107 protein-coding genes, 3 pseudogenes and 1 riboswitch (2 of these 111 cut by a window edge) are annotated in these 113,913 nt (G+C 68.3%); of the genes and pseudogenes, 61 read left to right on the top strand and 49 right to left on the bottom strand.

The window, feature by feature from the left end; translation table 11 throughout:
- From IG75_RS0130570 to IG75_RS0130560, 3 genes are all read right to left on the bottom strand, one after another.
- A protein-coding gene (locus IG75_RS0130570; protein ID WP_435824602.1) for a S1 family peptidase crosses the window boundary here: on the bottom strand, positions 1 to 249 show its 5' end (the start). Its footprint begins 1,068 nt before the window's first position; the window shows 249 of its 1,317 coding nt (coding positions 1–249); its start codon is at positions 247 to 249; its stop codon lies beyond the left edge, outside the window.
- Positions 250 to 267: 18 nt separating this feature from the next.
- Positions 268 to 1,623, bottom strand: a complete 1,356-nt coding sequence (locus IG75_RS0130565; RefSeq protein WP_030524814.1) for a S1 family peptidase — start codon at positions 1,621 to 1,623, stop codon at positions 268 to 270.
- A 145-nt stretch (positions 1,624 to 1,768) separates the two neighbouring features.
- Positions 1,769 to 3,094, bottom strand: coding sequence for a hypothetical protein (locus tag IG75_RS0130560; protein ID WP_036515575.1), 1,326 nt, complete (start codon positions 3,092 to 3,094; stop codon positions 1,769 to 1,771).
- Between the two features lie 499 nt (positions 3,095 to 3,593).
- Here IG75_RS0130560 and dnaK point away from each other — a divergent pair, with 499 nt between their 5' ends.
- From dnaK to IG75_RS0130540, 4 genes are all read left to right on the top strand, one after another.
- Positions 3,594 to 5,444, top strand: a complete 1,851-nt coding sequence (dnaK, locus tag IG75_RS0130555; RefSeq protein ID WP_030524812.1) for a molecular chaperone DnaK — start codon at positions 3,594 to 3,596, stop codon at positions 5,442 to 5,444.
- The gene (grpE, locus tag IG75_RS0130550; protein ID WP_030524811.1) at positions 5,441 to 6,151 is read left to right on the top strand and encodes a nucleotide exchange factor GrpE; all 711 of its coding nucleotides are present in this window, start codon (positions 5,441 to 5,443) and stop codon (positions 6,149 to 6,151) included. Before dnaK ends, grpE begins: the two co-directional genes overlap by 4 nt.
- A gap of 171 nt (positions 6,152 to 6,322) precedes the next feature.
- A complete protein-coding gene (gene dnaJ, locus IG75_RS0130545; RefSeq protein ID WP_030524810.1) occupies positions 6,323 to 7,492 on the top strand; it encodes a molecular chaperone DnaJ in 1,170 nt (389 codons plus the stop codon).
- Positions 7,493 to 7,545: 53 nt separating this feature from the next.
- Positions 7,546 to 7,980, top strand: a complete 435-nt coding sequence (locus IG75_RS0130540; RefSeq protein ID WP_081877258.1) for a heat shock protein transcriptional repressor HspR — start codon at positions 7,546 to 7,548, stop codon at positions 7,978 to 7,980.
- Between the two features lie 69 nt (positions 7,981 to 8,049).
- Here the strand turns inward: IG75_RS0130540 and IG75_RS0130535 are convergent, their stop codons facing one another.
- Positions 8,050 to 8,832, bottom strand: coding sequence for an FAD-binding oxidoreductase (locus tag IG75_RS0130535; RefSeq protein WP_051715151.1), 783 nt, complete (start codon positions 8,830 to 8,832; stop codon positions 8,050 to 8,052).
- Between the two features lie 65 nt (positions 8,833 to 8,897).
- Positions 8,898 to 10,055, bottom strand: coding sequence for a globin domain-containing protein (locus IG75_RS0130530; protein WP_030524807.1), 1,158 nt, complete (start codon positions 10,053 to 10,055; stop codon positions 8,898 to 8,900).
- Between the two features lie 334 nt (positions 10,056 to 10,389).
- Between IG75_RS0130530 and clpB the strand changes: the two genes are divergently transcribed.
- From clpB to IG75_RS0130495, 7 genes are all read left to right on the top strand, one after another.
- A complete protein-coding gene (clpB, locus tag IG75_RS0130525; protein WP_030524806.1) occupies positions 10,390 to 12,981 on the top strand; it encodes an ATP-dependent chaperone ClpB in 2,592 nt (863 codons plus the stop codon).
- A gap of 328 nt (positions 12,982 to 13,309) precedes the next feature.
- Complete coding sequence (locus IG75_RS0130520; protein WP_030524805.1) at positions 13,310 to 14,086, top strand: DUF5666 domain-containing protein; 777 nt, start codon at positions 13,310 to 13,312, stop codon at positions 14,084 to 14,086.
- Between the two features lie 74 nt (positions 14,087 to 14,160).
- Positions 14,161 to 15,171: a type III secretion system chaperone family protein gene (locus tag IG75_RS0130515; protein WP_036515572.1), complete on the top strand. Its 1,011-nt coding sequence runs from the start codon at positions 14,161 to 14,163 to the stop codon at positions 15,169 to 15,171.
- Between the two features lie 134 nt (positions 15,172 to 15,305).
- Positions 15,306 to 15,854, top strand: coding sequence for an orotate phosphoribosyltransferase (pyrE, locus tag IG75_RS0130510; protein WP_030524803.1), 549 nt, complete (start codon positions 15,306 to 15,308; stop codon positions 15,852 to 15,854).
- Between the two features lie 94 nt (positions 15,855 to 15,948).
- A complete protein-coding gene (locus IG75_RS0130505; RefSeq protein ID WP_030524802.1) occupies positions 15,949 to 17,007 on the top strand; it encodes a beta-ketoacyl-ACP synthase 3 in 1,059 nt (352 codons plus the stop codon).
- 1 nt (position 17,008) lies between these two features.
- Complete coding sequence (locus IG75_RS0130500) at positions 17,009 to 17,743, top strand: lysoplasmalogenase family protein (RefSeq protein ID WP_051715147.1); 735 nt, start codon at positions 17,009 to 17,011, stop codon at positions 17,741 to 17,743.
- A 23-nt stretch (positions 17,744 to 17,766) separates the two neighbouring features.
- Positions 17,767 to 18,066, top strand: coding sequence for a hypothetical protein (locus IG75_RS0130495; protein ID WP_030524800.1), 300 nt, complete (start codon positions 17,767 to 17,769; stop codon positions 18,064 to 18,066).
- A 76-nt stretch (positions 18,067 to 18,142) separates the two neighbouring features.
- Here IG75_RS0130495 and IG75_RS0130490 read toward each other — a convergent pair whose 3' ends face one another.
- A complete protein-coding gene (locus IG75_RS0130490; protein ID WP_030524799.1) occupies positions 18,143 to 18,847 on the bottom strand; it encodes a TrmH family RNA methyltransferase in 705 nt (234 codons plus the stop codon).
- Between the two features lie 359 nt (positions 18,848 to 19,206).
- On the opposite strand from IG75_RS0130490, the gene IG75_RS0130485 reads away from it, so the two are divergent.
- Positions 19,207 to 20,397, top strand: a complete 1,191-nt coding sequence (locus tag IG75_RS0130485; protein WP_081877257.1) for a glycoside hydrolase family 76 protein — start codon at positions 19,207 to 19,209, stop codon at positions 20,395 to 20,397.
- Between the two features lie 87 nt (positions 20,398 to 20,484).
- Here the strand turns inward: IG75_RS0130485 and IG75_RS0130480 are convergent.
- A pseudogene (locus IG75_RS0130480) lies at positions 20,485 to 21,120 on the bottom strand (DedA family protein); the annotation flags it as partial.
- A gap of 177 nt (positions 21,121 to 21,297) precedes the next feature.
- Positions 21,298 to 21,891, bottom strand: a pseudogene (locus IG75_RS0130475) (VTT domain-containing protein); the annotation flags it as partial.
- A gap of 210 nt (positions 21,892 to 22,101) precedes the next feature.
- Between IG75_RS0130475 and fbaA the strand changes: the two are divergent.
- Together fbaA and IG75_RS0130465 are read left to right on the top strand one after the other, a co-directional pair.
- The gene (fbaA, locus tag IG75_RS0130470; RefSeq protein ID WP_030524795.1) at positions 22,102 to 23,136 is read left to right on the top strand and encodes a class II fructose-bisphosphate aldolase; all 1,035 of its coding nucleotides are present in this window, start codon (positions 22,102 to 22,104) and stop codon (positions 23,134 to 23,136) included.
- Positions 23,137 to 23,160: 24 nt separating this feature from the next.
- Complete coding sequence (locus IG75_RS0130465; RefSeq protein ID WP_030524794.1) at positions 23,161 to 24,276, top strand: BTAD domain-containing putative transcriptional regulator; 1,116 nt, start codon at positions 23,161 to 23,163, stop codon at positions 24,274 to 24,276.
- Positions 24,277 to 24,280: 4 nt separating this feature from the next.
- Here the strand turns inward: IG75_RS0130465 and IG75_RS0130460 are convergent, their stop codons facing one another.
- Positions 24,281 to 25,570, bottom strand: coding sequence for an adenylosuccinate synthase (locus IG75_RS0130460; protein WP_030524793.1), 1,290 nt, complete (start codon positions 25,568 to 25,570; stop codon positions 24,281 to 24,283).
- A gap of 200 nt (positions 25,571 to 25,770) precedes the next feature.
- Here IG75_RS0130460 and IG75_RS0130455 point away from each other — a divergent pair, with 200 nt between their 5' ends.
- Together IG75_RS0130455 and IG75_RS0130450 are read left to right on the top strand one after the other, a co-directional pair.
- Positions 25,771 to 26,430: a hypothetical protein gene (locus tag IG75_RS0130455; RefSeq protein WP_030524792.1), complete on the top strand. Its 660-nt coding sequence runs from the start codon at positions 25,771 to 25,773 to the stop codon at positions 26,428 to 26,430.
- Positions 26,431 to 26,637: 207 nt separating this feature from the next.
- A complete protein-coding gene (locus IG75_RS0130450; protein WP_245713358.1) occupies positions 26,638 to 27,417 on the top strand; it encodes a site-2 protease family protein in 780 nt (259 codons plus the stop codon).
- A 317-nt stretch (positions 27,418 to 27,734) separates the two neighbouring features.
- On the opposite strand, the gene IG75_RS0130445 is transcribed toward IG75_RS0130450, so the two are convergent.
- A complete protein-coding gene (locus IG75_RS0130445) occupies positions 27,735 to 28,850 on the bottom strand; it encodes an FUSC family protein (protein ID WP_036515570.1) in 1,116 nt (371 codons plus the stop codon).
- A gap of 68 nt (positions 28,851 to 28,918) precedes the next feature.
- A complete protein-coding gene (locus IG75_RS0130440; protein WP_030524789.1) occupies positions 28,919 to 29,362 on the bottom strand; it encodes a DUF3151 domain-containing protein in 444 nt (147 codons plus the stop codon).
- 85 nt (positions 29,363 to 29,447) lie between these two features.
- Between IG75_RS0130440 and IG75_RS40465 the strand changes: the two genes are divergently transcribed.
- The 3 genes from IG75_RS40465 to IG75_RS0130425 all read left to right on the top strand — a co-directional run bounded on the left by IG75_RS40465 (position 29,448) and on the right by IG75_RS0130425 (position 32,929).
- The gene (locus IG75_RS40465) at positions 29,448 to 31,766 is read left to right on the top strand and encodes an Rv0361 family membrane protein (RefSeq protein ID WP_051715144.1); all 2,319 of its coding nucleotides are present in this window, start codon (positions 29,448 to 29,450) and stop codon (positions 31,764 to 31,766) included.
- Between the two features lie 320 nt (positions 31,767 to 32,086).
- The gene (locus IG75_RS0130430; protein WP_081877239.1) at positions 32,087 to 32,380 is read left to right on the top strand and encodes an excalibur calcium-binding domain-containing protein; all 294 of its coding nucleotides are present in this window, start codon (positions 32,087 to 32,089) and stop codon (positions 32,378 to 32,380) included.
- Between the two features lie 264 nt (positions 32,381 to 32,644).
- Positions 32,645 to 32,929, top strand: coding sequence for a hypothetical protein (locus IG75_RS0130425; protein WP_156059256.1), 285 nt, complete (start codon positions 32,645 to 32,647; stop codon positions 32,927 to 32,929).
- Between the two features lie 67 nt (positions 32,930 to 32,996).
- Here the strand turns inward: IG75_RS0130425 and IG75_RS0130420 are convergent, their stop codons facing one another.
- Complete coding sequence (locus tag IG75_RS0130420) at positions 32,997 to 33,206, bottom strand: hypothetical protein (protein ID WP_030524785.1); 210 nt, start codon at positions 33,204 to 33,206, stop codon at positions 32,997 to 32,999.
- A gap of 61 nt (positions 33,207 to 33,267) precedes the next feature.
- Between IG75_RS0130420 and yczR the strand changes: the two genes are divergently transcribed.
- Complete coding sequence (gene yczR, locus IG75_RS0130415; RefSeq protein ID WP_030524784.1) at positions 33,268 to 34,770, top strand: MocR-like transcription factor YczR; 1,503 nt, start codon at positions 33,268 to 33,270, stop codon at positions 34,768 to 34,770.
- 12 nt (positions 34,771 to 34,782) lie between these two features.
- Here yczR and IG75_RS0130410 read toward each other — a convergent pair whose 3' ends face one another.
- From IG75_RS0130410 to fgd, 4 genes are all read right to left on the bottom strand, one after another.
- Positions 34,783 to 35,982 (bottom strand): acetate/propionate family kinase, encoded by a 1,200-nt coding sequence (locus IG75_RS0130410; protein WP_030524783.1) that lies wholly within the window; start codon positions 35,980 to 35,982, stop codon positions 34,783 to 34,785.
- Positions 35,983 to 36,014: 32 nt separating this feature from the next.
- Entirely contained in the window at positions 36,015 to 38,087 is a 2,073-nt protein-coding gene (pta, locus tag IG75_RS0130405; protein WP_030524782.1) for a phosphate acetyltransferase, read from the bottom strand.
- A 30-nt stretch (positions 38,088 to 38,117) separates the two neighbouring features.
- Positions 38,118 to 38,897 carry a helix-turn-helix transcriptional regulator gene (locus tag IG75_RS0130400; RefSeq protein WP_162183817.1) on the bottom strand — a complete coding sequence of 260 codons (780 nt, stop codon included), beginning with the start codon at positions 38,895 to 38,897 and terminating at the stop codon, positions 38,118 to 38,120.
- A 173-nt stretch (positions 38,898 to 39,070) separates the two neighbouring features.
- Complete coding sequence (gene fgd / locus IG75_RS0130395) at positions 39,071 to 40,081, bottom strand: glucose-6-phosphate dehydrogenase (coenzyme-F420) (RefSeq protein ID WP_030524780.1); 1,011 nt, start codon at positions 40,079 to 40,081, stop codon at positions 39,071 to 39,073.
- 290 nt (positions 40,082 to 40,371) lie between these two features.
- On the opposite strand from fgd, the gene IG75_RS0130390 reads away from it, so the two are divergent.
- Positions 40,372 to 41,148, top strand: a complete 777-nt coding sequence (locus tag IG75_RS0130390) for an HAD-IIA family hydrolase (protein WP_051715194.1) — start codon at positions 40,372 to 40,374, stop codon at positions 41,146 to 41,148.
- A 35-nt stretch (positions 41,149 to 41,183) separates the two neighbouring features.
- Here IG75_RS0130390 and IG75_RS0130385 read toward each other — a convergent pair whose 3' ends face one another.
- From IG75_RS0130385 to IG75_RS0130375, 3 genes are all read right to left on the bottom strand, one after another.
- A complete protein-coding gene (locus IG75_RS0130385; RefSeq protein WP_030524778.1) occupies positions 41,184 to 42,398 on the bottom strand; it encodes an O-succinylhomoserine sulfhydrylase in 1,215 nt (404 codons plus the stop codon).
- Positions 42,395 to 42,811, bottom strand: coding sequence for a rhodanese-like domain-containing protein (locus tag IG75_RS0130380; RefSeq protein WP_030524777.1), 417 nt, complete (start codon positions 42,809 to 42,811; stop codon positions 42,395 to 42,397). The genes IG75_RS0130385 and IG75_RS0130380 overlap by 4 nt, the downstream gene beginning before the upstream one ends.
- Before the next feature lie 17 nt (positions 42,812 to 42,828).
- Positions 42,829 to 42,941: riboswitch (SAM riboswitch) on the bottom strand.
- Between the two features lie 64 nt (positions 42,942 to 43,005).
- Positions 43,006 to 43,476, bottom strand: a complete 471-nt coding sequence (locus IG75_RS0130375) for an Rv0361 family membrane protein (protein WP_156059252.1) — start codon at positions 43,474 to 43,476, stop codon at positions 43,006 to 43,008.
- A 228-nt stretch (positions 43,477 to 43,704) separates the two neighbouring features.
- Between IG75_RS0130375 and IG75_RS0130370 the strand changes: the two genes are divergently transcribed.
- Positions 43,705 to 45,093, top strand: coding sequence for an FAD-dependent oxidoreductase (locus IG75_RS0130370; RefSeq protein WP_030524775.1), 1,389 nt, complete (start codon positions 43,705 to 43,707; stop codon positions 45,091 to 45,093).
- A gap of 71 nt (positions 45,094 to 45,164) precedes the next feature.
- On the top strand, positions 45,165 to 46,031 hold the full coding sequence (locus IG75_RS0130365; protein ID WP_030524774.1) for an amidohydrolase family protein: 867 nt from the start codon (positions 45,165 to 45,167) through the stop codon (positions 46,029 to 46,031).
- A 24-nt stretch (positions 46,032 to 46,055) separates the two neighbouring features.
- On the opposite strand, the gene IG75_RS0130360 is transcribed toward IG75_RS0130365, so the two are convergent.
- Positions 46,056 to 46,538, bottom strand: a complete 483-nt coding sequence (locus IG75_RS0130360; RefSeq protein WP_030524773.1) for a DUF456 domain-containing protein — start codon at positions 46,536 to 46,538, stop codon at positions 46,056 to 46,058.
- Positions 46,539 to 46,590: 52 nt separating this feature from the next.
- Positions 46,591 to 47,145 carry a TetR/AcrR family transcriptional regulator gene (locus IG75_RS0130355; protein WP_051715141.1) on the bottom strand — a complete coding sequence of 185 codons (555 nt, stop codon included), beginning with the start codon at positions 47,143 to 47,145 and terminating at the stop codon, positions 46,591 to 46,593.
- Positions 47,146 to 47,156: 11 nt separating this feature from the next.
- Between IG75_RS0130355 and IG75_RS40460 the strand changes: the two genes are divergently transcribed.
- The 3 genes from IG75_RS40460 to IG75_RS0130340 all read left to right on the top strand — a co-directional run bounded on the left by IG75_RS40460 (position 47,157) and on the right by IG75_RS0130340 (position 48,648).
- Positions 47,157 to 47,825: a quinone oxidoreductase family protein gene (locus tag IG75_RS40460; protein ID WP_051715137.1), complete on the top strand. Its 669-nt coding sequence runs from the start codon at positions 47,157 to 47,159 to the stop codon at positions 47,823 to 47,825.
- Positions 47,826 to 47,956: 131 nt separating this feature from the next.
- Positions 47,957 to 48,115, top strand: coding sequence for a hypothetical protein (locus IG75_RS39385; RefSeq protein WP_156059250.1), 159 nt, complete (start codon positions 47,957 to 47,959; stop codon positions 48,113 to 48,115).
- 167 nt (positions 48,116 to 48,282) lie between these two features.
- Complete coding sequence (locus tag IG75_RS0130340; protein ID WP_030524771.1) at positions 48,283 to 48,648, top strand: DUF4345 family protein; 366 nt, start codon at positions 48,283 to 48,285, stop codon at positions 48,646 to 48,648.
- Between the two features lie 86 nt (positions 48,649 to 48,734).
- Here the strand turns inward: IG75_RS0130340 and IG75_RS0130335 are convergent, their stop codons facing one another.
- The gene (locus IG75_RS0130335) at positions 48,735 to 49,613 is read right to left on the bottom strand and encodes a TIGR03854 family LLM class F420-dependent oxidoreductase (protein ID WP_030524770.1); all 879 of its coding nucleotides are present in this window, start codon (positions 49,611 to 49,613) and stop codon (positions 48,735 to 48,737) included.
- Positions 49,614 to 50,372: 759 nt separating this feature from the next.
- On the opposite strand from IG75_RS0130335, the gene IG75_RS0130325 reads away from it, so the two are divergent.
- The gene (locus IG75_RS0130325; RefSeq protein WP_051715135.1) at positions 50,373 to 52,184 is read left to right on the top strand and encodes a cutinase family protein; all 1,812 of its coding nucleotides are present in this window, start codon (positions 50,373 to 50,375) and stop codon (positions 52,182 to 52,184) included.
- A 102-nt stretch (positions 52,185 to 52,286) separates the two neighbouring features.
- On the opposite strand, the gene IG75_RS0130320 is transcribed toward IG75_RS0130325, so the two are convergent.
- Entirely contained in the window at positions 52,287 to 52,664 is a 378-nt protein-coding gene (locus tag IG75_RS0130320) for a YdeI/OmpD-associated family protein (RefSeq protein WP_051715132.1), read from the bottom strand.
- Between the two features lie 74 nt (positions 52,665 to 52,738).
- Positions 52,739 to 53,692, bottom strand: coding sequence for a helix-turn-helix transcriptional regulator (locus IG75_RS0130315; protein ID WP_030524767.1), 954 nt, complete (start codon positions 53,690 to 53,692; stop codon positions 52,739 to 52,741).
- 94 nt (positions 53,693 to 53,786) lie between these two features.
- Here IG75_RS0130315 and IG75_RS0130310 point away from each other — a divergent pair, with 94 nt between their 5' ends.
- Entirely contained in the window at positions 53,787 to 54,179 is a 393-nt protein-coding gene (locus IG75_RS0130310; RefSeq protein ID WP_030524766.1) for a VOC family protein, read from the top strand.
- Between the two features lie 32 nt (positions 54,180 to 54,211).
- Here the strand turns inward: IG75_RS0130310 and IG75_RS0130305 are convergent, their stop codons facing one another.
- The gene (locus tag IG75_RS0130305) at positions 54,212 to 54,757 is read right to left on the bottom strand and encodes a methylated-DNA--[protein]-cysteine S-methyltransferase (protein ID WP_030524765.1); all 546 of its coding nucleotides are present in this window, start codon (positions 54,755 to 54,757) and stop codon (positions 54,212 to 54,214) included.
- Between the two features lie 141 nt (positions 54,758 to 54,898).
- On the opposite strand from IG75_RS0130305, the gene IG75_RS0130300 reads away from it, so the two are divergent.
- A complete protein-coding gene (locus tag IG75_RS0130300) occupies positions 54,899 to 55,999 on the top strand; it encodes a CaiB/BaiF CoA transferase family protein (RefSeq protein ID WP_030524764.1) in 1,101 nt (366 codons plus the stop codon).
- A gap of 273 nt (positions 56,000 to 56,272) precedes the next feature.
- On the opposite strand, the gene IG75_RS0130295 is transcribed toward IG75_RS0130300, so the two are convergent.
- Genes IG75_RS0130295 through IG75_RS0130285 form a run of 3 tightly spaced genes read right to left on the bottom strand, consistent with a single transcriptional unit; the run spans position 56,273 to position 61,640 of the window.
- Positions 56,273 to 59,257, bottom strand: a complete 2,985-nt coding sequence (locus IG75_RS0130295; RefSeq protein WP_425600714.1) for a serine/threonine-protein kinase — start codon at positions 59,255 to 59,257, stop codon at positions 56,273 to 56,275.
- A gap of 5 nt (positions 59,258 to 59,262) precedes the next feature.
- Positions 59,263 to 60,285 carry a glutamate ABC transporter substrate-binding protein gene (locus IG75_RS0130290; protein WP_051715128.1) on the bottom strand — a complete coding sequence of 341 codons (1,023 nt, stop codon included), beginning with the start codon at positions 60,283 to 60,285 and terminating at the stop codon, positions 59,263 to 59,265.
- Positions 60,282 to 61,640 carry a hypothetical protein gene (locus IG75_RS0130285; protein WP_030524761.1) on the bottom strand — a complete coding sequence of 453 codons (1,359 nt, stop codon included), beginning with the start codon at positions 61,638 to 61,640 and terminating at the stop codon, positions 60,282 to 60,284. The genes IG75_RS0130290 and IG75_RS0130285 overlap by 4 nt, the downstream gene beginning before the upstream one ends.
- Positions 61,641 to 61,825: 185 nt before the next feature.
- Between IG75_RS0130285 and IG75_RS38595 the strand changes: the two genes are divergently transcribed.
- From IG75_RS38595 to IG75_RS0130270, 3 genes are all read left to right on the top strand, one after another.
- Positions 61,826 to 62,581, top strand: a complete 756-nt coding sequence (locus IG75_RS38595) for an NUDIX hydrolase (protein WP_081877238.1) — start codon at positions 61,826 to 61,828, stop codon at positions 62,579 to 62,581.
- A gap of 1 nt (position 62,582) precedes the next feature.
- A complete protein-coding gene (locus IG75_RS0130275) occupies positions 62,583 to 63,284 on the top strand; it encodes a RibD family protein (protein ID WP_036515567.1) in 702 nt (233 codons plus the stop codon).
- A 107-nt stretch (positions 63,285 to 63,391) separates the two neighbouring features.
- Positions 63,392 to 63,847, top strand: a complete 456-nt coding sequence (locus tag IG75_RS0130270) for a deaminase (protein WP_030524758.1) — start codon at positions 63,392 to 63,394, stop codon at positions 63,845 to 63,847.
- Between the two features lie 8 nt (positions 63,848 to 63,855).
- Here IG75_RS0130270 and dnaE read toward each other — a convergent pair whose 3' ends face one another.
- The gene (gene dnaE, locus IG75_RS0130265) at positions 63,856 to 67,395 is read right to left on the bottom strand and encodes a DNA polymerase III subunit alpha (protein WP_030524757.1); all 3,540 of its coding nucleotides are present in this window, start codon (positions 67,393 to 67,395) and stop codon (positions 63,856 to 63,858) included.
- Positions 67,396 to 67,532: 137 nt separating this feature from the next.
- Between dnaE and IG75_RS0130260 the strand changes: the two genes are divergently transcribed.
- Entirely contained in the window at positions 67,533 to 68,540 is a 1,008-nt protein-coding gene (locus tag IG75_RS0130260) for a LysR family transcriptional regulator (protein ID WP_036515566.1), read from the top strand.
- A gap of 22 nt (positions 68,541 to 68,562) precedes the next feature.
- Here IG75_RS0130260 and IG75_RS40455 read toward each other — a convergent pair whose 3' ends face one another.
- The 6 genes from IG75_RS40455 to thiO all read right to left on the bottom strand — a co-directional run bounded on the left by IG75_RS40455 (position 68,563) and on the right by thiO (position 73,876).
- Positions 68,563 to 69,327: an adenylate/guanylate cyclase domain-containing protein gene (locus tag IG75_RS40455; protein ID WP_030524755.1), complete on the bottom strand. Its 765-nt coding sequence runs from the start codon at positions 69,325 to 69,327 to the stop codon at positions 68,563 to 68,565.
- A gap of 563 nt (positions 69,328 to 69,890) precedes the next feature.
- Positions 69,891 to 70,658: an ABC transporter permease gene (locus tag IG75_RS0130250; protein ID WP_030524754.1), complete on the bottom strand. Its 768-nt coding sequence runs from the start codon at positions 70,656 to 70,658 to the stop codon at positions 69,891 to 69,893.
- The gene (locus IG75_RS0130245; protein ID WP_081877252.1) at positions 70,658 to 71,659 is read right to left on the bottom strand and encodes an ABC transporter ATP-binding protein; all 1,002 of its coding nucleotides are present in this window, start codon (positions 71,657 to 71,659) and stop codon (positions 70,658 to 70,660) included. Before IG75_RS0130245 ends, IG75_RS0130250 begins: the two co-directional genes overlap by 1 nt.
- A gap of 123 nt (positions 71,660 to 71,782) precedes the next feature.
- Entirely contained in the window at positions 71,783 to 72,562 is a 780-nt protein-coding gene (gene thiG / locus IG75_RS0130240) for a thiazole synthase (RefSeq protein WP_281181646.1), read from the bottom strand.
- Positions 72,534 to 72,782 (bottom strand): sulfur carrier protein ThiS, encoded by a 249-nt coding sequence (gene thiS / locus IG75_RS0130235; protein ID WP_051715126.1) that lies wholly within the window; start codon positions 72,780 to 72,782, stop codon positions 72,534 to 72,536. Before thiS ends, thiG begins: the two co-directional genes overlap by 29 nt.
- The gene (thiO, locus tag IG75_RS0130230; RefSeq protein WP_030524750.1) at positions 72,779 to 73,876 is read right to left on the bottom strand and encodes a glycine oxidase ThiO; all 1,098 of its coding nucleotides are present in this window, start codon (positions 73,874 to 73,876) and stop codon (positions 72,779 to 72,781) included. Before thiO ends, thiS begins: the two co-directional genes overlap by 4 nt.
- Positions 73,877 to 74,056: 180 nt before the next feature.
- Here thiO and thiE point away from each other — a divergent pair, with 180 nt between their 5' ends.
- The gene (gene thiE / locus IG75_RS0130220) at positions 74,057 to 74,752 is read left to right on the top strand and encodes a thiamine phosphate synthase (protein ID WP_051715122.1); all 696 of its coding nucleotides are present in this window, start codon (positions 74,057 to 74,059) and stop codon (positions 74,750 to 74,752) included.
- A gap of 83 nt (positions 74,753 to 74,835) precedes the next feature.
- Positions 74,836 to 75,331: pseudogene (locus tag IG75_RS36725) on the top strand (response regulator).
- 320 nt (positions 75,332 to 75,651) lie between these two features.
- On the opposite strand, the gene IG75_RS39760 reads toward IG75_RS36725, so the two are convergent.
- Positions 75,652 to 75,807 (bottom strand): hypothetical protein, encoded by a 156-nt coding sequence (locus IG75_RS39760; RefSeq protein ID WP_168165649.1) that lies wholly within the window; start codon positions 75,805 to 75,807, stop codon positions 75,652 to 75,654.
- 897 nt (positions 75,808 to 76,704) lie between these two features.
- Between IG75_RS39760 and IG75_RS0130195 the strand changes: the two genes are divergently transcribed.
- From IG75_RS0130195 to IG75_RS0130150, 10 genes are all read left to right on the top strand, one after another.
- Positions 76,705 to 79,059, top strand: a complete 2,355-nt coding sequence (locus tag IG75_RS0130195; protein WP_156059248.1) for a tetratricopeptide repeat protein — start codon at positions 76,705 to 76,707, stop codon at positions 79,057 to 79,059.
- Between the two features lie 341 nt (positions 79,060 to 79,400).
- The gene (locus tag IG75_RS0130190; protein ID WP_030524747.1) at positions 79,401 to 80,276 is read left to right on the top strand and encodes a hypothetical protein; all 876 of its coding nucleotides are present in this window, start codon (positions 79,401 to 79,403) and stop codon (positions 80,274 to 80,276) included.
- 2 nt (positions 80,277 to 80,278) lie between these two features.
- Complete coding sequence (locus tag IG75_RS0130185) at positions 80,279 to 81,532, top strand: MFS transporter (protein ID WP_030524746.1); 1,254 nt, start codon at positions 80,279 to 80,281, stop codon at positions 81,530 to 81,532.
- 525 nt (positions 81,533 to 82,057) lie between these two features.
- Complete coding sequence (locus IG75_RS0130180) at positions 82,058 to 83,773, top strand: acyclic terpene utilization AtuA family protein (protein ID WP_030524745.1); 1,716 nt, start codon at positions 82,058 to 82,060, stop codon at positions 83,771 to 83,773.
- Positions 83,770 to 84,921 carry an acyl-CoA dehydrogenase family protein gene (locus IG75_RS0130175; protein ID WP_030524744.1) on the top strand — a complete coding sequence of 384 codons (1,152 nt, stop codon included), beginning with the start codon at positions 83,770 to 83,772 and terminating at the stop codon, positions 84,919 to 84,921. Before IG75_RS0130180 ends, IG75_RS0130175 begins: the two co-directional genes overlap by 4 nt.
- The gene (locus IG75_RS0130170; RefSeq protein WP_030524743.1) at positions 84,918 to 86,516 is read left to right on the top strand and encodes an acyl-CoA carboxylase subunit beta; all 1,599 of its coding nucleotides are present in this window, start codon (positions 84,918 to 84,920) and stop codon (positions 86,514 to 86,516) included. Before IG75_RS0130175 ends, IG75_RS0130170 begins: the two co-directional genes overlap by 4 nt.
- 8 nt (positions 86,517 to 86,524) lie before the next feature.
- Entirely contained in the window at positions 86,525 to 88,561 is a 2,037-nt protein-coding gene (locus tag IG75_RS0130165; RefSeq protein ID WP_030524742.1) for an acetyl/propionyl/methylcrotonyl-CoA carboxylase subunit alpha, read from the top strand.
- A gap of 3 nt (positions 88,562 to 88,564) precedes the next feature.
- Positions 88,565 to 89,725: an acyl-CoA dehydrogenase family protein gene (locus IG75_RS0130160; protein ID WP_030524741.1), complete on the top strand. Its 1,161-nt coding sequence runs from the start codon at positions 88,565 to 88,567 to the stop codon at positions 89,723 to 89,725.
- Positions 89,726 to 89,778: 53 nt separating this feature from the next.
- Positions 89,779 to 90,585, top strand: a complete 807-nt coding sequence (locus IG75_RS0130155) for an enoyl-CoA hydratase family protein (RefSeq protein WP_030524740.1) — start codon at positions 89,779 to 89,781, stop codon at positions 90,583 to 90,585.
- Positions 90,586 to 90,591: 6 nt separating this feature from the next.
- The gene (locus IG75_RS0130150) at positions 90,592 to 91,197 is read left to right on the top strand and encodes a TetR/AcrR family transcriptional regulator (RefSeq protein WP_030524739.1); all 606 of its coding nucleotides are present in this window, start codon (positions 90,592 to 90,594) and stop codon (positions 91,195 to 91,197) included.
- 71 nt (positions 91,198 to 91,268) lie between these two features.
- On the opposite strand, the gene IG75_RS0130145 is transcribed toward IG75_RS0130150, so the two are convergent.
- Positions 91,269 to 92,090, bottom strand: a complete 822-nt coding sequence (locus tag IG75_RS0130145) for a hypothetical protein (protein WP_030524738.1) — start codon at positions 92,088 to 92,090, stop codon at positions 91,269 to 91,271.
- Between the two features lie 1,088 nt (positions 92,091 to 93,178).
- On the opposite strand from IG75_RS0130145, the gene IG75_RS0130135 reads away from it, so the two are divergent.
- The 6 genes from IG75_RS0130135 (at position 93,179) to IG75_RS0130110 (ending at position 97,527) form a co-directional block, all read left to right on the top strand.
- Positions 93,179 to 93,499, top strand: coding sequence for a WXG100 family type VII secretion target (locus IG75_RS0130135; RefSeq protein ID WP_051715117.1), 321 nt, complete (start codon positions 93,179 to 93,181; stop codon positions 93,497 to 93,499).
- A 20-nt stretch (positions 93,500 to 93,519) separates the two neighbouring features.
- On the top strand, positions 93,520 to 93,825 hold the full coding sequence (locus IG75_RS0130130; RefSeq protein ID WP_030524735.1) for a WXG100 family type VII secretion target: 306 nt from the start codon (positions 93,520 to 93,522) through the stop codon (positions 93,823 to 93,825).
- Positions 93,826 to 93,839: 14 nt separating this feature from the next.
- Entirely contained in the window at positions 93,840 to 95,243 is a 1,404-nt protein-coding gene (locus IG75_RS0130125) for a hypothetical protein (protein ID WP_030524734.1), read from the top strand.
- Positions 95,243 to 95,596 (top strand): DUF6086 family protein, encoded by a 354-nt coding sequence (locus IG75_RS0130120; RefSeq protein ID WP_030524733.1) that lies wholly within the window; start codon positions 95,243 to 95,245, stop codon positions 95,594 to 95,596. The genes IG75_RS0130125 and IG75_RS0130120 overlap by 1 nt, the downstream gene beginning before the upstream one ends.
- Before the next feature lie 606 nt (positions 95,597 to 96,202).
- Positions 96,203 to 96,637: a DUF6188 family protein gene (locus IG75_RS40945; RefSeq protein WP_373863781.1), complete on the top strand. Its 435-nt coding sequence runs from the start codon at positions 96,203 to 96,205 to the stop codon at positions 96,635 to 96,637.
- Positions 96,638 to 96,717: 80 nt separating this feature from the next.
- Complete coding sequence (locus IG75_RS0130110) at positions 96,718 to 97,527, top strand: tryptophan-rich sensory protein (RefSeq protein WP_030524731.1); 810 nt, start codon at positions 96,718 to 96,720, stop codon at positions 97,525 to 97,527.
- 66 nt (positions 97,528 to 97,593) lie between these two features.
- On the opposite strand, the gene IG75_RS0130105 is transcribed toward IG75_RS0130110, so the two are convergent.
- Together IG75_RS0130105 and IG75_RS0130100 are read right to left on the bottom strand one after the other, a co-directional pair.
- On the bottom strand, positions 97,594 to 98,028 hold the full coding sequence (locus IG75_RS0130105; protein ID WP_030524730.1) for a DoxX family protein: 435 nt from the start codon (positions 98,026 to 98,028) through the stop codon (positions 97,594 to 97,596).
- Between the two features lie 108 nt (positions 98,029 to 98,136).
- Entirely contained in the window at positions 98,137 to 98,913 is a 777-nt protein-coding gene (locus tag IG75_RS0130100; protein WP_051715114.1) for an ankyrin repeat domain-containing protein, read from the bottom strand.
- Positions 98,914 to 99,018: 105 nt separating this feature from the next.
- Here IG75_RS0130100 and cynR point away from each other — a divergent pair, with 105 nt between their 5' ends.
- Positions 99,019 to 99,894 carry a transcriptional regulator CynR gene (gene cynR / locus IG75_RS0130095; protein ID WP_030524728.1) on the top strand — a complete coding sequence of 292 codons (876 nt, stop codon included), beginning with the start codon at positions 99,019 to 99,021 and terminating at the stop codon, positions 99,892 to 99,894.
- A 13-nt stretch (positions 99,895 to 99,907) separates the two neighbouring features.
- Here cynR and IG75_RS0130090 read toward each other — a convergent pair whose 3' ends face one another.
- The 4 genes from IG75_RS0130090 to IG75_RS0130075 all read right to left on the bottom strand — a co-directional run bounded on the left by IG75_RS0130090 (position 99,908) and on the right by IG75_RS0130075 (position 102,172).
- The gene (locus tag IG75_RS0130090; protein WP_030524727.1) at positions 99,908 to 100,468 is read right to left on the bottom strand and encodes a GNAT family N-acetyltransferase; all 561 of its coding nucleotides are present in this window, start codon (positions 100,466 to 100,468) and stop codon (positions 99,908 to 99,910) included.
- Between the two features lie 182 nt (positions 100,469 to 100,650).
- On the bottom strand, positions 100,651 to 100,782 hold the full coding sequence (locus IG75_RS40665) for a hypothetical protein (protein WP_281181645.1): 132 nt from the start codon (positions 100,780 to 100,782) through the stop codon (positions 100,651 to 100,653).
- Complete coding sequence (locus IG75_RS0130080) at positions 100,773 to 101,525, bottom strand: hypothetical protein (protein WP_030524726.1); 753 nt, start codon at positions 101,523 to 101,525, stop codon at positions 100,773 to 100,775. Before IG75_RS0130080 ends, IG75_RS40665 begins: the two co-directional genes overlap by 10 nt.
- A complete protein-coding gene (locus IG75_RS0130075) occupies positions 101,522 to 102,172 on the bottom strand; it encodes a TetR/AcrR family transcriptional regulator (RefSeq protein ID WP_051715111.1) in 651 nt (216 codons plus the stop codon). The genes IG75_RS0130080 and IG75_RS0130075 overlap by 4 nt, the downstream gene beginning before the upstream one ends.
- A 53-nt stretch (positions 102,173 to 102,225) precedes the next feature.
- Between IG75_RS0130075 and IG75_RS0130070 the strand changes: the two genes are divergently transcribed.
- From IG75_RS0130070 to IG75_RS0130060, 3 genes are all read left to right on the top strand, one after another.
- Positions 102,226 to 103,128 (top strand): alpha/beta hydrolase, encoded by a 903-nt coding sequence (locus IG75_RS0130070; RefSeq protein ID WP_030524724.1) that lies wholly within the window; start codon positions 102,226 to 102,228, stop codon positions 103,126 to 103,128.
- Between the two features lie 131 nt (positions 103,129 to 103,259).
- The gene (locus IG75_RS0130065; protein ID WP_030524723.1) at positions 103,260 to 103,790 is read left to right on the top strand and encodes a VOC family protein; all 531 of its coding nucleotides are present in this window, start codon (positions 103,260 to 103,262) and stop codon (positions 103,788 to 103,790) included.
- 147 nt (positions 103,791 to 103,937) lie between these two features.
- Positions 103,938 to 104,465, top strand: a complete 528-nt coding sequence (locus IG75_RS0130060) for a DUF1990 domain-containing protein (RefSeq protein WP_030524722.1) — start codon at positions 103,938 to 103,940, stop codon at positions 104,463 to 104,465.
- A gap of 131 nt (positions 104,466 to 104,596) precedes the next feature.
- Here IG75_RS0130060 and IG75_RS0130050 read toward each other — a convergent pair whose 3' ends face one another.
- Positions 104,597 to 105,007, bottom strand: a complete 411-nt coding sequence (locus IG75_RS0130050; protein ID WP_030524721.1) for a PPOX class F420-dependent oxidoreductase — start codon at positions 105,005 to 105,007, stop codon at positions 104,597 to 104,599.
- A gap of 140 nt (positions 105,008 to 105,147) precedes the next feature.
- On the bottom strand, positions 105,148 to 106,041 hold the full coding sequence (locus IG75_RS0130045) for an oxidoreductase (protein ID WP_210436857.1): 894 nt from the start codon (positions 106,039 to 106,041) through the stop codon (positions 105,148 to 105,150).
- 274 nt (positions 106,042 to 106,315) lie between these two features.
- Here IG75_RS0130045 and IG75_RS0130040 point away from each other — a divergent pair, with 274 nt between their 5' ends.
- Together IG75_RS0130040 and IG75_RS0130035 are read left to right on the top strand one after the other, a co-directional pair.
- On the top strand, positions 106,316 to 106,723 hold the full coding sequence (locus IG75_RS0130040; protein ID WP_156059244.1) for a hypothetical protein: 408 nt from the start codon (positions 106,316 to 106,318) through the stop codon (positions 106,721 to 106,723).
- Positions 106,724 to 106,835: 112 nt separating this feature from the next.
- Entirely contained in the window at positions 106,836 to 107,159 is a 324-nt protein-coding gene (locus IG75_RS0130035; protein ID WP_156059242.1) for a hypothetical protein, read from the top strand.
- Positions 107,160 to 107,180: 21 nt separating this feature from the next.
- Here the strand turns inward: IG75_RS0130035 and add are convergent, their stop codons facing one another.
- Positions 107,181 to 108,392 (bottom strand): adenosine deaminase, encoded by a 1,212-nt coding sequence (gene add / locus IG75_RS0130030; protein WP_210436856.1) that lies wholly within the window; start codon positions 108,390 to 108,392, stop codon positions 107,181 to 107,183.
- A 147-nt stretch (positions 108,393 to 108,539) separates the two neighbouring features.
- Positions 108,540 to 109,439: an alpha/beta fold hydrolase gene (locus tag IG75_RS0130025; RefSeq protein WP_030524716.1), complete on the bottom strand. Its 900-nt coding sequence runs from the start codon at positions 109,437 to 109,439 to the stop codon at positions 108,540 to 108,542.
- Positions 109,440 to 109,515: 76 nt separating this feature from the next.
- Here IG75_RS0130025 and IG75_RS0130020 point away from each other — a divergent pair, with 76 nt between their 5' ends.
- Positions 109,516 to 110,145: a TetR/AcrR family transcriptional regulator gene (locus IG75_RS0130020; protein WP_030524715.1), complete on the top strand. Its 630-nt coding sequence runs from the start codon at positions 109,516 to 109,518 to the stop codon at positions 110,143 to 110,145.
- Positions 110,146 to 110,161: 16 nt separating this feature from the next.
- Here the strand turns inward: IG75_RS0130020 and IG75_RS0130015 are convergent, their stop codons facing one another.
- Together IG75_RS0130015 and IG75_RS0130010 are read right to left on the bottom strand one after the other, a co-directional pair.
- Entirely contained in the window at positions 110,162 to 110,812 is a 651-nt protein-coding gene (locus tag IG75_RS0130015; protein WP_030524714.1) for a hypothetical protein, read from the bottom strand.
- Positions 110,813 to 110,866: 54 nt separating this feature from the next.
- Positions 110,867 to 111,580: a GntR family transcriptional regulator gene (locus IG75_RS0130010; RefSeq protein ID WP_030524713.1), complete on the bottom strand. Its 714-nt coding sequence runs from the start codon at positions 111,578 to 111,580 to the stop codon at positions 110,867 to 110,869.
- 88 nt (positions 111,581 to 111,668) lie between these two features.
- Here IG75_RS0130010 and IG75_RS0130005 point away from each other — a divergent pair, with 88 nt between their 5' ends.
- The 3 genes in view from IG75_RS0130005 to phnC are tightly spaced (at most 31 nt apart) and all read left to right on the top strand, a layout consistent with a single transcriptional unit that may run on beyond the window.
- Positions 111,669 to 112,367, top strand: a complete 699-nt coding sequence (locus IG75_RS0130005; RefSeq protein WP_373863780.1) for a phosphonatase-like hydrolase — start codon at positions 111,669 to 111,671, stop codon at positions 112,365 to 112,367.
- 31 nt (positions 112,368 to 112,398) lie between these two features.
- Positions 112,399 to 113,361: a phosphate/phosphite/phosphonate ABC transporter substrate-binding protein gene (locus tag IG75_RS0130000; protein ID WP_030524711.1), complete on the top strand. Its 963-nt coding sequence runs from the start codon at positions 112,399 to 112,401 to the stop codon at positions 113,359 to 113,361.
- Between the two features lie 7 nt (positions 113,362 to 113,368).
- Positions 113,369 to 113,913: the 5' portion of a phosphonate ABC transporter ATP-binding protein gene (gene phnC, locus IG75_RS0129995; RefSeq protein ID WP_030524710.1), read on the top strand. 274 nt of this gene lie beyond the right edge of the window; the window shows 545 of its 819 coding nt (coding positions 1–545); its start codon is at positions 113,369 to 113,371; its stop codon lies off the right edge, out of view.

Raw genomic sequence — 113,913 nt, 5'->3', positions numbered from 1 at the left:
GGTGGCGAAGGCCGCCACCTGCTGCGCGGTATCGGCGCGCGCCAAGTACTCCTCGGGGGAGATGTGCAGATCTCGGTTCAGCGCCGCCACCAGGTCGGCCGGCAGGCCGATACCCGGGTCGGGGGCGGCCGAAGAGAGCGCCGCGGTCGGGCCGAACAACAGGACGGCCGCCGAGGCGGCGACCGCGGCACGTTGCATGCGTTTTCTGGCCGGCGCCGACCTTCGTTTACCTATGCGTGGCATGAGCATGCGAAGACTATATCGGGCTCACCCGGCATTCGGCCTGGTTCGTACCGTGATACCGCTGCCGAGGCCGCCACCGGCCGCCGCGTCGGCGTGCGCGAGGATGCCGCGGATGGGAATGCCCAGCGTAGCGGTGCCGCCGTACTGGGCGAGGGCGATATTGGCCTTCTCGCAATCGGGCGCGTCGGCGGCATTGGAGCCACTGGTGATACCCAGTGCCAGGGTGCCGGTGACGATGGCGCCGCCGCTGTCGCCGCCCAGCGTGCAGGCCGAGCTGGCGAAACCACGGATGATCTTCGAGTCGCCCTCGGTGGTGAACAGCTGGGTCTCCACCCGGTCGGCGACCACGAAACCGCAGGTGAAAGTGGAGGACTGTCCGGATTTGCATACCGGGGCGCCGACCACCGGATCGGCGGTGCCGGTGATGGTCAGGGTGGTGCCGTTGGCGCCGCGCACCGACGGCTGGTCCATGCCCGCGCCCACCGCGCGCTCGTTCAACTGGATAACCGAGTAGTCCAGCGTGCTGGGGCCACCGAGTTCCGACCGTACGAAGGTGCCCAGCTGCGGGCTCGCCGGAATATTACGGATATTCGGACTGTATACCGCGGCCTGTCCATCGCCTTTCCCGATATTCGGATTGCAATGTCCGGCGCTGATATTCAGCGCATTACCGGCGGAATCGACACTGTTGAAGCCGAACGAGCAGACATCGACGCTCTTCAGCTCCGCGTCGTCGAGCGCGCCGGGGGCGCTGATATAGGTGTCACCGCCCATCGGGTGGTGTTCCACCGGGCCGCCGCCGTCCGGGGAGAGGACCACCTTGATGTTGGCGATGAGGGTCGGCAGGTTGAGCATATGTGCCAGTGGCGTATTCGCGACATTGACGACCAGTTGACTGTTGAGGAAGTCGATGGCGATGGAATTGATCAGCTGCGAAATATCCCGGGGCTGCGCGGCGACCCATTGGTTCATCTGCGTGAGCGAGGTTTCCAGCGCGGCCGCCGAGACCGGGGCCAGGCGAGTCGAATATCCGTCGTCACTGGCCACCTTGGCGGCGTCCGGCGAGGTCACGGCGACGGTGGGCTTACCCTCCGGGGTCATCCACGCGCCGGCGAACACCTCCGGGCGCTCGGCGCGGAATTCGGCCGCGTAGGTCTGCAGCTGCTGGGCGCGCGCGGCACGGTCCAGATATTCGGTCGGGGTCATATTGAGATCGCGGGACAGCGCTTGGACCAGTTCGGCCGGCAGGTCCTCGGCTCTGAGTTGTTCCGGTTCGGGGGCGGCGATCGCCGCGGTCGCGCCGAACAGGGGAGCCAGGAGAACGGTCGAGCCGATAACGGCAGCCTTGACCGCGGCGCGACGCGCCACCGACTTGCGCATGAAGTCCCTTCGTCGGCACTGTGTGCCAGATAATCCGTGGCCACGAGATCGAATCCATTGGCGCACAGGTTTGCTCGAGCTTCGACCGGGTTGCCGGGGTGGCCGGAATAACACCGGTCAGCGGATCACTCTAAGGCACAAATCGCTATCTGGCCTCTTCTTGACGACCTTCCTTGGATCCGGTGTCGGGAAGGTCCATTTCCGGGTCCTCGGTGCGGAACGGAACGGGGAAGGGGAAGATCCTCGGCCGGGTCCGCGTGGTCGTGGTCTCGGTCTCGGTGGTCGGCTCGGTGAGGGTCGGGCCGCTGGGCTCCGGGGTGGTCGAGGAGGGGACCGCGGTGGGCTCCGGGGTCGTCTCGGTGACGGTGACCGGAGGCGGGGCGGGGAGCGGTTCCTCGGTGTAGGTCGGTTCCGGCTCGTAGGTCGGCTCGGGTGTGTAGGACGGGATCTCGGGGGCCGGGGCTACCGGCTGCGGCTGTATCGGTGGGGGAGGCGGCGGCGCCTCGGTCACCGAGGTGGTGGGTTCACCCGGTTCCGCCGCGCCGGGGCGCAGGATCGCGGTGACGCCGAGGGCGCCGATCAACAGGCCGCCGAACGCCGCCGCCGCCACCAGCGCGGCGGTACGCCGGGGGCCGCGATTCCCGACTGTGGCCGCCGCTTCGGCCGCGGGCTTCGCCGGGGCGGCGGTGGAAACCGCGGCCGCGGTACCGGTCGCGGGCCGGGGGCCGGCCGCGGGCACCGATCCGGTGGCCGGGCGCGATCCGGTGGCGGGCGCCAATCCGGCGGCTATGGCCGCCAGGCTCGGGCCGCCATAGGTGGCTTCGGGATCCAGGGCGGGAACCAGCGCGGAGTACGCCTTGGCCGGGGTGTGGCCGTCGCCCAGTTTCGGCATGACGATGGTGTCCAGGGCGGAATTCTGGGCGGTGGAGGGATCGGGCGGAGTGGCGCCGGCCGGGGTCTCCAGAACGACCGCGAGCGCCGCCCGGCCCGCGCTCTCGGCGAAGTACCGGCCCGTATCCGCGGGGGTGAGATGGGCGGGCCCGGCCGGTAGTTCGTCCTCGCCGACCAGAGCCACCGACTTCAGGCCCAGATAGTCGAGTGCGCCGCGCAGGGCCAGCACCTGTCCGGCGTCCCATCCGGCGGGGTGGGCGGCATAGAACTCGGCCGGGCCGTTGAGGTGTTCGGCAGTGAGGTTGATCAGGCAGAACAGGGCGGTGGCGAGCAGGTCTTCGCCGCGGTATGCCTCGCCGTCGTCCACGACGACGCCCGCCGGATCCCCCACGGCCGCCACGAAACCGGTGATCGTATGGCTGTGCCCGGGCGGGGCGACAACGCCGCCGAGGGCCGCGTCCCCGTCCTCGGACATGTACAGCACCGGCTCACGAAGGATGAAGTGCGGATCTCCGTCGTCGTCGACGACCGCCGCGGTGCACGCGTACTCGGCGATGTGCAGGCCCACCCCAGTGGCCATTCTCGGATCCTCGCTTCGACTTCCTCATCCAAAAACCACGGTACGGATTCACCCGCACGTCGCCGTACCGCGACGCGGGACGGCGCGGTCACCATGGGCGGAGCTTCGACAATAGCGCCGACGAGCGGGTCGTGGGGATCGGGGCGCGGGCCGTGCCGGGGGTGCCGGCGCGATACAGCTGGGTCACGATGTCGCGCCGCGCCGGCTCGGGGTGCCGGGGCGGGGAAGAATGGGGCCGGCGCCGGTGCGATGCGGGGGCGGGAATACATCGCCGGGGCCGGGGGTTGAGCTGATCGACAATGTTGAGTGATACCGGCTCAAGTTTGACTTGACGGCCCCTCGGAAGCGGGGCAGGATTGAGCCGACCACGCTCAGTATTGCTGGGACCGTGCTCTATGTTCTGCCTGGGGCTGGTCCACGCGGTGGGTCCCACGGACCCACGGCGCAATGGGCACAGTGCCCGGACAGACACAAGCAGTCGAAAATGAGGAGGAAACAAATGGCTCGTGCGGTCGGAATCGACCTCGGGACCACGAACTCGGTCGTCGCCGTTCTCGAAGGTGGTGAGCCGGTCGTCGTCGCCAACTCCGAGGGTTCGCGCACTACGCCCTCTGTCGTCGCGTTCGCGAAGAACGGTGAAGTACTGGTCGGTCAGCCGGCCAAGAACCAGGCCGTGACCAACGTCGACCGCACGATCCGCTCGGTGAAACGGCATATCGGCACCGACTGGACCGTGGAGATCGACGGTAAGAAGTACACCTCGCAGGAGATCAGCGCGCGCACGCTGATGAAGCTGAAGCGCGACGCCGAGTCCTACCTGGGTGAGGAGATCACCGACGCGGTGATCACCGTGCCCGCCTACTTCGAGGACGCCCAGCGTCAGGCCACCAAGGAAGCCGGCCAGATCGCCGGCCTCAATGTGCTGCGCATCGTCAACGAACCCACCGCCGCCGCCCTGGCCTACGGGCTGGACAAGGGCGACAAGGAACAGACCATCCTGGTCTTCGACCTCGGTGGCGGTACCTTCGACGTCTCGCTGCTGGAGATCGGTGAAGGTGTCGTCGAGGTCCGTGCCACCTCCGGTGACAACCACCTCGGTGGTGACGACTGGGACGAGCGGGTCGTGAAGTGGCTGGTCGACAAGTTCAAGTCCAGCTCGGGCATCGACCTGACCAAGGACAAAATGGCCATGCAGCGGCTGCGTGAGGCCGCCGAGAAGGCCAAGATCGAGCTGAGCTCCTCGCAGAGCACCTCGATCAACCTGCCCTACATCACCGTCGACGCGGACAAGAACCCGCTGTTCCTCGACGAGCAGCTGACCCGCGCCGAGTTCCAGAAGATCACCTCGGACCTGCTCGACCGCACCCGCGCGCCGTTCCAGTCCGTGGTCAAGGACGCCGGGATCAAGGTCTCCGATATCGACCATGTCGTGCTCGTCGGTGGCTCCACCCGGATGCCCGCGGTCTCCGAACTGGTCAAGGAACTGACCGGTGGCAAGGAGCCCAACAAGGGCGTGAACCCGGACGAGGTCGTCGCCGTCGGCGCCGCCCTGCAGGCCGGCGTGCTCAAGGGCGAGGTCAAGGACGTCCTGCTGCTCGATGTGACCCCGCTGTCGCTGGGTATCGAGACCAAGGGCGGCGTGATGACCAACCTCATCGAGCGCAACACCACCATCCCGACCAAGCGTTCGGAAACCTTCACCACGGCCAATGACAACCAGCCGTCGGTGCAGATCCAGGTGTTCCAGGGTGAGCGCGAGATCGCCGCGCACAACAAGCTGCTCGGCTCCTTCGAGCTGACCGGTATCCCGCCGGCTCCGCGCGGGGTGCCGCAGATCGAGGTCACCTTCGATATCGATGCCAACGGCATCGTGCACGTGACCGCGAAGGACAAGGGCACCGGTAAAGAGAACACGATCAAGATCCAGGACGGCTCCGGTCTGTCCAAGGAAGAGATCGACCGGATGGTCAAGGACGCCGAGGCGCATGCCGCCGAGGACAAGGCGCGCCGGGAGGAAGCGGAGACCCGCAACCAGGCCGAATCGCTGGTACACCAGACCGAGAAGTTCATCAAGGACAACGAGGACAAGGTTCCGGCGGATGTGAAGTCCAAGGTCGAGGCGGCGATCGCCGAGGCGAAGACTGCGCTCGAGGGCACCGACACCGCCGCGGTGAAGGCCGCAGTGGAGAAGCTGGCCACCGAATCGCAGGCACTCGGTCAGGCGATCTACGAGGCCCAGGCCTCCGAGAGCGCGGCCTCCGGTAACGGCGCCGCGGGCGCGGACGCCGGCGACGACCAGGTGGTCGACGCCGAGGTTGTGGACGAGCCGGTCGACACGGAGAAGAAGTGACGAATTCGGGAAACACAGGAAATTCCGAGGAGCCGGTCAGCTTCGTCGACAAGCGCAAGATCGATCCGGAGACCGGTGAGGTCCGCGAACAGGCCGGGGCGGCCAACGGCGCCGCCCCGGCCGGGGCCGAGGAGGGCGTAGCCCCCCAGGCGCCCCAGGCCGGCCTCGAAGGTGACGGTGTCGACGCGGCGCCCGCCGGGGCACCGGCATCGGACGAACTCGCCGAGCGCACCGCCGATCTGCAGCGGCTGACGGCCGAGTACACCAACTACCGGCGCCGGGTCGAACGCGATCGCAAGACCGCGATCGATTCCGCCAAGGCCGCCGTGGTCACCGAACTGCTCGGTGTCCTCGACGACCTGGACCGTGCCAAGGCGCACGGTGATCTGGAATCCGGACCGCTGCGCTCGGTGGCCGACAAGCTGATCGAGGCTCTGCGCAAACAGGGGCTCGAGGAGTTCGGTTCCGAGGGCGAGTCTTTCGACCCGAACCTGCACGAGGCGGTCCAGCACGAGGGCTCCGGCCACGATCCGGTGATCGGCGTGGTGATGCGCAAGGGGTATCGCTTCGGTGAGCGGGTGCTGCGGCACGCGCTGGTCGGCGTCACCGATGGTGTCGGCGATCTCGGAGCGGACCAGGGTGCCGCGAATACCGCGGAACCCGCTCGGGCGGAGGCATCGGATGCTGATGCCGGCTCGGACAAGTAACGACTCCGCGGCGAAAGCCACGGACCGGGCGGTGCGGCGTGCGCACGGAGCGATCCGCGCGCGCCGCGCCCCCGTCACGCCGCGCGCGACGGGCCCGGAGGCGGTAGGAAAGTACGACCACGCAGGGCCCGGCGCGGGCCGCGGAACAGTATCGAGAGGAGGAGATGCCCGGTGAGCCAGCGGGAGTGGATCGAGAAGGACTTCTACAAGGAGCTGGGTGTCTCCGCCGGCGCCTCCACCGAAGAGATCAAAAAGGCCTACCGCAAACTGGCCCGTGATCTGCATCCGGACGCCAACCCCGGCGATGCCAAGGCCGAGGAACGGTTCAAGGCGGTCAGCGAGGCGCACACGGTCCTGTCGGATCCCGCCAAACGCGCGGAATACGACGAGACCCGCCGGCTGTTCTCCGGCGGCGGGTACGGGCGCGGCGGCGGTTTCACCCCGGGTGCCGGCGGCGGGTTCTCCCAGAGCTTCGATCTGGGCGATATCTTCGGCCAGGCCGGCGGTGGCGCCGACGGCGGGCTAGGTGACCTGTTCGGCGGCCTGTTCAACCGGGGCGGCGGTGCCACGCGCGGCGGCGGCCGGCCCCGCCGGGGCGCCGATGTGGAGGCCGAGACGACCCTCGGGTTCCGCGAGGCGGCCAAGGGCGTCACGGTGCCGCTGCACCTGACCAGCCCGTCACCCTGCACCACCTGCCACGGCAGCGGGGCCAAACCGGGCACCAGCCCGCGGGTGTGCCCGATCTGCAACGGCAGCGGTGTGGTGAGCCGCAACCAGGGCGCGTTCGGATTCAGCGAACCGTGCGACGAGTGCCGCGGCACCGGGTCGATCATCGACGATCCGTGCGTGGACTGCCACGGCAGCGGTATCCAGAATCGCACCCGGACCATCAATGTCCGCATCCCCCCGGGGATCGCGGACGGGCAACGGATCCGGCTCGCCGGACAGGGCGAGGCCGGCCTGCGGGGCGCGCCCTCGGGCGATCTGTTCGTCACGGTGCACGTCGGCCAGGACAAGGTTTTCGGCCGGGCCGGCGACGACCTGACCCTGGCACTGCCGGTCAGCTACAGTGAATTGGTGCTCGGTACGACCGTATCGGTGCCCACTCTGGAGGGCCGGGTCGGCGTGAAAGTGCCGCCGGGTACCGCGGACGGACGCATCTTGCGGGTGCGCGGCCGCGGAGTACCCAAACGTGGTGGCGGAGCCGGTGATCTGCTGGTCACCGTGAAGGTCGCCGTGCCGCCGAAGCTGGATGACGATGCCGTTGCCGCGCTGCGTGCGCTGCAGGAGGCGGAGAAGGCCAGCGGCTTCGATCCGAGAGCGGGATGGGCAGGTGCGTGATGGAGCCGAAGCGAGGACCCGAGGCGAAATCGTCCCGCCCGGCGGCCCGAGCGATGGGCCCGGAGGCGGCAGCGCAGCGTGACCACGTAGGGCCCCGGGCGGGGCGCCAATCGAGCACTGAATATTTCGTGATCTCGGTGGCCGCCCAGCTGGCCGGTATGCATGCGCAGACCCTGCGCACCTACGACCGGCTGGGGCTGGTGACCCCGCAGCGCACCTCCGGTGGCGGCCGGCGCTATTCGGAACGGGATGTGGAGCTGCTGCGCGAGGTGCAGCGGCTTTCCCAGGACGAGGGCGTCAATCTCGCCGGTATCAAACGGATCATCGAACTCACCAATCAGGTGACCGAACTCCAGCAGCGGGTGGTCGAGCTGACCGCGGCACTGGAACGGGAGCGGGCCCGGCCGGATTATCGGCCGGAACTGATTCCGCCGCAGCGCAATACCGCCTTGGTGGTGTGGCAGCCGCGGAACCGGCGGCAGCGTTGACGGCGGCGCCTCCGGCGCCGCGGGTCGGGGCCCTGTGACCCGACTCCGACGCGATCGACCGGCGCCGGGTCAGGCGCCTTCGAACTGGATGCGTTCGGCCGGGGTACCCGCGTCGAGTAGCCGTTCCACGGTGGACCTGGTCATCGCCGGTGAACCGCAGACCAGTACCTGGTGCCGGTCGAACGAACCATAGGAGCCGACCACGTCGGCGAGGGTGCCCTGCAGCAGATCGTCCTCGTCGAAACCTATGTTCACCCGGTGACTTTCGTGCCACTTGTCGGGCCAGGACGGGTCCTCGAGCCGCTCCACCACCGGCACCACGGTGAGCCAGGGCAGATCGGCGGCGAGCAGGACGAGCATATCGGCGGCGTACAGGTCGCGCGGGGCGGAGCCGCCGAAGAACAGATAGGTGGTGGGCGGGTCCTGGTGCCGGGCCAGGTCCAGGATCTGGGCGCGCAGCGGGGCCAGGCCGGTGCCGCCGGCGATCATCACCACCTCGTCGCCGTCGGGGTCGACGGTGAAGAGCCCCTCGGGGGCGGACAGTTTCCACCGGTCCCCGACCGCGGTGTCGGCGACGATGCCGCCGCTGCACCAGCCGCCCGCCACGGTTTTCACATGGAATTCGAGCTTGCCGTCCAGCGACGGCGGCAGCGCGGGGGAGAACCGGCGGCGCATGCCCGGGAACTGCGGCACCTCGACCTGCACCGACTGCCCCGCGTGGAACGGTACGTATTCGCCGATCAAGCGGACAACCGCCGTATCGTGGCGCAGGCGGTGATGTTCGACGACATCGGCCAGCCAGTACGACCGCTGGGACGAATGGGCGGGGGACGCGCTCGGGTCGTTCGTCATACCTCACTCCGCTGACAGGCCGGGCCGGGCGGGATACCGCCCGGTGCTCGATGTGCCGATACCGATCAGACCGGATCGGTACTGATGATCTCCTCCGGGGTGCCGACCGCGAGCAGCGCGCGCCGGGTGTCGGCGATCATCTTCGCCGAACCGGCGATCTGGATCTGCCGATCCTCCCATGCGCCGAAACTGGCCACCACGGCGCCGAGGTTGCCGACCAGGCGCCGGTGCATTCCGTAGGGCGCGTCCTCGGTGGGATGCGGGTACCACCACGGGTTGGTCTTGTGCTCGCAGACCGGGACGATGGTGAGCCACGGGTTGCTCTGCGAGAGCTGCCACATGTTCTCCACGTCGTACAGATCGCAGGGGTAGACCCCGCCGATGAAGAAGTGCACCCGGGGGTTGATACCGCGCCGGCCCATCTCGATCAGCTGGGCGCGCAGCGGGGCGACACCGGTGCCCGATCCGATCATCAGTACATCGCGGCCGCTCTCCTGGTCGACCTGCAGGCCGCCGAGCGGTCCGCCGATGAGCCAGCGGTCGCCGACCTTGGTCTCGTTGACGATGGAGGGGCTCACCCATCCGCCACGCACCTTGCGGACGTGGAATTCGATCTCGCCGTAGGGGTTCGACGGGATGGCGGGTGAGAGGTAGCGCCACATCCGTGGCCGCTGGGGGACGGAGACGGGGACGTACTGTCCGGCCAGGTAGGGGATCGGGTCGTCGGACTGCAACCGGACGATGGCGAGATCCTCGAGGACGTGCCGGTGCCCGACGACGGTGGCCTCCCAGTAGGGCGGCGAATCATCGGAGTTGGCCCCGATGGCCATGGCGGCGGAGATGAGCAGGCAGACATCGCGCCAGCCCTCGGCGAGCTCTCTGGTCCAGTACGGGCCGTTATAGGTCTGGAAAGCGGCGTACAGAGCGGGGCCGGCCAAATCGTAGTGCTCGGCTTCGACGCCGTATTTGCGGTGATCGCGAGCCAGCTGTTCGAGGAACTTCTGGGCGCGATCCCAGTCCTCGAGGTGGTCGAGCATGTACTGGACCGCGGTGACGACCCGCTTCGCCTGCATATCCATGGCGGGCGGGAACAGCTCCCGCAGTCGCGGGTTCGCCGCGAACAGGTGACCGTAAAACGCGCTGACCAACCGCTCGGGACCACTCGGCGCATCGATCACCGACTGGAAATTGGCGCGGACCAGCGCTGCCGAACGCGCATCCACGGCGTGGAGCTTCCTTTCCCTGAATTCCGACCCGGAGGGACGTAGCCGTTACCGGCGGTCCTTCACCCGACCAGTATCCCCGAAAAAAGAGATGATGGTGGGTGTGAAATACGGTTACCGGGTTTGGCTGATCTTGTTCGCGGGTAACGACGCGTCGTTATGAGCCGTGACCCAGCACTTTTCTGGCAACCCGGTGGTCGGCGGTAGGCACAGAAAAAATTAAAGTTGAGCGGAACAGACTCAACCTTTCGAACGTTGAATCGGGCAGGACGGCACGAGACACCGGGATCGGTGCGGATGCCGGATGAGATATCGACTAGCAGGAAGGTGCTTCGTGGACTCGTTCAATCCCACCACCAAGACCCAGGCCGCGTTGACCGCCGCATTGCAGGCGGCCTCGTCCGCCGGTAACCCGGAGATCCGGCCGGCTCATCTGCTGGTGGCACTGCTGGATCAGACCGACGGTATCGCCGCGCCCCTGCTGAAAGCGGTGGGCACCGACCCCGCGACAGTGCGGCGCGAGGCCCAGGACATCGTCGACCGGCTCCCGCGCGCCACCGGCGCCACTACGACCCCGCAGCTGGGCCGCGAAGCGCTGGCCGCGATCACCGCGGCCCAGCATCTGGCCACCGAACTCGGCGACGAGTACGTCTCCACCGAACACGTGATGGTCGGTCTGGCCTCCGGCGACTCCGATGTGACCATGCTGCTGGACAAGTACGGCGCCGGCGCCGCCGCACTGCGCGAGGCGTTCACCGCCGTGCGCGGTAACACCCGCGTGAGCAGCCCGGATCCGGAAGGCAGCTACCAGGCGCTGGAGAAGTACTCCACCGACCTCACCGACGCCGCGCGCGCCGGAAAACTCGACCCGGTGATCGGCCGCGATACCGAGATCCGCCGGGTGGTGCAGGTGCTGTCCCGGCGCACCAAGAACAACCCGGTGCTCATCGGCGAGCCGGGCGTCGGCAAAACCGCGATCGTGGAGGGCCTGGCCCAGCGCATCGTCGCCGGCGACGTCCCGGAATCGCTACGCGGTAAGACCGTCATCTCGCTCGATCTGGGTGCGATGGTCGCGGGCGCGAAGTACCGCGGCGAATTCGAGGAACGGCTCAAGGCCGTCCTCGAGGAGATCAAATCCAGTGCCGGGCAGATCATCACCTTCATCGACGAACTGCACACCATTGTCGGCGCCGGCGCGACCGGCGAATCGGCGATGGACGCCGGAAACATGATCAAGCCGATGCTGGCCCGCGGCGAACTGCGGCTCGTCGGCGCGACCACACTCGACGAGTACCGGCAGCACATCGAGAAGGACGCCGCGCTCGAGCGCCGCTTCCAGCAGGTGATGGTCGGCGAACCTTCGGTGGAGGACACCGTCGGCATCCTGCGCGGCATCAAGGAGCGCTACGAGGTGCACCACGGTGTGCGGATCACCGACTCCGCCCTGGTATCGGCGGCCGCGCTGTCGGACCGCTACATCACCTCCCGGTTCCTGCCGGACAAGGCGATCGACCTGGTGGACGAGGCGGCGTCGCGGTTGCGGATGGAGATCGATTCCCGGCCGGTGGAGATCGACGAGGTCGAACGCGCGGTCCGGCGGCTCGAAATCGAAGAGGTAGCGCTGACGAAGGAGACCGACGAGGCGTCCAAGCAGCGGCTGGAGCGGCTGCGCGCCGAACTCGCCGACGATCGCGAGAAGCTCAACCAGCTCACCACCCGCTGGCAGAACGAGAAAACCGCGATCGACCAGGTCCGGGTACTCAAAGAGCAGCTCGAGAACCTGCGCGGCGAATCCGAGCGCGCCGAACGCGACGGTGACCTGGGCAAGGCCGCCGAACTGCGGTACGGCCGGATCCCGACGCTGGAGAAGGAACTCGCCGAGGCCGAGAAGACCTCCGGTGCGGCCGCCGACGGCGAGGTCATGCTGAAAGAAGAGGTGGGGCCGGACGATATCGCCGAGGTGATCTCGGCGTGGACCGGTATCCCGGTGGGCCGGCTGCTCGAGGGGGAGACCGAGAAGCTGCTGCGGATGGAATCCGAACTGGGCCGTCGTGTGGTCGGGCAGCACGACGCCGTGCGCGCGGTCTCCGACGCGGTGCGGCGGGCGCGGGCCGGAGTCGCCGACCCCAACCGGCCGACCGGCTCGTTCCTGTTCGTCGGTCCCACCGGTGTCGGTAAAACCGAGCTGGCCAAGGCGCTCGCGGACTTTTTGTTCGACGACGAACGCGCGATGGTCCGCATCGATATGAGCGAATACAGCGAGAAGCACGCGGTCGCCCGCCTGGTCGGCGCCCCGCCCGGATATGTCGGCTACGACCAGGGCGGTCAGCTCACCGAGGCGGTACGGCGGCGGCCGTACACGGTGGTGCTGTTCGACGAGATCGAGAAGGCGCATCCGGATGTCTTCGACATCCTGCTCGCCGTACTCGACGAGGGCCGGCTCACCGACGGACAGGGCCGGACGGTGGATTTCCGCAACACCATCCTGATCCTGACCTCCAACCTCGGCGCCGGAGCCGACGCGGAGTTCGTCATGAACGCGGTGCGGGCCGCCTTCAAACCGGAATTCCTGAACCGGCTCGACGATGTGGTCATGTTCCAGGCCCTCGACGAGGACCAGCTCGCCCATGTGGTGGATATCCAGCTCGATCAGTTGCAACGGCGACTCGCGCAGCGGCGGCTCACTCTCGAGGTGAGCGATTCGGCCCGCTTCTGGCTGGCGGTGCGCGGATACGACCCGGTCTACGGCGCCCGCCCGCTGCGGCGCCTCATCCAGCAGTCCATCGGCGACACATTGGCCAAGGAACTGCTGGCCGGGAAGGTCACCGACGGCGATACGGTCGATGTGGGCGTCACCCCGGACGGCGACGGGCTCGTCGTCGGACGGCGCGATCGCGACCCCGCCGCGGTCACCGCGAGCCCCTGACCCCACACCGCGTATGCGGCGCCCGGCCCCGCCGTCGGCGCCGCATATCACCCTCGGTCCCGGACGACCGCGCTTCGTCCGGGACCGATTCTGCCGGCGTCGTGGGCGTGGAACCGCCGTATCGACGCGTATGGCAGGGGCGGAGGCGGGGGTACGCCGAGGTGGTTCCGGTGGGTGTTGGGGGCGGATTGTCTGCCTGTTGACGCGCATGGCCGGGGCGGAGGCGGAGGTACGCCGAGGTCGGTTCCGGTGGGTGTTGGGGGCGGATTGTCTGCCTGTTGACGCGCATGGCCGGAGCGAAGGCGGAGGTACGCCTAGTCTGGTTGCCATGACCAACCCGAACGATCCCTGGGCGAGGCGGCCGGACGACGATCCGACCCAGCACCTGGGTCAGCCGGGGGAATCGGCCACCGAGAAGCTGTCCGCGGGTTACGGCCCGGCGGGTTACGGGGAGTCGACCACGGCCTATCCGGGCAACGATCCTTACGGCGGCTGGGGGGCCGGCCCGAACCCGACCCGGGAGATGCCGCTCTATCCGGGCGACCCCTATCGGAACCAGTGGGGTGGGTACGGTCCGCCGGGCCAGGTACCGCCGGGTCAGCTGCCGCCCGAACCGCCGCGGCCGCCGAAGAAGACCGGGATGTGGGTCGGTATCGCGCTCGCGGTCATCGTGCTCATCGGGCTCGCCGGTATCGCCGCCGGGATGCTCTTCGGCGGTGATTCCGGCACCACCGCGAGCGACACGACGACCAGCAGTCGTCCGACGAGTCGTGGACTACCGGCGGATCCGGGCGATTCGGGTCCCGCGCTGCCCAGCCTGCCCGGCCTGCCGGATATGCCGGATAGCGGCGATCCCGAGGCCGGCGGCACCACCATGGGCACCATCAGCGCGAATTCCGGCGGTACGCTCACGATCAGTACACTCACCGGAGCCGAGGTCACGGTGCACACCAGCCCGTCCACTCAGGTGATCTCGCTGGCCGGGGCCACCGTGGACGCGCTGCCGGCCGGCGACCTGGTGATCGTGCAGGGTCAGAAGAGTCCGGACGGATCCATTCAGGCCGATGTCATCATCAGCACCGCCCTCGAAGGGGGCGGGAGATGAGAAAACCGCGGCGCGCAGTGTGGGTGCCCGGCATTACGCCGGGCGGGTCGATAGGCTAGGCGACGATGACGGCAATGTGGTTCGGGCTGGCGGCAATCACCCTCGCGGGTGCGATAGTGCTGCTCTACTTCGACCGGCGCCAGCGGCAGCGGACCGGTCACGCGCGCCAGGTGTGGGCGAAAGCCCAGGGATACACCTATGTGTCGGTGGAACCGGCGCTCGCTTCGACGTGGCGGCGCGGTGCGCTGGCCAAGCTCGGGTACCTGACCGCGGTGGACGTGGTGACCGGTATCCGCAAGGGCGAGAAATTCGTGCTGCTGGATCTGGAGGATTCCGCGACCCTGGTCGCGGTCCGCCGGCAGATCGGTTCGGATATCGATGTCGATATGCGGCTGAAGACGATGAATCCGCCCAAGGACGCCGATCTCGAACTGCTCGGCGCCATCGGCGACCGCGTCGTTTTCGCGACCAATCCCGAGATCGCGCGGCATGCGGTCGATCAGCGGATGGTCGCGTTCATCGAATCGCTGGCCGATACCGTGCAGATGCTGTGGAGCGAGGGCAACTGGACTCTCGGCATGCTCCCGGTCGGCACCGCGGCAAAGGACTGGGAGACCGGTATCGACGCCGTCCTGCGGCTGTCGGGCCTGCTGCATGTGCTGCCGCCGGTCACCGAACCCCGCCCCGACGATCCCGATCCCGGGGCCTCGCGACCACGCGCCCGGATCCGCTCGGCGGAATACGACGACCGGGACGAAGACTACGACGATTTCGCCGACGACCGCGAAGACGGTCGCTACGGGCGGCCGGCCCCCAATGTCCGGTACCGCCAGGACGATCCGGAAGATCTCGACGAACCGGACCGGCGCGACTCCGATTCCGGTGACGCCCCGCCGCGGCGGCCCAGCCTGGCCGTGGTGCCCGACGCCCGCCCGGCGAACCGGCCCGCCCGTGCGGAAGCGGACCGCGACTCCGGCCCGCGGGAGCGCCGGGAGCCGGCTCCCGGCGACGATCAGGAGCCGCCCCGGCCCGGGGGTCCGTTCCACCCGGGATTCCGCCCCTACCAGGGTCCGGTCCCGCAGTAGGTTTCCCCGATACGCACTCCGCGCGACCTGCGACAACTCCGCGCGGAGCGTCCCCGTATCCTGCTTCGCAGGGCGCCGCAGCGGGCGCCGGGACATTACTGCCGTGACTCGCCTACGTGGGCGGAAGGACACCGATGATCGACCAGACAACGACCGACCGGGACGTTTTGGCCGGACTGGTGCGCGATTTAGCCGTCGTGCACGGCAAGGTGACGCTGTCCTCGGGTAAGGAGGCCGACTACTACGTCGACCTGCGCCGGGCGACCCTGCACCACCGGGCCGGTCCGCTGATCGGCAAACTGCTGCGCGACCTCGTCGCCGATTGGGACTTCGACGCCGTCGGCGGCCTGACCATGGGCGCCGACCCGGTCGCGCTCGCGGTGATGCACGCCCCGGGCCGGCCGATCGACGCGTTCGTGGTGCGCAAGGCGGCGAAAACCCACGGGATGCAACGCCAGATCGAGGGCCCCGATGTGGTGGGCAGGCGCGTCCTGGTGGTCGAGGACACGACGACCACCGGTAATTCTCCGCTGACCGCGGTACGCGCGTTGCGCGACGCGGGCGCGACGGTGGTCGGGGTGGCCACCGTGGTGGACCGGGAGACGGGCGCCGATCGGGTCATCGCCGACGAGGGCCTCGAGTACCGCTCCATCCTGAGCCTCGGGGACCTGGAGCTCAACTGAACATCGCTGCCGAATCACGGCGGCGGTGCACCGGTCCGTCCCGCTCGGTTAGCCTGAGAATCCGACAGTACTGCAAGTGAAGGGTCGTGAAGTCGTGGTGAGCATTGCCGGCAAGAAGGGGCACGACAACGTAGCAATGCTCGGCATCGGTGCCTACCGGCCGACGCGCGTGGTCAGCAATGACGAGGTGTGCGAGGTCCTGGATTCCACGGATGAATGGATCTTCGAGCGCAGCGGTATCCGTAACCGGCGCTGGATCAGCGGCGACGAGTCGCTGCGGTCCATCTCGGTGGCCGCGGGCCGGCGTGCGCTGCGCAACAGCGGTGTCGACCCCTCGCAGATCGGTGCCCTCATCCTGGCCACCTCCAGCTGGCCGATGCTCACCCCGCACGGCGCCCCGATCGTCGCCAGTGATCTGGGCATGAACGGTATCGCCGCCTTCGACCTGACTTCCGGGTGCGGCGGCTTCGGGTACGGGCTGGGAGTCGCCAGCGATATGATCCGTGCCGGTTCGGCCGAATACGTGCTGCTCATCGGGGCCGAAACGATGACCATCGGCATCGACCCGACCGACCGCGGTACGGCGTTCATCTTCGGTGACGGCGCCGGCGCGGTGGTGATCGGCCCGAGCGAGGAGAACGGGATCTCCCCGACGGTCTGGGGGAGCGACGGCGAGAACGCCGAAGCGATCAAACAGGACATCAATTTCGTCGACTACATGCAGCGGGCCCAAGACCTGCAGGGCACCGATCCCAAGGTGGAGCCGGTGGGCCGGATGTCGCTGCGCATGGAGGGCCCGCGGGTGTTCCGCTGGGCCGCCGTCACGCTGCCTCGGGCGCTGTCCACCGCGCTGGATGTGGCCGGCGTGTCCAAAGACGATATCGAGGTCTTCATCCCGCACCAGGCCAATGCCCGCATCAATGAGTTGATGAAGAAGAATCTCGGCCTGGCCGACGATATTCCGATGGCGGGCGATATCGAAAACACCGGCAATACGTCCGCGGCGTCCATCCCGCTGGCCATGGAGGAGATGCTGGCCACCGGTAAGGCCAAGGGCGGTCAGCTGGCGCTGCTGCTCGGTTTCGGGGCGGGGCTCAGCTACGCGGGTCAGGTCGTCATACTGCCGCCGGCGCCCGCCGAGTCGAGTCTCTGATATGCGCCCGCTACGGGCCGGGTTCCTCGTCGCCACCGCGGTGACCGTGGCGGGTGCGCTCACCGGTCGGCACCGCTGGCAGTGGGCGGCCAAACCGCTGATGATGCCGCTGCTCGCGGCCGATATCGCCACCGGCCGCGCCGATATCGCGCCGGCCGACCGGACCTTGCTGCTGAGTTCGCTGGGCGCCGCGACAGTCGGGGACGTATTGCTCATCGACCCCGACGACGATCGCCGGCTCATTGCCGGGGCGTCCGCCTTCGCCGTGATGCAGACCGGATATGCCGCGCTGTGGTGGCGCTACGGTGCCCGGCCGTCCCCCGCTGTCGCGGTACCGAGGGTGCTGGCCTGGGCCGGTGCCGCCGCATTGCTGCGCGCGAAGGCGCCGGTACTCGCCGCGCCGCTGAGCGCGTACGGTGCGACGTTGGGCACCGCGGCCGTACTCGCCTCCGATCCGGCCCTGGCCGCGAACGCGGACAACGTTGCGGGGCTGAACATTCCCGACGCCGACCCACGCAGCCGGCTCGGGGTGGGAGCGCTGCTGTTCACGGTCTCGGACGGCCTCATCGTGCTGCGGCGGCTCTTCGCGCGCGGCGAGCGGGCGCGGCGGGTGCTCGAAGCGGTGATCCTGGCGACCTACGGCGCCGCGCAGTTCCTCCTCGCCGACCCGGCCGCGCACGCGCGCACGCCGCTCGGCGCCGCTGCGCCCGAACGGGTTTCCGCTGGTAGCGCCTAGGCCCTGCCCGCTACCATCCACGCATGAGCTACCCGCCGCCCCCGTACGGCTACCCGTCGCGGCCCGATCATCCGCAGGCGACCACCGTACTGATCCTCGGCATCGTCGGAATGATGTTCTGCCAGGTCTGTGCCCCGGTCGCGTGGGTGATGGGACGCCGGACGCTCAACGAGATCGATGCCTCCGGCGGCACCGTCGGCGGCCGCAGCAATGTGATGGTGGGTTACATCCTGGGCATCATCGGCTCGGTGATGCTGATCCTGGGAGTGCTCGCGGCCATCGCCTACATCGTCTTCATGGTCGTGCTGATCAACTCTGCCTGATCGCGTCGCCTTCGGTGCCCACGGCCGGGGCCTTCGTGACCAGCGCTCGATGGTCGCCGTTCTATGGACGGCCCACTCACCAGGCGGCAGTGAGGTCCGCGTGCTGGCGGATCCAGGTGTGCATGGCGATTCCCGCCGCGACTCCCGCGTTGATACTGCGGGTGGAACCGAACTGGGCGATGGACACCGTGAGTACCGCTGCGTCCCGGGCGCTTTCGGTGACGCCCGGCCCCTCCTGCCCGAAGAGCAGCAGGCAGCGCCGCGGCAGCCGGACGGTTTCCAGCGGTACCGAACCCGGGACATTGTCCACCGCGACCACGCTCAGATCCTCGGACCGGGCGAATTCGAGCAGAGCCTCGATATCCGGGTGGTGGGTGATGTGCTGGTAGCGGTCGGTGACCATGGCGCCGCGCCGGTTCCAGCGGCGGCGGCCGACTATGTGCACCGCGCCGGCGGCGAAGGCGTTGGCGGTACGCACGACCGTGCCGATGTTCGCGTCGTGTCCGAAGTTCTCGATGGCGATGTGGAACGGGTGGCGGCGGCGGTCGATATCGGCCACGATCGCTTCCCGGGTCCAGTAGCGGTACGCGTCGACGACATTGCGGCGGTCGCCTTCGGTGAGCAGGACCGGGTCCAGCCGGTCGTCATCCGGCGGTGGCCCGTCGTGCTCGGCCGTCCACGGCCCGACCCCGTTCGGGTTCTCACCCCATTCGGTTGGACCGGGTCCGGGTTCGGGGTCCGGGTCGGGATCGTCGGATTCCTGTCGCGCTGCCGGCTCCAGGTCCGGGGTACGCGCTGTGGCGAGGCCCGGATCGGCCCCTAGCGCTGGGTTGGTCACGGCATGAATCGTAGTGCGGGCGGAACGGGGTCGTCCGGTTCGGTCCAGTCCGATCGAAACCTGTTGCGCGCCCGTGGGTTCTGCGGACGGCTTGTCCGCCCGCCGCGCCGGGGCCCGCGGCGGCCGGCGCGACACGCCCGGACGTAAACCGGGGTTTACGACATGCGGTCTCCCGTTTCGGGCGTTGTTCGGCAGTGATTCCACGAGGTCCGGACCGAATCCGGGCGGAGGCGAACGGTTGCGCGTCGAGTCGGTAACAATTGAGCGGCGGAAAAGCCGATTCGCCTGGCAATATGGGTTTCATGACCCCGCCCAGCGACGATCTCGACGTTCCCCGGCGCTCGGCCGGGCAACAGCGCAGGCCGCTGGGCGACCCCGCCACACGCTGGTCCGAGCGGGCCGACCGGGCCGAGGCCGCGATTCTGTCCCGCCATCTGCGGCCGGTGTGGCTGTTGCCGGGCACCGCGCTCGGCGTGGTGGGCTGGCCGTCGATCCGGCGCGAGCGATTCTTCCTCACCTGGCACTACTGGTGGCAGGCCCATCTCATCGATTGCGCCGTCGATGCCGCCAACCGGTCGCCGAGCATCGAACGCCGCAAACGGGTGGCCGGCCTGGTCCGGTCGCACCGGCTGCGCAATCTCTCCGGATGGACCAATCGCTACTACGACGATATGGCCTGGCTGGCCATCGCCCTGGAACGCGCCGCCCGGATCCACGACAACGAGGAGGCCGTCGGCGCGCTCGGCCCACTGGAACAGAAGCTGTACACGGCGTGGAACCCGGCGGTGGGCGGCGGCATCCCCTGGCGGGTGGGGGCGGATTTCTACAATGCCCCGGCCAACGGTCCCGCCGGTATCGCGCTGGCCCGGCTCGGCCGGTACGAGCGGGCAGCGGAGATAGCGGACTGGATCGACGAGACGCTGCGCGATCCGGAGACCGGTCTCGTCTTCGACGGTATCCACCTCCCCGCCCGGGAGCTGGAACGCCCGGTCTACACCTACTGCCAGGGTGTCGTGCTCGGCCTGGAGACCGAGCTCGCGGTACACACCGGCAACCACGCGCATCTCGACCGGGTGCACCGCCTCCTGGACGCCGTGGAGGACCATCTCACCGTCGAGTGCGTGGTCCGCGGCGGTAGCGGTGGTGACGGCGGGCTGTTCAACGGCATCCTCGTGCGCTATCTCGCCCAGGTCGCGCTGATGTTGCCCGGCAACGAACACGAACAACTCGCCGACCGGCGCGTGGCCGCGCGCATCGTGAAGGAATCGGCGGCCGCGGCCTGGGAGAACCGGCTCGATGTGGAGGGTGAGCCCCTCTTCGGCCACGACTGGGCGGTATCCGCTCAGCTGCCCAGTGGTAGCCGCGGCGCCGGCGGGCTCACCTCCAATGGGGCGGTCAGCTCCTCCCGGGTTCCCGAACGGGACCTATCGGTACAGCTGTCGGGATGGATGCTCATGGAAGCCGCCCATATGGTCACCGCGGCCGGTCTGTAGTTCGCGCGGATCGTAGCCGTGACCGGGGTGGTGGCCCGCCCGTCCGAGGCCGGGCAGCGGCATGGTGTCGGCCTCGGCGGATGCGGAATCGAGGTCGAAGTCCTCGATCGGCTGGGACATCTCCTGCCGGTACTGCCTGATGCCGATAACGGTGCCCACGATCAGGCACACCACCAGCGAGCCGATCACGATGGGCATGAGCCAGGAGATCCGCTGGATGAAACCACCGGCGTAGTACCCCATGAGCAGTAGGACCGGGGCCCAGATGATGGCGCCGATGGTGCTGGCCACGGTGTAGCGGCGATGCTCCATTCCGGCCGCGCCGGCCACCATCGGGCACAGGGTGCGCACCCAGGGGATCCAGCGGGCGATCAGGACCGCCACAAAACCGTGCCGCTGCAACAGTTCGGCGACCCGGGACAGGTTGCGGGTGTTGATGTAGCGCCCGTTCTTGCGGGCGATGAGCCGGTGGCCGGTTCTTCGCCCGACCATGTAACCCACCTGGTTGCCGGCGATGGCGGCGACCATCGCGCCGATCGCGAGCAGCCAGACCTGGGTTTCGCCGGTGGCGTGCGAGGCCATCACGATGCCCGCGGTCAGCAGCATCGAATCGCCGGGCAGGAACAGCCCGAGAATGAACGCGCATTCCAGGAAGACGAAGGTCAGGACCACGGTCCAGACGAGTGCCGGTCCTGCGGAGATCAGGGGTTCGAAGCTGCCCATCGCATGGGGCACGGCCTGGACGCTCACCACTTACCGAACGGGAGAATCGTTTGCGCCGACCGGTCCGGCGTGATGCACCACCGGCAGGGGCATGGTGTTGTCGAATTGGCCGGGCATATCCATGGCCGGAAGCTCCGCGGTCGAGGCCAGGGTGCCGTTCTCGACGGTTTTGTCCGCTTTGCGGCCGGCCAGCTTCTTGGCGACGGCGCTGATGCCCGGCAGGATCGAGATGAACACGATCAGCAGGAAAATGGCCTCGACGTGGTCGCGGATGAAGGCGACATTGCCGAGGAAGTAGCCGAGAACGGTCACCCCGCCACCCCAGGCGACGGCGCCGACGATATCGAAGGCGACATAGCGCTGGTAGCTCATCTTGGAGACCCCGGCCAGCACCGGCATGAAAGTCCGGACGATCGGGACGAAACGGGCCAGGATGATCGTTTTGGGGCCGTGCTTCTCGAAGAATTCGTGCGTTTCGGTGACGTAGCTCTTCTTGAAGAAGCGCGTGTCCTCTTTGTTGAACAGCGCGGGGCCGATGGCCCGGCCGATCCAATACCCGCATTGATCACCGGCGAAAGCGATGAAGACGACGGCCGGAACCAGTACCCAGATCGAAACCGGAGGATTGGGTTGCGCGGCCAGCAGACCGCCGGTGAACAGCAGCGAATCACCGGGGAGCAGTGGGAAAAGCAGACCGGTCTCGATGAAGACGATCACCAGAATGGCCGGTAGCACCGCGTTCTTCAGCCAGGTCTCGGTCAACAGGTGCATCGGGTCGAGCAGTTCGGTCAGAGCCAGATTGCTCGTCACCGCGTCGGTAGCTGCCAGCGCAATCACCCGGCCCACAGTACCGGTTACATCGACGGCCGTAGGGTGCGGCGGCGCAAACAATCCCCTTATACCGGATGAAACCCGCCTGCCTTAGGGTATGTGCAGAAACAGACAATCCCACGTCTGCCGCACAACACGGAGGTCTTCACAGTGCCGATCGCGACTCCGGAGGTCTACGCCGAGATGCTCGGTCAGGCCAAGGCGAACTCTTTTGCCTTCCCTGCCATCAACTGCACATCGTCGGAGACGATCAACGCGGCGATCAAGGGCTTCGCCGAGGCGGGTAGTGACGGGATCATCCAGTTCTCCACCGGTGGCGCGGAATTCGGTTCCGGCCAAGGGGTGAAGGATATGGTCACCGGTGCGGTCGCGCTGGCCGAATTCGCCCATGTGGTGGCCGCGAAGTACGACATCACCATCGCGCTGCACACCGACCACTGCCCCAAGGACAAACTGGACGGGTTCGTCCGGCCGCTGCTGGCCATCTCGCAGGAGCGGGTGGACGCCGGGCAGAATCCGCTGTTCCAGTCGCATATGTGGGACGGTTCGGCCGTGCCGATCGACGAGAACCTCTCCATCGCGCAGGAACTGCTGGCCGCCGCGGCCGCCGCGCAGATCATCCTCGAGGTCGAGATCGGTGTCGTCGGCGGTGAAGAGGACGGTGTCGAGGCCGAGATCAACGAGAAGCTCTACACCTCGCCCGCCGACTTCGAGAAGACCATCGACGCGCTCGGCGCCGGCGAGAAGGGCAAATACCTGCTCGCCGCCACCTTCGGCAATGTGCACGGCGTGTACAAGCCGGGCAATGTGGTGCTCAAGCCCGAGGTGCTGGCCGAGGGCCAGCGGGTGGCCGCGGCCAAGCTGGGCCTGGCCAACGACGCCCAGCCGTTCGATTTCGTGTTCCACGGCGGTTCCGGGTCGCTGAAGTCCGAGATCGACGATTCGCTGCGCTACGGCGTGGTGAAGATGAACGTCGACACCGACACCCAGTACGCGTTCACCCGGCCGATCGCCGCCCATATGTTCAGCAACTACGACGGTGTGCTGAAGATCGATGGCGAGGTCGGCAACAAGAAGACCTACGACCCGCGCAGCTACCTGAAGAAGGCCGAGCTGTCGATGGCCCAGCGGGTGGTGCAGGCGTGCAACGACCTGCAGTCCGCCGGGCGTTCCATCAGTGCCTGATCTCTTCGCACCGTCCGTAGCCGGATGACACTCGATCTCCGCGTGCTGGGGCCCGTGCGTCTACTGGTCGGCGGTGAGCCGGTGCCGGTCGGTGGGCCCAAACCCCGGGCGCTGCTGGCCGCACTCGCGGTGAACCGGCGCCGGGCCGTGTCCTCCTCCACCCTGGCCGATATGGTCTGGAACGAGGAGCCGCCGGATGCCTACGCGGCCAGCCTGCAGGTGTTCGTATCGAATATCCGGAAGGCGCTGCGCAATTCCGGTGTCGACCCGGCGGGTGTCCTGCGCACGGAGTCCTCGGGTTATCGGCTCGAGATCGCCGACGATGCCTGCGACCTGGGCCGGTTCGAAGCCGCCCGGGACGCGGGCACCCGGGCGTCGGGGGCCGGTGATCACGCCTCGGCGTCCCGGCTGTTCGGCACCGCCCTGCGCGAATGGAACGGCCGGGCGCTGTCCGATCTCGCCGGTCTCGGTTTCGCCGACAGTTTCGCCACCGCCATGGAGGAGGAGCGGCTGCTGGCGGTATCGGCACGGTTCGACGCGGAGATCGCGTGCGGCCGGGCCGCCGCCGTGATCGGCGAACTGGTCGCGCTCACCAGCGAGCACCCACTGCGGGAACCGCTGTGGGGTCAGCTCATCACCGCTCTCTATCTGTCCGAACGCCATGCCGACGCGCTGGAGGCGTGCCGGCGGGTGCGGGCGGTACTGGCCGAGGAACTCGGTATCGACCCCGGGCCCGCGCTGGTGGAGCTGGAACGGCGGGTCCTGCGGCAGGAACCGCTGAGCACCGTGGAGCTGAAGAGCGTCGAGCGGATGGCCGCGGCGATGACCGATACGGTTACCGAGGTGCCACGGACCGTGCGCAGCGGTCAGCTGCGGTTGCCGGACGGACGGACGGTGCCGGTCGCGCACGGCGGTTTCCGGATCGGCCGGATGACGGACAACGATCTGATCCTCGACGATCCGAAGGCCAGCCGGTACCACGCCCAGATCAAACTGGGCCGGGCCGGCCTGCTGATCGAGGACCTCGGCTCGGCCAACGGGGTGTTCGTCAACGAGCAGCCGATCGATTCCGCGCTGCTGGCCGACGGCGATTCGATCCGGATCGGCAATACCGTGCTGGCCTTCCAGGCCGTCCGCTGAGGTCTCAGCCCAGGACGTCGTGGCGGACGATGGTCTCCTCGCGACCCGGCCCGACCCCGATACAGGAGATCCGGGCGCCCGAGAGCTCCTCCAGCCGCAGCACATAGGCCTGGGCATTGGCGGGCAGTTCCTCGAAGGTCCGCGCGCCGGAAATGTCCTCCCACCAGCCGGGCATCTCCTCGAAGATCGGCTTGGCGTGATGGAAGCCGGTCTGGGTGGTCGGCATCTGCTCGACCCGTTCGCCGTCCACCTCGTAGGCCACGCAGATCGGCACCCGGTCCAGGCTCGACAGCACGTCGAGTTTGGTGAGGAAGTAGTCGGTGATGCCGTTGACCCGCGTCGCGTAGCGGGCGATGACCGCGTCGAACCAGCCGCAGCGGCGCGCCCGGCCGGTGGTGACGCCGACTTCGCCGCCCGTCTTGGCCAGGTAGGCGCCCGATTCGTCGAACAGTTCGGTGGGGAACGGGCCGGAGCCGACCCGGGTGGTGTAGCACTTCAGGATGCCCAGCACCGTACCGATCTGGTTGGGTCCGATTCCCGCGCCCACCGCGGCGCCGCCGGCGGTCGGGTTGGACGAGGTGACGTAGGGGTAGGTCCCGTGGTCCACGTCCAGCAGGGTGCCCTGCGACCCCTCCAGAAGCACGGTCTCACCGCGTTCGAGGGCCAGGTTCAGTTCCAGCCGGGTATCGCTGATCCGGTGCGCGAATCGTTCGGCCTGGCCGAGCACCTCCTCGACCACCTGCTGGGGGTCCAGGGCGCGCCGGTTGTAGATCTTGACCAGCACCTGGTTCTTGAACTCGAGCGCGGCCTCGACCTTCTGCGTGAGGATCTTCTCGTCCAGTACATCGGCGACCCGGACCCCGACCCGCGCGACCTTGTCCTGGTAGCAGGGGCCGATACCGCGACCCGTGGTGCCGATCTTGTTGTTGCCGAGGAACCGTTCGGTGACCTTATCGATGGCCACGTGGTACGGCATGATCAGATGCGCGTCGGCGGAGAGCAGCAGACCCGAGGTGTCGACAGCGCGATCCTCCAGCCCGGCGAGTTCGTCGAGCAATACGCCGGGGTCGACGACCACACCGTTGCCGATGACGTTCTTGACGCCGGGGGTCAGGATGCCGGACGGAATGAGGTGCAGCGCGAAGTTGTCGCCGTTGGGTAGCACCACGGTATGGCCGGCGTTGTTGCCGCCCTGGTACCGCACTACCCACTGCACGCGGCCCCCGAGTAGATCGGTGGCTTTGCCCTTGCCCTCGTCACCCCACTGGGCTCCGATGAGGACGATTGCCGGCATGGTCGTGTCTCCTACGATTCGACGCGCAACACGCAACGTGCTGCAGCTACCTGCCGTAATGCGGAGGAAGCCGGGAGCACAGTCTAGCCGAGACCGCGCGGGCGCCGGGGAACGGTCGCCGGGGCCGGGCCGTTGCGCGGGTCGCCACCGGGCACCCTTTACACTCATGGGTGACCGGTCCGAGGGAGGGTGTTGGGCGTTTGAGTACCCAGGTTCTCCGCTGTGCCGATGCACCGGTACCCATCGCCCTCGCCGCGCAGCCCACCGCGCAGACCGGGGCGATACCGGGCACCGGGCTGATCGACGAACTCCTGCCGGTGCTGGCGGCCGACAGCCTGCCGCGTCTGATCGTGCTGGGCGGTGACGCGGCGCTGGCCGCGGTACTCACCCATCTGATGCGCACCGAGCGGTTGCACGTGGAAGTCGGCTACGTACCCCTGGAGCGGACCTACGCCGCCCAGGCCTATGACCTCGATACCGGAAACGCCGCGGCGAAACGGGCGCTCGAGGGTTCGGCCCGCGAGACCCCGCTGGTACGCGACGACACCGGCACCGTCCTGGTGGGCCGCGCCAAGATCACCGGGCCGGAGGGCGGCCCGCTGACCGGTGAGGCCTATGTCGACGACACCCGCCTGTTCTCCGGCACGATCCGGGCCATGTTCGTCACCCCCACACTGGAGCTGCCCGGAGTGCGGGCGAGTTTTCCGCGCCGGTTCCGGCGCCGCCGCTGGACCCACGGGCGCGCCGCGCAGTTGGGCACGCCGGGTGCGGTGATCAACCGCGACGGTATCCAGAGCGACAGGGTGGTGCCGCGGTCGACGTTCTACCGGCATCACGAACCCTGGCTGCTGGTCCGCTGATGCTGCGATACCTCCGCCTTCGCTGCGGCTTCCGCGGATCGCATGTGGGCTTTTCGGGCGAGGTCCGGTGATGCGGTTTCTCCGCTTCTGCTCGGCCTTTCACGGTCCGGATGCTGCCGGGTGCGACCGGTCGGGGGATCGATATCTCGCTTCCCGGCCTGGGTTCCGGCGGACCGATATCGTTCGGGTGAGCATCGGAGGCCGGTCGTGAGCGGCAGAGTATCGGCGCTGCGGCGCGGCGCGGTGCGGCCCAGTCCGGTCTTCCTGCTCGTGCTGGCGGTCGCCGTGGCCGGTGGGGTGCTGGCCTGGGGCGCGGAGCTGGATTCGGTACAGGCGAAGGCCGGGGTATTCGTCCTCGTGGTGTTCGGCTGGGTGGTGAGCCTGTGCCTGCACGAGTTCGCACACGCCTATATCGCCTGGCGGGCCGGGGACCGCGAGGTGGAACTGCGCGGCTACCTGACCTTGAACCCTCTCAAATACAGTCATCCGCTGCTGTCGATCGTGCTGCCGATGGTTTTCATCGCGCTCGGCGGTATCGGGCTGCCCGGCGGCGCGGTCTATGTGCACACCCATCAGGTGCCGCCGCGTACGCAGCGGCTGATCAGCGTGGCGGGCCCGGCCGTGAATGCGGTGTGCGCGGTGGTGCTGCTGCTGGTCGTGCGTTTCTTCGGCAGCGCGCAGGAGCATCCGGCGTTCTGGTTCGGGCTCAGCTTCCTGGCCTTTCTACAGGTGACCGCGACCCTGCTGAACCTGCTGCCCATCCCGGGCCTGGACGGCTACGGCGTGGTGGAGCCGTCCCTGAGCTACCAGACCCGGCGCGGGCTGGAACAGTTCAAACCTTTCGGCATGCTCATCTTGTTCGCCCTGCTGTTCACCCCGGCGATCAATCAGGTCTTCTTCGACGCCGTGTACGCGCTCTACGACCTGTCCGGGGTATCGGAGCAGTGGTCGCGCTACGGCGGATATCTGACGAGGTTCTGGGCGTAGTCGATCCGAGAGGGCCCGCCCGGCGCGGCGCCGGCCGGACGGGCCCGGATTCCCCGCCCGGGCCGGCGTCCGGGTATCCGAAACATTCGGCGCTGGCGCGCCGTCCGTCGGCGACGCGGCGCACGGGAGGGGTCCGACCGAACCGGCTGTGGGCCGGTGCGGTCACGTTTCACATTAGTGGAGACCGGCCGACCCGGCACAGGTGGTCGACTACTCGAATACGCTTTGTGGCCGGGCGATGCGGCGCGTGCGGTCCGCGATCGCGGACCGGGCCGGTGCCGGCAACCCGGTAGCGAACGATATTGCGAATCCGTCGCCTAACCGACCGTATCGGCGGGCCGATTCGTCGGTGTCACATAGGGATTGGGCACGGTGGGCGGGAGCAGTGCCAGGGCGGAAACGCGCTGCACCCCGCATACCTGCAGCAGGTCTACCAGCGTGGACCGGATCTGGGCGAAGACCACATGCGCCGACAGGCCGGCCCCCGCAACCAGCTCCGGGCGCGCCTGTTTGGCCACCGAGCGCAGCACGCGGGCGGCCTCCGCGCGGTCGGGTTGTTCGCCCGGATCGGTGAGGATCATGCGCCGGACCACCTCGACCGCGGCGGCCAGCTGCTCCACTTCCTCGATCAGGCCCGGATTGAGGATCTCGTCGTCGCGCACCAGGGTCAGCGAGCGGCGCAGCAGCACGCGGGTGTTGCGCACCGCGTTGTCCAGTGGATCGGCCGCGGCGCGCAAGCGCTCCAACCGGCCGCGCGAATTCCAGTACAGCGGAGAAATCCGGCTCACCTCGCGGCCGCCCTCGAGCGATTTGCGCAGCGAATCCAGCTGCGCCTGGGTGGCCCGGACCGCGGTGAGCGCGGTATGCACTTTGCCGGGATCCTGTTCGAGTAGTCCGTGGGCGCCGTCGGTGAGTGATTTCGCCATCACGCCCAGAATCGCCGCCGCCTGCTCCCGGGCCCGGCGCACCGGATGCAACGGCAGTGCGGCGACGACCACCACCCCGACCAGCCCACCGATCAGTGCGTCCACCATGCGCGACAGCCCGGCGCCGGTGTCCGGCGGCATCAGGGTGGCCACCAGCACGGCCGAACCCGAGGCCTGGATACCGATGATGGCGCCGCCGTCGAGGAACACCGCCAAGGCCATGGCCACCGCCACCACCAGGGCGATCTGCCAGACTCCGGTGCCCACCCGTGAAATGAACAGATCGCCGACGCCGATACCGACCGCGACCCCGACCACCAGTTCCAGCGAGCGGCGCAGCCGCGCGCCGAAAGCGGTGCCGATGGACACCACCGCGGCGGTCGGCGCGAAGAAGGGCAGCGCATGGCCGACCACGTCCTTGGCCAGGAACCAGGCCAGCGCCGCCGCCAGCGAACACTGCAGAATCGGGATCGCCGAGAGACGGAGCCGCTTCCAGGAACGCCGCATCCGGTCGGCACCCCTGGTCCGGGCTCGGCCCACCGGGGACTTCGGGTCGATCAATGCTCCGGGTTCGCTCAGCCCAGACCCAGTTCGCCGGCCGCTCGCGGATCGCAGTCCTCGAGCAGGTCCAGGCAGCGGGCGTACTCGTCGGATTCCCCGACGGCCTTGGCCGCCTTGGCCAGGGCCGCGACACTGCGCAGGAAGCCGCGGTTCGGTTCGTGCTCCCACGGGACCGGGCCGAAACCCTTCCAGCCGTTGCGGCGCAGCAGGTCCAATCCACGGTGGTAGCCGGTGCGGGCGAACGCGTAGGCGGCGACGACATCGTGGTTGACCGGCTCCGTGGCGTCGGCCGCGCGCTCCAGCGCGGCTTCGGCCAGGGCCGCCCAGGCGATCGAGGCGGCGGGATTATCGGCCGCGACGCGCACCGGATCGGTGCCGGCGTCGAGCGCGTCCTCCGCGTCGTGTAGTTCAGGAAGGAGTACCGGTTGCGGGCCGAGCAGATCACCGAACGAGGTCATGGGCTTCATTGTGCACGGGTATCGGGAATGCTCGATAGGCTGGCCATCTACGTCACATTCTGTTAGCCAGCAACGAGGGGTATAGGTGTCGCACCCGACCGACGACAAGGAACCGATCCGCTCCGAATCCGACACCGGCGGCGAGTCCCGCGCGGATTCTTCCGCCGAGAAGAAGCCGCAGACGTCCGACACCCGATCGCAGCCGTCACGGGCAGCGGATGCGGCGACCTCGGAGACCGGCGGGACGGTGACCGGAACAACGGCGGCGGCCGGTGAAGCGGACCCGGACGAGAAGGCCGGTGCGCCGACCGAGGCGCTGGAACGTACCTCTCAGGACTCGGGCGGGGAATCGGCAGACAGTGACACGCAGGCCGAGGACGCCCCGCCGGCGGCGGCCACGGAGTCCGGCGTCCCGGCGGCGGAGCGGGCCGATGCCCCGGACAGCTCGGACGGTGCGTCCGCGGAAGTGGCGACTCGGGGCTCGGACGCGGATACCGAGGCCGCGGCGCCGGTCGCGGGAAGCGGGGCCGGGCCGGGCGAGGAGACCGCCCCGGGTACGGATACCGGATCGGATGAGCCGGCGCCCGCCGCGGATGTGTCCACCGAAGCGGCTCCCGCCGAGGAAACCGGCGCGCGGGCACCTTCGACCGTGGCGGAACCGGAGCAGGCCACGGCCGACAGCGAGCCCGGCGGCGATGCGGGGCAAATCCGCGCCGGCTCTCCCGACGACGTGACCGCCGAGGTTCCGGCGGGATCGGCCGCGGCGGATGCGGACGAGGTGTCCGGCGCGGCGGCAACGACGTCCGGTGAGGGCGGTGACGTACCCGCCGACGAGGACGCTTCCGCCGACGAGGACGCTTCCGCCGGCGAGGCCGAGCAGGCCACGGCGGCGCAAGCCGGAGCCGGGGGGACAGCGGCCACGGAAACCGATGCCGGGAGTGCGGATTCGGCCGGTGGTGCGTCCACGTCTTCGGATACCGACGCCGGTCTTGCCGGACCCGGCGGCAGCGCGGTGGAAGCCTCGGCCGCATCCGCCGGAGATGCCGAGGAGACTGCCGCCTCGACCGGTGACACCGAGACGGTCACCGGTGGGACTGCCGACGTCGAAACAGTTGCGGCCGGGACTGCCGAATCGGCCGGTATCGCGGAGGAGGCGGCCGCGCCGGCCGGTGGCGCGGAGACGACCGCCGCATCCGATGCCGGTGCCGGGCCCGGCGAAGATGCCACCGCCGAGATCACCGTGAGCGTCACCGAGCCCGGTCCCGATACGGCGGGAGAGACCGCGGACGAGGCGGCCGGAGCCGGGCCGGACGAGGCCGCCACCGCCGCGGAGAAAGTGCCGGCCGAAGCCGCGGATACCGACGCGGCGACCGAAGGCGACGACACCGCGCCCACCGACCCCACGGTCGAACTGGAGGCGCCGGCCGGTACCGACGCGAAGACAGTGGTGATCCCCCGGCCGCAGCGGCCGGAGGAGGCACCGACCGAGTCCATCTCGGTGCGCAAACCGGACCCGAACGCCACCGAGCGCATCGATATGAGCCAGGTGCGCAGCCCCGGCCGCCCGGGAACGAAACAACCGGGCGGCCCGCCCGGCCCGGCCCGCACCGACCGGGTCGGGGCGGGTACGGCGGGGCCGCTGTCGAAACCGCCGAACACACCGCGCCCGCAGTCGGGCCCGAAGCGACCCGGCCCGCAGGCGCCGAGCCGCCCGGACCAGTCCGCACCGCAGCGGCCGGGCGGACCGGCGCCCGCGCCGCAGGGCGCCGGTGGGTCGCAGGGCGCACCGCGTCCGGCCGGAGGTCCCGGTCGGCCGCAGGCGGGGCAGCGTCCGGCCGGTGCGCCGTCACCGGCCGATATCAAACCGACGGTGGCCGAACACCGGGTCGCGCAGTCGCCGCAGTACGGTGCGCCCGGGAAGATCGCGCAACCGCAGCGGGTGGAGCCGGCGGCCGCGCCGGCGGGGTCCACGGGTAACCGGAAATGGCTGATCGCCGCGGGGGCGGCCGTGGTGGTTGTGATCGCGCTGATCGCGATCGTGGCCGGCATCGGTTCCGGTGACGATTCCCCGCAGGCCCGGATCCGTACGGCCATCGGCGATTACACCGGCGCGCTCGAGAGCGGCGATCTGGCCGCCCTGCGCGATATCACCTGCGGCGGTCTGCACGACTACTACCAGGGATTGTCGGAGGAGCAGTTCGCCGCGGTGCACCAGCAGGCCGTCGACGGGGGCAGCATTCCGAATGTGACCGGTGTCGACGCCGTGCAGATCACCGATCGGAACGCGCTGGCCCAGGTGACCGTGCAGACCGAAGCGGATTCGGAGCAGACCACCCGGACCTTCGATCTGCAGGAGACCGACGACGGCTGGAAGGTTTGCGATCCGCCGGCGGGCACTCCGTAACACGGAAGTACATATCGGCGAGCCGCAGACCGGTGAGTTCGCTGCGGCGCAGTGCCGGGTAGCGGCACTGTGTCCAGTTGCGCTACGCGGTGACCGGCGCCTCGGGCGGGACGGTCGCCGGGGCCTGCCGCGGCGGCGCCCCGGGCGGGAACGCGCTGTTCCCGCCCGGGCCGGTTACCTCCGCGTTCGACCGACACCCGTTCGTGCTCGCCCGTCCTGGATCGCCGCGCGAGCGGGTGGGTGGTCGAAACAAAGGGTCTTTCGCAATCGGCGGGTCCGCGTGAGGATGGTGGTATCACCTCGCTGCAAAGACTTTCGCTATGAGAACTCGAAGAACAGTGGCCCGCCTCGTGATCGCCGGATGTGCGCTGTCGGCGCTCGCCGCCGCCCCGGCCGCCGCCGATACCCCGCTGTCGTCGAATCGGAGCCAGGATTCCCATCCGCTGCCCGCCGACCGGGCCGAAGCCGAACCCGAAAAGGACGGGCAGCCCTACTACCTCGATTGCGCGCATGCCCGCCGGGAATCCGACACCCCGTTGCTGGGTGGCCGCCCCGGTTATTCGCGGCAACTCGACGCCGACGGTGACGGCGTGGCCTGCGAAGTGGGGGAGTAGCGGTACCGCGAGCCGCGGTACCGGTACCGGCGTGCGGCTTTCCCGGAGCCGGTGGGTAATTCGCGAAGGTGGCCGATCGAGAGTCCCTGACCGCGCTCCTGGGTGGAAAACCCGCTACCTGACGGTAGTACTGCGGCCTGCGGTTCTTCCGATATCTGCCGACCCGTGACGGACCCGGGGTGGCCGAATCGCCCGGTACCCATCGGTCCGGTTATCGATTACGCTGGCCGCTCATCGAACACTCCGGGGTTTATGGAGGTGCGCATGGTTAGGAAATCCGCTGGTCGATTCGCCGCGGTGGCGGCGCTGTGCACCGGAATGCTGCTGCTCGGGGCGTGTGCGGACAATAAGGGCACCGCGGTTCCCGTGGCCCCGGCCGCCGCGTCGTCGCAGCCGGAGAGCCCGCAGGAACGCAACCTCCGGGTGCGTGACGAACTGGCCCGGCTGGGCTGCGATACCAATTCCTGTATCCAGACCTATTTCGCCTGTGAGGACGGGTTGCTCTCCGGGCAGGCGTGCGAGTTCTACCGCACGCATCCGCTGAATTGACAACCGACCAGTCCAGTTGTGTAACTGGACTGGTCGACCCGCGGCGACTGCCGCGCTCGGCCCGGGGTCAGGCTGCGTCCCGTTCCCGGTACGAGCGTGCGGCGTCCAGGTCGCGGTACATCCGCTCGAGTTCGTAGCGGCTCGCCGCGTCCTCGGTGACGGGACCGATTGGTCGGTACCTATCCAGTAGTTCGGCGATCCGGGATTCGTGCACGACGTAGTCGTATGCGATGAAGCCGAAAGTTCCCACTCCCACGAGTGCCACAAAGAGTGTCATACGTTCAGCATCCGGTAACTGGACTTGCTGCGAAAGAGCCAATTGCTTAATACTGGACCCTATGGCGACACGGGTGATCGGCGCGACAGGTCTGGCTCGCGATCTGGGACACTGGCGTAGTGCCGATGCGGCGGCCGATGGCGGCGCCCGCAAATCGGCCCGGCCCGCCTACCTGGCGCTGGCCGAGGGGATCCGGCTGCTGATCCACGACGGGCGCGCCCCGCTCGGGATCGCCCTGCCCAGCGAACGCGATCTGGCCGCCACCCTCGGTGTCAGCCGGACCACGGTCACCTCCACCTATGCGCTGCTGCGTGAACACGGCTATCTCATCACCCGCCAGGGCTCGCGCAGCACCGTCGCGCTGCCGCCGGCCGTCGCGCACGACGGCACCCGGGCCGCCCGCGGCATCATCGCCACCATGTCCACCGGCGCCGCGCCGGCCGTGGACCTGACCTACGCGGCGATGACCGCGCCCCCGGAGATGGAAGAGGCGTACTCGGTCGCGCTGCAGGGCATCCCGTCGTATCTGGGTACCCACGGCATGGATCCGGTGGGCATCCTGCCGTTGCGGGAAGCCCTGGCCCGCCGCTACACCGAACGCGGTCTGCCCACCGGCGCCGACCAGATCCTGGTGACCCTCGGCGCCCAGCACGGACTCCGGTTGCTGCTGAACGTGCTGGCCCCGACCGCGGGCCGGGTCCTCATCGACCACCCCACCTACCCCAACGCCATCGAAGCCATCCGCGATGTGGGTGCGCGCCCGGTCCCGGTCCCACTACGCCTGGAGGATCCGGCGGCCGCCTGGGACCTGGACGGACTGCGCAGCGCCGCCCGGCAGACCGCCGCCTCGCTGGCCTATCTCGTACCCGACCACAACAATCCCACCGGCTTCCTGATGGACGACACGGCTCGCGCCGAACTGGCCGCCATCGCCCGCGACACCCGGATGACGCTGATCATCGACGAGTCCATGGCCGATCTGTCCCTGGGCCCGCAGGCGCCGGTATCACCGGTCGCCGCGTTCGCGAAGGGATCGGAGGTCGTCACCATCGGGTCGGCCTCCAAATCCTTCTGGGGCGGTCTGCGGGTGGGCTGGATCCGGACCTCGGAATCGCTGATCACCCGGTTGCTCGGTATCCGCGCGACCGTCGACCTGGGTACCCCGGTGATGGATCAGCTGGCCGCGGTGCATCTGCTGGAGCACGCCGACCCGATTCTCGAGCGCCGGCGCACGCAGTTGCGCAGCCAGCGGGAGACATTGCTCGCCGCCATGGCCGAGGAACTGCCCGGCTGGTATGTGCTTCCCGGGGTCGGCGGGATGTCGGTGTGGGCGCAGCTGCCCACGCCGGTGTCGACGGCGCTCGCCGCCACCGCGCCGAATCACGGAGTGCTGCTGGCGGCGGGCCCCCGATTCGGGGTCCAGGGGGCATTCGAACGTTTCCTGCGGTTGCCCTACACGAGCCCCGAACCCGAGCTGCGGCGCGCGGTCACCGCCATCGCGACGGCCTATGCGACGCTGGGACCGCAGGCCGGCGATTCGCTCCAGCCGCTCACCTGCTACTGAAACCCGGTTGGTTCAGGCCTTTTCGGTCAGCGCGGCGGCGGCGCGGGCGATGGCGAGTTCCTCGTTCGTCGGCACCACCAGGACATCCACCTTCGCGTCCGGCGGGGAGATCCGCCGCGCGGTCCGCTCCGGCGCCGTATTGCGATCGCGGTCCACCGCGATCCCGAACGCGGACAGGCCGGCCAGCGCGTCGGCGCGCACGTCCGGGTTGTTCTCGCCGACGCCGGCCGTGAAGGTGATCGCGTCGACTCCGCCGAGTTCGATCAGATAGGCGCCGAGGTAGTGGCGGAGGCGATGCACGTAGACGTCGTAGGCCAGCCGGGCCGCCTCGTCGCCTTCGCCGATGAGCCGCCGCAACTCCCGGAAATCGTTCACCCCCGCCATACCCCGCAGGCCCGAACGACGGTTGAGCAGGCGGTCGACACCGTTGACGTCCAGTTGCGCGGTGCGCATGAGATGCAGGACGATGCCGGGATCCAGGTCTCCGGGGCGCGTCCCCATCACCAGGCCCTCCAGCGGCGTCAGTCCCATGCTGGTGTCCACCGGGCGCCCGCCCCGCAGCGCCGAGACGGACGCGCCGTTGCCGAGATGGAACACGATCTGTTTCAGCGATTCGGCCGGCCGGCCCAGGAATTCGGCGACACAACCCGATACATACTCGTGCGAGGTGCCGTGGAAGCCGTACCGGCGGATACCGTGCGCGGCCGCGACCTGCGCGTCGATCGCGTAGGTCTTGGCAGCGTCGGGCAACCCGTGGAAGAACGCGGTATCGAACACCGCGACCTGCGGTACCTCGGGCAGCAGGGTGCGCACCGCCTCGATCCCGCGCACGTTCGCCGGATTGTGCAGCGGCGCCAGCGCCGACAGCTCGTCGATGGTGGCCAGCACCCGGTCGTCGACGAGCGTGGGCCGGTAGAACACTTCACCGCCGTGGACGACCCGGTGCCCGACCGCGGTCACACCCGCCCCTGCCAGATCGTGCCCCGTTTCGGCGAATTTCTCGAACGCGAGCCGCAAGCCGGCCGTGTGGTCGGTAATGGTGACCTGGTCGGTAAGGGTCCGGCCGTCGGTGGTGTGCTCGATCGCCCCGACGTCCTCACCGATCCGCTCCACCAGTCCGGCCGCCACCACGGTGCCCGATTCCGGTGCGACCAGTTGATATTTGATCGAGGACGAACCGGAATTGACCACCAGCACCAGATCGCCGTCCACCGCCGTCTCCTTCTCCCCGGACCGCGGCGCCGTCACTGCTGCTGCGCCTGGATAGCGGTGATGGCCACCGTGTTCACGATATCGGTGACCAGTGCGCCGCGGGACAGGTCGTTCACCGGTTTGCGCAACCCTTGCAACACCGGGCCGATCGCAACCGCACCCGCGCTGCGCTGCACCGCTTTATAGGTGTTGTTACCGGTATTGAGGTCGGGAAAGATGAAAACCGTGGCCCGGCCGGCCACCTCGGAGCCGGGGAGCTTGGCATCGGCGACGGTGGGTTCGATCGCCGCGTCGTATTGGATGGGGCCCTCGACGAGAAGTTCGGGGGCCCGCTCCCGGACCAGACCCGTCGCCACCCGCACCTTGTCCACATCCGCGCCGCTACCGGATTCACCGGTCGAATAGGAGAGCATGGCCACCCGGGCGTCGATCCCGAACCTGGTCGCGGTCGCGGCCGAGGAGACCGCGATATCGGCGAGCTGTTCGGAACTCGGATCGGGGACCACCGCGCAGTCACCGTAGGCCAGCACCCGGTCGGCCAGGCACATGAGGAACACACTCGACACCGTGGAGACCCCGGGCACCGTTTTGATGATCTCGAACGAGGGCCGGATCGTATGCGCCGTGGTGTGCGCCGCCCCGGACACCATGCCGTCGGCTATCCCCCGATGCACCATCATGGTGCCGAAATAGGAGATATCGGTGACGGTCTCCCGCGCCCGCTCCAGGGTCATCCCCTTGTGTTTGCGCAGTTCGGTGTATTCGCGGGCGAAATCGTCGAGATGTTCGGAGGTCCGCGGGTCGAGCACCTGGGCGCCGGCGATATCTACGGCCAGCTCCGCGGCCCGGGCCCGGATCGCCGTCTCGTCACCGAGGATGATCAGATCCGCGATCTTGCGCTGCAGCACCCGGCCCGCCGCGCGCAGCACCCGGTCGTCGTCGCCCTCGGGCAGCACGATCGTCTTACGGTCGGCCCGGGCACGTTCGATGAGCTGGTATTCGAACATCTGCGGGGTCACCACGCTGGACAGCGGAACCTCCAGCCGGCGCAGGAAATCCGCGGCATCCACATGGGTTTCCATGAGCGCCAGCGCCGTATCCACCTTGCGCGGGTTGTGCGCCGACATCCGGCCGCGGGTGCGATGCGCCACCCCGGCGGTCTCGTAGGTGCCCAGATCCGTGGTCAGGATGGGTAATCGCGGTTTGAGCCCGGTGATCAGCCGGGCGACCGCCGGATGCGGGAGCAGCCCGCCGTTCATGATGATCCCGGCCAGCGAGGGGAAACTCTCGGCCTCGTGGGCGTTGACCACACTGAGCAGCACATCGGAGCGGTCGCCGGGAGCGATCACCACCGCACCGTCGAAGAGACGCTCCAGAATGTGCTCCGCGGTCATCCCGCCGACCATCACCCCCAGTGCCTCCCGGTCCAGCAGTTCGGGGTCGCCGCTGTACATTTCGCCGTCCAGCGCCTCGCACAGCTCGGCCATGGTGGGCGAGATCAACAGCGGCACCTCCGGCAGGCTCCACGACGGCACCCCGAAGGGCGCCAGCGCCTCCCGGACCCCCTCGAGCTCGCCGGGCGCGCAGCGGTTGGCGACAACGGCCACCAGCTGCGCGTGCTCGGACTTCAGCTCGGCGGTGCACAGCTCCACCAGCTGCTCGACCTCCTCGACCGACCGCCCCGCCCCCCGCACCACCAGCAGTACCGGCGCCCCCAGATTCACCGCGATCCGGGCATTGAACCGCAGCTCGCTCGGACTCGCCACATCGGTGTAGTCGCTGCCGACGATGACCACGGCGTCACAGACCGCGGCCACCTCGTGATACCGCATGACGATCTCGGAGATCGCGGCATCCGGGTCGGCGTGCACCTGCTCATACCCGACACCCACCGCCTGCTGGTACTCGATATCGGCGGTGCTGTGCTCGAGCAGCAACTCGAGAATGTAATCCGGTTCGGTGGCCGAACGGGTGATCGGCCGGAACACCCCCACCCGCGCGGTGGTCGCGCACAGCATCTGCAGCACGCCGAGCGCCACGGTCGACTTACCGGTATCGCCCTCCGGCGACGCGATGTACACACTGGACGCAGCTACCTCGGCCATGCCATGAGCGTAGCCATACCGATCACCCGGTTACGGCGCCGCGTCGCGATAGAACTTCTCCACTACGGCTCTGGTCACATGTTCGGGAGCTGCCAATCCATCCAGGAGACGCAGCGCCAGCTCGTAGCCGATCTGCCTTTCCTTCATCCGGGGAGCGACCTCGGCCCGCTCCTTCATACCCAGGGTCGAGCCGGCGACATTCGCTCGCTCGGCCAGGTCCGCCTGGCCGATTTCCTGTGACACGCGCGCTGCCCGGAACCAGGTGTTCGGGAAGTCGTGGTCGGCCGGGTCGGGGAAGTCACGTTTGCCGGTCGATCGGTCCGTCGGGCCGAAGTAGCGTCCCAGTACCGCCGTGTGCACCTCGTCCGGGGCACGCAATGCCTCGAGGAGACGCCGCGCGGTATCACGGGTGACACCCCCGCCCCGCTCGATCTGGCCGACGTGAGCCTTCGACTTCTGGCCGATTCTCTCAGCGATATCCGCCTGGGACAGCTCGCGCCGGTTGCGGGCGTCCCACAGCCAGTCCGCGAATGTTCTGTGGGCGGTATCAGGCCATTCCCCGTCGCCGGAACGGGGCCGCTGTCGGGCACGTCGTTGCGGCGCGGCCACCGGCGGGCGACCGTCGCCGGTCGCCGGCGGCCGTGGACTCTCTGTGCCGGTCGTTCCCGCGCGGACCGGCTCCGATCCGCCCGTGTCCGCGGATCCCATCGTCTGCAGCCCCTCGTGCAGTTCGTCCGCGGCGCCCCGCGGCATTCCCGTGCCGACCTGAGCGGCTCCGTCCACCGCGTTCCGCACTCTCGGCCCGACCATGCGACGGAACCATCGGCCGTCCATTACGCAACCACCGACCTCACCCCGTCCCGGTTCCCGCGGCAGTGCCCGTCCGGGCGACGCGGGATCTCCTGTCGCTCGGACGGTAGCCGAGGAGCTCGCAGGCCTCATGCCGCTACTTTCAGGGGCAGGCCCGTCCGGTGCCCGGACGCCTACCCGAGTTTGCGCAAGCGCGGGGCGAGATCGCGCTGGAACAGGTCCAGGAAGCGCTTCTGGTCGTGTCCGGGTGCGTGGAAGACCAGGTGATTGAGCCCGGCGTCCACGTAGGGCTTCACCAGTTCGACAGCTTCGTCCGGATCGCTGGCGACGATCCAGCGTTTGGCGATCTGCTCGATCGGCAGTGCGTCGGCCGCTTCTTCCATTTCGATGGGGTCGTGGATGCTGTGCTTCTGCTCGGGGGTCAGCGACAGCGGCGCCCAGAAGCGGGTGTTCTCCAGCGCGAGTTCGGGGTCGGTGTCGTAGGAGATCTTGATCTCGATCATCCGGTCGATCGTGCCGACCTCGCGGTCCACCTTCGCCGCGCCCTCGGCCACCGCCGGCATCAGCTTCTCCGTGTACAGGTCCATGCCCTTACCGGAGGTGCAGATGAACCCGTCGCCGGCGCGGCCCGCGTACCGGGCCACCACCGGGCCGCCGGCGGCGATGTAGACCGGGATCCCGCCTTCGGGGACGTCGTAGATGGAGGCGCCGACCGTCTTGTAATAGGTGCCGTCGAAATCGGTGCGGGCGCCGGTCCACAGGGCGCGCATCAGGTCCACCGATTCGCGCAGCCGCGCGAAGCGCTCCTTGAACTCCGGCCATTCCCCGGAGTAACCGGTGGCGATCTCGTTGAGCGCCTCACCGGTGCCCACACCCAGCATCACCCGGCCCGGATACAGGCAGCCCAGTGTCGCGAACGCCTGCGCGATCACGGCGGGGTTGTACCGGAAGGTAGGGGTGAGCACCGAGGTACCGAGCAGGATCCGCTCGGTGCGCTCACCCGCCGCGGCCAGCCAGGCCAGAGAGAACGGCGCGTGGCCGCCCTTGTGCCGCCACGGCTGGAAATGATCGCTGACCGTGGCGCTGTCGAGGCCGTGTTCCTCGACCAGTACCGCCAGCTCTACCAGTTCCCGGGGTCCGAATTGTTCCGCCGATGCTTTGTATCCGAGCTTCAGTTCACCCATGTGCGCCCACTCCTGTCGCGTTGTGGTCGGACCGTCGCCGGCCCGGATTCGACACTAATAGGCGGAGTTGGGCCGAGCCCACCCGCAACCCACGGACGGCCGGAGCGAAGGCGGAAGCGCGCGGGCCCGCATCGGACGGGCGCGTCGGTCGGCGGGCGCGGGCGGTGGCGGCGGGCTCGTTCCCGCCGTGTGTTCCCCGCTCCGGGGCGCGGCATACCCGGCCCGCGCGCCACGAAGAGCAGAATGACGGGGTGAGCCCAGATGACCGGATTTTGTCCTACCTCACCGATATGGACGGGGTGCTGGTGCACGAGGACCATATGGTGCCCGGCGCCGACGAGTTCCTCGCCGAATTACGGGCCGAGGAGATCCCGTTCCTGGTACTGACCAACAATTCGATCCGCACACCCCGCGATCTGCAGGCCCGGTTGCGCCAGACCGGGCTGGAGATCCCGGAAAATTCGATCTGGACCTCGGCGCTGGCCACCGCCAGTTTCCTCAACGAGCAGCGACCGGGCGGCACCGCCTACGTGGTGGGCGAGTCCGGACTCACGACCGCTCTGCACGAGATCGGCTACGTCCTGACCGAGGTGGACCCCGACTACGTGGTGCTGGGCGAGACCCGCACCTATTCGTTCGAGGCGATCACCACGGCTATCCGGCTGGTCGAGCGCGGGGCGCGGTTCATCGCCACCAACCCCGACCCGACCGGACCGTCCCGGGACGGCGTACTGCCCGCGACCGGTTCGGTCGCGGCCCTGATCACCCGGGCCACCGGCCGCGACCCCTACTACATCGGCAAACCGAACCCGCTGATGATGCGCTCGGCGCTGCGCCGCATCGACGCCCACTCCCAGACCAGTGTGATGATCGGCGACCGGATGGACACCGATGTGATCTCCGGGATGGAAGCCGGTATGCGCACTATCCTGGTGACCTCCGGCATCTCGACGAAGGTATCGGTCGAGCAGTATCCGTACCGGCCGACCTCGGTGCTGAGCTCGGTCGCCGACCTGGTCGGGCGGGTTCGTACCCCGTTCACGGAGGCAGCGAATCCGCTGACCTGAGCGGGCCGTAGGCGTGGACCGGGGCCGCTGCGCGGTCAGCTCAACGCGTGGTCGAGGTCGCCGAGGAGGTCCTCGACGTCTTCCAGGCCGATCGAGACCCGGACGACCCCGTCCGAGAGTCCGATGCTCGCCCGACCCTCCGGGCCCATGGCCCGGTGGGTGGTGGTCGCCGGGTGGGTGATGAGGCTTTTCGCGTCGCCCAGGTTGTTGGAGATATCGATGATGCGCAACCTGTTCAGCACCTCGAAGGCCCGCTTCTTCGCGAGGTCCGCGGCGGCCGCGAGTTCGAAGGTCACCACGGTGCCGCCGCCGCTCATCTGGGCGGCCGCCAGCGCGTACTGCGGATGCGATTCCAGGAACGGGTACCGGACCCAGCTCACGGCCGGATGTTCGTCCAGGTAGCGCGCGATACGCAGCGCCGAATCGGTGGACTGGCGGACCCGCAGCGGCATGGTTTCCAGACCTTTGAGCAGGGTCCAGGCGTTGAACGGGCTCAGAGCCGGGCCGGTGTGGCGCATGAGCGTCTTGACCGGGCCTTCGATGTACTCGGAGGTACCGAGAATCGCGCCGCCCAGTACCCGGCCCTGACCGTCGATGTGTTTGGTGCCCGAGTAGACCACCACATCGGCGCCGAGTTCGAAGCCACGCTGCAGTAGCGGGGTGGCGAACACATTGTCCAGGACCACCTGCGCGCCCGCGGCGTGCGCGAGCTCGCAGACCTCGCGCACGTCGACCAGAGTCTGCATCGGGTTGGCCGGAGTCTCGAAGAACACCGCGGTGGTGGGTACGGACAGTGCCGCTTCCCACTGGTCGAGATCTTCGCCGTCTACGAACACGGTCTCGACACCCCAGCGGGGCAGGATCTCGTTGCACACCACGAAACAGGAGCCGAACAGGCTGCGCGCGGCCACCAGCCGGTCGCCCGCCTTCAGCAGCGCACCGAGGGCGACGAAAACGGCGGCCATCCCGCTGGCGGTCGCGAAACAGGCTTCGGCGCCGTCGAGCAGGCGCATCCGCTCCTGGAAGGTGGTCACCGTCGGGTTCCCGTAGCGGGAGTACACGTAGTGCGGGTTGTCCCCGGTGAACGCGGCCTCGGCCGCTTCGGCGCTGGCGTAGACGAACCCGGAGTTCAGGTACAGGGCCTCGGAGGTTTCGTCGAACCCCGAGCGGCTCAGGCCTCCACGCACACCCAGTGTCGCCGGACCGACTCCTTCGGGTAAGGGCCGTTCGAACGAACCGCCGCTGATCACGACTGCCGCCAGGGCAGTCCGTGGGCCCGCCAGCCGGAGCCGCCGCGGTGCCCGAGTTCGTCCAGCGGGCCCTCGAAGCCGTCGCTGATGTTGTAGGAGGGTCCGATACCCGCGGCGGTCGCGGCGTCGGCCGCATGCGCCGAACGCTGGCCGGAGCGACACAGGAAGAGCACGGGCGCGTCCGCGGGGCGGTCGGACAGGGCGCTACGCAGCTGGTCCAGGAATTCGGCATTGCGGGTGCCGGTGCCGTGGACCCACTCCACCAGCAGCGTCGGCTTGGCGATGGAGCTGGTGTCGGGTACTCCGACGAACTTCCATTCGGCTTCGGTCCGCACGTCCACCAGGACTGCGTCCGGGTTCTCGGTCAGCAGTTCCCATGCCTGCTCCGGGCCGATATCCCCTGCGTAACTCATACGTGGCACCTCCTGTGAATCCGCACTTGCCGCATCCGATCGATGCGTGCCAGGTCGTCACCCGGAGCACCCCACCGCGGAGGAGGGTTGCCGACCAGCGAGCCGGGGCTTGGCGCTGGTACTCATGACCTAACCGAAAAGATTGCCCGGCGAGGTCGGGGCGTGTCAAACATCGGTTGACGCCTTCGGCGGGCTCAGCCGGCCGGCTGGTTGCACACCAGCCAGTCGCCGTCGGACTGGAACAGCCACCAGGTCGCGGTCCGCTCCTCGCCTTCCACACGGCTGGTCACTTCGATATTCGCGGTATCGCCGGTGATGTGGACGGGGCCGAATCCGGTGATTTCGATATCTTTTCCGGTTTCGCCGGGTTTCAGCTGTCCGGCCAGCGGGGAGCGGGCGGGCACGAAACCGGGGCAGACCGCCTGGCGGGGCGGTTCGGGCCCGTAGCGGTTGCTCACATCGGCGAACTCCCGGACCGCTCCCGCGATCCGATCGGAATCTGTGACATTTTTCTCAGCGGGCGCCACCAGGCCGGCGATGAGTACACCCGCCAGGACCAGGGCCGCGACCGCCGCGGCCACGACGAACGGGGTGATCGAGCGCGGTCGCTCGTCGTCGCCCGATTCGGTGGCGGGCTGCTCGTCGGCCGCTCCGGGATCGCTCATACCGACGATCATCCCTGGTCCCCGGATCGCACCGTGCCCGCACCCCGATAGAATCGCGGGTACGGCGGGTACCGCAGCACAGCGCTACCCGCGCAGACGTGGGACGACGAACGGTGAACAGCCGCCCACGGACGGCGCGATGTAGGTGCATACGAGCCGCGCGTCAAGTTAGCCTAAGCTAACAACAACGCCAGTGATTCTTTCGACCGATAAGGGTGCGCGTAACAGATGACCGAGCAGAAGGAAGCGAACCGCCCGCTTCGGATCGCGATCGTCGGGGCCGGGCCGGCCGGTATCTATGCCGCTGACGCGTTGATGAAATCCGATGCGGACGTCTCGATCGATCTGTTCGAGCGGATGCCCGCCCCGTTCGGACTGATCCGCTACGGCGTGGCGCCGGACCATCCGCGGATCAAGGGCATTGTCACCGCCCTGCACAAGGTGCTGGACAAGGAGCAGGTGCGCCTGCTCGGCAATATCGACTACGGCACCGACATCACGCTGTCGGATCTGCGTCGCTTCTACGACGCGGTGATCTTCTCCACCGGCGCCAACGCCGACCGGGCGCTGCCCATCCCGGGTATCGACCTGGACGGCTCCTACGGCGCGGCCGACTTCGTGTCCTGGTACGACGGGCACCCGGACGTGCCGCGCACCTGGCCGCTGGAGGCGGAGAAGGTCGCGGTGCTCGGTGTCGGCAATGTCGCCCTCGATGTGGCGCGCGTGCTGGCCAAGACCGGTGACGAACTGCTGCCGACCGAGATCCCGCCGAACGTGTACACGGGCCTGAAGAACAACAAGGCCGTCGAGGTGCACGTGTTCGGCCGCCGCGGCCCGGCGCAGGCCAAGTTCACCCCGCTGGAACTGCGCGAACTCGACCACTCCCCGACGATCGAGGTGATCGTCGATCCGGAGGACATCGACTACGACGAGGGTTCCGAAGCGGCCCGGCGCCATTCCAAGCAGGTCGATATGGTGGCCAACACCCTCGAACAGTGGGCCATCCGCGACCAGGGCGAGCGCCCGCACAAGCTGTTCCTGCACTTCTTCGAATCGCCTTCGGAGATCCTCGGTGAGGACGGCCGGGTCGTGGGTCTGCGTACCGAACGCACCCAGCTCGACGGCACCGGCAATGTGAAGGGCACCGGCACCTTCAAGGAATGGGATGTGCAGGCCGTCTACCGGGCCGTCGGTTACCTGTCGCAGAACATCTCGGAGCTGCCCTTCGATGATCAGGCCGGGGTCATCCCGAACGAGGCCGGCCGGGTCCTGGTCGACGAGGGTGCCGACGGTGCCGCCCGCTATATGCCCGGCACCTATGTGACCGGCTGGATCAAACGCGGTCCGGTCGGGCTCATCGGCCACACCAAGGGTGACGCGAACGAGACGGTCGCCTGCCTCGTGGACGACAGCACGAAGTTCGTGCCGGCCGAGAACCCGCAGCCCGAGGCCGTGCTGGAGTTCCTGGAGGGCCGGGGTATCCCGTTCACCACCTGGGCCGGCTGGTACCGGCTCGACGCGCACGAGCGCTCGCTGGGCGAGCCCGAGGGCCGCGAGCGGGTCAAGGTCGTCGAGCGCGAAGATATGTTGCGCGCGAGCGAACCCCACAAGGTCTGATCCACCGTCCGCTGCTCCCGGTCCATGGTCGAGAGCAGCGGGCGCCCCGATCTATCAGGCATGCTGTAGCAGTGTTCGACGCCCATGTGCACATCATCGATCCGCGTTTTCCGCTGATCGAGAACGAAGGCTACCTACCGGAGCCCTATACCGTCGCCGACTATCGGCGGCGGATGTCCCGGTTCCGGCCTTCCGGTGGTGCGGTGGTGAGCGCCTCGTTCCAGAGCAACGACCAGAGCTATCTGCGCGCTGCCCTGGCCGAGCTCGGACCCGGTTGGGTCGGCGTGACCCGTCTGGATCTCGATGCCTCCGATTCCGAGATCCTCGACCTGCACGAGGCCGGTGTGCGCGCGGTCCGGTTCAACCTCAAACGCGCGGCCGCCGATATCGCGAGTATGACCCGGCAGGCGTTGCGGGCCTACGAATTGGCGGGCTGGCATGTGGAGATCTACGTCGACGGCCAGATGCTGGCCTCGCTGCAACCGGTGATCCTGAAACTGCCGAAGGTGTCCATCGACCATCTCGGGATGTCCGAGGAGGGTCTGTCGTACCTGCTGGACCTGGTCGACCGGGGTGCGCGGGTGAAGGCAACCGGTTTCGGGCGGGTCGACATGAATGTCGCCACGGCACTGCGCCGTATCCATGCGGTGAGCCCGGAAGCGCTGATGTTCGGTAGCGATCTGCCCGGCACCCGCGCGGGCCGGCCGTTCCGCGAATCGGATGTGGAGCTGATCTGCGATGTGGTCGGCACCGATATGAACGCGGTGCTGGAGGACAATGCCCGCGCGTTCTACGGATTGCCCGCGATCGACCGCACCATCGAGGACCCCGCCCCCACCCTGCCGCTGTTCGTGCCACCGCGCGACGACCGGCCGTCGGCTCACGACGGGACGACACGGCCGCTGCCCATCATCGAAAAGCGTTCCGGCCCGAGCTGACCCGGCCCCTCCGGGGTCGGCGGCTCATGCGGCGATCGCGCCGATCACCCATACCCCGCTCGCCAGCAACGCACCCAGCAACTCCACCAGGATCGAGAGCCCGACGCCCTTGATCGCGTGTTTGCTCGATACCCACGCCTGCCGATTGTCGGGGAGCCGCTGCAGTTCCGAGATATACACGCCGACAATGAAGCCTACGAAAAGCCCGACCACCGGGATCACGAAGAACCCGGCTATGCCGACGAGACCGCCCAGCAGCAGCGTCCGGTTCGGCACTCCCGCTTCCTTCAGTTTGCGGCCCGGCCAGGTGTACTTCACGACTCCGGAGATGACCAGCAGGACGGTACTGATCGCCAGTACTGCCCACGCGGTCGTCCCGCCGGTGACGAAGGCCCAGACGGCGATCGCCCCGAAGATCAGGATCACCCCCGGCAGAATCGGCACCACGATGCCGATGAGACCGACCAGGATCACCAGGCCGACAACGATTTCTCCCCAAGCGCTCACAGCACCAAAGTAGCCCGGGACGGACGCGGTCGCCGGTCCGATTTCGCGCATGTCACCGGCCGAATGCCGCTCCGGACGGAACGCCGGTGGCCAGGATGCGCGCGGTCAGGTCCAGCACGCCGGCGCGGTGGCGGCGGGCGCCGATCATATCGGTGATCTCCGGACGCATGCTCGCGAAGATCGCCGACGCCAGGAATTCGGTGTCGGCATCGGGAGTGACCTGCGCGATCAGATCGGCCAGCAGGCTGCGCCAGGGTGCCCAGGTGTCGGATTCGCAGACGTCGGGCAGGGCGCGCATCAGCGGGGTGAGCTCGATCGCGGTGAGGTCGAACACCGCCGCGACGACCGCCGCGATCCGATCCCGTACGGGCACTGCCGGATCCGCCGCGAGTTCGCGCACGGTGTCCCAGCCCCGGCCGGTGCGCTCCTCGACCAGTGCGCGGACCAGTCCGTCACGGTCGGTGAACCTCCGGAACAGCGTCCCCTTGCCGACTCCGGTGGCCGCCGCGATGTCGTCCATGGAGACGTTGTCGCGTCTCTCGTCGCAGATCAGCCGCCCGGCGACGGCCAGGATCGCGGCGCGATTGCGTTCGGCGTCGGCACGCACCGGGACTCCTCGTGTTGACAGAAGCGGACTATTGGTCCGCGGCGGATGCCGCGCCGCTCGACGACCGGCTCGGCGAGCATCGCGCGCTCGCGCTGCTCGGGCAGGGCGCGACGGCGGTCGGGGTGTTCGAAACCGCCGAGATCGGTCCCGGTGACACAGTCCTGGTGGAGGCGGCCGGTGGCGGTATCGGAACCCTGCTGGTGCAGTTGGCCAAACGGGCCGGTGCCCGGGTCGTGGCCGGCGCGAGCGCGGAGTCGAAGCGGCGTCTGGCTGCCGACCTGGGCGCCGACACCACTGTGGACTACTCACGACCCGGCTGGACCGAGGAGGTGGGGCCGGTATCGGTGGTGCTGGAAACCGTCGGCGGGCAGACCGCACGCGAGGCCTACGGTCTGCTCACCATGCCGGGCGCCCGGATGGTCGTCTTCGGTTCGGCCAGTGGCAATCCGGTGCAAATCGGTTCGGACCAGCTCCTCCCGGTCGGCGCCGCGCTCATCCCGTTCAGTCTCGGCTACCGCCCGCAGCGCTGGCCGGAACTGGTCCGGCGGGCCGAGGAGCTGGTCGTGCGCGGCGAACTCGATCCGGTGATCGGCACGGTCCTGCCCTTGGCGGAAGCCGCGAGCGCCCACCGCGCCTTCGAGGCCCGTACCGCGCTCGGTAAGACCATCCTCACCCCCTGAGCAGACGGGCCGTCCTTCAGCTGGTAGGCGCGGGTGGCCTTTCCGCAATCGCCCACCGTGGAGATGCCGCGGGGTATCCGGCCGAACGTGGCCTGCCCGGGCCGGGTGAGCGAAACAATGCGGTCGTTGGGATGGACGCCACCGCCGGTACGCCGGTGTCGGAGGTCGCGGGTGTCTACGCGGCCGCGGTCGAGGGTGCCGCCCGTGGCCGCACGCTCACCGTGGGCGTTCCCGACCGGCTCGCGGGTGCCGGGGGCGGCCGAGTGGAGCGGGCCGCAGCGTCGTGCTGAGCGGCAGCGATGCCGCTCGACCTGCGTTCCGCGGCTGAGCGCAGCGTGCCCGGGACGGTGGCCGTCCGGCCGTGGCCGCAGTGGTGGGCCGGAGCACGTTTCCGGAAGCCGGGCCCGCAGGCCGGGCGGATGATGGGCCGACCAGTAGACGAAATGTGGAGGTAGTGATGCGGCCGGTGGTACTGCTCGTGGCAGCAATCCTTTTCGCGGCAATGGGTCTGTACGCGCTCGCCGTGCCGGCGAAACTGACCGCGCCCTTCGGTATTCCCGTAACCACGGCCACCGGACGCTCCGAGGTTCGCGCGGTGTACGGCGGGTTCGGGCTCGCGGTCGCGGGCGCGCTCGGTTGGGCGGCTCTGGACACCGGGGAACTCGGCCGGGGTGTGGTGCTGGCGGTGGCCGTCGCGCTCGCCGGGATGGCGGCCGGCCGGGTCGTTTCCCGGGTACTGGACAGCTCGGTCGCGTTCTACCCCATCTGGTTCTACTTCTGGGTGGAGGTGGTCGCGGCCGCCGCACTGGTCGCGGTCGCTTGACGGCTGCGAGGTACGGGCCCGGCCGCGGCTGCCGACGGTGAGCGCTGCCCGGCGTCGGACGAATCGACTCTGTCCCGGCCTCGATCTCAGTTCTGGCGTGGCAGGAGTTCGGTGACGAAACGATCGAGGAAGCCGTCCAGCGGTTTGCCCGCCGCCGGGACCACCACGAACTTGCTCAGCCCGGCGTCGAGGTAGCCGTCGACCAGCCGGTGCAGGTCCGGCCAGCTGCCCGCGACCAGGTCGGCCGGGTCGGTTCCCGGACGTTGGTGCGCGATACCCGCTGCCAGGTCGGCCGGGATACCGTCCGGCGCCAGCAGCAGTGTGATCCCGAAATGGTCGGCTTCGATCTCCCGCCCGGCCGCCGCGGCCTCGGTGTTTATCGCCGCCACCCCGGCGGCCGCCTCGGCGGGGGTGAGGAAACTGCCCAGCCAGCCGTCGCCGTACCGGCCGATGCGCCGAAACGCGGCGGGTGCGCGCCCGCCGAGCCAGATGTCCAGGGGCCGGGCCGGGCGTCTGCCCACCCGCGCCGCGCGCACGGTGAAGTAGTCGCCGTCGAAGTCGACATCGTCTTCCCGCAGTACAGCGCGCAGCAGCCGCAGGGATTCGTCGAAGACGTCGCCGCGCCGCCCGGCCACCGGGAACAGATCGCGTTCCTGCGGGGTGGCCGGCTGCAAGCCGAACACCGGCAGCACCCGCTTGGGTGCGAGCGCCGCTAGCGAGGCCAGCTGTTCGGCGACCAGAACGGGGTGGCGTCCGGGCAGGATGGCCACCGATGTCCCGACCTTCAGATGATCGGTGCGCGACAGCGCGAACGCCATCCCGACGGTGGGGTCCACGGCAGGTGCGTAGATCAATTCGGAGAACCACAGGGAATCGATCCCTTCGGCCTCCAGTCGATCCACGAGTTCCGGTAGGTCCTCCGGATCGCTGCCGGAGCCGGTACCGACGCCGAATCGAATCTTCATCACGCCACTCCTGGTCTGGACGAATTGCCCGTACCGCGACCCTACGGCGTCGGGTCGGGGGCGAGGAGCTGAGCTCTTCGCGCGCGGTAGTGGCGGGGCCCATCGCTCGCAGTGCGGAATTCGTTACAGGTTCTGCCCATCCATGTGCGAACCGGTGCCGAATACCAGATGGTATGTCTCATAGCTACAAGCCATAACTGCTGCTAGGACACTATGTTCGGCCTCGTCCATCGGCTGTCGGGGGCTTGGGTGAGAGCGCAACCGTAAGAGCCCGGGCGCCCGCCCGGGCGGACAACGAAACCAGAGAAGCGAGGATTGAAATGGGACTGCTCGGTGGTCTGCTGGAACTCGTCGGTAGCGTCGTCACGAACCTCGCCGCTGTGGTCGGTGGCCTCGGCGGCGTCCTCTTCTGAGAGGTCGCCCCGCCGGCGGAGGTGCCCGTGAACACTGCACCTGACGTGCACTTCCGTGCGGGCGAACTCGTTGTGGGATGCCCGCTCCGGACCATCGCCGCGCGGTGACGGCCGGAGCGGGCATTCCGATGTAGCAACCCTTTTCGTGCCGGGCATCTCGGATACGTCCCGGCGCATTCGCGTTCGCTGTGAGGAGTTCAGTTGCTTCTGAGTGTTGTCGGACAGCTCGTCGGCACGGTGCTGGATCTCGTTATCGCGCTGCTCGTTCCCTAGCGGGCCCGCGCGAGGTCGATTGCCGCGCGGCACTGCCCGGGGCCGCGCCGTTCTGATCAGGTCGGAGGTCTGGATGAGCCGCGCCCGGACGGTGTTCGAGCGAGTGGTCTGCGCTGTCGCCGGCGCGGTGACCGTATCGGTCGCCGCACCCTCGATCGGGCCACCCGCGGTCGCCCGTGCCCAGGACGGCGTCGACGTGGCGTTGGCGGAGGCCGGGGGCTGCCCGGGCCTCTTCGTTCTCGGTGTGCAGGGGACCGGCGAATCCACCCCGGATTCCCCGGTGGCCGCGGATGTCGGGCTGCTGTCGCAGGTGCTGGGTCCGCTGACCGAAATGCCGAGCGGGCCGGCCGTGGGCCGCGCCTATGTTCCCTACATGGCCGGTTTCGGCGGCGCACTACCCGGTGCCACCACGGCACCGTATTCCGTCTCGGCGGGTGAGGGGCTGGAACGGTTGCGCGATATGGCGGCCGAGGTCGCCGGGCGCTGTCCGGGTTCTCAGCTGGGATTGGTCGGTTACTCGCAGGGCGCGCATGTCGTTTCGATGTTCGCGCGCGAGGTGGGCACCGGCCGGGGTGCGGTGCCGGCCGGCCGGGTCGCGGCCGTGGCATTGTTGGCCGACCCCACCCGTGCCCCCGGAGCGGCAGTGTTCCCCGGACTGCCGGACGCCGGGCGTCCGGCACCGGCACCCGGTACCACGGGTGCGGAACTGGCGGTGCTGCAAGCATTTCCGCAGCATCCCGCGCCGGGCGGCGGTATCGGGCCACTGCGTGATATCGCGTCGGACTTCGGGGAACTCACCGGCCGGGTCGCCTCGCTGTGCCTGCCCGGTGACCTCGCCTGCGACGCCCCCACCGACGCCCCGCTGCTGCATATGGTGGTCAACATCCTCGGCCAGGCGGAATTGCTCCCGTCGGACCCGGTGGCGGCGCTGGCATCGATCGGCGACGGTTTCTCCGCGACGCTCTCGCGCACCGCGACCGCGGTCGTCACCCACGATCTGCGCGGATACTCCCTGGGCACACTGTCGCTGACACCGGAGAAACCGCTCGGTGTCCGACTCGCCGAAGCCGCCGACCCGCGCTCGAGCAGCGAACCGCAGGCCCGCCAAGCACTGCTGAAACTGGGTACCAGTGCGCTCAACACCCTGCTGGCCATCATCGGAATCGCCCTCGAACCCGCCGAGGTCGCCGGTATCGCCACCGCGCCCGACCCGCTGACCGGTATCGAACGGGCCACCGACGCGCTCGTCGCCGGCGCCCGCCGCCCGCTGCCCCGGCGCACCGTGTTCAATCTGATCAGCAAGTCGTTCAACGCGCTCGGCCAATTGAGCGCCGAGAACGCCGAACTCCTCGACCCCGGACTGTGGCTGCGCTACGCGGATACGGTCCGCAAACACGGCGACTACTTCCACGCCGGCTACACGGCGGACGGCCGGCCTGCCGCCGACGTGGTGCTGAAATGGTTCACCGCGGTCGCCGAAGACCTCGCCACCAATCGCGTCCCCGTACCGTCCCCGGCGCCGCCGGCTCCGGCCGCTCCCGCCCCCGCCGAGCCCGGCCCCGCGCCCGCGCCACCACGGCCGGCGCCGCAGCCTGCCCCGCCCGTCCGCGAGCCGGATATTCGCAATGTGGCGGTAGGCGCCGAATCGCCACCTCGGACGCGCGCGGTCGCCGAGACCGCGGCACAACGATCCCTGCACGGCCTCGCCCCATATCTGCTCGGGCTGGTGCTGCTGGCGGCGGTCTCGGCGGGTACGTGCGGCGCGATCAGGATCGCCCATCGGACGCACGGTGTGCGGTGGGTGGCGGCCGCGGTGCGCGGGCTCTGGTACGAGGGCCGAAAGCGAGCGGCCGAGTTCGTCCAACGAGTAAGGGAGCGGACGTAGCCTTCCCGGCGACCCGGCGACCCGGCGACCCGGCGACCCGGCGACCCGGCGACCCGGCGACCCGGCGACCCGGCGACCCGGCGACCCGGCGACCCGGCGGAATCAGGACCTGTTCGCCGACCACCGTCCGTCCGCTTTCGCCGATTCGATGGCCGCGTAACCCGGCTCCCGCATCCGGCCCGCGGCGATCAAACTCTCGGCCTTGCCCCGGTTGATCGCCGACCACGGGCTCCTGGGTGTGCGCGGGGAGTAGCGCTGGAGGTAGTGGTCGGCGTCGAGGGCGCGGCGGTGGCTGTCGATCCAGCCGTAACAGAGGGCTACGTCCAGGGCCTCGGTGATGGTGACGGTGGGGACGGGTGCGTTCTTCTTGGCGATCTTCAACCAGATCTCGGCGGCGGTGGCGTGGTTGGCCGAAAGCCACCTCGCGTAGTCCTCGGCGTCATCGAAGGTGGCGGCTCGGGTGTGGTCGGCGATGGGCATATGTGGGTCTCTTCCGGCTGGAGTGCGGTGGTCTGTTTCGATCATCCAGCGATAAGTGCGCACCGAATGAGCACTTATTTCCTGGCGCCGCCGTAGCGTTCGATCAATTCCGCGCCCAGCGCCGCGAGCTCACGGCGCACCGAGTCCGGTTCCACGACTTCGACGGTCGCGCCCCAGCCCGCGAGTTGTTCGGCGATCGCCCGCGGTGTGTGCGCGGTGAACCGCACCCGGACGCGCCCGTCGGGCGCGGCTCCGGCGACCTCGCAGTGCCTGCCGTGCCGATCGCGCAGCACCGGCAGCAGCCGTTCGCCGACGAGAACGGTGGCGGATGTGGTCGCGCGGCGCTGTTCCATCTGTTCGACGACCTCGGCCCAGATGGCCGGCAGGTCGAGATCGGCGGGCCGGTGCGCTTCCTGGTCGAGGGGTTCGACGTGCGAGATCCGGTCCAGCCGGAAGGTCCGGCGGCCGTGCTCGGTGCCGGCCAGTAAGTACCAGACGGCGTCCTTGTCGACGAGGCCCCATGGATCGACCACCCGATCGGTGGCGGCACCGGCGCGGCCCCGATACCGCACCGCCACCCGGCGGCGTTGTACTACCGCCTGCTGCAACAGTCGTACCGTCTCGGGGACTTCGCGTTCGGTGCGGCCCCAGCCTGCCGGATCGATCACCACCGCGTCGGCGGCGGCCTCGGCCTCGCCGCGGAAGGTCGCCGGGAGGGCACGCAACAGTTTGCGCAGGGCCGAGCGCGCCTCCGGGACCGCCCCCGCGGACGGGCCGGTGAGCAGGAACAACGCCCGCGCCTCGCCCGCGGTCAAACCGCTCAGATCGGTGCGCGCCCCGCCGACCAGCTGCCAGCCGCCGCCCCGCCCGGGCTGCGGATATACCGGGACGCCGGCGGTCGACAGCGCCTCCAGATCACGGCGCGCGGTCGCCACCGACACCTCCAGTTCGGCCGCGATCTCGGCGGCGGTGACCCGCCCCCGCGTCTGCATGAGCAGCAGGGTGGCTACCAATCGATCGGCTCGCATAGCCCCGATTCTTCCCGGGAAAGTGCTCAGAAGTTGCGCACTTTGCGCGCGAGGATGGTGTCACCAGCTCGAACCACGACCGAGGAGAACAACGATGCTGCGCGGAATGACGACAGTGAACTTCTACGCCGACGATCTGGCGGCCGCCCGGGACTGGTACACGGAATTCTTCGGGACGCCGCCCTACTTCGCGGTGCCGGGGTACTACGAATTCCGGGTGGGCGACTACGAGCACGAATTCGGCCTCATCGACGGCGCGCACAAACCGGAGCGCGCCGAACCGGGGCCGGGCGGTGCGATCCTGTACTGGCACGTCGACGACCTGGCGGCCACCTACGAGCGCCTGCTGGAGTTGGGCGCCACCGAATACGAGCCGATTACCACCCGCGGCCCGGGTTTCGTCACCGGCTCGGTGGTGGACCCGTTCGGGAACATCCTCGGCATCATGAGCAATGCCCACTATGTGCAGGTCTTCGACCGGAAGTAACGCTTTCCGCGTATCCCCGGGCCCGTTTCCGATCAGAACAGGGTCGGTTCGCCGAAGCCGGGGGTGCGTTCGATCGCCAGCAGCTTCGATTTCGTATCGATACCGCCCGGCGCCGAGAAACCGTGCAGGGAATGGTCGGCGGCCAGGACGCGGTGGCAGGGCACGATGAGGGGAATCGGATTGCTGCCGAGTGCCTGACCGACCGCCTGCGCGGCCCCGGCCGCGCCGCAGCGGCGCGCGACCTCCCCGTAGCTGAGCGTGTGCCCGGGGTCGATGGCCCGGGTGACCGCGTACACCGCGCGGTGGAACTCCGGTGGTCCGGTGAGGTCGAGTGGTATCCAGCGCAGATCGTCGAGATCGCCGTCGAGGTGGGCGCGGATGCGGGCGAGCGCCTCGGCGCGCGGGCCGGTGCTCGGCTCGGGGACCGGGCGGGCGTCGCCGCCGCGGAATCCGGTGCCGGGGTCGTGGCCGGGGAGGGAGAAGCGGGCCACGGCGTCCGCCCGCCAGGCGATGGTACAGCGGCCGATCGCGGTGTCGAAATCCGTCGCGTCCAGCGGCGCGACCGCACTGTCCGGCATACCGACAGTCTGCTCGTGCCCACCGACAACCACCGGCGCCGGGGCGGACCGCACCGACCCCGTGACTCGGAGCCGCTGTTGTCATACTGTCAATATGCCCCGCGGGGCTGACACTGGATCGACGACGAACCGAGGTAGGGCGTGAGTACACCATCCACCGCCACCAAGCAGGGCCCGCTCGCGGGCATTCGCGTGATCGAACTGGCCGGAATCGGGCCGGGGCCGCATGCCGCGTTGCTGCTGGCCGATCTCGGCGCCGATGTGGTGCGGGTCCAGCGCGCCGGTCAGCTGCCCGGCGGCGCCGACCGGCCGCAGCTGCGCGGCCGCACGGTCGTGGAGGCCGACCTCAAGGACCCGGCCGATATCGAGAAGGTTCTCGGGCTGGTGGACAAAGCCGACGTCTTCATCGAAGGTTTCCGGCCCGGCGTCACCGAACGGATGGGACTGGGACCCGACGACCTGCTCGAACGCAACCCGCGCCTGGTCTACGGCCGGATGACCGGCTGGGGCCAGGAGGGTCCGCTGTCGGACCGGGCCGGGCACGACATCAACTACATCAGCCTCACCGGCGTCCTGCACGCCATCGGCCGCAAGGGCGAACGGCCGGTGCCCCCGTTGAACATGGTCGGCGATTTCGGCGGCGGCTCCATGTTCCTGGTGTTCGGCATCCTGGCTGCCCTGGTGGAACGCCAGAACTCTGGTAAAGGCCAGGTCATCGATGCCGCGATGGTCGACGGGACGCTGGCGCTGTCGAATATGATCTGGGCCTTCCGCGGTACCGGTGCCTGGTCCTCCGAACGCGGAACCAACCTGCTCGACACCGGTATGTCGTTCTACGACACCTACGAGACCTCCGACGGCAAGTACATGGCAGTCGGCGCGATCGAGCCCCAGTTCTATGCCCAGCTGCTGGCCGGTCTGGAGATCGATCCCGAAGGGCTGCCCTTCCAGATGGACCCGGCCGGGCAGGACACACTGAAGAAACTGTTCACCGAGAAGTTCCGCAGCAAGACCCGCGACGAATGGGCCGCGATCTTCACCGGCACCGACGCCTGTGTGAGCCCGGTGCTCACCTTCGACGAAGCGGGCGAGAACGAACATATCGCCGCGCGCGGTTCGCTCATCGAACTGGACAACGTCACCCAGCACGCCCCGGCGCCCCGGTTCTCCCGCACCCCCAACGGCGTGCCCACCCCGCCGCCCACCGAGGCCACCCCGATCGAAACCATCTGGGCGGACTGAATTCCGCGGGCGGGCCGGTTCATGCCGGTCCGCCACCTCGGTCGAACACCGTCGCCGGAACGATCCGGTAGCGCGAGCCCGGACCCGGTCCGCCGAGTCGGCGCACCGGCGCGACCGCCGGATGGGTTGTGCGAGGCACAGCAGCGGTGGCCTGCCCACAGCCGCACGGACATCGGAGCACGGCCGGATCGCGGACTTCGTATTCTCGGCGGGCCGGTGAACGTCTCACCGGCCCGGCCGGACGCGCGATCCGGGGAGCTTCGGACGCGCGATTCAGAACCAGGTGTTGGGCCGGATGTAGTTGGCCAGGTCCACCAGGGCGTAGCGATGACGGCGGCCGGGGGCGAACCGGGCCAGGGTGCGCAGCCCCGATTCGGTGCCGTCGCGCAACGCGTGCTCGGTGAACGCGACCCCCATGAGCGGTGGCCGGGGCCGCTGCGGCGTATTACCGGCCTGCAACCAGGCCAGTGCGCAGCCCAGCACCATCACCCGCAGTTGGACGGCCCGGCGTTCGTCCGGCGGCAGGGCCTCCACGCGGGCCGCCGCCTCGCGCAGGGTGTGTTCCGGCAGTTCCGCCACGGGTGCGCTGGTGAGCAGCAACAGGACCACGGTCATCCGGGCGGTGGTGAAATAGCGGGAAGAACCCGGCACCTCGTCCAGGGCGGTGACGGCCTCCCGGTGGCGGCCGGCGGCGGTGAGCAGGCGGGCCGAACCGAAAGCCGCGCTCACCAACCCGTGATCGGTACGCCAGGTGGTGGCGTAGAAATTCTCGGCGTAATCGCGCCAGGCGCGGGTCTCGTCCGGTGCCCAGTGCTGGAGTACGAGTTCGGCGGTGGCGGCCAGGGCCAGTTTCGGTGCCAGTTCACCCGGAAGGACCCGCAATACCGCGTCGAACGCCGAATAGGCCTTCTCGTAATCCTTCTCGCGTAAGCCCGCCATGCCCGTGTACCAGTCGATCCGCCAATCCCGGCGGGCGGTGTGCGGTATGGCGTCGAGCAGATCGGTGGCCTCGGTGACGCGGTCCAGATCCAGCAGGATGCGGGCCTCGGCCAGGCGCAGTTCGCGTTCCAGGTTCTCCGGTGCCGCGGCCGGGTCCTCGGCGAGTTGCTCGCGTGCCTCGTGCAGCGCCGCCAGCGCCTGGTCCGGATCGGATTGCAAGGTGTCGGTCAGCCGGGCGGCGGCCGGGTCGGTGCGGGGCAGCAGCGGGATCGGCAGCGCGGCGGCGATATCGGCGGCCGAGAGCAGGGTGTCGCGCGCGATCCCGTCGGCGTAGGCGTCGGTCTGGCCGATCAGTTCCTCGGCGCCGAACGCACTGCGCTGTTTACCGAAAACCGTGGACCGGTGCGGCCGCTCCACCCCGGTATCGAAGGCCAGGATCTCCCGCAACACCCCGGACAGCTGGTCGGCCATGGCTCCGGCGGACGGGAACCGCCGGTCCGGATCGGTATCGGTGGCGCACAGCAGCAACCGGTGGAACGACTCGTACCGGGACAGGATCGGTTCGTCCTCCGGCGCGGGCAGACCGTCGCGGTAGGCGCCGTGTTCGGTCGGCATGTTCAGGGTGAGCACGGCCAGCGTGCGGCCCACCGTGTAGATATCGGACGCGACCGTCGGGCCGGTGCGGGCGATTTCGGGCGCCTGGAAACCGCGGGTGCCGTACAGGTTCCCGTACGCCTCGATCGGTGCGACGGCTCCCAGGTCGAGCAGTTTGACCTGATCCTCGGTCACCATGATGTTGTCGGGTTTGAGGTCGTTGTAGGTGAGCCCGGTCGCGTGCAGATAGTCCAGCGCGGGCAGCACCTCCAAGATGTAGGCGATGGCCTGTGCCACCGGGATCCGCTCGGGCCGTTTACGGTCGTCGAGCATGCTGCGCAGGGAACGGCCGCCCACGTACTCCATCACGATGAAGCCGATCGGCTCACCGTCCGAGAGCAGGTGTTCGACGAAATTGTGGATCTTCACGATGCCCGGATGAGCGACCTCGGCGAGGAACTCCCGCTCCGCCACAGCCACCGCCTGCGCCTCGATATCGTCGGCGTGCAGCAGACCCTTCAGCACCACCCAGCGGTCACTGACATTGCGGTCCACGGCCAGATAGATCCAGCCCAGCCCGCCGTGCGCGAGGCAGCCCTGCACCTCGTACTGCCCGGCCACCATATCCCCGGGACTCAGCGTCGGCCGGAAATCGAAGGCGGCGCCGCAATTCGGGCAGATACCGCGAGTGGTGGCCGGACCGCTCGCGCTCGCCCGGCCCACCGGTTTGCCGCAGCGCCAGCAGAACCGTTTGCCCTCCGCGACCACCGGATCGGTCAGGACCGCGGCGACCGGGTCGGCGGCTTCGACGGGCGGTATCTCGACCAGGCCGGCGACCAGGGTGCGCACCGTGGGCCGGGACCGCACGGTGCGGCTGCTGCGGCCGGTACGCAGCTGGGAACCGCTGCCGCGCCCGGAACTCCCGGTGGACCCCGAGCCCGTCCGGACACCGGTGCCCGCGGACGCCACGGCCGCCGCGGTGCCCGGATATGCGGCGGTTCCCGCGACTGCGGCGGTCTCCGGGGAGTTGGCGGTTTCCGCGACTGCGGCGGTTCCCGGGGAGTCGGCGGTTTCCGCGACTGCGGCGGTTTCCGGGGAGTCGGCGGTATAGGCGGCGGCAACGGTTTCGATGTGCACGTCGGAACGGGCGCCAGGGGTCTCGTTCGGATCGCCGGCCGGACCCGCGTCGGCAGCAGTTTCCGCGTATGCGGCCGTACCGGCTATGGCGGCGGTTTCCGGGGGCGCGGCGGTATCTGCGGCGGTGGTTTCCGGGTGGCCGGCCGCGCCCGCTTCGGCCACGGCTTCCGTGTATGCGGCCGTATCTGCGCCGCCGGCATTTGTCGATTGCGCAGCGGTACCCGCGCCGTCGGCGGTTTCCGGATAGCCGCCGGTGCCCGCATCGGCGATGGTTTCCGAATATCCGGTGCTCTCCACAAGGGGTTCCGAATAATCGGGCATACCCGCGACGGATTCCGCGTGCCCGGCCGTGCCCGCTCCATCAGCGGTTTCCGAGTGTGCGGCGGTGCCCGCCGCGGCGGTGGTTCCCGGACCCGTGACGGACCCGGAAGTGCCGTGATCGTCGCGCACGCGGCCCGCCCCGAGCCGGGTGGCCGCACTGGGCTGCCCGTCCGGTTGCCGGAGGCGGGCGGCGTCGACGGCACGGGTCGGGGGCGGCTCCGGGACGTCCCCGGAGCCGGACCGGTCGACCGACTCGTCCGTCGTCACGGCGATCAGTCCCGATAGGACGGCGGCGGGGGTCCGGGGGAGGGGCCGAGGGCCGAGAGCCACTGGTTGTAGAGGCGGTTCCAGGTACCGTCCGCGCGGATCCGGTCGAGGGTGCCGTTCACGAAGCGCACCAGGTCGTCGTCGCCCTTGGGAATGCCTATTCCGTACGGTTCTTCGCTGATACTCGGGCCCACCAGCTCGGTGTACGGGTCCTGTTCGGCCAGTCCGGCCAGGATCGCGTCGTCGGTACTGACCGCGTCCACCTGCCGCTGCTGCAGGACCACCAGACAGTCGGCCCAGGTGGGGACGGTGAGAATCGATGCCTGGGGCTGGATCCGGCTGATCTGCTCGAGCGAGGTGGTGCCACGGATCGTGCACACCCGCTTGTTCGCCAGATCCCGCAAGCTCTGGATTCCCGAATTCTGTACGGCCAGCACCCGCTGGTGCGCCTTCAGGTACACGGTGGAGAAGGACACCCTGGCCAGGCGGGCGCAGGTGATGGTCATGGTCTTGACCACCATGTCCACCCGGTGCTCGATCAGCGCCGCTTCCCGCTCCTCGGAACCGAGACTGCGGTATTCGATCTTGTCGGGATCGCCGAACAGGTCCCGGGCCACCTCGCGGGCGATATCGGCGTCGAAGCCGACGATCACCCCACTCTCGGGATCGCGGAAGCTGAACAGGTTGCTGCCGGTGTCCAATCCGACCACCAGCCGGCCACGGGCCCGGATCCGGTCCAGTACCGGGCCGGTCGCGCCGGGGCCGGTGGGACGCAGGCCGGCGGTGGGATCACCGCAGTTGGTGGGTTCGTAGGGCAGGGGCAGCGGGCCGTCGGCCTCCATCGCCGTCGCCTGCGCGGGCAGGGGCGGCTCGGAGTAGTCGCTGTGCGCTACCTCGTGGTGCGGGCCCGGGCCGGTGGCGCACCCGGCCAGGAGCAGCGCGGTACACGCCACCCCGACCCGCAGCGGCCACGATCGCCGCGACGGCCGGGGGGCCGCCGGTCGGATCGGGTTTCGCGCAAACCTCATCGATACTCCCGCAGTCTTGGCCAGATGCCGAAGGCGATGTACGCCGCGGCGGCGAAGCCGAGGATCAACGCACCTGGTGCCAGATAGTCGAGTACCCGGGCGCTGTGGAAAATATTGCTGCGTAGCGTGTCCCGGGTCTCGGTGATCCCGTTACCCAGCGCGATGTCCAGAGCTTCCACATGAACGGTAGCGTTCTCGGCGCCCGGCGCGGTGGCGATCGCGGCCGCACGGGCGAATTCGCCGCGGTTGAGTGCCTCGTTCATCCGCTGGTGCGCCGCCAGCCAGTGCAGTAGCGCGGCCCGCGCGTCGGCGGTCGCCCGGTCGGTGTGCCCGGCGAGCAGTTCGTTGAGCCGGGTGATGTTGGCGTCGAACGCGTGATCGTAGTCGCCGGTGGTGTCGCGGCGTACCAGTTTGAGTGTTTCCGCCGAACGCGCCTGCTGGGCCAGGATCCGGCTCTCGGTGAGCCGGGCGGCGGGCACCGTCCCGTCGGCCCGGCCGCTGGACATCGCCACCGAGGAAACGGATCCGGCGATCACCGTCCACAACATCAGCGTGAGCAATGCGCCGGAGGCCAGCAGCAGACCCGGGTTGAAGGTGCGGTGCCACCGCCGGGCCAGCAGCCGTTGCGCCCACACCAGCGCGAGCACGGCGACGACGAGCAACACGATCGCCGACCACGGCGGCCGGACGTGCCGGTCCTGGGCGGTGTCGACCGCGGCCGCGCGCCGCACGTACAGCTGTTCGGCGGTCGGCAGCAGCACCGTCTGCATCTCCGACGACGCCTCGCTCAGATAGGCCGCCCCGACCGGGTGGCCCTCCCGGTTGTTCGCCCGCGCGGTCTCCACCAGACCCGAGTACACGGGTAGTCCCGACCCGATACCCATCCGCTGCAGAACGTCCTGGGGGTCGTCACCGGACAGCGTCACCAGATCGGCACCCGCTTCCCCCAGCGCCTGGCTGTAGCGGTCGCGCACCTGCTCGGGTTCGAGGCCGCCGGAGATGAACGCCGTGGCCGCGGCGGCGTCGGCCACCGAGAGCGCGGTGTAGAGCCGATGTGCCGCGTTCGCATCGGGTTCGGTGTGGGCGAGCAGCACGTCGAGGTCGCTCTGACGGTCGTGCACGGCGCCCGCGGTGATCACCCCCGACCCCATGGACAGCACGATCAGCAGGAGCCCGACGCCGAGCAGCCGCCCGGGCGACGATTGGGCGAACAGGCGTAACCGTGCCGGATTCAACCACTTCCAGGCCTGCGCGAGCCGGGGGCGGACGACCCGCGCCCGCCCGCGGGCGGGCGCCGGTTCCGGGTGGGCCGGGTCGGGTTCGGATACCACCCGATCCACCGCCAACCGCGTCATGTCCACCCTCCAACTCTGGGCGCCGTGTGCGCTGCATCGCTCCGCCGGTGCCGCGCGAGATCGCTCACACCGCTGCCATGAGCGTATTCGGTATTGTCCACGCGCGCGCCCCGACCTCCACAACGCACCACCCACCACCACCGGTGGGGCAGGATGGAGGCAACGGTCGACGAGGGCGGTGCGAGATGCGTGGTGACGGTGACGGGTGGTCCATAAGCCCCGGTGGTGTGCGGCACTGGGGCCTGTTCGGTGCGGCCGGCTTGCTGCTGCGTGCCCCGATCGGCAGCGGTGGTTCGGCGGTGCTGCTGCAGCATCGCGCGCTGTGGAGTCACGAGGGCGGGACCTGGGCGCTGCCCGGCGGGGCCCGCGACAGCGACGAGTCGGCGGTGCACGCGGCGGTCCGTGAAGCCGATGAGGAGGCCGGTATCAAGGCCGCGGATATCCGGGTGCGTGCCGAACGGGTCACCGCCACCGCCCTGAGCGGCTGGACCTACACGACGGTGATCGCCGATGCGGGCAAACCGCTGCCGGTGCGCCCGAACATGGAGAGTGTGGAACTGGCGTGGGTTCCGGAGGACGAGGTGGATCAGCGTCCGCTGCACGCCGGGTTCGCGCACGCCTGGCCCGGTTTGCGGGCCACCTTCGCCTGGATGGACCCGGGAGAGTGTCCGGCGGCGGACGCGGCGGAGCTGGCCGCGACCCTGCCGCGCACGGTCGATTTGGGTGCGGAGTTCGTCTGGTTGCACGCCGAACCCGACGGGCCCGGTGACCGCGCGGTGCTGCTGAACCCGCCGTACCCGCCGGAGAATCCGGAACCGAGCGGGTCCCCGCATCCGGCGGGCGAGGCGGACGATCCGGAGGCCGGGCTCGGTGCGGCCGCAGACGCGGAGGCCAGGGTGCTGGGCATTCCGCGCAGCGCGGTGCTGGGATCGGAGCGCTGAGTTGGGAAACGGCGCGGAGGAGGCCGCGCGGCCGTATGTGCTGCTGTCGGTCGCCATGAGTGTCGACGGCTATATCGACGATATGGAGCCCGAACGCCTGCTGCTGTCCAACGACGCCGATTTCGACCGGGTGGACGGTATCCGTGCCTGGTCGGACGCGATTCTGGTGGGAGCCGAGACGCTGCGGCGCGATAATCCGCGGTTGCTCGTACGCGATGAGTCGCGGCGCGCACAGCGGATCGCCGCGGGCCGGCCGGAGTACCCCCGCAAGGTGACGGTGACCGCGCGCGGCGAACTGGATCCGGAGGCTCGTTTCTGGCGGTCCGGTACCGCCGAGCACGCCCCGCTCGTCTACACCACCGACGCGGGGGCCCGGCGGCTGCGCGACCGGTTGACCGCACCGGCCGAGATCGTGGCCCTGGGCCCAGAACTCGAATTCGGTCCCTTGCTGGACGATCTCGGCGCCCGGGGCATCGGGCGGTTGATGGTAGAGGGCGGCGGCCGGATCCACACCGCGTTCCTGTCCGCCGGACTGGCCGACGAACTACTGGTCGCGGTCGGGCCCACACTCGTCGGCGATCCCGCCGCCCCGCGGTTCCTGCATCCCGCGCGGTTTCCCGGCGGTTCCACCCATCGGATGCGCCTGGTCGAGGTGGAGCGGCTCGGGGATGTGGCAGTGTTGCGATATCGACCTCAGGCGTAATCTCCGCATCCGCCCCGGCCATGCGCTCTCGCGTACCCGCGCATCCACCTTCGGCCGTGCGCGGACCGTGGACGGGTTACGCCCGACAGCGCCATCTAGGAGGCCCGGTGCCCGAACCCGACCACCACTACTGGATGAACCGGGCGATCGATCTCTCGCGCCGGAGTCCGCAGGCACCCGGTGCTTTCTCGGTGGGCGCCGTGATCGTCGCCGACGGCGCCGAAATAGCCACCGGCTATTCGCGGGAAACCGACCCGAAGGTGCATGCCGAGGAATCCGCCCTGGACAAACTGGATCCGCACGATCCGCGGTTGCGGAAGGCCACCCTCTACAGCACCCTGGAGCCCTGCTCGGAGCGGGCGACCAAAACGCGGCTGCCCTGTACCGATCGCGTGCTCGCCGCCGGTATCCCGGTGGTGGTGATCGCGTGGCGTGAACCGTCCACGTTCGTCGAGAACTGTGTCGGAGTGGAGAAACTGCGCGAGCACGGGGTGCGGGTACTCGAACTCCCGGAGCTGGCCGAGGCCGCCATGGCGGTGAACCGCCACCTCGATCTGTCCTGAACGTCTCGTCAGCGCAGGCAAGCCGGTCCGAACAGCGCTTTCAGCTCACCCATCAGCGCGGGTGACGTGGTGATCCGGAAGCGGGGGTCCAGGGCGAGTAGCCGGGGACCCCGGGCGCCGATCAGGTCGATTCGCAGGTCGGTGGGGCCGGGATGCCGCTGCAGGGTCTCGCGCAGGGCGCGGACCGTATGCGGGGTGCAGGCCGCCACGGGCAGGGTGAGGGTGAGTGGTCGTCCGGCGGTACCGGCGGTGAGATCCGGTGCGGTCACCTGATCGCCCAGCAGCGACCGGCGCCCGTCGCGGACGCTGACCGTCGCGGTGATCACCACGATCGCGTCCTCGGTGAGATATCCGGCGGCGGTGGCGTGGGCGGCGGGGAAGAACAGGATTTCGGCGCCGGCCTCCAGGTCCTCCAGGCGCACGACCGCCCAGGGCTCGCCCTTACGGGTGACGCGCCGGTCGACGGCGGCGATGATGCCGGCCAGCCGTACCCGGCGGCCGTGCGGGACGCGACCGTCGTGCAGGGCGGCGAGCGGGGTGTCGCCGGCGGCGCCCAGCGCGGCGGCGATATCGTCGAGCGGATGTCCGGAGACATAGAGCCCGAGCATCTCCCGTTCGTAACTCAATCGCTCGCGGGTTTCCCATTCCTCGTCGGGTACGGGTACCGCGAACACGGAGGCGCTCGCCGCGGGGTCGGCGGTATCTCCGGAGAAGAGGTCGAATTGTCCGCGTGCCGCGGCTTTCTTGGTGACCGTCACCGCGTCGATCGCTTCGCAGTGGATCGTGTACAGGCCTTTGCGGGGATGGCCGAGGGATTCGAAAGCGCCCGCTTTGACCAGTGATTCGACCACTTTCTTGGCGCACGCCACACTGTCGGCTTTCGTCAGGTAGTCGGAGAAACAGGTGAACGCACCGGCCGACTCGCGTGCCCGGATCACCGCCCGCACCACCGGTTCGCCGACATTGCGGACCGCGCCCAGGCCGAAGCGGATATCGGGCCCGACGCTGGTGAACGTGGCCGCCGACTGGTTCACATCCGGTGGCAGCACCCGGATCCCACGTTTGCGGCAGTCGGCCAGATAGATCGCCGATTTGTCCTTGTCGTCTCCGACCGAGGTGAGCAGGGCGGCCATGAACTCCGCCGGATAGTTGGCCTTGAGGTAGGCGGTCCAGTACATCACCAGGCTGTAACCGGCGGCATGCGATTTGTTGTAGGCGTAGCCGGCGAACGGCAGCACCGCCTCCCACAGCGCGGTCACCGCCGCGTCGCTGTAGCCGTTGCCGCGCATACCGTCGCGGAAGTTCTCGAACTCCATGGCCAGCACTTCCGGTTTCTTCTTACCCATCGCCCGGCGCAGCAGGTCGGCCTGGCCCAGGGAGTATCCGGCGACCTGCTGCGCGATCTGCATGATCTGCTCCTGGTAGACGATCAGCGCGTAGGTTTCGGCGAGGACCGCGCGCAGCGCTTCGTCGAGTTCGGGGTGGATCGGCGTCACCGCTTCCCGCCCGTTCTTGCGATCGGCGTAGGACCAGTGCGCCCCTACGCCCATCGGCCCCGGCCGGTAGAGGGCGTTGGAGGCCACCAGATCGTTGAACTCGGTGGGGGCCATCCGCAGCAGCAGCTCCCGCATACCGGCCGAGTCCATTTGGAACACCCCGAGATTGTCGCCGCGCGCCAGCATGGCGTAGGTGGGTTCGTCGTCGAGGGCGAGGGTGTCCAGGTCGATCTCGATACCACGGTTGCCGCGAATATTGTCGAGGCAGTCACCGATCACGGTGAGGGTGCGCAGACCCAGGAAATCCATTTTCAACAGGCCGACGGCCTCACACGACGGGTAGTCCCAGCCGGTGATGATCGCCCCGTCCTGCGGGCGCTTCCACAGCGGCACGATATCGAGCAGCGGTTCGCTGGACAGGATCACCGCGCAGGCGTGGACCCCGGCGCCGCGGACCATCCCCTCGAGTCCGACCGCGGTGTCGTAGATACGGCGCATATCCGGTTCGGCCTCGATGAGGGCTCGCACCTCGGCGGCCTCGCCGTAGCGTTCGTGGCCGGGATCGGTGATCCCGGCCACCGGGATGTCCTTGGCCGCCACCGCGGGCGGCAGCGCCTTGGTGATCCGGTCGGCGAGCGCGAACCCGGGCTGACCGAACTGGACGCGGGCGGCGTCCTTGATGGCCGCCTTGGTCTTGATGGTGCCGAAGGTGATCACCTGCGCGACCTTGTCCGCGCCCCAGCGGTCGGTGGCGTAGCGGATCATCTCGCCGCGGCGGCGGTCGTCGAAATCGATATCGATATCGGGTGCCGACGGGCGTTCGGGGTTGAGGAACCGTTCGAACAGCAGTCCGTGCTCGATGGGGTCGATATTGGTGATCGCCAGCGCGTAGGCCACCAGCGACCCCGCCGCCGAACCACGGCCGGGGCCGACCCGGATACCGACCCGGCGCGCGTGCGCCACCAGATCGCCGACCACCAGGAAGTAGGCGGGAAAGCCCTTGTCGCGGATGATGTCCAGCTCGAACTGCGCGCGGCCGCGGTAACTGCCGGGTACGCCCGCGGGGAACCGCCAGCGCAGGCCCGCGTCCACTTCGCGGCGCAGCCAGCTGTCCTCGGTATGACCTTCGGGCACCGGGAACACCGGCATCCGGTCGCGGAATTCCCACACCTCGTCGTACGGTTCGATACGTTCGGCCACCGCGAGGGTGGTATCGCAGGCGCCGGGCACTTCCTCGTCCCACAGGGCGCGCATCTCCGCCGCGGACCTGAGATAGAAACTGTCACCGTCGAACCGGAACCGTGCCGGATCCGACAGCGTCTTCCCCGTCTGCACACACAGCATCGCCTCGTGGGCCGCCGCCTGCTCCCGCAGCACGTAGTGACAGTCGTTGGTGGCCAGTGCGGTGAGCCCGGCCTTGCGGCCGACGGCGAGCAGACCGTCGCGGACCCGGCGTTCGATCGCCAGCCCGTGGTCCATCACTTCGAGGAAGAAGTTGTCCGGGCCGAAGATATCGCGCCAGCGGCCCGCGGCCGCGTAGGCGGCGTCGAACTGCCCCAGCCGTAGGCGGGTCTGGACCTCGCCGGACGGACACCCCGTGGTCGCCAGGACACCGTCGGCGTGTTCGGCGACGAGTTCGGCGTCCATCCGCGGCCATTTCCCCAACTGCCCCTCGAACGACGCACGCGACGAGAGCCGGAACAGATTGCGCAGCCCCACTGCGTTCCGGGCGAAAAGTGTCATGTGCAGATACGCGCCCGACCCCGACACATCGTCGGATTTCTGCCCGGGCTCACCCCAGAAGACGCGCTTGCCGGAGAACCTGGATTCCGGTGCGATATACGCCTCGATACCGATGATCGGTTTCACCGGCGAATCCCGGGACTGCCGGAAGAACTCCGCGGCCCCGTACATATTGCCGTGATCGGTCATCCCGACCGCCGGCATCCCCAGGCGCTCGGCTTCCGCGAACAGCGGCCCCACCTTCGCCATACCGTCGAGCATCGAATACTCGGTGTGGTTGTGCAGATGCACGAAAGACGTGTCCGTCATCGATCACCCCGTGCCGTAGGACCGGGCCCGCGGCCGGTTCGGTTGTCGATCCGGTGGGCCGATATGGTCATTTTGGCTACATATGACCAGCTCAAATGTGCTGAGTCGAACAATCGACATGACAGCGGAGACAACCAATGGATGTATCAGGAGGTGGGGTGGGGGAGCTCGATCTGGCGACGGTGCGGGCCTTTGTCGCCGTCGCCGACGAAGGCCGGTTCGGCGCCGCCGCGGCGCTGCTCGGGATCAGCCAGCAGGCGGTATCCAAACGTATCGCCCGGCTGGAGAACCAGCTCGGCCTCGATCTCTTCGACCGGATACCCACCGGCGCGGCCCTGACCGCGTCCGCTGCCCGGTTCCTGCCGCACGCGCGCTCGCTGCTCGCCGTCGCCGACGAGGCCGTGGCCACGGTGGTACGGCGACCACGGCCGCTGCGGGTGGCGGTACTGGGCGAGCGGGCGACCGAGATGCGGGCCATGCGGTATTACCTCGGCCGCCACCCCGACCGCGATACCGAGATCGTGCTGACCAACGCCTTCGTCACTTCCCGGGACGCGCTGGTGGCGGGCCGGGTGGACGCGGCCGTCGCCCGCGCCGCGGGCGGCCCCCGGCCCCTGCCGGCGCGGATCGCGGCCGTCCCGTTCCTACTGGACCCGCTACATCTGCTGGTCGGTAAGGATCATCCGCTGGCCGGACGCGCGGCGGTCTCGCTGGCCGAACTGACCGGGGTGACGGTATGGGTGCCGGGGACCTCGGTGGAATCGGAGTGGACCGACTACTACCGCGAACTGAGCCGGTCCAGCGGAGTCGTGATCGACAGCAGTCGCCGGTCCGAACTGTTTCCCGAGGTCACCATCGGTCGCGGGCCGGCACCGATCGCGATGGTGATCGAGCACATCGCCGATTCGGACACCCTCGCGACCTTCAGCGCGGAAGGTTTCGAATCCCCGTGGCATCCGCATATCCGCCGGGTGCCGATCGTGGACCCGACCCCTGCCTACCCGCACGCGCTGCTGTGGGACAGGACCGACCCGCATCCGGGTATCGCGGATCTGGTCGCCTATTTCCGCGACAACTACAACCGCGATATCGCGCGCGACTGCTGGATCCCGGAGATCGATCGGCCCCTGTTCGTCTCCGCGTAGCGGACGCGGACGAGCGGGCGGCTCAGGCCGAGCTGATCCGGTAGATGCGCAGATCCTCGGGTACCCCGCTCAGGGGCGCGGCGAAGAAACTGCGACGGTAGGGGCGAGCGGTCTGCCCCAGCTCGGCCAGGGTCTCCGGGCTCAGCGCGGTCAGGGTGGTGTGGGACACCATCATCTTGCCGTTGCCGCCGGCCTCCATCACCCGGGCGGCGATGGTGACGTCCACGCCCAGCCAGTCCCCGCCGATCTCTCGCGGTGAACCGGTGTGCAGGCCGATCCGCATCCGGGGCCGGTAGTCGCCCGCGGTCACCTCGGCCAGATTGCGTTTCGCGGCGATCGCGGCCCGGACGGCCCGATCGGCGGACGGGAACACCGCCATGACGCCGTCACCCATTCGCTTCACCACCTGGCCGCCGCGTTCGGCGATGGGGGGTTCGATGGCCTTGGCCACCTTGCGCAGCAGGTCCAGGGTGGCTTCGTCGCCCGCGGTGAGCGACCAGGAGGAGAACGACACCAGATCGGTGAACATCACCGTCATCTCCTCGGTGCCCTTACCGCGACCGAGGCGTTCGAGCATGGCCTGCCAGACCTGCAGCGCACCGAACCCGATCTCGCGGGCAGCGCTGGGATTGTCGCCGACCAGCCGGTCCGCGGCTCGTGCCACGGCGCGCGCGCCGCCGGGGCCGGTGACCGAGAGTGGGTCACCGAAGGCGGGATCGCCGGGGAGTTGATGACGGGCCCGCCGCAGAACCTCGATCACATCCGGTCGCTGGTTTGCCGCGTTCATCAGGGCAGACAGCGGATGGACACGGCGTACCGCGCCGACGGCGGCGCCGTTCTCGGGGGCCGGCCCGACCGCCGGCTCGTCGGTGGACGCGTGATCGGCGCCCGGCGCGGCGGCGCTGTCGACCTCCGGCTCCGGTACGGCTCGGCCGGAGGGCTTTTCGTTCACGCCCCGAGGGTATCTCAGGGAATCGGACGCGAGGGGAACGCTGATAATCGTCACCTGTCGCCTCTCTATCGGAGGAGTGCGGCACGCCGTTGGGTCCGCCGATGGAAAACGTTCGGTGCCTGACCACGATCGTAGCGACGACCGGCCGGCTGCCGGTGAACGCTTGGTTACAGATATTTGGCAAGTCGCGAAGAGTCCCCTGCCTTCGCTGGTGACCCGGGGTGCAACCACCCCGGTGTGACCACGACCACCGGCCCGGTGCATTGCGCACCGGGCCGGTGGTAAGTGCACTCCGACGACCGGGCAGTGGCCGCCGGCGTGCGGGGCGCGCGATCCTCCCGACAAGGCCGCGCTCACCCCATACCCGAGCGGCGAGGGAAGCGGCTCGGGCGATTCGGTCAGGCGTCGCGCTGGTTGACAACCACCAGGGCGACACCGGTGACGAGTGCGACGAAGGCGATGAAGTAGACGAGGCTGCCCCATACGCCCCAGTGCCAGTTACCCGACGCCATCGACTCGTCCATCAGCGCGAAGCGGCTCGCATTCTGGAACGGCAGGAACGCGCTGATCTCACGTCCTACTTTACCCAGTGCCCCGACCAGCGGTTCGATGATCAGCTGCCAGAGCACGATCAACGAGATCGCCGCCGCCGACTGCCGGACCAGTACACCGATGGCGATGGCCAGCACCACGTTGAGGAAGGCCAGGACCGGTATCGAGTACAGGGCACGCCAGTTGCCCTCCAGGATCAGGGTGGAGCCGGCGTCCCCGGCGACCGCCTTGGCCACCGCGTACGCGGCGAAGGCCAGCACCGTGGTCAACGCGGCGGCGTAGAGCCCGACCAGGCCCGCCTTGGTGCCGATCACCAGGATGCGGTTGGGTACGGCCTGGAAGGTGGTCCGGATGATGCCGAACCGGTACTCGCTGGTCACGGTGAGGGTGGCCATGATGGCCAGCACCATCACCCCGAACCCGCTGATCCCGAGGAAGGCGGTGTCCACGGTCAGCGCGGGGGCTCCCGAGGCCTGCGGGTCGTCGGCGGCGATCCGCCCGATCAGCCCGAACAGTGCGGCGAACCCGACCGCGAGGGCCACCACGATCAGCGAGCACCACCACGGCGAGCGGGTCGAGGTGAGTTTGATGCGTTCCGCGGCGATCACACCCATTACTTGGTACCTCCGAGAACCTTGGGCTCGACCGGCTGCGGCCCGGGGGCCCCGGGCGGGGCCGCCGCGACATCGCCCTGCGGGCCGACCTCACCGTGATACTGGACATCCCCGCCGGTCATCCGCATGAACGCCTCCTCCAGCGAGCCCCGCTGCGGGGCGAGCTCGTAGAGGGTGATGTTGTGCTCACCGGCCAGTGCGCCGACCGCGTCGCTGGTGACCCCGTTGACCACGAGTGCCGCGCCGTCGGCGTTGCCCTCGTTCTGTTTCACGGTCATCCCGTTGGAGGTGAGCAGACTGCGCAGTTCGTCGAGCTGCGGGCTGCGCACCCGCACCGACGACTCCGACGCGCGTTCGATGAACTCCGCGGTGGTGGAATCGGAGATGAGCCGGCCGCGGCCGATGACCACCAGATGGTCAGCGGTCTGCGACATCTCCGAGAGCAGATGGCTCGACACCAGCACGGTACGGCCCTCGGCGGCCAGCCGCTGCATGAACCGCCGGATCCAGAGAATGCCCTCCGGGTCCAGGCCGTTGACCGGCTCGTCGAAGAGCAGGACTTTCGGATCGCCCAGCAGGGCGCCCGCCAGGCCCAGTCGCTGCGACATACCCAGGGAGAACCCGCCGGCCGATTTACCGGCCACCTCCGACAGACCCACCAGCCGCAAGACCTCCTCCACCCGGGATTTCGGCAGCCCGTTGGAGGCCGCCATCCATTCCAGATGGGCTCGCGCCGACCGGTTGGGATGCACCCATTTCGCGTCCAGCAGCGCGCCGACCTCACGCAACGGATGTTTCAGCTGCCCGTACGGTCTGCCGTCGATGAGCGCGGTGCCCGCGGTGGGGCGATCCAGGCCGAGGATCATGCGCATAGTGGTGGATTTACCGGCGCCGTTCGGTCCCAGGAACCCGGTGACCTGACCGGGTTGCACGGTGAAGGTCAGGTCCTGGACCGCGACGGTCTGCCCGTAGTGCTTGGTCAAGCCCCGGACTTCGATCATGCCGACCAGCATGCCCTATCCGCGGAGCGCTCGCGTCGCCCGATGGTCGCCATCCGCACTCATCCTGGAGGATGACCCGGCCCCGGCCCGGCACCCACTCGCGGTGGGGTCGGTCTCGGGGATCTACCGTCCGGGTGAGGACGCCTGGGCCCAGAACCGCTTGGGGATCCGGCCCGCCTCCCGCGCCCGGTAACCGGCCCGCACCGCGTCGGCCATGGCGGCGGCCATCAGGGCCGGATGCCTGGCCCGGGTCACCGCGGTGGCCAGCAGTACCGCGGAGCAGCCGAGCTCCATGGCGAGCGCGGCGTCGCTGGCGGTCCCGATACCGGCGTCCAGGATCACCGGCACCTGGGCGCGGCTCACGATCATCTCGATATTGTGCGGATTGCCGATACCCAGACCGGTGCCGATCGGGGCGCCCAGCGGCATCACCGCCGCGCACCCCGCGTCCTCGAGCCGCCGCGCCAGTGCCGGATCGTCGTTGGTATAGGGCAGCACGGTGAAACCGGCGTCCACCAGCTGTTCGGCGGCGTCGATCAGTTCGATGGGGTCGGGCAGCAGGGTCCGGTCGTCGGCGACCACCTCGAGTTTGACCCAATTCGTATCCAGCGCCTCGGCCGCCAACCGGGCGGTGAGCACCGCCTCGGCGGCCGTGCGGCAGCCCGCGGTATTGGGCAGCGGCGCGATATCGAGCCGTTTCAGCAGGTCGAGCACACCGGTACCGCCCGCGGCGTCGACCCGCCGCATGGCGACCGTGGTCAGCTCCGTACCCGAGGCCAGCAGCGCCTCCTCCAGCACGGTCAGATTCTCCGCGCCGCCGGTGCCCATGATCAGCCGGGAGCCGAAGGTGCGGTCGGCGATGCGCAGTGCTTCGTCAGCCACCCTGAACCGCCGTGAGCACATCGATCTCCCAGCCGCGGCCCACCGGCTCGTCCCAGCGGGAGCGCGGGAACACGGCGCCGTCGACCGCCAGCGCCACGCCCTGGCGCGGCAGTTCGAGGTGTTCCAGCAGTTGGCGCACCGTGAGCTGTTCGGTGAACTCGTGCTCGGTTCCGTTCACCGTGACCCCGATCGGCACGGACGATCCGTGCGCCGGTGAGCCCGGTGTGGACGACTGTGTCATCGACTACCTCCTGAGGGTGTGGATGCCGTGAACCGGTTCGGATCGGCCGCCGCGACCGCGGCCAGCGGTCGCCCGTTCAGCTCGGCCACCACCGCCTCGGCGGTGAGCGCGCTGGTCAGCATGCCGTTGCGGCCGTGCCCGGTGGCCGCGATCACGCGGTCGGACAGCCACCCGACGAGGGGGAGATTGTCGGGGCTGCCGGGTCGCGCGCCGGCGGCGGCTTCGAGCAGTTCGTATTCGCCGATCCCGGGCAGCACGGTCTCGGCGTCCCCGATGAGGTCGCGGACCCCGGCGACGGTGACCGCGGTATCGAAACCGGCTTCGTACTGGGTGGCGCCGAGCACCAGACCGTCGGCGCGGGGCACGAAGTACACGGGCCGCCCGTGCACGCGCGCCCGCACCACCCGGGTGGGCGGCGGTTGGGCGCCGGGGCGGTGGCGGAGGCGCAGGATCTCGCCCTTCACCGGGCGGACCGGCAGGCCGGGCCACAGTTCGGCCGAGGCGGCACCCGCGGCCAGCACCACCTGCCGCTGGTCGAGTTCGGTGAGGTCGTGGACCCGGTCCGCGCGCACGGTCACCCCGGCTCCGGCCACGGCCTTGCGCAGCGCGGTCAGCAGCCGGCGGTTGTCGAGGGCCGGTTCGGTGGGCGCCAGCAGCCCGGCCCGCACCGTGCGGGCCAGCGCCGGTTCCAGCTCCCGGACCCCGGCCCGGTCCAGTACCCGGAGTTCGTGGCCGCGCTCACCGACCCATTCGGCGACCGTGCGCAGGTCGGCGGCATCGGCGGCGTCCTGGGCGACGGTCAGGGTCTCGGCGGCGACGAAAACGTCCACACCGGTGACGGCCTCGAGTCGCGCCGCGAAATCCGGCCAGTGGGCCAGAGCCGCCGCACCGAACTCCAATACCGCGTCCTCGCCGGGCCAGCCTTCCGACAGTGGGGCGAGCATCCCGCCGGCCACCCAGGAGGCGCCGCTGCCCACCGCCGGATCGAACAGGGTCACCGTCCGGCCCGCCTCGGCGGCCCGCCAGGCCACGGCCAGCCCGATCACCCCGCCGCCGACGACGGCGAGGGTCGAATCGGTGGCCCGGCCGCTCACCTGTGCCACCTCCTCCGGAAAACACGGTGGGCGGCGGCGGTAGGGCCGGATCGATGGATCGGCGCCGGGCTACATCGCGCCGGCCGGGTCCGGCTCGCCGCCCGCGCCGCGCGCGCGGATGTTCGCACTACGTTCCACCTCCTGCAACTTCTCCACGTTAGCGCGGTTACGGTGGCAGCTGTGCAACCGTCCTCCGCTCGCCGACCGCTGCCCCCGCGCGACCGCCTCGCGACCGCCCGGCTGTACCTGTGCACCGACGCCCGCCGGGAGAAGGGGGACCTCGCCGAGTTCGCGGAAGCGGCCCTCGCCGGTGGCGTGGACATCATCCAGCTCCGGGACAAGGGCTCGCCCGGGGAGCGGCAGTTCGGCCCGCTCGAGGCCAAGGGCGAACTCGCGGCGCTCGCCGAGCTGAAGGCCGCGACCCGCCGCCACGGTGCGCTGCTCGCGGTCAACGATCGTGCCGATATCGCGCTGGCGGCGGGTGCCGATGTGCTGCATCTGGGTCAGCAGGATCTGCCGCCCTGGTACGCCCGCAAGATCCTCGGCCCGGATGTGGTGCTCGGGCGGTCCACCCACGACCGGGAGCAGGCCCGGCTGGCCGCGGGTGACGAGAACCTCGACTATTTCTGCACGGGTCCGGTGTGGGCGACCCCGACCAAACCGGGGCGCACACCCGCCGGGTTGGAGCTGGTACGTGAGACCGCGGCGGCGTCGCCGACCCGGCCGTGGTTCGCCATCGGCGGAATCGACGAAGCGACCCTTCCCGAAGTGCTCGCGGTGGGCGCCGAGCGGGTGGTCGTGGTGCGCGCGATCACCGCCGTCCCGGACCCGGAGTCCGCCGCGCGTGCACTGAAGGCCGCGCTGCTGAACGCCTGAGCCGCGCTCGTTCGGCGTCGGCCGACAGCGCGGCTGTGGCCGGACAGACCCCACACGGCCGGGACACCGGTCGTGCCCAGCGGATGGCTGATGAACTCCGGCGCGAGAATCGTTTCGAGAGCAGCCGGATCGCGCTCGCGGCGCTGCTCGGGCTGGAATCCGACCTCCAAGTGGTCGCCGAAGTGGGTCGCGGGGACGAGGTGCTCGACGTGGTCGCGCGGACGAACCCGGATGTGGCGCTGCTCGATGTCGAGATGCCGGGCGCCGACGGTATCGCCGTGGCCGCGGAGCTGCACGCGAAGCATCCCGCGGTGCGGATACTCGTGGTGACGACCTTCGGCAGGCCCGGCTATCTGCGCCGGGCGATCGATGCGGGGGCGGGCGGGTTCATGGTCAAGGACACTTCCGGCCCGTGCGTTGGCGATGCCGTCCGGCGGGTTCACCTGGGTCCGCGGGTGGTGGACCCGGCGCGTGCCCGAAGGGACGGTGCGCAACCATCTGTCCGCCGCCGTCGGCAAGACCTCGACCAGTACGCGCGCCGAAGCGGTACGGGCCGCGGAGCGGATGGGCTGGCAGTAGCGGGTGGGTCCCGCAACGTCTGCCTCCGCGGAATCGAGCTGCTGATCCGGACGGGAAAGCGCGCCGGCCGTGCCCGGCGCAGAGGGGCAGGGCCGGCGCGTGTTCCGGCGGTGCCAGGGGAGAGGTGTCCGGTGGAACCCGGTCGCATCCCCGGGCTCTGGTTCACCGCGACGTCCCGCCTGTCGCGCAACGCGCCGTGCCCTGAGTGTTGACCCCGACGGCGCTTCGGAAACATGTCCGGCCGCCGGGTCCCGTTGTGAGTGGTCACAGGTGGTGCGGTCGGGGCCGGTCGAGCGTTCGGTGCCGGCGTGGTCTGGGCGTCAGAGCAGCCAGAGCACCGCACCCAGTGCCGCGAGTACGGCGCAGACCCCCAGCGCGACCGCGAGCGGCCGGGTGGTCTTCCAGGTGGTGTAGGCGCCGCCGATGAGAAAACCGGCGAGGGTGAACAGCAGAACTACGGCGACATCGGTGGACACAGAGCCCTATTGTGCCTGGTCTCGGTATCGTTTCGGGTTCGGTGTGGCGCGCGTGCCGTGGTCTGGGCTGTGGGGTGCGCCAACATTCGTGCTCGACTTGCGATGGTGACCCACCGCGTTCCCGGGCATCCGGACCGGCGCAGTTCTCCCCGAATCGGTCTCGGTTCCATGTACTCGGTGGATGTCCGGCGTGTAACTCCTTCCCGATCCTGATGGAACCGATCGCTGGTGCACGGCGTCAAACCTGGTGAGAGAGATCAGCGCGCACTTGACGCCGCTGTCCATGGGAGGGGAAGTAGGTCTGAATGGAACCGCAGTCGTCCGATCACAGCTTCGAGAGTCGAGCGAGCCACTGTCCTTGCACATGTCACCTCCGCACCACCGCCGCACGGGTGGCACCGTGCGACAGCGGTGGGTGCCGAGAGTGGGCCGCAGTTTCTGAACACCACTTCTAGCTGTACGACTCGGCGGTCCGTAGCTCGGCGCCTGGAGTGCCGGCTACGTGAACAAGGCCCGCCGTACATGGACGGAGCTATCGAAAAATTGAATAGAAACAGCTGACGACGTTCGGAGGGTGCGTCGGCGGTCGAATAATGCAAGCTTATTTCTGCTAGGGATAAGTTTAATTCCGCATACTCGAATAAATTAATCCCTGGGTCGGATTTGAAAAATCTGTGCGGTTTGAAGCTTGCGATTCTTCGAGAAACCAGTTAGCGTTCCAATCGCGTCCGGTGACGCATGAATTCTGAGAAAGGGGGTGATTGCTTTGCAGACCGCAGAAACTCCGGTGGATATCTACGAACTCAGCTCGGGGCCGCGTCCGGTGCCGACGGTGTTCCTCGACTGACCTCGGGCAGTGGCGCGTTTCCGTACGGGATCGCGCCACTGCCTGCCTCCATGGAGAAACCGGAAATGTCTCAACTGCACATGGACAGCGCCACACAGGCCTTCGTATCATTTGGTCGGCCACGCGAAAATCTGTCGGTTATCGATCACCGTTCCATCCAGTCGGCAGCTGTCGACTACTGGTTGTGCGTCGACGAACATCAGGTATGGGGCCCTTCGATGCTGCCACCGCCTGCGCTCCGGCCGGCACTCGCTGAGCATGGGATCGTACAGATGGGGCAGTTCGCCCTGAACAACGGTTCGCCGGTTTCTCGACGCATAGCGGCCGCAGAGCAGGCGGGAGATGTTCGTTCCCGGTTATGGCTGGCAAGACTGTATTTGCAAGCCGGGATCACACCGAAAGCCACACGGGCGATCGAGGAGGTTCTACGCCTGCAACCCGACTGTGAAGAGGCGGTATTGCTCCGAGGTATGGCACGGACAGCGGATTCCGTCATTCCGTTCGAGGCGGGCTCATCGAATCGACATTGGCGATCACCGGCCGTGGAATTCATGTTTCATATGGTGAGTATGCGATACGCATATGTGCAGGCATCGTGGCAGGATCTCGATCGAATGCTGCGACGTGCCTCTGAAATAACCGAGGGCATCGCAGAAACCGATGTTGTGGCAGCTCGAATCGCGCGTATCAGGCTGAACCGATATTTCTGTGAGCTCTCGAATGATATGCGTACTGTGATCGCAGCTGTCGAAGAGCTCGCCGGATCGATCCGGTTCGCCGAAATAGAGGTATTGGCGCCCGAACAATTCTTGGAGTTGGAAGCGGCCAGGCGATTCGTGGACCGGGCTACCATTATCGGCCTCCGGAAAAAGGAAGAGCCAGTGGCGCGTCTCGCTTCCTCGCTCGCATTGCGGCTGGACCCGTGGTGCGCACGGTCGCATTTGTTGTACGCCGTCGCCCACCGGCGCGAAGTACACACCGCGCGCAAATATCTGGCGTCTGCGGCGGCCCTCGGGGTCCTGGAACGTCGATACGCCCGCCGGATGGCGAGCCCGGAGGGCGCGCTCCAACGCAACTATCGTTTCAAGGAGCTTCCCATTTTTCCTTCGCACACTGATAGCGAGTCATACGAACCCGGCTCGTGCGCGCGTATCGCGGCCAGGTATCGGCCGTTCCTCGAGATCCGCCCTCCGGGCATCGATGCGCCGCTACTGTGCCATGCGCCGTTGATGCTGTACAGGTACCTCGAGAGCGAGCATGTCGAATACTTCGGTAGCGTGACTCTACAGCGTGCGATGGTGCTCGGTTTTCGCGAAGAGCTCCGCAGTTCGATGCATGGACAGCAACTCGGTGAAGGCGCGGCCGAAGGCCTCGTCGAGTGGCGGAACTCTCCGAACGATGGCTGCCGACACGTGTTCGAGATGTGGTCCGGGCTGGCCGGACTGCCGGCCGCCACCCGGGCCAAGGTGATCAAGTTGATCACCGCGTTGGGATTCTTCACCGAAGCCAGGGAGGCCGTCGAGGGCCTGCTGTATGAGGATCGGCCCTTGTCACCGGACGAATTCTATCTACACGTTCTGCGTCACTACGTCGTCAATCTGACGGATGAACCGGGTTCGTATCGTTCGTCCCTCGGCGAGGAACTTTCCGCAACGGTGCAGGGGGCGAATTCCGATCCGCGCATTCTTCGCATGCTGTTGAATCTGTCCGTGTACGGAATGGTGCAATCGGCTCGCCGGAAAGATGTACAGGGCGTCGAGCAGTGGCGGGACAACGGGTGCATGTACCTTGCTCGATACACGAGCAGGGACGAGGTTTCCGACTTCGAATCTCATCTCATGACCAGTAGATACTGGCGCGCGGCCACATTCCTGCCCTACCTGACCGGCGATCATGATGCGTTGGTGCGCGAGTTCCAACTCGTTCTCGACCATGCGCATGCGGCCGAACCGGGCAGTGATCAGGAGGTGATCTTGCGGCGCGAGAATCTTATCCCCGCGTACGAATCCGCGTCGAGAACCTATCAGGCGATCGGCTGCGCCGACGAAGCCATCGAATACATGGAGCGCGCATCCGCGGTCGATCCCCTCGACAGCAAGGTCCTTCTGCAGGTGGGAGATCTGTACCAGCGTAGATCCGACTTCGAGACCGCGTCCGGCTACTTCGACCGGGCGGCTGCCATCGCGGTTCCGCACGGTGCTCTCTCCTGGTTCCGCGCGGGACGAGCACGTCATCTCGCCGGTGACCATGCGGGCGCTATCGACCGTTATCTGCGATCCGTCCAGTTGCAACCGGCCGGAGTATCGAACTACCGCAACATCATGTCGATAGCGCGAGAGCAATCGGACACCTATCTGCACAGCTGGGCGGCTTCGGCCCTTGCGGGGCAGAAGCGAGGGGAGTAGTAGGTCATGCCTGAAAGGTGGCAGACGGGTCTATTACTGATCTGGGGTGCTTATCTGTTGTGGTCCTCTGTATCGCCGAGACCCAACTTCGCTTCTTGGCATATGTTTGCGGGGGTTACGCACACGCAATTCTTTTTACACGACGGCGCCGGTCGCCGGTTCGACTGCTGGAGGTATATCCCGCATACCAAGCTGGGACTGTCGTTGTCGGAGGCAGAATTCTTATTGATATATGTGACGAAAGTGCACGGGTTACGAGATCTATGTGGAACGATCGTCAATCGGACCGATTTCGTGACAGTCCGTCACCGCGTCGTGGATTCTGAGTTGGTGAAGTAGCCGTGCTGGATTCGGTCCGTGATGATCCTGTCCTGGCGAGCACCTTACTCTCGATATTGCTCGGAGTCGGTTTGTTCATCGAGGCATGCGTTCACATAAAGCGTGGTTACCTGTTCGCGTATCGCCCGATCAGCTACCTGTACTTCCGGGTCCGCGCAGGACGCCCGGCCCGAATCCGGAGGTTTCTCCCCGGTGCAACCGCCTACCAGCTGATGTTCATAACCCGTATGGTCGCGGCATCTGCTCTGATCTTCGGCCAGGCCCCACGAGTGGCCTTGATCATCGTCGCAGCGATAACGTTCCTCGAAACGCGCCTGTACTTCAACTTCCACAGCGCATTTTTCGTCTTGCTGTCGGTATCACTGTTGTTCTCCCCGGTCGCGGAGGGGGGTGTATTGCATCTATTGTCATACGAATCGACGGTTCCGTTCCGGTATGCGGAAGGCAGTCCGAGTCTCGGCTTATCCATGGCCGGGATGTTGTTGCTATCGCTGTACTGGGGCGGTGTTCGCCGCAAAGCGAACCGTAGCTTTGTGTCCGGCAATGTTATAGTCGCCACATTGAATTTCTTGGAGAGTGAGACCGAGCATCGCCGACACCACGATTCCGCGCTGCCGGCCTCGTGGCGGAAGTATTTCGCGAATCTGGAGCCCGGCTCTCCGATGCCGATGCTGCTAACATCGACTGTTCTGTCGATGGAGATATTGATACCGATCGGTCTGATGTTCTCCTGTACTCAAGCTTTCGCGATAGGAGCGGGTATGGTCCTGCACGGCGCTTTCTTCCTGCTTTTCCCGGGGACCCTCGCATCCTTTTCTATCGTGACCTTGGCGTCGTATGTCTCGATCATCAACGTATCCGGAGCTCTCGGGCTGTGACTATGGCTGTATTTGCTGACAGGGCGCGTTTGAACACCTTCTGGGCCGGTCAGACACTGGGCGCGTTGGGCGCCGGTTTGCTCCCTTTCTGTGTCGGGTTGATAGCGGTGGCAGCACTCGATGCCGGACCAGCGGAAATGGCGGCGATAACCGTTGCGTCGCTTGTGCCCCGGGTGCTGTTCACGCTCCACGCGGGGGCATACGTCGAGAGGCTGGGCCGATGGCGCTCCATGCTGTGGTCGAACACCGCCGAAGTGGCTATCTGGTGTGCGGCAATCGGGCTCGGTACGCTGCTGGGAAGCTCGATCTGGATCCTGGTCGCGACGGTCTTCCTGAGCGAAGCGGCTCGGACCGTCAACGGTGTCGCATTCCAGGCCGTGGCTCCATTGCTCACGAACAGGACCGGACTGCGCTCCGCCAATGCGAAATTCGGTGTATCCGACGCCTTCGCACAAGTTGCTGCACCGGTGATCGGTAGCTGGATATTTCTCGTCGCGGGTGGCACGGCCACGATCCTTGCCGGGGTCGCGATGATCTGTGTGCTGATAGGGGTGGTTCTCGTCTGCCGGACGGCTGAGGAAGTGCCCGAACGGTTGCACCGTGCGAATGTTCACCGCCTGGTGGTCGAAGGCCTGCGCTTCGTCGGCAAGGACCGGATACTGCGCGGCCTCGCTCTGGCCAACATGTCGGCGAATTTTTTCTTGGCCTTCATCTCTGCCCTGTGGCTGCTGTACCTGCTCGACGAACTCGGGTGGAGTCCGGGGGTAGTGGGCACGGTCGGTGGTATCGGGGCGGTCGGGGGGCTCCTCGGCGGTCCGGTTGCACTGTTTCTGGGCAGACGCATCGGCGACTCGCGGACAATAGTGCTCTTGTCGTGGACCTTCTGCCCGGCGTACCTGATCGCGCTGATTCCGGTCGGTGGATTCCCCCGGGTCGTCCTGGTAACGGCGAGTACCGCCCTGGTTTCTCTGTGCCTGGTTTCCTACAACGTCCTTCAAAGGACGCTCAGACAGTCGATAACTCCGCCGGAACTCTTGGCGCGACTCAGTGCCTCCGTGCGATGGACCGCCGCTGTCGGCGCGCCGATCGGCGCTGCTCTGGGGGGCGTTCTCGCCATGTTCCTCGGCGTTCGGATTGCCGTGACAGTTGGGATCGCCGGTCTCGTCGTGCCGGGGATTTCGACCACTATCGCCGGGTTGTGGCGTGCCCCCGCCGCCGATGAACCCGCCGACCACGAGCGAATACTCCAGCGCTGACTCCCGTCTGCGCTGCTCCGAAGAGAGCGGTACGGGCTTGATCCCGGCCCGGCCGCATCGGCTCCGGGACCATGGACTGCGTCGGCAGCAGCGCCGCATCGACCGCTTCCGCCCCGACCGGCCGCAGCACTCCAGCGCAGATGGTGTGCGTGGCGATATCGCCGGCTCGGCGCGGCCGATCACGCCGTCGTCCCTCACCGCCATCACCTCCAGCGGGTGGCGTCCAGCTGCACCTGCTCACCGGGGTGCGCCGCTGTGGTCGCGGTGAAGGTCCGATCGGGTGTGCTCGCGGTCTGCCGCCGTGCCACCGCCGAGGGTGCGCTTGCCGGGTGGCCCTGAGGGCGTGCCGAATCTCCCGAGAACCGCCATCGGCGCTGCTCGGGGCCAGGTCCGGAGTCCGGAATATTAACAAGCACGCGTGCTTGATTTTTTAGCCACCGCCTGTGATGCTGGGGCGGTACGCGGACAGCCACGGGCGCCTATCGGCGACCCCGCCCGGTGCCGCGGTAGGAGGCGAAACCGCTGATGGGTGGTCTGGCGGCCGATCCCGGCCTGATTCGGATCGGCAACTGTTCCGGGTTCTACGGCGACCGGTTCGGCGCGATGCGCGAAATGCTCGAGGGCGGGCAACTCGATGTGCTGACCGGTGACTATCTCGCCGAACTCACCATGCTGATCCTGGGCCGCGACCGGATGAAGGATGCCGGCCTCGGCTATGCCAAAACCTTCCTGCGCCAGCTCGAGGAATGCCTCGGCCTCGCGCTGGAACGCAATGTGCAGATCGTGACCAATGCCGGTGGCCTGAATCCGGCCGCGCTGGCGGCGAAGGTGGGCGAGCTGGCGGACCGGCTCGGCCTGGAGGTCCGGGTCGGATATGTGGACGGCGACGATCTCACCGGCCGCACCGCCGAACTCGGCCTCGGCTCCCCGCTCACCGCCAACGCCTATCTCGGGGCCTGGGGTATCGCCGAATGCCTGGCCGCGGGCTCGGATGTGGTGGTCACCGGCCGGGTCACCGACGCGTCGGTGGTGGTGGGTCCGGCCGCCGCCCATTTCGGCTGGCAACGTACCGATTACGACCGGCTGGCCGGCGCGGTGGTGGCCGGTCATGTGATCGAATGCGGTACCCAGGCCACCGGCGGCAACTTCGCGTTCTTCCGCGAACTCCCCGACCTCGGCCGCCCCGGATTCCCCCTCGCGGAGATCCGCGTGGACGGTAGCAGCGTCATCACCAAACACGCGGGCACCGGCGGCGCGGTCACCGTGGACACCGTCGCGGCCCAGCTCATGTACGAGATCCAGGGCGCGCGCTACGCCGGCCCCGATGTCACCGCCCGGCTCGATACGGTCGAACTCGCCGCCGACGGTCCGGACCGGGTGTCGATCCGTGGCGTCGTGGGGGAACCGCCGCCGCCGACGCTGAAGGTTTCGCTGAACACTCTCGGCGGATTCCGCAACGAAATGGAATTCATCCTCACCGGCCTCGATATCGAAGCGAAAGCCGAGCTGGCGCGGCGGCAGCTGGAGTCCTGGTTACCCGAACGTCCGGCCGAACTGGACTGGACCCTGGCCCGGCTGGACCGCCCCGACGCCGACACCGAGGAGCAGGCCAGCGCCCTGCTGCGCTGTGTGGTCCGCGACCCCGATCCGAACAAGGTGGGTCGCGCGTTCTCCGGCGTCGCGGTCGAACTCGCGCTGGCCAGCTACCCGGGCTGCAGTTTCACCGCCCCGCCCGGCAACGGTTCGCCCTACGGCGTCTACCGGCCCGGGTTCGTCGACGCCGCCGAGGTCGCACATACCGCCCACCCGCCGGCCGGATGCCAGGTCCTGGTGGGGGCCCCGTCGCAGACCCGCGAATTGACCGAGGTCCCGGAACCCGAACTCCCCGCACCGCTTGCGCCCACACCCACGAAACGGGTACCGCTGGGCGAGATCGCGCTGGCCCGCAGCGGCGACAAGGGCGGTGACGCGAATATCGGCGTCTGGGTGCGCACCGAGGACCAGTGGCGCTGGCTGGTGCATACCCTCACCGTCGAGCGGCTACGCGAACTACTGCCCGAAACCGCCCCGCTGGAGATCACCCGGCAGGTGCTGCCGAATCTGCGGGCGCTCAACTTCCTCATCTCCGGTTTGCTCGGCGAAGGCGTGGCCTACCAGGCCCGATTCGATCCGCAGGCCAAGGGACTCGGCGAATGGCTGCGGTCCCGTCATCTCGACATACCGTTGGAGCTGCTGCCTTGAGTACTGTCTGGAACACCGCCGAGCGTCGCGAACTCCGCGCCACCGTGCGCGCTTTCGCCGAGCGCGAGATCCTGCCCTACCAGGACGATTGGGAACGCGACGGGGAGATTCCACGGGAGCTGCACAAGAAGGCAGGCGAACTCGGCCTGCTCGGGATCCAGTTCCCGGAAGCCGCGGGCGGTGCGGGCGGTGACGGGATCGACGGTGCCGTCGTGTGCGAGGAACTGCACTACGCCGGGGTCTCGGGTGGAGTGTTCGCCTCGCTGTTCACCTGCGGTATCGCGGTACCGCACCTCATCGCCGCGGGCGACCCCGCCCAGCTCGACCGCTGGGTGCTGCCGACCTTGGCCGGTGACAAGATCGGCTCGCTGGCGATCACCGAACCCGGGGGCGGCTCCGATGTGGGACATCTGACCACCTCGGCCCGCCGCGACGGCGACCACTACATCGTCAACGGCGCCAAGACCTACATCACCTCCGGCTGCCGCGCCGATTTCGTGGTGACCGCCGTCCGCACCGGCGGCCCGGGCGCTTCGGGGGTTTCGCTGCTGGTGGTCGAGAAGGACACCCCCGGTTTCACGGTGGGCCGCAAACTGGACAAGATGGGCTGGCGCGCTTCCGATACCGCGGAACTGTCCTACCAGGACGTCCGGGTTCCGGTGTCGAACCTGGTGGGGCCGGAAAATTCCGGTTTCCTGCAGATCGCCGCGGCATTCGTCAGTGAACGGGTCGGGCTTGCCGTGCAGGCGTATTCGAGCGCGCAGCGCTGTCTGGACCTGACCCTTGACTGGGTGCGTAACCGGGAAACCTTCGGCCGCCCGCTGATCAGCAGGCAAGCCGTCCAGAACACCGTCACCGAGATGGCCCGCCGGGTCGATATCGCCCGCGTCTACACCCGGGATGTCGCCGCTCGCGCCGCGGCCGGGGAGACCGATCTGATCGCCGAGGTCTGCTTCGCCAAGAACACCGCCGTCGAATCCGGCGAATGGGTGGCGAACCAGGCCGTGCAACTGTTCGGCGGACTCGGCTATATGCGCGAATCCGAGGTGGAACGCCAGTACCGCGATATGCGGATCCTGGGGATCGGCGGCGGTACCACCGAAATCCTCACCGGCCTGGCCGCGAAACGATTGGGATACCAGTCATGACCACACTGCGCAGCACACTCGACACCACGAGTGCCGACTACACCGCGGCGGCCGCGGCCATGACCGCGAAACTCGCCGAGGTCGAGGCGGAATTCGAGAAGGTCATCGCGGGCGGCGGCCCGGAGAAACTCGCTCGCCACCGTAAACGCGGCAAACTGACCGCCCGCGAACGTATCGAACTGCTCATCGACGAGGACTCGCCGTTCCTCGAACTGTGCCCGCTCGCGGCCTGGGGCAGCGAATTCCAGGTGGGCGCCAGCACCGTCGCCGGTATCGGCGTGGTGGAAGGCGTGGAATGCATGATCGTCGCCCCCGATCCCACCGTGCGCGGCGGCACCTCCAACCCGTGGACGCTGCGCAAGACATTGCGGGTCAACGACATCATCCGGGAGAACCGGCTTCCGGTGATCTCGCTGGTGGAATCCGGTGGCGCCGATCTGCCCACGCAGAAAGAGGTCTTCGTCCCCGGCGGCCGGATGTTCCGCGACCTCACCCAGGCGTCGGCGGCCGGTATTCCCACCATCGCCCTGGTCTTCGGCAACTCCACCGCGGGCGGCGCCTACATCCCCGGTATGTCCGATCACGTGGTGATGATCAAGGAACGCTCCAAGGTCTTCCTGGGTGGTCCGCCGCTGGTGAAGATGGCCACCGGTGAGGAGTCGGACGACGAATCCCTGGGCGGCGCGGATATGCACGCCCGGGTCTCGGGCCTGGCCGATTACTACGCGCTCGACGAACAGGACGCCATCCGCATCGGCCGGCGCATCGTCAAACGGCTGAACTGGAAGAAACAGGGACCGGCGGCGCGCACCTCGGTGCTCGAACCACTGTTCGACCCGGACGACCTACTGGGGATCGTGCCGCCCGACCTGAAGATCCCCTTCGACCCGCGCGAGGTGATCGCGCGGATCGTCGACGGCTCCGATTTCGACGAGTTCAAACCCCGCTACGGGTCCAGCCTGGTCACCGGCTGGGCCGAACTGCACGGGTATCCGGTCGGCATCCTCGCCAACGCCCGCGGGGTGCTGTTCTCCGAGGAATCGCAGAAGGCCACCCAGTTCATCCAGCTGGCCAACAAGACCAACACCCCGCTGCTGTTCCTGCACAACACCACCGGCTACATGGTCGGCAGGGAATACGAGCAGAAGGGCATCATCAAACACGGTGCCCAGATGATCAACGCGGTCTCCAATTCCAAGGTTCCGCACATCTCGGTACTCATGGGCGCCTCCTACGGCGCCGGGCACTACGGTATGTGCGGCCGCGCCTACGACCCCCGTTTCGTCTTCGCCTGGCCCAGCGCCAAATCCGCGGTCATGGGCGGCGCGCAACTGGCCGGGGTGATCTCCATCGTCGGCCGGGCCGCCGCCGAGGCCCGCGGGCAGGCGTTCGACGAAGAGGCCGACGCCGGGATGCGTGCCATGGTGGAAGCGCAGATCGAGGCCGAATCGCTGGCCATGTTCATGTCCGGGCGGCTCTACGACGACGGGGTCATCGACCCGCGCGATACCCGCACAGTGCTCGGTATGGCCCTCTCGGCCATCCACACTGCACCTGTCCAGGGCGCCGAATCCTTCGGCGTCTTCCGAATGTGAGGCCGGTCGTGTCGAATTCGCAGCAGCTCATCACCAGCGTCCTGGTCGCCAATCGCGGTGAGATCGCCCGCCGGATCTTCGCCTCCTGCCGCCGGATGGGCGTGGGCACGGTGGCGGTCTATTCCGACGCCGACGCCGACTCCCCGCATGTCGCCGAGGCCGACGCCGCGGTCCGGCTGCCCGGGAACACAGCGGCGCAGACCTACTTGCGCGCCGACCTCATCATCGCGGCCGCCCAGGCCACGGGGGCCGACGCGGTTCACCCCGGCTACGGGTTCCTCTCCGAGAACGCGGAATTCGCGCGCGCGGTGGAAGCGGCCGGACTGGCCTGGATCGGTCCGCCCGCCGCCGCCATCGAGGAGATGGGGTCTAAGGTCGCGTCCAAGAAGATGATGGACGCCGCCGGGGTGCCGGTGCTGGCCGAACTCGATCCGGCGGAGGTCACCGAGGCCCAGCTCCCGGTGCTGATCAAGGCTTCCGCCGGTGGTGGCGGCCGCGGTATGCGGGTGGTGCGCGACCTTGCCGAACTCCCCGGGCAGTTGGAAGGCGCCCGCCGAGAAGCCGAATCGGCGTTCGGCGACCCCACCGTCTTCTGTGAGCGCTTCCTGGAGACCGGCCGCCATATCGAGGTCCAGGTGCTGGCCGATACGCACGGCATCATCTGGGCCGTCGGCGAACGGGAGTGCTCGATCCAGCGCCGGCACCAGAAGGTCGTCGAAGAGGCGCCGTCTCCACTGGTGGAACGTATCGACGCCGGCCGAGGACCGGATTCTGGACCCGGTATGCGGGACCGGCTGTTCGAGGCGGCCCGCCAGGCCGCCGCCGCCATCGGCTACACCGGCGCCGGTACGGTCGAATTCCTGGCCGACGAGGCCGGTGAGTTCTTCTTCCTGGAGATGAACACCCGCCTCCAGGTGGAGCATCCGGTCACCGAATGCACCACCGGGCTGGACCTGGTCCAGTTGCAGCTCGAGGTGGCCCAGGGGCATCGGCTGCCTCCGGAACCTCCTGCCCTGCGCGGTCATTCGATCGAGGTCCGGCTCTATGCCGAGGATCCCGCGCAGGACTGGCAGCCGCAGAGCGGAACCGTGCACCGCATCGAGATCCCGCAGGTCGCCACGGAATTCGATCTGCTCGACCGCCCCGGGGTCCGGCTGGATTCCGGCGTGGTCGACGGTTCGGTGGTCGGGGTGCACTACGACCCCATGCTCGCCAAGGTCATCTCCTACGGCCGTACCCGGGCAGAGGCGGCCCGGCTGCTGGCCGGCGCCCTGCACCGGGCCCGGATCCACGGCCTGGTCACCAACCGCGACCTGCTCGTCCGGGTCCTGCGCCACCCCGCCTTCCTGGCCGGCGATACCGATACCGCGTTCTTCGCCACGCACGGTCTGGACGCCTTGGCCGCGCCCCTGGCCGGCGCGGACGACGAGGAATTGTCGATTGTCGCGGCCGCGTTCGCCGAAGCGGCCGCCAACCGGGCGCGGGCGGGGGTGGTAGCGGGTGCGCCGAGCGGCTGGCGCAATCTGCCCTCGCAGGCGCAACGCAAGTCCTACGAGAGCCGCGCCACCGGTACGCACGATATCGACTACCGGTTCACCCGGGGCGGGGTGGAGGTCGCCGGGCACAACGGCCTCGAATTGATCTCCGCCACGCCGGATCAGGTCGTGCTGGCGGTGCCCGGTGCGCACGGGCCGGTCCGGCGGCAGTTCGCCGTCGCCCGCTACGACGATCTGGTCTGTGTGGATTCCGCGCTCGGTCCGGTGTCGGCGCGCCGCCTACCGCGGTTCACCGATCCCGCCGACCAGGTGGCCACCGGATCCCTGCTGGCGCCCATGCCGGGCAGCGTGATCCGGCTGGGCGCCGCGGTCGGCAGTTCGGTGACCGCCGGCCAGCCGATCCTGTGGTTGGAGGCCATGAAGATGGAGCACACCATCGCCGCGCCCGCCGACGGTGTGCTCAGTGCCGTGAATGTCGAAGTCGGCCAGCAGGTCGATGTGGGTGCCGTTCTCGCCGTGGTGGATCCCGCCACCGAAAACCAGGAGTAGGCAATGAGCTTCATCGAATCCGACGAACGTAAAGAACTGCGCGCCGCGGTGGCCGCGCTGGCCGCCAAGTACAACTACCGCGATTACGTGCTGCCCCGGGCGCGGAAGAGCGAACCGCTGGACGAACTGTGGGCCGAGGCCGGGAAACTGGGCTTCCTCGGGGTGAACCTGCCGGAGGCGTACGGGGGCGGCGGCGCCGGTATGTACGAGCTGGCGCTGGTGATGGAGGAGCTGTCCGCGCAGGGTGCCGGCCTGCTGCTCATGGTGGTCTCGCCCGCCATCTGCGGCACCATCATCACCAAGTACGGCACCGACGAGCAGAAGGCCGAATGGCTGCCCAAGCTCTCCGACGGTTCGGCCAAGATGGTTTTCGGTATCACCGAACCCGACGCCGGTTCCAATTCGCACCAGATCACCACCACCGCCCGCCGCGACGGTGACGACTGGCTGCTCACCGGTCGCAAGATCTTCATCTCCGGCGTCGACCAGGCCGAGGCGGTGCTGATCGTGGCCCGCACCGAGGACCACAAGACCGGCAAGCTCAAGCCCGCCCTGTTCATCGTCCCCACCGACGCGCCCGGGTTCGAGAAGACCCCGCAGGACATGGACATCATCGAACCGGACCACCAGTTCACCCTGTTCCTCGATGATGTCCGGCTGCCCTCGACCGCCCTGGTCGGTAAAGAAGATGCCGCCCTCATGCAGCTGTTCGCGGGCCTGAACCCGGAGCGGATCATGGGTGCCGCCATGGCGGTCGGTGTCGGCCGCTACGCGCTGGACCGCGCGGTCGAGTACGCCAACGAGCGCACGGTCTGGAAGACCCCCATCGGCGCGCACCAGGGCATCGCGCATCCGCTGGCGCAGGTGAAGATCGAACTGGAGCTGGCCCGGCTGATGATGCTCAAGGCCGCCACCCTCTACGACGCCGGTGACGAGATGGGCGCCGCCGAGGCCGCCAACATGGCCAAATACGCGGCCGCCGAAGCCAGTATCAAGGCCCTCGACCAGGCCATCCAGACCCACGGTGGCGCCGGTCTGACCTCGGAATACGGCCTGGCCGCCATGCTCGGCGCGGCCCGGATCGCGCGGGTGGCACCGGTGAGCCGGGAAATGATCCTCAACTTCGTCGCCCAGCATTCGCTGGGCCTGCCGAAGTCCTACTGAACACCGGCGGGCCGGGGCATCCGCGCCCCGGCCCTCAGAAAGGCAGGGCCGCCGTGACCGACACCGAGACCCGGATCGTCGACTACGCCGTCGAGGACGGGTTCGCCACCCTCACCCTCGACTCCCCGCACAACCGCAACGCCATCTCCGCGCGTCTGGTGACCGAACTCCTGGCGGGCCTCGACCGCGCCGCCGCCGACCCGGCAGTGCGCGGCGTGGTCCTGACACATACCGGCGCGACCTTCTGTGCCGGAGCCGATCTCAAGGAGGCCGTGGACGCCGACCCCGCCGCCGCCTCCGATATCCGCACCCAATGGATGGTGCGGCTGCTGCGCACCATCCTGGAACTCCCGAAACCCGTGATCGCCCGGGTGGACGGCAATGTGCGCGCCGGCGGTATGGGCCTGCTCGCGGCCTGCGATATCGCGGTCGCCGGCCTGTCCACCAGTTTCGCGCTCACCGAGGCACGGCTCGGCCTGGCCCCTTTCGTCATCTCGCTCACCCTGCTGCCTCGGATGACTCCCCGCGCCGCCGACCGCTATTTCCTGACCGGCGAGAAGTTCGACGCCGATACCGCCGAGCGGATCGGCCTGATCACCCTGGCGACGAACGACCCGGCAGCCCGGACCGCCGAACTACTGGACGAACTGCGCAAAGCCTCCCCGCAGGGCCTGGCGGAGAGCAAACGTCTCACCACCGCGCCGATCCTGGCCGAATTCGACCGCTCCGCCGACGAATTGGCGGCCCGCTCGGGCAGTTTCTTCGGCACCGAGGAAGTAATCGAGGGAATGACCGCGTTCCTGCAACGCCGTCCGCCCCGCTGGGCCGTCCCGCCCGTCGAGACGCCCTCGGCAGAATAGGCCGCTATGGCGACACCCCACGAACCCAAACAGGACCGCAGCCGGGCCACCCGGCAGCGGCTCCTCGAGGCAACCATCGACTGCCTGGCGGAGAAGGGCTGGGCAGCGGCGACGGTGGCGGTGGTCGCCGAACGGGCCGGGGTGTCCCGGGGCGCAGCCCAGCACCATTTCCCCACCCGTGAAGACCTCATCACCGCCGCCCTCACCTACATGTTCGACACCCGCACGGACCAGGCGGTATCCGCGGTGGTCACCGAACCCGGCCTGGCCCGCACCGAAGCCGTGGTGGCCGGGCTGGTCGAGTCCTACACCAGCACGCTGTTCAAAGCCGCCCTCCAGGTCTGGACCCACGCCGCCGCCGACCCGGCACTACGTGAACGCATCGTCCCGCTGGAAGCCCGCTTCGGGCGTGGTGCCCACCGCCGTGCGGTCCGGGCCCTGGGGGTCGACGACACCGACCCGGTCGCCCATCACCTGGTTCAGGCCACCCTCGACCTGGCGCGCGGACTCGGTCTGGCCGATGTCCTCACCGACGATTCGGCCCGTCGCAAACAGATCGTGCACCAGTGGGCGGTCACGCTCCACGAGGCCCTGGAAGCCGGACGGGGCTGACGCGGTCCGGGGTTGTCGGGGCTGCCCAGCGCGTACCGCACCGCATTCAGCCGCCGCTGACGACTCCTGGTCTAGCGCCGTCCCGGGCCGTATAACTCGTCGAATTTTTCGCTGTAGATCTCCCGGTAGTGTTCGAGGTAGGTATCTCCGCCGGGTTTGCTCATGATGGTGTTCTGGTACTTCTCGCTGAGGATTGAGAACGCTTCTTTCGGCTCGTGGGTCTGGTAGATGTCCCAGTGCTCGGCACGGATGGGCGGCGGTATCGCTGCACCGTTGTACTGCCACGGTATCCGGGAACTCATGCTCGGCGGAGGTGTCATGATTCCGGCGTCGACAAGGTCTTGAAGCGCCCGGCACGCGAACATCTGGGCGTGCCCTTCCTCGCGGATCTTCAGCCGCGCGACCTTATCGATCCATTGTTCGCGCGTAATGACATCCGGGTCGAACGGCACATGTCGGGATGGGTCGACCGCCTTCTTGGCACGGCGGGCGTGTCCGAGCTCGTGGGCGAGGCTCCGGAAGGTCGTGAGCGGATTTTCGAGACGGTTCTCGTCGATGACGATCGACAACGTGGTGCGTCGGGTGAAACTTCCTGCACCCCTGCGGCCGATCCGGATGGTCCACGCATCGCGATACAAGTCCCGCATGGTGTCCGACATCGTGGGGGAAAGTGCCACGAGGCTGTCGATCTCGCTGCCCAGTCCGGTGAAGATCGGCCGGCCGCGGCCCGTTGGAAGGATCCCGAGCCGCTTCGTATCGAAACGTAGGGGTCGCCGGCCCGGCCGGTCGTTGCCGGCATCGTCGAAGTACGTATCGAATCGCAAATCCGTATCGACGCGATCAGCATAGTAAACGAGTCCATCGGAGGCATTCTTCAAATCCCGGCGGTGCACACGTGATACCCCCAGTACGCTCCGCTCGATGAGAGGCCGAAGTGCTCGCTCGAATACTTCGCTTACCGGACTGCCCATTTTCGGCATCGCCTGTTTCCACCGCCGGACCTAGGGCAGGCTCGGCTCTTCCCGAATCGCCACATGCAACAGGGTCCGCGACCGCGCCGCCACCTCGATCACGAGTGCGCGCCGGCCTCGGACATACCGAAAGCACTCGGTCCCTTCCGGGGGAATATCGGGTTCGGTGAACGACTCGACGGGTCTACCGGGCCATCGCTCGCGATTGTCGTCATCGAGAACCAGGCCGGGGCGCACTGCGAAGACGACCAGGCCCGGTCCGGTCTCGGACCAACGGCACTCCACCGACTCGACCGGCCCCGCAGCGAATACGCCTTCTGCGATCTGCACGTATGGGTTGGCCGACGAGGACGGCCGCAACGTGACTCGGCAGATATCAGCGACAGAATCGATATTCAACCGGCCGGGGACAGTCATAAGGGCCTCCGTGAGCGCCCGGACCGCGTCGATCCCGGAATCGCTCCCCCGTGCGTTCTCCGGCACGTAGCGCCTCACCTTCGGTGGTTCTGGTCGGGAACCGAATACGGAATACCGGTTAACTATGCTAACCGCACCCCTGGGGGAATTTCCCAATCTTGGTCGTGCCGATGCCGGATTTCCTGGATCGGTGGTTGCCCTGCGGATCGCCGTTCAGGTGGTGAGTATCGGGTCCGGACACGAGGGTCCGAGCCGGTCGAAGTTCGACCACGTTACAGCGACGGTGGGCCACCGGATCGAACATCGATGGAAGGCCACCGGTCGAACTCATGACTTCGCAGCACAACCCCGCTTCACTTCGAAACCGGTCCGTCGACCACATCGGCTTCGAGGACACTCGCTAGCGGCGGGGTGTCAGGCGGACAACAGGATGACGGGCAACTCCTGGGCGTGCACTTTCGCAGAGTTCGGCCGCGGCCGGCCGGCCCGCACGATCGTGTGGATGACCGAGGTGGGAAGTCTGGTTCGTTTGACACGCGGCTGCGCGCCGGTACTGTCGGGACAGCTGGGGATCGATCATCGAGGGGGACGCTGTGGCCGACTCGGCAGATTCGACACCGTCGATTCAGGTGGTACCGGACCATGTCCGCGATGCCGGCAAGTTCGTCCAACTCACCGCCGACAGCCTGGTGAAAGCCCTGCAGGATCTCGATACCGATATAGACGCCGTGCTCGAGGTGTGGAAGGGCAACTCCGCCAACGCCTATCGCGCGGGCTGGGACGAGACAAAACAGGGTGCGGTGCAGGTCCTCGAGGCGCTGGCCACCATCGCCGAACTGCTAACTGTCACCACACAGACGTTCGTGGAGCAGGACGACAGCAATTCACAGAGCTACCCGTCGCTCAATCTCTGAACAATCCAGGGGGAACCACCATGTCCGAGCCGTCCGAAGCTTTCCAGGTCGATCTCGACGAACTCGACAACCTCACCGCGCGCGCCGCGAACTTCATCGGCTTCCTCAACGACAGCCGCACCGGCCTCGAACAACGGATGGCCACCCTGCACCAGACCTGGTCCGGTGACGCGGCGCTGGCGCAGGCCGACGCGTTCCGGCAGTGGTCGGCCGGGGCCACCGACGTCCAGGAGGGTGTCGAGGCCATGCGCCAGGCCGCGGTCGACGCCCACACCCGCTACACGACCGCCATCCAGACCGTCCAGCGGATGTTCGGCCCCCGGTAGCCCGAGCCCGGTAGATGAACTTCATCAATGTGGACCCGGCCGTTTACTACGAGGCGGCCACCATTGTGAACAGGGCGGCCGGCGCCTTCTTCACCGCCTATGACCAGCACCTGCAGGCATTGAAGGGCACCGGTGCAATGGGGGGCAGCGCCGGGCCGGGCAAGGAATGGGCGACGTCCTACGACAACCAGGTCCGTGAAACCAACAATCTCGTCACCACTCTGATGCTGGCGCTCGACAAGTATCCCCGGGTGCTGAACCAGGCCGGGTACGTCTACGCGAGTAGCGACCACGACCCCAAATCCGGCACTCCCGCACCGCAGAAACCGGCCGACCCGCAGCTCGCCTACACCAGCTGCGCCCAGCCACCGCCGTCGGCCGGAGGCCCGGGTAGCGGCCTGATCGACGACGGTCTGGAACTCGCGAAGAAGATCGGTGTCGACCTACCGGTTCCCGACGGCGACACCGACAAGCTCAACACCGCCGCCACCGTCTGGAACAGCCTGGCTCACGCCCAGGGCGCCACCAACCTACCCGTGGAGCTGGAACGGGCGGCGGCGATGTTCCAGCAGGTCACAGCACCAGAGGTAGCGTCGATAGACGAGGATCTCCGGGAGATCAAAACCGCCGCCGAAGACCTGCTGGCCACTTTCGCCGATATCGCCGCCTCGTGCGCGGCCCAGAAAACCGCGCACGACAACATGAAACAGCGGCTGCACGACCTGCTCGCCCAGTTCGCCGACGAACTGAAGAAGCAGATCGCCATCACCCTCGCGCTCGCCGTCGCGGCCTCGGTGGTCAGCTTCGGAATCGGTGGCGGGGCAGTGGCGGCGATCCGCGCCGGTAAAGCCGTAGACCTGGTCAACGATCTGGTCAAGGCGCTCCGCGGTATCGTCGCTGCCGCCGGGTTGCGGACGGTGGTCGCCGTAACCCGTTCCACCGGCGACACTCGCGCCAAGCTGGAGCGCATCCATGACCTCATCGAAACGATAGAAGACACCGTTGAAGCAACCGCGAAGAATGAAGACGTAACATTCGACGACCCGAAGCGGCCGCAGTTGGGTAGCGACGGGAAATATCACGTCGACGACGGCGACAAAGAGGTTAAAATCGATGAACCAGGTGACCTGAGCCGCACTATTACTGATATAGATGCGGTCGAAGACGGAGTCTTATGGGAGGAAAAGTCGGCAACAAATGCGGGCAATGTTCCGAAATGGGTGGACAAGCATGTCACAAAAAAGCTGGAAGCATATCTCGAAGCGCAGCAATATATTTCCGGCCATGAGACATCGCCGATCGGGCTGCGGTTCACCGAACCTGGTGCCGATCCTCAGTTCAAAGCGGCAGTGGAGAAGGCGGTCGACGACTTGAGGGCAGCGCACCCCGACGCCGAGATTAATCTGGAGTGGGCCTGATGAGCTATATCTTCGACATCGACGATGTCACCGTGTGGAGTCCTGCTCTGCGAGTTGGGAGACTTTATGTGAGCATGGCCCAGGATGTGGCCGGCGTACTTGATGTATCGACAGGGATGACCGCCATGGCGTCTGACTATTGGGAAATAGAACTTCCTGAATTCGAAGCGTTCGTTCGCGTGATGTATAAAACTTTTTTCTCCAGCGATCATCCGGTATTCAAGGATTTGATCGGAGCAGTGCTGGCCCCGTCTATCGTCCTCCTGGAGCGGGGCGGAAGATCTTTTCTACCTGGTTCCGACGAGGAGCGGAAGTTCATCGACCGTGCCCACGAGCTGTCCATGCCGCAGTGAGAGTATGGAGCGCCGTGCGTTCCCCTGGCTGCGGAGTCTCGTGAGCGATAGCGAAATCAATGTGTCCGCGCTGGAGTTCGCATTGTCGAACTCCAGCGGCCCGGATGGTCTCACCAGGTACGCCGCAATCTATGAACTCCCGGTGGTTGGACAAATATCGAGTAGTGGCGCTGTCCGGTTTCAGCAACTGAAGAGGTTACGAGGACGCGAGTAGGTCTCGTCCGGATTCGATGGGCCGCGCTGACGAACGACGAAGGGCGTCGCGTCGGGCCAATCCCTGATCTCGAGTATCGGAGGATCGATGCCGCAGCTCAGACTTTTCCGAGATTCAATGCCGGCCTGTCTGGGTCCGAAAGAGAATTCGGTAGACAATGTGGATCCTGCCGATCTCCCGATCAGCTCGGATTTGGCGGAGGCTTTGGTGCGATGGGCGGATAAATGGAATAATACGTACGATTTGGTAAATGCCCCTGGTAACCCGGCGTTCCTTTCGGCGATGCTGAACGTGAATTCTGGTGCGAAGGAGGATATCTCGCACGCAAACTCGGTGATGAGCTTGGTTCGGAATGGTCTGTAGAATACAAATCGGAATCCTGTTGTCACCGGATGAACGCGGCTAGTTCGCGGTGTCGATCGTGCGAGTGTGACCGACCCTCGACAAGTACAGCAAGGATGATCGTCCCAAGTCCTGAGTGCCCGGTGGGGTCGGCCCACCTCACTCCTGTGCTCGTACTTCGTGCCGGCATGGAATTCGAAGTCCAGGTAGACGGTGTAATCGGCATAGGGGCCGGTGGGCGAGAAATTCATCGATATTCGGTCGGTGAGATCCCAGTAGAGGTCCGCTCACGGCTTACCGGGGTACTTCGGGAGGTGTCGGCGACAGGGAACGGCACACTGCAGTTGAAGTTCGAGTCCGGGAGTTCGATCTGGATGTTCGCGGATTCGAATTACGAGGCATGGAGCGTGGTGGGGGCCGAAGGCTTTCGAATGGTCTGCATGCCCGGCGGTGAACTGGCTGTATGGTCGGCGGCCAAGAAATAAGCGGCGACGATGCACCATCAGCAGTCGGCAGACGCCCGACACCGGTGATTGGATATGCGGCGAACGGGCATACGTGCACCATGACCGATCGGGCATCCGATGTTCCCAGGCAGCTACTGCTCGCGGCGGCTGCCGTGATCGCGGCGGTTGCCGCAGTGATCGGTTCGGGCGCGCTGGGCGGTACGCCGATCGCCGAGGCCGCGGACGGGGCGCTCGCGGCCGACGCCACCTTCGTGGCTCCCGCCGGGACGGCCTTCGCGATCTGGTCGCTGCTGTACGTCGGGTTTCTCGCGCTCGCGGTATGGCAGGCCCTGCCGGCGCAGCGCGGGAACCCGAGGGTACGGGACCTGTGGTGGCTCATCGCCCTGTCGCTGCTGCTGAATGCGCTGTGGATCGCCACCGTGCAGCTCGGCTGGGTGTACGTGAGCGCCGTGGTGATCCTCGTACTGCTCGCGACGCTGGCGGTGATCTTCGCCCGCTGCCTGCGCGAGCGTCCCGCGAGCCGGGTCGAGGCCGTGCTGCTCGACGGCGTGATGGGTTTGTATCTCGGGTGGGTCGTCGTCGCGACAGTGGCGAATATCGCCGCGGCGCTGAAAGCGGGGGACGTCGGTGGCCTCGGTCTCGGCGCGGAGCCGTGGGCGGTGGTGGTGCTGGTGATCGCTGCCGCTGTCGGGGCCGGTTTGGCTTTCATCAGCGGCGGGCGGGCGGCGTTCGCGCTCGCCATGATCTGGGGGCTCGGGTGGATCGCGGTCGGCCGGCTGGCCGAGGCGCCGGAATCGGCGGTTGTGGGTGGTGTCGCGGTGGGTGCCGCGGTGGTGGTGGCGCTCGCCACCGGCGCGGCGCGGCTCGGACGCGAGGCTCGCCCCGCCCGAGTGGCGACGACCTCCTGACCTTCTGCCGCGCTCTGCCGGGGCATCCTTCGACCTCGGCGCTCGAGCGTGGCGGTCGTTACCGACTCAGGCCGGTACGAGTCCGCCGCGGTTCCACGGCACTCGACCTCCCAGCAGACCGTCGACGCTGAACCGGCCCGCGCCGGTGCACAGCAGTAGGAGAGCGCCCGCGCCGAGCCCGATGACCAGCTCGCTGCCGCCGCTGTTCACGAACAGGCCGTTACCCATATGCGTGATCAGGTAGGCGCCGACCATATCCGCGAAGAGCAGTACCGCCCAGGCCGGGGTGATCACACCGAGTATCAGGCCCGCGCCTCCGGCGAGTTCGATGGCGGCGGCGAGGATCGCGGAAATGCCGGGCAGTGGGGCGCCCATCGATTCGAATCCCCGCTGGGTCGCGTCGAGACCGTTGGTCACGAATTTCTGCCAACCGTGGGCGAGGAATACGACGCCGAGTCCGACTCTGGCCAGCAGGATCAACAGGTTGCGGAGGTCGGTCATAACAGGGGTCCTTCTCGGAAAGTGATGGGAAAGTGTGGCATCGGCCGCGGTCGCAGCGGTGGCTGTCGGGCGGGGTTTCTGCGTCGGAGGAGATCCGGCGCGGGGAGTTCAGCGTTGTTCCTCGTTCGTCCCGGTGGTCCGGTGATCATGCAAGATCTGGACGATGGCCGACTGGCCGAGCCGCCGGGCGTTGTCCAGCGCGGTGCGGCCCGCGCCGTCCGGGATCGAGGGGTCGGCGCCTGCCGCGAGCAGGGCGGTGACGACCTGCTGATAGCGCGACGACCCGTCGCCGTACACGATGGCTTCGTGCAGCGCGGTCCAGCCGGAGTTGTTGATATGGTCCACCACGACACCGGCTTCGATCAGCCGTCGCACGGTGGTGATATGGCCGTGTTCGGCGGCCGGGATGAGCGCGGTGCCGCCGTAGCGGTTGACGCTGCGCAGGTCGGCGCCATGGGTGAGCGTCAGTTCGAGGATGTCGTCGATGCCCTCCGCGCCGGCGTACAGATAGGCCGAGTCCTGTAGATCGTCCTTTGCGTCGACGTCGGCGCCCGCCTCGACGAGGGCCCGCGCGGCGGCGGTGGCGCGATTCTTGGTGGCGGCGACCAGTGGGGTGCGGCCCTGTTCCCCGCGGGTCTCGAGGTCGGCTCCGTTCGCCAGGAGTTCATGTACCTGCCCGGCGTCGTTGTGCGCGGCCGCCCACATCAGCCGGGCGTCCAGTGCGGGGTCGTCGACCGGTACTTGCGGTGTAGGCCGCGGGGTCGATCGGGCGGAGTCGGCGATCGCCGTGGGCCGGGTGGACGAGGTCGGCTCCGTCGTGCACGCCGTGGCTGCGAGGAAAACCGCGGCGAGCGCGGCGCATAGGGCCGCGCCGGGGCGCATCATGGAATTCCTCCTCGCTGGGCAGTCGAATCCACAATGCTCAACAGCGGGGATAGTGTCCAAGAGATAGTTCTCATCGTTTACATAGATGTGGCCTATAGTGCCTGGATGGAGTTGCGACACCTCCGGTACCTGCTCGCGGTCGTCGATCACGGCAACTTCACCCGCGCGGCCGACGCGCTGCACATCTCGCAGCCGACGCTCTCCCAGCAGATCAAGCAGCTCGAACGGGCGCTGGGCGTGCAACTGCTCGACCGCTCGGGCCGCACGGTGCGGCTCACCGACGCAGGCGAGGCCTACACACAGCACGCTCGGCTCGCGCTGCGGGACCTCGACGCCGCCGAACGCGCGGTCCACGATGTCCGGGATCTGTCCCGCGGCCGGCTGCGGATCGCCATGACTCCCACCTTCACCAGCTACCTCATCGGGCCCCTCGTCCACCGGTTCCGGTGCGCTCACCCGGGAATCACGATCACTATCGGGGAAACCACCCAGAACCGGATCGAGGCGGACCTGATAGCCGACCGGGTCGACCTCGGTATCGCTTTCGCGGGCGACCATGCCGCCGGTATCGAACACACATCGCTGTTCACCGAGGAACTCGTCCTCGTCGTCGGTTCGCGACACCACCTGGCGGCCACCTCGCGGTCCCTGCCGGCCGAGCGGCTCACCGGCGAGCCCCTGGGTCTGCTCACCGGTGACTTCGCGACGCGACTGCACATCGACAGGTATCTGGCCGAATTCGAGATCGCACCGCAGATCGTGGTGGAGGCGAATTCGATCAGCGCCCTGCTGGAGGTCGTCCGCCGCGGTTCACTGGCCACCGTCCTCCCGGACGCGATCACCCGGGCACACCCTGACCTGCATCCGGTGACGCTGTCCCCGCCGCCGCCCACCCGCACGGTGGAACTGCTGCGCCGCCGGACCGCCTATCACTCCGCGGCGGCCCGCGCCTTCGCGGCCATGGCCGCGGAAATCGCCTGAAGCGCGGGCCGTTCTACGTCAACTCCCCCGGAAGCAAGCCGAATACGACCGTGTCCCGTCGTGCTCCTTGAAACGGGATATGGGACCGCAGCAGCCCTTCCCGCACGAACCCGCACCGGAGCGCTACCCGCTGGGATGCGAGGTTGTCCGGACCACAAGTGAGTTCGAGGCGATCGACTGCGAGCGCGTCGAACGCCCAGCCGGCCAGCATGCGCAGGGTCCGGGTGGCGATACCGCGCCCGCGCGCGTGCGGTGCCAACCAGTAGCCGATCGCCATCCGTCCTTCGGATCTGCCGGCGTCGTAGACGGAGGCCCCGCCCCGGATGACCGCCGGGTCGGCGGCATCGGTGACCGCGAGGCAGAGTTCTTCGCCCCGCAGCCGTGCCGGTTCTTCCTCGGCGAACCGATTCCGTACGTGCGCCTCGGTGGGCGGCTCGGTCAGTGGCCACGAGAACCGGCGGCAGAGCGGATCGGTAAAGGCGCGGAACCGCTGTGGGAGATCGCTTTCGCGCCACGGTCGCAGCTCGACCTCCTCTTCACGCAGCGGGGGGTCCGGAAAAGGAATGGGCTTCACCTTCCGACGCTATTACACAGTCCGGCCATCCGAGTACTGGTTTCCCGGCACACAAAGTGGCGCATCGCCTGCGATCTCGGCCTACCCGCAACAGTGTGGTCGTGGTGCCGAGCGCCGGTATTCGTGCGACGGCGCCCCGTGGCGGACCACCTCGGTGCGCCTGTCGAATGGCGCGCCGGGCCTCAGCGCTGGATCAACAGGGCGGTGGGGTTCAGTACGGCCCACTCCTTGTTCGAGAAGGTGTCGGATCCGTCGATGGCATCCCAGCCGCGCACGGCGCCGTAGTGGCCGATATCGGTGAACGTCAGCTCCATGTCCAGCAGGGCGTTGTAGCGCGCCGTGTCCTCGGCGTGGGGTTCGCTATGTCGCGCATGGCCCGTAGTTCCCGAGTGACCTGCATCTGAGTGCGGCTACGTTCGGTCTCGAGCTCGCGGAGGGTGATCGTCCTGGCCTCAGGGCGTAGCGCCATCCGTACCACCCGGGCCTGCCGGGTGGCGAGGTCCTGTTTGCGAGTGGGATCGGCGTAGTGGAGTGCGACTTCCTTCAGCGGTGAGGCATACGTTCCGGCTCCGGTGGTGCCGCCGCCCGGTCGCACCGGGCCGGTGATGAAGGCGTCGATGTAGCGCTCTTCCTCGAAGCCTCGGAACAGCTCTTTTCCGCCCGTCGCGACCGCCGCGTCGACCTCGTTCGCTGTGGCAATGGTGAGCGGGCCGTCGAACCCCTGCAGTCGCTGGATCTCCTCGAATGTCGGAGAGGAGCCCAGGGTGCCGGTTCCCCGAGCACGCCGCAGTGCGGTGTAGTCCAGCTCGTCGAGAAGATCGCGGCCGGTTGTGTAGGTGGAAGGCCTCGGGGTGGTGCCGAGGCCGGACAGCTCGAGGGACGTGATCGTCGGGCCCGGCACGATCGCCACATCCGCTTGCGCGGCTCTGGCAGCGACCTCGTCGAGGCCGTCGGAGACCCGGGCGGGCCAGGCGGAAACTGCGGCACCGGTATCTCTGGCGGCCGTCCCGAGCACCCCGCGCACGGTCCGCCACACTTCGTCCGGACTGCCGCTCATGATGTCACTGTGCCGTACCGGGCGTTCGCCGCGCAGGGCCGCTGATGAGTCAGTGAGCCGGTCCAGAAGGCGATCACGGCCTCCAGGCACTGATCTGTGGTTCTGCCTTCCGGCGGGTCGAGGACCGCGCCGTGGACCTGGGCTTCGACGGCTTGTACGAACAGCAGCGCGTTCAGGTCGGGGTCGGGGCCGCCGGCCTCGAGGCGGCGCAGGTGGTAGGCGACCTCGGCGGCGAGGCGCTGTTCGAGTTCGCGCAGCCGTGCGAGGCCTTCGGGAGTGCGCGGTGATTGTTCGAACAGCAACCGGTGCATCTGTGGCTGGGCAAGGTGTAGGTCGGCGACCGAGGTGATCAGCCGGTGCACGGTTTCGTCCAGGGGTGGCGCCTCGGCGCGTAGGGCTGTGGTTTCGGTGAGGAGGGCGGCCGTGGCCTCGCGCAGGTGGCGGTCGGCGAGTGCGTAGAGGAGGGCGTCTTTGTTGGGGACGTAGTGGTAGAGCGTGCCGATCGAGACGCCCGCGAGCTCGGCGACCTTGTTGGTGGTGGTCGCCGCGTAGCCGTGCTGTTGGAAAAGTCGAGCAGCCGCGTCGAGGATCACATCGAAGGTGAACTGGGATCGCTGCTGGCGCGGGATATTCCGAGGAGTGGACATAGGGGTCCCGAAGTCGAGTTGTCAAAACCGAATATTGCTCGAATTATTGTGACATGCACAGCGCCTACCTCGCTTTTCTGCCCGCCGACCTGAGACCCGACCCCGCGCTACGGCCGGAGCGGACCTGGTGGGACCACCGCGGACACCGCGTGCACATCGAACGCCTCGTCCGGGCCGACGCACCGGTGCGGATGCTGCTGGTGCACGGCGCCGGGGGGCACGCCGCGGCGGTGTGGCCATTCGCGGTGCTGGCGGCCGGACAGGGTTTCGAGGTGGTGGTGCCCGACCTCCCCGGCTACGGCCGTACGCGGGTTCCCGCACGCCGGGGTGTCCGTTACCAGGATTGGGTGGACTGCCTCACCGACCTGGTCCGGGCCGAGCACGCCGCCGATCCCCGGCCGCTGGTGCTCCTGGGCGCCAGCATGGGCGGCATGCTGGCCTACGAAGCCGCCGCACGCACCGGTCTGGCCGCCGCGGTCGTGGCGACCTGCCTGATCGATCCACGACTGCCGCCGGTACGCAGCGCGATAGCCCGCCACCCATGGCTCGGCCGCCACGGTGCGCGGCTGCTCTTCCCCGCCGTCGACAACCTCATGGTCCCGATCCGGTGGATGGCGAATATGCGGGCCATGTCCGGCAGCTCGGCGCTGATCCGATTGGTCTCCACCGATCCTCTGGGCGGGGGAGTTCGTATCCCGTTGGGTTTCCTGCGGACCTATCTCACCTCGGTGCCGCATGTCGAACCGGAGAACTTCACCACCTGCCCGGTCTGGCTGGTTCATCCCGGCGCCGACACCTGGACGCCACTGTCGTCGAGCGCGCAGTTCTTCGAACGTATCGCTGCCCCGAAGAAGCTCACCGTGCTGGCCGGTGCCGGTCATTACCCGATCGAAACCCCCGGTATCCACGAACTGACCCGCGCCTTGGCCGAGCTTCGTACCGAAATCGCTCGCTGAGACATCGTGCGTAACGCACTCCCACGGCCGACGTTCGCGCCCCGGCCCACGAGGTAGCTGTTTGAGGACGGTTTCCGACCGCTATTGGCTCTACCGTCACGGTCGTACCGAATGTGAGCGAGAGGATCGAGATGCCGGAACACACCCAGCCCGCGGGCTACACCACCGTCGCGCCGTGGGTCGTCACCGATGACACCGGGGCTTTCCTCGATTACGTCACCCAGGTGTTCGGTGGCGTGGAACTCGGCCGGGTACCGACCGAGGACGGGAAGCTCGGGCACGGCGAGATACGAATCGGCGACACTGTCGTCCTCGCCTTCGACCGGCATGAGGATTGGCCCGTGCTGCCGAGCCTGTTGCGCGTATTCGTGCCCGACGCGGACGAGGCGATCGGTAAGGCCACGGCGGCCGGCGGGCGGATCGTCACCCCACCCGCGAACGATGCGTTCGGGCAGCGCGGCGGCCGGATCGCGGATCCCTTCGGCAATATCTGGTGGGTGATCGCTCCGGTCGAGGAGGTCGCCGAGGACGAGATGTGGCGGCGGTTGCAGGAACCGGTGTTTGCCGAGGTCATGCGGGTGGCTCAGGAGACCCTCGATGCGGAACTCAGCGGCCGGGGGTACGGGCGCAGCAGCGCGCCGATCTCCCCCGCGGTCGGCTGATCGAGGCGGGTCGCGCCGCCCGGCGCGGCCGATCGCTCCCGCGGTGGCCGGTGGGTACGGGTCGCGCGACCCCCGTGCAGTCGATCTTTCCGGCGTGTCTCGGGCCGCGGTCTCGCGTCGATGGCTCGCGGCGGCGAGGATCGGGGTATGAGCGAATCGCCGGACGGTCCCGCCTTCACCTACTCCGAGATCGGCGCGACTCGTGGTGAGCTGCCGCCGGGATATCAGCACCTGCGGGTGCGTCGCCCGCTGGCTTCCGGCGAGACGGAATTCCGGCGGCTCGGCTCGGCGCTGATGCGCTATCGGATACAGCGCGGGCTGAGAATTCTCCGCGAAGCCGGTACACCGGTGGCCGAGCCGGGCACGGCGGTTACCGTCCGGCTCGGGATCGGCCGGTTCGGCCTGACCGCGCCGTGCCGGGTGGTGTACGTACTGGACGAGCCGGACCGGATCGGGTTCGCCTACGGCACCCTGCCGGGACACCCGGTGAGCGGGGAGGAACTGTTCACCGTCGAATACGACCGGGCTACCGATGTCGTGTACGGCGTGGTCACCGCGTTCTCCCGTCCCGCGACCCGGCAGCTGCGCGGGGGCGGGCCGCTGACCCGGCCGGCGCAGCGGGCGGCCGCGGTGCTCTACCTCTCGGTGCTGCGCCGGACACCACGGGAGCGGTGAATCCGGCTCTGTGCTGCGGCTACCCGACGGACGGCCACGTTCCCGGGGGCGTCGAGGCACGCGAGTCGGCCGGTATCAGCGATGATTCCGCCCGGCGGCCACGGTATCGCCCGGCGATCCGGCGGTGGTGATCAGGCCGAAGTGTGGACGGTGCGCCGCACCTGCACATCGCCGGGTGAGAATGCGCGTCCGGCCAGATTGAAACTCCAGGACACGGTGGGTGTGATCCGCATATACGGGGCGGTCCCGAACCGGCCGGCACGCTCCACGAGTTCGGCGGTCCCGTAGACACGGAGGTATCGCGGGGTCCAGGGATCCGTGGACACGAGGTCGTCGATCACCACGGCGACTTTCGTGTGGCCGCGTTCGACATTGCGGTACTTCCTGGTCCGCGCCGGATCGTGACCGCCGATATAGATATGGGTGCCGTCGAACTCGTAGCCCACCGGCGCCACGTCGGGCTGCCCGTCCGGGCCCACGGTGGCCACCCGCGCGAGCGGCTGGGAGCGCAGATAGGCGGCCTCTTCCTCGGTGAACGACATCGGGAACCTCCTCGTGACGAGTCCGGAGATCCCGTGCTGATCGATCCCGCACGGCGATCGTCGAGGCCATGATTATTTCCCGGGTGGCCGCCACGGCCCGGCCGCAACGCCCCGGGCGCCGTGGAAAAGTTCCGTGCGGATCAGGACAGACCGAACCGGACGCCGGTGAGTTCCTCGGAGACCTCCCAGAGCCGCCGCGCTGCGTGCACATCGCTGGCCTGCGCCGACCGGCCGACGAGCGTCGGGTACCCGTGCATCTCCCCGCGACCGTCGGGCCCGACGTAACTCGCGCCCGGTAGGTCCTGCGTCGCGGCGAAGAGCGTGGGCAGGGCTGCCTTCTCCGGGGTTTGCGCGAGATAGCGACCGGCCAGGTGCACGACGGCGACCAGGAATTTGTTGCGGTTCGCGGTACCGAGTTCGGTGGCCGCATACCCGGGATGCGACGCCATGGCGCGCACCGCGGACCCGGCCTGCCGGAGCCGGCGTTCGAGTTCGAGGGTGAACAGCAGGTTCGCGAGCTTGGAACGGCCGTAGGCCTTCACGGGACCATAGCCGCTCTTGGCGTAGTCGAGATCGTCGAAATCGATGGACCCCACCTTGTGCGCACCCGAGGCCAGGTTGACGACGCGGTCGGTGATGTGGGGCAGGAGCCGATTGGTGAGCGCGAAATGACCGAGATGGTTGGTGCCGAACTGCATTTCGAATCCGTCCGCGGTCCGGCCCTCGGGCACCATCGCGACCCCGGCATTGTTCACCAGGATCGCGATCTCACCCGCCCATTCGTCGGCGAACTCGCGAATCGATTCCTGATCGGCGAGATCGAGCCGCCGCACCTCGTTGCTGCCGCCGATCCGGCGCGCGGCGTCGTTGCCGCGGCCGATATCGCGGACGGCGAGCACCACATGCGCGCCGGCCCGGGACAGCAGGGTGGCGGTGCCGAATCCGACGCCGCTGTTGGCGCCGGTGACGACCACGGTGCGGCCGTCGAAGGCGGGCAGGTCGGCCGCGGTCCAGTGCGAAGAACTCATGTCCAGACGGTAACGCCGGAAACGTCATCGGGCGCGCACTAGCCGGAAATGAGGCGGGTACTGCGATTACGCCGAGAACGCGAAACCACCCGCCGGCGAGGAAATCAGCGGAAGCGCCGAACAGCGCGCAGCTCGCCGAGTAGCGTGAGGTCCGTGTTCCCGGGGCCGGTCGCCCGTGGCCGAGACCCGGCTCCGGCTTTCCGCTCGACTCCGGTCGAGCGTTCTCGACCAGGTGGTACCGGTAGTTCCGTTCCATCCGTTGTCGCAGAAAGGGTCGTTGATGCTCCGTTCACGCAGGACTTTTCCGACGGTGGCCGCGCTGCTGGGCGCACTGTCGCCGGCGCTCGTGGTCACCGCTCCCGCCGCGCCCGCGGCGGTAACCGATTTCGAGCCGGCGCCGGGGACCGGCGGAGGGAGCGCCACGGCGCCCTACGGAACCCATTGCACCTACACCGCGACCGCTACCGCGGAGCCGGGCGAATACGTCAGTTTCTACGACAGCCAGAAGGGTTCGTTCGATCCGCCCGGCGCGATTCTCGTCGGTGAGTCCGGCACGGTCACCGCGGAATGGACCCCGGAGGTCCCCGGCACACACAACCTGCACGCCGTGAACATCGGTAGCGAACAGTCGCTCGAAGTGGAGGTCGGCTCCGGCCTGAACCTCGGCTCGGCCTGCCCGGTGTTGTGACCGGCGGTGTGGGCGCCGTGTCCGGCGGGCACGGGATCTTCTCGAAATCCGGCAGGAGAGGTGAACACAGACCTGTCGCGTGAAGCGCGGCAGCCGGCGGAAGGGGTTTCGCATGGGGGATACACGTCGCGCACGTCGTTCGGGCGGTGTGGGCGCCGCGATCGAGCGGGCCGTCGCACAGCTCGACGAGGGATTTCTGCGCAATGAACTGATGGTCGCCGCTCTCGTACTGTCCTCGATCATCGCCGTGATGGGCCTGAGTTCGGACGGACTCGGCTGGAAACTCGGGTACTGCGCCGCCGGGCTCCTCGGCGTGACGGCGTCGTTCGTGGTCATGCGCAGGGACCGGCCCCGGCAGTGGCTGGTCCTGTCGGCGATTTCCGCTCTCGCCGTGCTGCTGCTGATCGTGTACGGGCGGATGTCCGGAAGTCTCTGACCGGCGGCGGTATTCGTGCGGTCAGCCGGTCGGGGCGCCGAACGCGGTGTCGCCGACCTCGCGCAGTCGCTGCCGTACGGCGTCGTCGCACAGGGACCCGTCGACGCCGGCCCGGTAGGCGGAGGCAGGGCTGATACCGAGTCGTTCGGCCAGTTCGTATTCCTGGCCGAGGGTGGTGCCGAACAGAGCCGGGTCGTCGGTACCGATACTGCAGCGGACACCGGCCTCGCGCAGCCGGGGGAGTGGATGTTCCGCGATATCCGCCACGACACGGGTGGCGACGTTGGAGGTCGGGGTCACCCGGAGTACCGTTCCTCGATCCACGAGTTCGGCCATGAGGTCGGGGTCGCCGGCCGCGGCGATCCCGTGCTGTAGCCCGTCCGGGTTCCAGCGCAGGACATCCCGGATCGCGCGTACGCCCCCGGCTTCCCCCGCGTGCGGCACGATTCCCAGCCCGCCGTCGCGGGCGATGGCCACCGCCCGGTCGAACTCCGAGACGTCGCCGCGCGCCAATTCATTGCCGCCGGCGTCCAAGCCGACAATGCCCCGGTCGCGGTAGCGCACGGCCCATTGCGCGCATTCTTCGGCCAGTTCGCGGTCGACCCCCCAGATCAGGCTGGGCATGGCGCGCACGGTGACACCGTAGTGTCCGGCCGCCGCGGTGATGCCGTCCGTGACCCCGTCGAACATCGCCGGATACGGGATGCCGTCCCATTTATTGCGATTGATGGGTGAGAAGGTGGTTTCGATGTACTGCACGCCGTGCGCTTTCGCCTCCAGAGCGTAATCGAGGACGGCCCGCCGGAAATCGTCTCCGGTGCGCATCGTGCCGGTGGTGGCGCGCCACATCTCCAGGAAGTGGTCGAAGTCGCGGTACCGATACAGCGCGGACAGCGCCTCGACATTGTCCGCGGGCAATGTCACACCATTGCGCCGCGCCATATCCAGCAATTTTTCCGGCCGGATCGTGCCCTCGAGATGGACATGCAGCTCGATCTTGGGATACGGGTCGGCGGATCCGCTACGCGGCAGCGGTGCGCCGCCGTCGGAACCGCCGCCGGAGTCCTCTCCGGTCCGACGGCTCGAACGCGCCGACGGCGGGCGTGTGGACTCGCCGGTGCCGGGGGCATGACGAAAACCTCTGTCGGAGTCGGAGAGTTTCGCGGCCGCGTTCTCGAATCGCCGGGCGAAGGGCCTGATGCCGTGGGCGGTGTCAGGGCCTTCCATTCTCATGAAGCAATTGCTCAGATTCCGGGCGGCTCGGAGAAGGGTTTGCGCGATCTCTTCCGACCGGATCAGCACAACGCCACCCTCTGCACTTCCGCCACGGCCTGCCGGCCTCGGTTCGGCACTCTAACCGAACCGCCGGTCTCGGGCCCGTCAGTTGTCCACGGTGCGTGGTCGTATCAGATGTGCGGTGAGGAAGGCGATCTGGTCTGCGGCGATCTGCTCCACCACCGGCGGGTGGTAGACGGTGAAATGGTCGGCGTCGTAGGTCTTCAGTACGGCCTGCGGTGCGCGGGCGGCCACCCGGGCCGCGATCGCCGGGTCGATGAGATTCTCGCGTTCGCACGCGCAGACCATCAGCGGGCACCGCACCCGTGGCGCGGCCGACGCCGCGTTGTAGAACAGCATGCCGAGGCCGGAGGCTGCCGTGATCCGATTGTCGAAGTCGTATCCCGGCGGCGTCACGGACTGCCACCCCGCGAGCGCCCCCGGCTGCGTGACGAAGGCACGCTCCCCGGGTTCGCCCACCAGGGGAACGTAGCACCGGGGCAGACCGAGCGCGGCGCGGATCAGGTCCGAGACGATCGGGAGCGTGAACCGCAGCAGGTGGCCCACACCGGCGCGGGCGACGACGGCACGCCCGCTGAAAACCGGGCATTGCACGACTGCCGCGCGCAGGTCGCGATGGCGGGCGGCGGCGGCCAGGACATGGCTGGCGCCGAAGGAGGTGCCCCACAGCGCGATGCGGTCGGCGTCCAGTTCGGGACGGGAGCGGGCGAAGGCCAATGCCGCGTCGACATCTTCGGCGTAGCGGCGCTGGGAGACCAGTTGCCGCGGCTCGCCACCGGATTCGCCCAGGTGACGGAAGTCGAACGCCACCACGGCCAGCCCCGCCTGCGCGAACCATCGTTCGTATTGCCCGAGCATCATCTCGTGGGTGGCGCCGCCGCCGTGGACGAGGACGACGGCGGGGTGCGGGCCGGGGCCGTCGGGCAGTGTCAGCCAGGCCGCGCAGCGGTCGCGCCCGGACGGGAAGGTAGTGCGTATCGTCATGAGCCCTCGATTTAGGTACGTTGTACGTGAACCAGGCGAGTTAATCACGTACTACGTACTTGAACAAGGGAGGGTTATGCCCGCGCCCCGGAAATTCACTCGGGAACAACTGCGGTCGGCCGCGCTGGCGCTGGTCGACGAGCAGGGGCTCCCCGGCCTGACCATGCGCAATCTCGCCGCCGAACTCGGTACCGGCGCGATGACGATCTACAACTATGTCGACGGCCGCGAAGGGCTCGAGGAACTGGTGACCGAGGCCGTCATGGGCGAAACGCGCTGGACCGAGACGCCCGGTGACTGGTCGGCCCAGGTGGTCTCGGTCGCGGAGGGGATGTGGCGGGCCGTCCGCGCGCATCCGCACGCCATCCCGCTGATCCTGACCCGGCGCAGCTCCGATGTCCCCACGCTCGCGCCCGCCGAGGCCCTGCTCCGGGCGCTGGCCCGCTCCGGCAGATCGGGAGCCGAACTGCTGGTCGCCTTCCGGGTGGTCTCCGGCTACGTCACCGGATTCGCGCAGGCCGAACTCGCGAGCCCGCTCGCGGCCCGTGCGGGCGAGGATCGGGCGGCGGTGGCCGGGCGGGTCGCGGCGCTGCCGGCCGATCGGTTCCCGAAGCTGATCGAAATCGCGGAAGCCGCCGCCGACGGCGATCCGGAAACCGATTTCGGCAGCGGGCTGGCGATCGTGCTGGCCGGTCTGCGGGCCTGATGGCCGGTGGTCCGGGTTACGGTGTCGCCTGTAGCCGCCAGCGCTGGTATGGGCCGCCGCGTGGAGTCATCTTCAGTGCCCCGGTGTCGGGCAGGTAGGTGAGCACGGATTTCGGATACCCCTGCTCGAAGAGATAACCGTCCTCGATCTGCCATTTCACCGCGAGAGTCGACGTGCTGTCGACCAGCCGCGCGTCGGTTCCGCCGCGGAAGGGGGTGCTGCCGTAGGCGAGGGCGAAATATCCGCGCGAATCCTCGGCGACGACGTTGACGAGCTGATTGTGCGCGCCGGAATAGGTGTTCGCGCCACTGGAATCGAAGATCCAGCCCTGCCGCACCGACCCGTCGCAGCCGCGCATCTCGAGGCCGGGGGCGGTGGTGACGCTCGCCCGGTCGCTGCGCCGGGTGTACTCCCGCTGCTGCCAGGTGCCGTCGTATTCGTAGTACCGGCCGGGCTCGCTGGTCAGGCACAGGCGGGCTTCTTCGTTGCGGAGGGCGAACCTGCCGCCGGGAAAACCGTTGGCGATCACCGGTACCGGGCTACGTTTCCGTGGCTCACCGCCGGTCAACTCGATATCGGGCGTGGCCGCGGAGTGGGTTACGACGAGCAGCCCGGCGATCAGGGCGACGAGTGACAGCGGGCCGCCGCGTACTCTTCTCGTGTTCATGCGCGAAAGCTATCAACGCTTCATCGGTGTGCATCGATGGCGCGCGGAACCTTTTCAGGGGGTCTGGATGGCGGTGAAGGTCATGCGGTCGCCGCGGTAGAGGGAACGGCGGTGTTCGATGGGAACCCGGCCGGGGTCGTAGGAGACGCGTTTGAGCAGGAACATCGGGGTACGGGTGTCCACGGTGAGCAGGGCCGCCTCGCGCGCGTCCGGCAGGGTGGTCTCGATACTGTCGACCGCCTCGGCGAATACGATTCCGCGGCTCGCGATCTCGGCGTACAGCGACTGCGTGTAGTCGAAGGTTTCGGGTAGCCCGGGATAGCGGTAGGCGGGCAGGCGGGTGGTTTCCAGGCCGAGCCGGACGCCGTCGGTGGTGAGTACGCGTTCGAGCTGGATCACCGGATCGCCGGGTTCGATGGCGAGCATTGCCGCCAGTTCGGGTTCGGCGGTCTGCCGGGTCCAGCCGACGAGTATGCGGGTGGCGCTGCGGCCTTCGGACCGCGCGGCCTCGGTGTAGGAGCCGAGCGCCAGCGGCAGGACCAGTTTCGGGCCCGCGACCAGGGTGGTTTTGCCCTGCCGTTCGATCCGGCCGGCGACGAGTAGTTCGCGCAGCGCCTGCCGCACGGTTTCCCGGGCCACGTCGAAGCGCACCGCGAGATCGCGTTCGGAGGGCACGGTGGCGCCCACGGCCAGCCCGTCGAGGAGCTCCTCGATACTCGCGCGCACGATCTGATGTTTGAGAACCCGGGGTTCGACCGTCGACGACACAGCCCAACCCTACCGCCCTGCTGGTCTATACCAGCTGTTAACCAAGGGTTCGCCCGCTTGCCCTTTCTCCTGGTCTATACCAGGGGGCATGCTCGATCCTGTGCAAGACATCAGCGATATCACCCTGGTTGTAATGGATATGGCCGGCACCACGGTGGCCGACGACGGTGCGGTGATCCGTGCCTTCGACGATGCCGCCACGGCGGTCGGAGTACCCGGCAGCGGCCCCGAACGCGACGCCGCGCGCCGGTACGTCCTCGACACCATGGGCCAGTCCAAGATCGCGGTCTTCCGCACCCTGTTCGGTTCCGAAGACCGCGCCGCCCAGGCCAATACCGCCTTCGAGGCCGCCTACGCACGCCATGTCGACGACGGCGGTATCGCGCCGATCCCCGGTGCCGAGAAGGCCATCACCCGACTCCGGGAAGCCGGTATCAAAGTCGCCCTGACCACCGGGTTCAGTCCGGCCATCCAGCAGCGCATCCTCGCCGCCCTCGGCTGGACCGAGCTCGCCGACCTTGCCCTCGCCCCCGCCGACGCCGGACGCGGCCGCCCCTACCCCGACCTGGTGCTCACCGCGTTGCTGCGCGCCGAAGCCGACGATGTCCGCCACGTCGCGGTGGTCGGCGACACCGCCAGCGATATCGCGACCGGTCTCCGGGCCGGCGCCTCGATCGTGGCCGGCACCCTCACCGGCGCACACGACGCGCACACCCTGCGCGAAGCCGGCGCCACCCACGTACTCGACTCTGTCGCCGATCTGCCCGCTCTGCTCCTGCCCGCCTGATTCCGTACCACTCTCTCCCCGAGGACGTTCCATGTTCTTCCGTCGTCGTCACGCCGTGGTCGCCGCGCTCGCCGGCCTGGCCCTCGCCCTCTCCGCCTGTTCCGGCTCCGGCGATTCCGGCGCCGTCAACGAACAGGGCTTTCCCGAGAAGCTGACTCTCGCCGCGATCCCCGCGGAGAACTCCACCGACCTGAAAGCCAGCTACGACCCGTTGATCGCGTTGCTGGAAAAGGAAACCGGTTCCGAGGTCGACTTCGTACAGGCCTCCGACTACGCGGGCGTGGTCGAGGGCATGATCGCCGGCAATGTCGACCTGGCGTTCTTCGGCCCCTTCGCCTACGTGGTCGCCGGAGTGAACGGCGCCCAACTCACCCCGCTGGGGGCCGGTGTGCAGGAGAAGGGGGGCAAGCCGGGCTACCAGTCCTACGGGCTCGCGAAGGCCGATAACGCGGCCGTGTCCACGCTGGCGGATTTCCGGGGCCGGAAGGTGTGCTTCGTCGACCCCGGTTCGACGTCCGGATTCCTGTATCCCACCGCCGGGCTGATCGAATCGAAGGTGATCGCCTCGGGTTCGGAGGCCGACCTGTCCACCGGCGTGCAGCCGATCTACGCGGGCGGGCACGACGCGTCGGCGCTGGCGATCGCCGCCGGTGACTGCGACGCCGGGTTCGCCTTCGACACGATGGTCGACAAGACCCTCGTGGAGAAGGGCGACCTGAAACCCGGTCAGTTGAAGACGGTGTGGAAGTCGGAGACCATCGCCGGATCGCTCTTCGCCGCGAACAACGAGCTGGGCGCCGAGATCGTGGACAAGCTGAAGACGATCTTCATCGAGAAGGCCAATGCCGAATACATGACGGAACAGGGCTTCTGCACCGGCGAGTGCCGCATCACCGATGAACGTATCTGGGGTGTCGCACCGGCCACCGACGCGGACTACGACGGCGTACGTCATGTCTGTGAGGTCACCGGCTCCGAGAAGTGCAAGGGCTGACCCCGCGATGCCTCCCGCGCCCCACCGGCCGACTGTGGCCGGAGACGACACCGTCATCTCGGCGCAGTCGGTCACCAAGAAATTCGGTGACACCGTGGCGCTCGACGATGTCTCGTTCGAGGTGCACCGCAGTGAAATGGTGGTTCTGCTCGGGCTTTCCGGCTCAGGAAAATCGACCCTGCTGCGCTGCCTCAACGGACTGCATCCGGTCACCTCGGGGCACATCGAGGTCGGCGGCACCCGCGTCGACCTCGCGTCCGGGGCCCGGTTGCGGGACCTGCGCCGCGACGTCGGATTCGTCTTCCAGCAGTTCAACCTGGTCGGCCGGCTCAGCTGCCTGGAGAACGTGCTCATCGGCGGGCTCGGCCGGGTCCGCCTACCGCGCTACGGCGCGCTCACCTATCCCAAGCGGATGCGCGCCGAAGCGCTCGCGCATCTGGACCGGGTCGGGCTGGCCGACCTGGCCGAACGCCGGGCCGACACCCTGTCCGGCGGCCAGCAGCAGCGGGTCGCGATCGCGCGGACGCTGATGCAGCGGCCCACCGTGCTGCT

This window comes from Nocardia rhamnosiphila NBRC 108938 (assembly GCF_000720425.1).
Classification (GTDB): Bacteria; Actinomycetota; Actinomycetes; order Mycobacteriales; family Mycobacteriaceae; genus Nocardia; species Nocardia rhamnosiphila.
Note: the sequence above shows the minus strand (reverse complement) of the source record. Positions and strands in the feature narration are given on the sequence as shown.

Bases quoted from the DNA above. Each gene is read 5' to 3' on its own strand.
- IG75_RS0130565 (WP_030524814.1), bottom strand. From the start codon at position 1,623: ATGCGCAAGTCGGTGGCGCGTCGCGCCGCGGTCAAGGCTGCCGTTATC.
- IG75_RS0130560 (WP_036515575.1), bottom strand. From the start codon at position 3,094: ATGGCCACTGGGGTGGGCCTGCACATCGCCGAGTACGCGTGCACCGCG.
- dnaK (WP_030524812.1), top strand. From the start codon at position 3,594: ATGGCTCGTGCGGTCGGAATCGACCTCGGGACCACGAACTCGGTCGTC.
- IG75_RS0130540 (WP_081877258.1), top strand. From the start codon at position 7,546: ATGGGCCCGGAGGCGGCAGCGCAGCGTGACCACGTAGGGCCCCGGGCG.
- IG75_RS0130535 (WP_051715151.1), bottom strand. From the start codon at position 8,832: ATGACGAACGACCCGAGCGCGTCCCCCGCCCATTCGTCCCAGCGGTCG.
- IG75_RS0130520 (WP_030524805.1), top strand. From the start codon at position 13,310: ATGACCAACCCGAACGATCCCTGGGCGAGGCGGCCGGACGACGATCCG.
- IG75_RS0130515 (WP_036515572.1), top strand. From the start codon at position 14,161: ATGTGGTTCGGGCTGGCGGCAATCACCCTCGCGGGTGCGATAGTGCTG.
- pyrE (WP_030524803.1), top strand. From the start codon at position 15,306: ATGATCGACCAGACAACGACCGACCGGGACGTTTTGGCCGGACTGGTG.
- IG75_RS0130500 (WP_051715147.1), top strand. From the start codon at position 17,009: ATGCGCCCGCTACGGGCCGGGTTCCTCGTCGCCACCGCGGTGACCGTG.
- IG75_RS0130495 (WP_030524800.1), top strand. From the start codon at position 17,767: ATGAGCTACCCGCCGCCCCCGTACGGCTACCCGTCGCGGCCCGATCAT.
- IG75_RS0130485 (WP_081877257.1), top strand. From the start codon at position 19,207: ATGACCCCGCCCAGCGACGATCTCGACGTTCCCCGGCGCTCGGCCGGG.
- IG75_RS0130465 (WP_030524794.1), top strand. From the start codon at position 23,161: ATGACACTCGATCTCCGCGTGCTGGGGCCCGTGCGTCTACTGGTCGGC.
- IG75_RS0130460 (WP_030524793.1), bottom strand. From the start codon at position 25,570: ATGCCGGCAATCGTCCTCATCGGAGCCCAGTGGGGTGACGAGGGCAAG.
- IG75_RS0130445 (WP_036515570.1), bottom strand. From the start codon at position 28,850: ATGCGGCGTTCCTGGAAGCGGCTCCGTCTCTCGGCGATCCCGATTCTG.
- IG75_RS0130440 (WP_030524789.1), bottom strand. From the start codon at position 29,362: ATGACCTCGTTCGGTGATCTGCTCGGCCCGCAACCGGTACTCCTTCCT.
- IG75_RS0130430 (WP_081877239.1), top strand. From the start codon at position 32,087: ATGAGAACTCGAAGAACAGTGGCCCGCCTCGTGATCGCCGGATGTGCG.
- IG75_RS0130425 (WP_156059256.1), top strand. From the start codon at position 32,645: ATGGTTAGGAAATCCGCTGGTCGATTCGCCGCGGTGGCGGCGCTGTGC.
- IG75_RS0130420 (WP_030524785.1), bottom strand. From the start codon at position 33,206: ATGACACTCTTTGTGGCACTCGTGGGAGTGGGAACTTTCGGCTTCATC.
- yczR (WP_030524784.1), top strand. From the start codon at position 33,268: ATGGCGACACGGGTGATCGGCGCGACAGGTCTGGCTCGCGATCTGGGA.
- pta (WP_030524782.1), bottom strand. From the start codon at position 38,087: ATGGCCGAGGTAGCTGCGTCCAGTGTGTACATCGCGTCGCCGGAGGGC.
- IG75_RS0130400 (WP_162183817.1), bottom strand. From the start codon at position 38,897: ATGGTCGGGCCGAGAGTGCGGAACGCGGTGGACGGAGCCGCTCAGGTC.
- fgd (WP_030524780.1), bottom strand. From the start codon at position 40,081: ATGGGTGAACTGAAGCTCGGATACAAAGCATCGGCGGAACAATTCGGA.
- IG75_RS0130390 (WP_051715194.1), top strand. From the start codon at position 40,372: ATGGACGGGGTGCTGGTGCACGAGGACCATATGGTGCCCGGCGCCGAC.
- IG75_RS0130380 (WP_030524777.1), bottom strand. From the start codon at position 42,811: ATGAGTTACGCAGGGGATATCGGCCCGGAGCAGGCATGGGAACTGCTG.
- IG75_RS0130375 (WP_156059252.1), bottom strand. From the start codon at position 43,476: ATGAGCGATCCCGGAGCGGCCGACGAGCAGCCCGCCACCGAATCGGGC.
- IG75_RS0130370 (WP_030524775.1), top strand. From the start codon at position 43,705: ATGACCGAGCAGAAGGAAGCGAACCGCCCGCTTCGGATCGCGATCGTC.
- IG75_RS39385 (WP_156059250.1), top strand. From the start codon at position 47,957: ATGGACGCCACCGCCGGTACGCCGGTGTCGGAGGTCGCGGGTGTCTAC.
- IG75_RS0130340 (WP_030524771.1), top strand. From the start codon at position 48,283: ATGCGGCCGGTGGTACTGCTCGTGGCAGCAATCCTTTTCGCGGCAATG.
- IG75_RS0130335 (WP_030524770.1), bottom strand. From the start codon at position 49,613: ATGAAGATTCGATTCGGCGTCGGTACCGGCTCCGGCAGCGATCCGGAG.
- IG75_RS0130325 (WP_051715135.1), top strand. From the start codon at position 50,373: ATGAGCCGCGCCCGGACGGTGTTCGAGCGAGTGGTCTGCGCTGTCGCC.
- IG75_RS0130320 (WP_051715132.1), bottom strand. From the start codon at position 52,664: ATGCCCATCGCCGACCACACCCGAGCCGCCACCTTCGATGACGCCGAG.
- IG75_RS0130315 (WP_030524767.1), bottom strand. From the start codon at position 53,692: ATGCGAGCCGATCGATTGGTAGCCACCCTGCTGCTCATGCAGACGCGG.
- IG75_RS0130310 (WP_030524766.1), top strand. From the start codon at position 53,787: ATGCTGCGCGGAATGACGACAGTGAACTTCTACGCCGACGATCTGGCG.
- IG75_RS0130305 (WP_030524765.1), bottom strand. From the start codon at position 54,757: ATGCCGGACAGTGCGGTCGCGCCGCTGGACGCGACGGATTTCGACACC.
- IG75_RS0130290 (WP_051715128.1), bottom strand. From the start codon at position 60,285: ATGAGGTTTGCGCGAAACCCGATCCGACCGGCGGCCCCCCGGCCGTCG.
- IG75_RS0130285 (WP_030524761.1), bottom strand. From the start codon at position 61,640: ATGACGCGGTTGGCGGTGGATCGGGTGGTATCCGAACCCGACCCGGCC.
- IG75_RS38595 (WP_081877238.1), top strand. From the start codon at position 61,826: ATGCGTGGTGACGGTGACGGGTGGTCCATAAGCCCCGGTGGTGTGCGG.
- dnaE (WP_030524757.1), bottom strand. From the start codon at position 67,395: ATGACGGACACGTCTTTCGTGCATCTGCACAACCACACCGAGTATTCG.
- IG75_RS0130260 (WP_036515566.1), top strand. From the start codon at position 67,533: ATGGATGTATCAGGAGGTGGGGTGGGGGAGCTCGATCTGGCGACGGTG.
- IG75_RS40455 (WP_030524755.1), bottom strand. From the start codon at position 69,327: ATGAACGCGGCAAACCAGCGACCGGATGTGATCGAGGTTCTGCGGCGG.
- IG75_RS0130250 (WP_030524754.1), bottom strand. From the start codon at position 70,658: ATGGGTGTGATCGCCGCGGAACGCATCAAACTCACCTCGACCCGCTCG.
- IG75_RS0130245 (WP_081877252.1), bottom strand. From the start codon at position 71,659: ATGATCGAAGTCCGGGGCTTGACCAAGCACTACGGGCAGACCGTCGCG.
- thiG (WP_281181646.1), bottom strand. From the start codon at position 72,562: ATGTGCTCACGGCGGTTCAGGGTGGCTGACGAAGCACTGCGCATCGCC.
- thiS (WP_051715126.1), bottom strand. From the start codon at position 72,782: ATGACACAGTCGTCCACACCGGGCTCACCGGCGCACGGATCGTCCGTG.
- IG75_RS0130195 (WP_156059248.1), top strand. From the start codon at position 76,705: ATGGAGAAACCGGAAATGTCTCAACTGCACATGGACAGCGCCACACAG.
- IG75_RS0130185 (WP_030524746.1), top strand. From the start codon at position 80,279: ATGGCTGTATTTGCTGACAGGGCGCGTTTGAACACCTTCTGGGCCGGT.
- IG75_RS0130180 (WP_030524745.1), top strand. From the start codon at position 82,058: ATGGGTGGTCTGGCGGCCGATCCCGGCCTGATTCGGATCGGCAACTGT.
- IG75_RS0130170 (WP_030524743.1), top strand. From the start codon at position 84,918: ATGACCACACTGCGCAGCACACTCGACACCACGAGTGCCGACTACACC.
- IG75_RS0130160 (WP_030524741.1), top strand. From the start codon at position 88,565: ATGAGCTTCATCGAATCCGACGAACGTAAAGAACTGCGCGCCGCGGTG.
- IG75_RS0130150 (WP_030524739.1), top strand. From the start codon at position 90,592: ATGGCGACACCCCACGAACCCAAACAGGACCGCAGCCGGGCCACCCGG.
- IG75_RS0130130 (WP_030524735.1), top strand. From the start codon at position 93,520: ATGTCCGAGCCGTCCGAAGCTTTCCAGGTCGATCTCGACGAACTCGAC.
- IG75_RS0130125 (WP_030524734.1), top strand. From the start codon at position 93,840: ATGAACTTCATCAATGTGGACCCGGCCGTTTACTACGAGGCGGCCACC.
- IG75_RS0130120 (WP_030524733.1), top strand. From the start codon at position 95,243: ATGAGCTATATCTTCGACATCGACGATGTCACCGTGTGGAGTCCTGCT.
- IG75_RS40945 (WP_373863781.1), top strand. From the start codon at position 96,203: ATGAACGCGGCTAGTTCGCGGTGTCGATCGTGCGAGTGTGACCGACCC.
- IG75_RS0130110 (WP_030524731.1), top strand. From the start codon at position 96,718: ATGACCGATCGGGCATCCGATGTTCCCAGGCAGCTACTGCTCGCGGCG.
- IG75_RS0130105 (WP_030524730.1), bottom strand. From the start codon at position 98,028: ATGACCGACCTCCGCAACCTGTTGATCCTGCTGGCCAGAGTCGGACTC.
- IG75_RS0130100 (WP_051715114.1), bottom strand. From the start codon at position 98,913: ATGATGCGCCCCGGCGCGGCCCTATGCGCCGCGCTCGCCGCGGTTTTC.
- cynR (WP_030524728.1), top strand. From the start codon at position 99,019: ATGGAGTTGCGACACCTCCGGTACCTGCTCGCGGTCGTCGATCACGGC.
- IG75_RS40665 (WP_281181645.1), bottom strand. From the start codon at position 100,782: ATGGAGCTGACGTTCACCGATATCGGCCACTACGGCGCCGTGCGCGGC.
- IG75_RS0130080 (WP_030524726.1), bottom strand. From the start codon at position 101,525: ATGAGCGGCAGTCCGGACGAAGTGTGGCGGACCGTGCGCGGGGTGCTC.
- IG75_RS0130075 (WP_051715111.1), bottom strand. From the start codon at position 102,172: ATGTCCACTCCTCGGAATATCCCGCGCCAGCAGCGATCCCAGTTCACC.
- IG75_RS0130070 (WP_030524724.1), top strand. From the start codon at position 102,226: ATGCACAGCGCCTACCTCGCTTTTCTGCCCGCCGACCTGAGACCCGAC.
- IG75_RS0130065 (WP_030524723.1), top strand. From the start codon at position 103,260: ATGCCGGAACACACCCAGCCCGCGGGCTACACCACCGTCGCGCCGTGG.
- IG75_RS0130060 (WP_030524722.1), top strand. From the start codon at position 103,938: ATGAGCGAATCGCCGGACGGTCCCGCCTTCACCTACTCCGAGATCGGC.
- IG75_RS0130050 (WP_030524721.1), bottom strand. From the start codon at position 105,007: ATGTCGTTCACCGAGGAAGAGGCCGCCTATCTGCGCTCCCAGCCGCTC.
- IG75_RS0130040 (WP_156059244.1), top strand. From the start codon at position 106,316: ATGCTCCGTTCACGCAGGACTTTTCCGACGGTGGCCGCGCTGCTGGGC.
- IG75_RS0130035 (WP_156059242.1), top strand. From the start codon at position 106,836: ATGGGGGATACACGTCGCGCACGTCGTTCGGGCGGTGTGGGCGCCGCG.
- add (WP_210436856.1), bottom strand. From the start codon at position 108,392: ATGAGAATGGAAGGCCCTGACACCGCCCACGGCATCAGGCCCTTCGCC.
- IG75_RS0130025 (WP_030524716.1), bottom strand. From the start codon at position 109,439: ATGACGATACGCACTACCTTCCCGTCCGGGCGCGACCGCTGCGCGGCC.
- IG75_RS0130020 (WP_030524715.1), top strand. From the start codon at position 109,516: ATGCCCGCGCCCCGGAAATTCACTCGGGAACAACTGCGGTCGGCCGCG.
- IG75_RS0130015 (WP_030524714.1), bottom strand. From the start codon at position 110,812: ATGAACACGAGAAGAGTACGCGGCGGCCCGCTGTCACTCGTCGCCCTG.
- IG75_RS0130005 (WP_373863780.1), top strand. From the start codon at position 111,669: ATGCTCGATCCTGTGCAAGACATCAGCGATATCACCCTGGTTGTAATG.
- IG75_RS0130000 (WP_030524711.1), top strand. From the start codon at position 112,399: ATGTTCTTCCGTCGTCGTCACGCCGTGGTCGCCGCGCTCGCCGGCCTG.